This is a genomic window from Paenibacillus sp. cl141a, assembly GCF_900109305.1.
Taxonomy (GTDB): domain Bacteria; phylum Bacillota; class Bacilli; order Paenibacillales; family Paenibacillaceae; genus Paenibacillus_AQ; species Paenibacillus_AQ lautus_A.
Map to the genome: position 1 here is coordinate 346029 of NZ_FNZO01000001.1, position 115343 is coordinate 461371.

111 protein-coding genes (2 of these 111 cut by a window edge) are annotated in these 115343 nt (G+C 51.3%); 92 read left to right on the top strand and 19 right to left on the bottom strand.

Annotated features, from left to right (window positions below; translation table 11 throughout):
* The 37 genes from BMX45_RS01660 to BMX45_RS01835 all read left to right on the top strand — a co-directional run.
* Positions 1 to 722, top strand: the 3' portion of a protein-coding gene (locus tag BMX45_RS01660) for a DUF342 domain-containing protein (protein WP_090908213.1). 688 nt of this gene lie to the left of the window's left edge; only the last 722 of its 1410 coding nucleotides appear in the window; its start codon lies off the left edge, out of view; it ends in the stop codon at positions 720 to 722.
* 58 nt (positions 723 to 780) lie between these two features.
* Positions 781 to 1092, top strand: coding sequence for a hypothetical protein (locus BMX45_RS01665; protein ID WP_090908214.1), 312 nt, complete (start codon positions 781 to 783; stop codon positions 1090 to 1092).
* Between the two features lie 31 nt (positions 1093 to 1123).
* Positions 1124 to 1663 (top strand): DUF6115 domain-containing protein, encoded by a 540-nt coding sequence (locus BMX45_RS01670; RefSeq protein ID WP_090908215.1) that lies wholly within the window; start codon positions 1124 to 1126, stop codon positions 1661 to 1663.
* The gene (locus tag BMX45_RS01675) at positions 1660 to 2274 is read left to right on the top strand and encodes an MltG/YceG/YrrL family protein (protein ID WP_090908216.1); all 615 of its coding nucleotides are present in this window, start codon (positions 1660 to 1662) and stop codon (positions 2272 to 2274) included. Before BMX45_RS01670 ends, BMX45_RS01675 begins: the two co-directional genes overlap by 4 nt.
* A gap of 237 nt (positions 2275 to 2511) precedes the next feature.
* On the top strand, positions 2512 to 3210 hold the full coding sequence (gene rpsB, locus BMX45_RS01680; protein ID WP_009594753.1) for a 30S ribosomal protein S2: 699 nt from the start codon (positions 2512 to 2514) through the stop codon (positions 3208 to 3210).
* Positions 3211 to 3446: 236 nt separating this feature from the next.
* Entirely contained in the window at positions 3447 to 4097 is a 651-nt protein-coding gene (gene tsf, locus BMX45_RS01685) for a translation elongation factor Ts (protein ID WP_090908217.1), read from the top strand.
* A 297-nt stretch (positions 4098 to 4394) separates the two neighbouring features.
* Positions 4395 to 5123 (top strand): UMP kinase, encoded by a 729-nt coding sequence (pyrH, locus tag BMX45_RS01690; RefSeq protein ID WP_006211297.1) that lies wholly within the window; start codon positions 4395 to 4397, stop codon positions 5121 to 5123.
* Positions 5123 to 5677: a ribosome recycling factor gene (gene frr / locus BMX45_RS01695; protein ID WP_009594750.1), complete on the top strand. Its 555-nt coding sequence runs from the start codon at positions 5123 to 5125 to the stop codon at positions 5675 to 5677. Before pyrH ends, frr begins: the two co-directional genes overlap by 1 nt.
* A 73-nt stretch (positions 5678 to 5750) precedes the next feature.
* Positions 5751 to 6518, top strand: coding sequence for an isoprenyl transferase (locus BMX45_RS01700; RefSeq protein WP_009594721.1), 768 nt, complete (start codon positions 5751 to 5753; stop codon positions 6516 to 6518).
* A gap of 20 nt (positions 6519 to 6538) precedes the next feature.
* Entirely contained in the window at positions 6539 to 7339 is an 801-nt protein-coding gene (locus BMX45_RS01705; protein ID WP_090908218.1) for a phosphatidate cytidylyltransferase, read from the top strand.
* 17 nt (positions 7340 to 7356) lie between these two features.
* Positions 7357 to 8496 carry a 1-deoxy-D-xylulose-5-phosphate reductoisomerase gene (locus tag BMX45_RS01710; RefSeq protein ID WP_090908219.1) on the top strand — a complete coding sequence of 380 codons (1140 nt, stop codon included), beginning with the start codon at positions 7357 to 7359 and terminating at the stop codon, positions 8494 to 8496.
* A gap of 131 nt (positions 8497 to 8627) precedes the next feature.
* Positions 8628 to 9902: an RIP metalloprotease RseP gene (rseP, locus tag BMX45_RS01715; RefSeq protein ID WP_090908220.1), complete on the top strand. Its 1275-nt coding sequence runs from the start codon at positions 8628 to 8630 to the stop codon at positions 9900 to 9902.
* Positions 9903 to 10124: 222 nt separating this feature from the next.
* A complete protein-coding gene (proS, locus tag BMX45_RS01720; RefSeq protein WP_090908221.1) occupies positions 10125 to 11582 on the top strand; it encodes a proline--tRNA ligase in 1458 nt (485 codons plus the stop codon).
* 29 nt (positions 11583 to 11611) lie between these two features.
* Positions 11612 to 11755: a hypothetical protein gene (locus tag BMX45_RS31180; RefSeq protein ID WP_175495018.1), complete on the top strand. Its 144-nt coding sequence runs from the start codon at positions 11612 to 11614 to the stop codon at positions 11753 to 11755.
* Between the two features lie 76 nt (positions 11756 to 11831).
* Complete coding sequence (locus tag BMX45_RS01725) at positions 11832 to 16148, top strand: PolC-type DNA polymerase III (protein ID WP_090908222.1); 4317 nt, start codon at positions 11832 to 11834, stop codon at positions 16146 to 16148.
* A 179-nt stretch (positions 16149 to 16327) separates the two neighbouring features.
* Complete coding sequence (gene rimP, locus BMX45_RS01730) at positions 16328 to 16789, top strand: ribosome maturation factor RimP (RefSeq protein ID WP_090908223.1); 462 nt, start codon at positions 16328 to 16330, stop codon at positions 16787 to 16789.
* A 32-nt stretch (positions 16790 to 16821) separates the two neighbouring features.
* Entirely contained in the window at positions 16822 to 17919 is a 1098-nt protein-coding gene (gene nusA, locus BMX45_RS01735; protein ID WP_009594773.1) for a transcription termination factor NusA, read from the top strand.
* 25 nt (positions 17920 to 17944) lie between these two features.
* Complete coding sequence (locus BMX45_RS01740; protein ID WP_009594698.1) at positions 17945 to 18256, top strand: RNase P modulator RnpM; 312 nt, start codon at positions 17945 to 17947, stop codon at positions 18254 to 18256.
* Positions 18249 to 18572 (top strand): YlxQ family RNA-binding protein, encoded by a 324-nt coding sequence (locus tag BMX45_RS01745; protein ID WP_175320809.1) that lies wholly within the window; start codon positions 18249 to 18251, stop codon positions 18570 to 18572. Before BMX45_RS01740 ends, BMX45_RS01745 begins: the two co-directional genes overlap by 8 nt.
* Positions 18565 to 21219: a translation initiation factor IF-2 gene (gene infB, locus BMX45_RS01750; protein WP_090908224.1), complete on the top strand. Its 2655-nt coding sequence runs from the start codon at positions 18565 to 18567 to the stop codon at positions 21217 to 21219. Before BMX45_RS01745 ends, infB begins: the two co-directional genes overlap by 8 nt.
* Positions 21220 to 21238: 19 nt before the next feature.
* Complete coding sequence (rbfA, locus tag BMX45_RS01755; protein WP_090908225.1) at positions 21239 to 21592, top strand: 30S ribosome-binding factor RbfA; 354 nt, start codon at positions 21239 to 21241, stop codon at positions 21590 to 21592.
* A gap of 30 nt (positions 21593 to 21622) precedes the next feature.
* Positions 21623 to 22600: a DHH family phosphoesterase gene (locus BMX45_RS01760; RefSeq protein WP_090908226.1), complete on the top strand. Its 978-nt coding sequence runs from the start codon at positions 21623 to 21625 to the stop codon at positions 22598 to 22600.
* Positions 22597 to 23508, top strand: coding sequence for a tRNA pseudouridine(55) synthase TruB (truB, locus tag BMX45_RS01765; protein WP_090908227.1), 912 nt, complete (start codon positions 22597 to 22599; stop codon positions 23506 to 23508). Before BMX45_RS01760 ends, truB begins: the two co-directional genes overlap by 4 nt.
* Before the next feature lie 35 nt (positions 23509 to 23543).
* A complete protein-coding gene (locus BMX45_RS01770; protein WP_090908228.1) occupies positions 23544 to 24497 on the top strand; it encodes a bifunctional riboflavin kinase/FAD synthetase in 954 nt (317 codons plus the stop codon).
* A 166-nt stretch (positions 24498 to 24663) separates the two neighbouring features.
* Positions 24664 to 24933 carry a 30S ribosomal protein S15 gene (rpsO, locus tag BMX45_RS01775; RefSeq protein WP_006211281.1) on the top strand — a complete coding sequence of 90 codons (270 nt, stop codon included), beginning with the start codon at positions 24664 to 24666 and terminating at the stop codon, positions 24931 to 24933.
* A gap of 406 nt (positions 24934 to 25339) precedes the next feature.
* Positions 25340 to 27445: a polyribonucleotide nucleotidyltransferase gene (gene pnp / locus BMX45_RS01780; RefSeq protein WP_015736299.1), complete on the top strand. Its 2106-nt coding sequence runs from the start codon at positions 25340 to 25342 to the stop codon at positions 27443 to 27445.
* 217 nt (positions 27446 to 27662) lie between these two features.
* On the top strand, positions 27663 to 28655 hold the full coding sequence (locus tag BMX45_RS01785; protein WP_090908229.1) for a polysaccharide deacetylase family protein: 993 nt from the start codon (positions 27663 to 27665) through the stop codon (positions 28653 to 28655).
* Between the two features lie 94 nt (positions 28656 to 28749).
* A complete protein-coding gene (locus BMX45_RS01790; RefSeq protein ID WP_090908230.1) occupies positions 28750 to 30018 on the top strand; it encodes a M16 family metallopeptidase in 1269 nt (422 codons plus the stop codon).
* Positions 29993 to 30439, top strand: a complete 447-nt coding sequence (gene dut / locus BMX45_RS01795) for a dUTP diphosphatase (RefSeq protein WP_015736296.1) — start codon at positions 29993 to 29995, stop codon at positions 30437 to 30439. The genes BMX45_RS01790 and dut overlap by 26 nt, the downstream gene beginning before the upstream one ends.
* A 246-nt stretch (positions 30440 to 30685) precedes the next feature.
* Complete coding sequence (dpsA, locus tag BMX45_RS01800) at positions 30686 to 31582, top strand: dipicolinate synthase subunit DpsA (RefSeq protein ID WP_015736295.1); 897 nt, start codon at positions 30686 to 30688, stop codon at positions 31580 to 31582.
* Positions 31583 to 32173 (top strand): dipicolinate synthase subunit B, encoded by a 591-nt coding sequence (locus tag BMX45_RS01805; protein ID WP_009594715.1) that lies wholly within the window; start codon positions 31583 to 31585, stop codon positions 32171 to 32173.
* A gap of 330 nt (positions 32174 to 32503) precedes the next feature.
* Positions 32504 to 33718 (top strand): aspartate kinase, encoded by a 1215-nt coding sequence (gene dapG / locus BMX45_RS01810; protein ID WP_015736294.1) that lies wholly within the window; start codon positions 32504 to 32506, stop codon positions 33716 to 33718.
* 109 nt (positions 33719 to 33827) lie between these two features.
* Positions 33828 to 34709, top strand: a complete 882-nt coding sequence (gene dapA, locus BMX45_RS01815; RefSeq protein WP_090908231.1) for a 4-hydroxy-tetrahydrodipicolinate synthase — start codon at positions 33828 to 33830, stop codon at positions 34707 to 34709.
* A 226-nt stretch (positions 34710 to 34935) separates the two neighbouring features.
* Positions 34936 to 36615, top strand: a complete 1680-nt coding sequence (locus tag BMX45_RS01820) for a ribonuclease J (RefSeq protein ID WP_009594732.1) — start codon at positions 34936 to 34938, stop codon at positions 36613 to 36615.
* A gap of 268 nt (positions 36616 to 36883) precedes the next feature.
* Positions 36884 to 37660, top strand: a complete 777-nt coding sequence (locus BMX45_RS01825; RefSeq protein ID WP_090908232.1) for a ClpP family protease — start codon at positions 36884 to 36886, stop codon at positions 37658 to 37660.
* Positions 37657 to 37896 (top strand): YlzJ-like family protein, encoded by a 240-nt coding sequence (locus BMX45_RS01830; protein ID WP_090908233.1) that lies wholly within the window; start codon positions 37657 to 37659, stop codon positions 37894 to 37896. The genes BMX45_RS01825 and BMX45_RS01830 overlap by 4 nt, the downstream gene beginning before the upstream one ends.
* A gap of 61 nt (positions 37897 to 37957) precedes the next feature.
* Positions 37958 to 40603 (top strand): FtsK/SpoIIIE family DNA translocase, encoded by a 2646-nt coding sequence (locus BMX45_RS01835; RefSeq protein ID WP_090908234.1) that lies wholly within the window; start codon positions 37958 to 37960, stop codon positions 40601 to 40603.
* 80 nt (positions 40604 to 40683) lie between these two features.
* On the opposite strand, the gene BMX45_RS01840 is transcribed toward BMX45_RS01835, so the two are convergent.
* Positions 40684 to 41547: a helix-turn-helix transcriptional regulator gene (locus tag BMX45_RS01840; protein ID WP_090908235.1), complete on the bottom strand. Its 864-nt coding sequence runs from the start codon at positions 41545 to 41547 to the stop codon at positions 40684 to 40686.
* 190 nt (positions 41548 to 41737) lie between these two features.
* On the opposite strand from BMX45_RS01840, the gene uxaC reads away from it, so the two are divergent.
* The 27 genes from uxaC (at position 41738) to BMX45_RS01970 (ending at position 70089) form a co-directional block, all read left to right on the top strand.
* Complete coding sequence (gene uxaC / locus BMX45_RS01845) at positions 41738 to 43162, top strand: glucuronate isomerase (RefSeq protein WP_090908236.1); 1425 nt, start codon at positions 41738 to 41740, stop codon at positions 43160 to 43162.
* Positions 43163 to 43165: 3 nt separating this feature from the next.
* Positions 43166 to 44680, top strand: a complete 1515-nt coding sequence (locus BMX45_RS01850) for a tagaturonate reductase (RefSeq protein WP_090908237.1) — start codon at positions 43166 to 43168, stop codon at positions 44678 to 44680.
* A complete protein-coding gene (locus BMX45_RS01855; protein WP_090908238.1) occupies positions 44677 to 46191 on the top strand; it encodes a UxaA family hydrolase in 1515 nt (504 codons plus the stop codon). The genes BMX45_RS01850 and BMX45_RS01855 overlap by 4 nt, the downstream gene beginning before the upstream one ends.
* A 45-nt stretch (positions 46192 to 46236) precedes the next feature.
* Positions 46237 to 47349 (top strand): glycoside hydrolase family 88/105 protein, encoded by a 1113-nt coding sequence (locus BMX45_RS01860; RefSeq protein WP_090908239.1) that lies wholly within the window; start codon positions 46237 to 46239, stop codon positions 47347 to 47349.
* Positions 47350 to 47541: 192 nt separating this feature from the next.
* Entirely contained in the window at positions 47542 to 48354 is an 813-nt protein-coding gene (gene sleB / locus BMX45_RS01865; RefSeq protein WP_090908240.1) for a spore cortex-lytic enzyme, read from the top strand.
* A 123-nt stretch (positions 48355 to 48477) separates the two neighbouring features.
* Positions 48478 to 49758 carry an EF-P 5-aminopentanol modification-associated protein YfmF gene (locus tag BMX45_RS01870; RefSeq protein ID WP_090908241.1) on the top strand — a complete coding sequence of 427 codons (1281 nt, stop codon included), beginning with the start codon at positions 48478 to 48480 and terminating at the stop codon, positions 49756 to 49758.
* 4 nt (positions 49759 to 49762) lie between these two features.
* On the top strand, positions 49763 to 51043 hold the full coding sequence (locus BMX45_RS01875) for an EF-P 5-aminopentanol modification-associated protein YfmH (protein WP_090908242.1): 1281 nt from the start codon (positions 49763 to 49765) through the stop codon (positions 51041 to 51043).
* Positions 51043 to 51813, top strand: a complete 771-nt coding sequence (gene fabG / locus BMX45_RS01880; protein ID WP_009589317.1) for an elongation factor P 5-aminopentanone reductase — start codon at positions 51043 to 51045, stop codon at positions 51811 to 51813. The genes BMX45_RS01875 and fabG overlap by 1 nt, the downstream gene beginning before the upstream one ends.
* 109 nt (positions 51814 to 51922) lie before the next feature.
* Positions 51923 to 52177, top strand: coding sequence for a DUF3243 domain-containing protein (locus BMX45_RS01885; protein WP_009589302.1), 255 nt, complete (start codon positions 51923 to 51925; stop codon positions 52175 to 52177).
* 204 nt (positions 52178 to 52381) lie between these two features.
* Positions 52382 to 53149, top strand: a complete 768-nt coding sequence (locus tag BMX45_RS01890) for a DUF3388 domain-containing protein (protein ID WP_009589314.1) — start codon at positions 52382 to 52384, stop codon at positions 53147 to 53149.
* A 49-nt stretch (positions 53150 to 53198) separates the two neighbouring features.
* Positions 53199 to 54203 carry a helix-turn-helix domain-containing protein gene (locus tag BMX45_RS01895; RefSeq protein ID WP_090908243.1) on the top strand — a complete coding sequence of 335 codons (1005 nt, stop codon included), beginning with the start codon at positions 53199 to 53201 and terminating at the stop codon, positions 54201 to 54203.
* Between the two features lie 76 nt (positions 54204 to 54279).
* Complete coding sequence (locus BMX45_RS31185) at positions 54280 to 54453, top strand: hypothetical protein (protein ID WP_009589315.1); 174 nt, start codon at positions 54280 to 54282, stop codon at positions 54451 to 54453.
* 151 nt (positions 54454 to 54604) lie between these two features.
* Positions 54605 to 55096: a YajQ family cyclic di-GMP-binding protein gene (locus BMX45_RS01900; protein ID WP_009589306.1), complete on the top strand. Its 492-nt coding sequence runs from the start codon at positions 54605 to 54607 to the stop codon at positions 55094 to 55096.
* A gap of 274 nt (positions 55097 to 55370) precedes the next feature.
* Positions 55371 to 55958 (top strand): CDP-diacylglycerol--glycerol-3-phosphate 3-phosphatidyltransferase, encoded by a 588-nt coding sequence (gene pgsA / locus BMX45_RS01905; RefSeq protein WP_009589313.1) that lies wholly within the window; start codon positions 55371 to 55373, stop codon positions 55956 to 55958.
* A 102-nt stretch (positions 55959 to 56060) separates the two neighbouring features.
* The gene (locus BMX45_RS01910; protein WP_090908244.1) at positions 56061 to 57323 is read left to right on the top strand and encodes a competence/damage-inducible protein A; all 1263 of its coding nucleotides are present in this window, start codon (positions 56061 to 56063) and stop codon (positions 57321 to 57323) included.
* A gap of 286 nt (positions 57324 to 57609) precedes the next feature.
* Entirely contained in the window at positions 57610 to 58671 is a 1062-nt protein-coding gene (gene recA, locus BMX45_RS01915; RefSeq protein ID WP_015736279.1) for a recombinase RecA, read from the top strand.
* A gap of 144 nt (positions 58672 to 58815) precedes the next feature.
* Positions 58816 to 59553, top strand: coding sequence for a regulatory protein RecX (locus BMX45_RS01920; RefSeq protein ID WP_090908245.1), 738 nt, complete (start codon positions 58816 to 58818; stop codon positions 59551 to 59553).
* A 365-nt stretch (positions 59554 to 59918) separates the two neighbouring features.
* Positions 59919 to 61460 carry a ribonuclease Y gene (gene rny, locus BMX45_RS01925; protein WP_009589303.1) on the top strand — a complete coding sequence of 514 codons (1542 nt, stop codon included), beginning with the start codon at positions 59919 to 59921 and terminating at the stop codon, positions 61458 to 61460.
* Positions 61461 to 61597: 137 nt separating this feature from the next.
* A complete protein-coding gene (locus BMX45_RS01930) occupies positions 61598 to 62401 on the top strand; it encodes a TIGR00282 family metallophosphoesterase (protein ID WP_090908246.1) in 804 nt (267 codons plus the stop codon).
* Positions 62402 to 62530: 129 nt separating this feature from the next.
* Positions 62531 to 62791: a stage V sporulation protein S gene (locus tag BMX45_RS01935; protein WP_006211249.1), complete on the top strand. Its 261-nt coding sequence runs from the start codon at positions 62531 to 62533 to the stop codon at positions 62789 to 62791.
* A gap of 89 nt (positions 62792 to 62880) precedes the next feature.
* Positions 62881 to 63852, top strand: coding sequence for a dipeptidase (locus BMX45_RS01940; RefSeq protein WP_090908247.1), 972 nt, complete (start codon positions 62881 to 62883; stop codon positions 63850 to 63852).
* Between the two features lie 163 nt (positions 63853 to 64015).
* On the top strand, positions 64016 to 64588 hold the full coding sequence (pduL, locus tag BMX45_RS01945) for a phosphate propanoyltransferase (protein WP_090908248.1): 573 nt from the start codon (positions 64016 to 64018) through the stop codon (positions 64586 to 64588).
* Positions 64589 to 64893: 305 nt separating this feature from the next.
* Positions 64894 to 66453 carry a tRNA (N6-isopentenyl adenosine(37)-C2)-methylthiotransferase MiaB gene (gene miaB / locus BMX45_RS01950; RefSeq protein WP_090908249.1) on the top strand — a complete coding sequence of 520 codons (1560 nt, stop codon included), beginning with the start codon at positions 64894 to 64896 and terminating at the stop codon, positions 66451 to 66453.
* A gap of 101 nt (positions 66454 to 66554) precedes the next feature.
* On the top strand, positions 66555 to 67004 hold the full coding sequence (locus BMX45_RS01955) for a YlbF/YmcA family competence regulator (protein ID WP_090908250.1): 450 nt from the start codon (positions 66555 to 66557) through the stop codon (positions 67002 to 67004).
* A gap of 161 nt (positions 67005 to 67165) precedes the next feature.
* Positions 67166 to 67951, top strand: a complete 786-nt coding sequence (locus BMX45_RS01960; RefSeq protein ID WP_090908251.1) for an NUDIX hydrolase — start codon at positions 67166 to 67168, stop codon at positions 67949 to 67951.
* Positions 67952 to 68019: 68 nt separating this feature from the next.
* Entirely contained in the window at positions 68020 to 68577 is a 558-nt protein-coding gene (locus tag BMX45_RS01965; RefSeq protein ID WP_090908252.1) for a cysteine hydrolase family protein, read from the top strand.
* A 57-nt stretch (positions 68578 to 68634) separates the two neighbouring features.
* Entirely contained in the window at positions 68635 to 70089 is a 1455-nt protein-coding gene (locus BMX45_RS01970) for a nicotinate phosphoribosyltransferase (protein WP_090908253.1), read from the top strand.
* Positions 70090 to 70169: 80 nt separating this feature from the next.
* Here the strand turns inward: BMX45_RS01970 and BMX45_RS31665 are convergent, their stop codons facing one another.
* Entirely contained in the window at positions 70170 to 70685 is a 516-nt protein-coding gene (locus BMX45_RS31665; RefSeq protein ID WP_254777917.1) for a hypothetical protein, read from the bottom strand.
* 496 nt (positions 70686 to 71181) lie between these two features.
* Between BMX45_RS31665 and BMX45_RS01980 the strand changes: the two genes are divergently transcribed.
* Both BMX45_RS01980 and BMX45_RS01985 read left to right on the top strand, forming a co-directional pair.
* On the top strand, positions 71182 to 72180 hold the full coding sequence (locus tag BMX45_RS01980) for an NADPH:quinone oxidoreductase family protein (RefSeq protein ID WP_090908255.1): 999 nt from the start codon (positions 71182 to 71184) through the stop codon (positions 72178 to 72180).
* A 92-nt stretch (positions 72181 to 72272) separates the two neighbouring features.
* Entirely contained in the window at positions 72273 to 72800 is a 528-nt protein-coding gene (locus tag BMX45_RS01985; protein ID WP_090908256.1) for a hypothetical protein, read from the top strand.
* Positions 72801 to 72865: 65 nt separating this feature from the next.
* Here the strand turns inward: BMX45_RS01985 and BMX45_RS01990 are convergent, their stop codons facing one another.
* Positions 72866 to 73384, bottom strand: coding sequence for a MogA/MoaB family molybdenum cofactor biosynthesis protein (locus BMX45_RS01990; protein WP_090908257.1), 519 nt, complete (start codon positions 73382 to 73384; stop codon positions 72866 to 72868).
* Positions 73385 to 73492: 108 nt separating this feature from the next.
* Here BMX45_RS01990 and BMX45_RS01995 point away from each other — a divergent pair, with 108 nt between their 5' ends.
* The 7 genes from BMX45_RS01995 (at position 73493) to BMX45_RS02025 (ending at position 79617) form a co-directional block, all read left to right on the top strand.
* Entirely contained in the window at positions 73493 to 74581 is a 1089-nt protein-coding gene (locus BMX45_RS01995) for a CobW family GTP-binding protein (RefSeq protein WP_090908258.1), read from the top strand.
* Positions 74582 to 74709: 128 nt separating this feature from the next.
* A complete protein-coding gene (locus tag BMX45_RS02000) occupies positions 74710 to 75048 on the top strand; it encodes a four-helix bundle copper-binding protein (RefSeq protein ID WP_009590455.1) in 339 nt (112 codons plus the stop codon).
* A 165-nt stretch (positions 75049 to 75213) separates the two neighbouring features.
* Positions 75214 to 76455, top strand: a complete 1242-nt coding sequence (locus tag BMX45_RS02005; protein WP_090908259.1) for an ROK family protein — start codon at positions 75214 to 75216, stop codon at positions 76453 to 76455.
* Between the two features lie 5 nt (positions 76456 to 76460).
* On the top strand, positions 76461 to 77351 hold the full coding sequence (locus tag BMX45_RS02010; protein ID WP_090908260.1) for an ATP-binding cassette domain-containing protein: 891 nt from the start codon (positions 76461 to 76463) through the stop codon (positions 77349 to 77351).
* On the top strand, positions 77348 to 78079 hold the full coding sequence (locus BMX45_RS02015) for a hypothetical protein (RefSeq protein WP_090908261.1): 732 nt from the start codon (positions 77348 to 77350) through the stop codon (positions 78077 to 78079). The genes BMX45_RS02010 and BMX45_RS02015 overlap by 4 nt, the downstream gene beginning before the upstream one ends.
* A gap of 79 nt (positions 78080 to 78158) precedes the next feature.
* Positions 78159 to 78623: a hypothetical protein gene (locus BMX45_RS02020; RefSeq protein WP_090908262.1), complete on the top strand. Its 465-nt coding sequence runs from the start codon at positions 78159 to 78161 to the stop codon at positions 78621 to 78623.
* Positions 78624 to 78690: 67 nt separating this feature from the next.
* Positions 78691 to 79617, top strand: a complete 927-nt coding sequence (locus BMX45_RS02025; protein ID WP_090908263.1) for an S-layer homology domain-containing protein — start codon at positions 78691 to 78693, stop codon at positions 79615 to 79617.
* A 199-nt stretch (positions 79618 to 79816) separates the two neighbouring features.
* Here BMX45_RS02025 and BMX45_RS02030 read toward each other — a convergent pair whose 3' ends face one another.
* The gene (locus BMX45_RS02030; protein ID WP_090908264.1) at positions 79817 to 81922 is read right to left on the bottom strand and encodes an ABC transporter ATP-binding protein; all 2106 of its coding nucleotides are present in this window, start codon (positions 81920 to 81922) and stop codon (positions 79817 to 79819) included.
* On the bottom strand, positions 81923 to 83680 hold the full coding sequence (locus BMX45_RS02035; protein WP_090908265.1) for an ABC transporter ATP-binding protein: 1758 nt from the start codon (positions 83678 to 83680) through the stop codon (positions 81923 to 81925). It lies immediately after the preceding gene.
* A gap of 583 nt (positions 83681 to 84263) precedes the next feature.
* On the opposite strand from BMX45_RS02035, the gene BMX45_RS02040 reads away from it, so the two are divergent.
* Both BMX45_RS02040 and BMX45_RS02045 read left to right on the top strand, forming a co-directional pair.
* Complete coding sequence (locus BMX45_RS02040) at positions 84264 to 84569, top strand: HesB/YadR/YfhF family protein (protein ID WP_009590696.1); 306 nt, start codon at positions 84264 to 84266, stop codon at positions 84567 to 84569.
* A 46-nt stretch (positions 84570 to 84615) separates the two neighbouring features.
* Complete coding sequence (locus BMX45_RS02045; RefSeq protein ID WP_090908266.1) at positions 84616 to 85065, top strand: NUDIX domain-containing protein; 450 nt, start codon at positions 84616 to 84618, stop codon at positions 85063 to 85065.
* Between the two features lie 139 nt (positions 85066 to 85204).
* Here the strand turns inward: BMX45_RS02045 and BMX45_RS02050 are convergent, their stop codons facing one another.
* Positions 85205 to 85717 (bottom strand): hypothetical protein, encoded by a 513-nt coding sequence (locus BMX45_RS02050; RefSeq protein WP_009590651.1) that lies wholly within the window; start codon positions 85715 to 85717, stop codon positions 85205 to 85207.
* A 249-nt stretch (positions 85718 to 85966) separates the two neighbouring features.
* Here BMX45_RS02050 and BMX45_RS02055 point away from each other — a divergent pair, with 249 nt between their 5' ends.
* Positions 85967 to 87712: an ABC transporter ATP-binding protein gene (locus tag BMX45_RS02055; RefSeq protein WP_090908267.1), complete on the top strand. Its 1746-nt coding sequence runs from the start codon at positions 85967 to 85969 to the stop codon at positions 87710 to 87712.
* 78 nt (positions 87713 to 87790) lie between these two features.
* Here BMX45_RS02055 and BMX45_RS02060 read toward each other — a convergent pair whose 3' ends face one another.
* The 7 genes from BMX45_RS02060 to BMX45_RS02090 all read right to left on the bottom strand — a co-directional run bounded on the left by BMX45_RS02060 (position 87791) and on the right by BMX45_RS02090 (position 93127).
* Entirely contained in the window at positions 87791 to 89086 is a 1296-nt protein-coding gene (locus tag BMX45_RS02060) for a DUF6080 domain-containing protein (protein WP_090908268.1), read from the bottom strand.
* Positions 89087 to 89146: 60 nt separating this feature from the next.
* On the bottom strand, positions 89147 to 89467 hold the full coding sequence (locus BMX45_RS02065; protein ID WP_090908269.1) for an EamA family transporter: 321 nt from the start codon (positions 89465 to 89467) through the stop codon (positions 89147 to 89149).
* Entirely contained in the window at positions 89457 to 89798 is a 342-nt protein-coding gene (locus tag BMX45_RS02070) for an EamA family transporter (RefSeq protein WP_090908270.1), read from the bottom strand. The genes BMX45_RS02065 and BMX45_RS02070 overlap by 11 nt, the downstream gene beginning before the upstream one ends.
* On the bottom strand, positions 89786 to 90418 hold the full coding sequence (locus BMX45_RS02075; protein ID WP_090908271.1) for an HAD family hydrolase: 633 nt from the start codon (positions 90416 to 90418) through the stop codon (positions 89786 to 89788). The genes BMX45_RS02070 and BMX45_RS02075 overlap by 13 nt, the downstream gene beginning before the upstream one ends.
* Before the next feature lie 29 nt (positions 90419 to 90447).
* Positions 90448 to 91353 carry a decaprenyl-phosphate phosphoribosyltransferase gene (locus BMX45_RS02080; RefSeq protein WP_090908272.1) on the bottom strand — a complete coding sequence of 302 codons (906 nt, stop codon included), beginning with the start codon at positions 91351 to 91353 and terminating at the stop codon, positions 90448 to 90450.
* A gap of 222 nt (positions 91354 to 91575) precedes the next feature.
* Positions 91576 to 92019, bottom strand: a complete 444-nt coding sequence (locus BMX45_RS02085) for a DUF441 domain-containing protein (RefSeq protein ID WP_009590654.1) — start codon at positions 92017 to 92019, stop codon at positions 91576 to 91578.
* A 130-nt stretch (positions 92020 to 92149) separates the two neighbouring features.
* Entirely contained in the window at positions 92150 to 93127 is a 978-nt protein-coding gene (locus BMX45_RS02090; protein ID WP_090908273.1) for a YpdA family putative bacillithiol disulfide reductase, read from the bottom strand.
* A 219-nt stretch (positions 93128 to 93346) separates the two neighbouring features.
* On the opposite strand from BMX45_RS02090, the gene BMX45_RS02095 reads away from it, so the two are divergent.
* The gene (locus tag BMX45_RS02095) at positions 93347 to 93652 is read left to right on the top strand and encodes a DUF2087 domain-containing protein (protein ID WP_090908274.1); all 306 of its coding nucleotides are present in this window, start codon (positions 93347 to 93349) and stop codon (positions 93650 to 93652) included.
* A gap of 92 nt (positions 93653 to 93744) precedes the next feature.
* Here the strand turns inward: BMX45_RS02095 and BMX45_RS02100 are convergent, their stop codons facing one another.
* The 5 genes from BMX45_RS02100 to BMX45_RS02120 form a co-directional block, all read right to left on the bottom strand.
* Entirely contained in the window at positions 93745 to 94371 is a 627-nt protein-coding gene (locus BMX45_RS02100) for an FMN-dependent NADH-azoreductase (RefSeq protein ID WP_009590690.1), read from the bottom strand.
* Positions 94372 to 94449: 78 nt separating this feature from the next.
* Complete coding sequence (locus tag BMX45_RS02105) at positions 94450 to 95298, bottom strand: DUF4097 family beta strand repeat-containing protein (RefSeq protein WP_175495020.1); 849 nt, start codon at positions 95296 to 95298, stop codon at positions 94450 to 94452.
* Complete coding sequence (locus BMX45_RS02110) at positions 95295 to 95855, bottom strand: DUF1700 domain-containing protein (protein ID WP_090908275.1); 561 nt, start codon at positions 95853 to 95855, stop codon at positions 95295 to 95297. Before BMX45_RS02110 ends, BMX45_RS02105 begins: the two co-directional genes overlap by 4 nt.
* Positions 95848 to 96177 (bottom strand): PadR family transcriptional regulator, encoded by a 330-nt coding sequence (locus BMX45_RS02115; protein ID WP_009590638.1) that lies wholly within the window; start codon positions 96175 to 96177, stop codon positions 95848 to 95850. The genes BMX45_RS02110 and BMX45_RS02115 overlap by 8 nt, the downstream gene beginning before the upstream one ends.
* A gap of 437 nt (positions 96178 to 96614) precedes the next feature.
* Complete coding sequence (locus BMX45_RS02120; protein ID WP_006211206.1) at positions 96615 to 96854, bottom strand: hypothetical protein; 240 nt, start codon at positions 96852 to 96854, stop codon at positions 96615 to 96617.
* A gap of 364 nt (positions 96855 to 97218) precedes the next feature.
* Here BMX45_RS02120 and BMX45_RS02125 point away from each other — a divergent pair, with 364 nt between their 5' ends.
* The 11 genes from BMX45_RS02125 to BMX45_RS02175 all read left to right on the top strand — a co-directional run bounded on the left by BMX45_RS02125 (position 97219) and on the right by BMX45_RS02175 (position 109091).
* Positions 97219 to 97530: a hypothetical protein gene (locus tag BMX45_RS02125; RefSeq protein ID WP_090908276.1), complete on the top strand. Its 312-nt coding sequence runs from the start codon at positions 97219 to 97221 to the stop codon at positions 97528 to 97530.
* An 89-nt stretch (positions 97531 to 97619) separates the two neighbouring features.
* Entirely contained in the window at positions 97620 to 101603 is a 3984-nt protein-coding gene (essC, locus tag BMX45_RS02130; RefSeq protein ID WP_090908277.1) for a type VII secretion protein EssC, read from the top strand.
* Between the two features lie 16 nt (positions 101604 to 101619).
* Positions 101620 to 102426: a hypothetical protein gene (locus BMX45_RS02135; RefSeq protein ID WP_090908278.1), complete on the top strand. Its 807-nt coding sequence runs from the start codon at positions 101620 to 101622 to the stop codon at positions 102424 to 102426.
* 27 nt (positions 102427 to 102453) lie between these two features.
* A complete protein-coding gene (locus BMX45_RS02140; protein ID WP_090908279.1) occupies positions 102454 to 102966 on the top strand; it encodes a WXG100 family type VII secretion target in 513 nt (170 codons plus the stop codon).
* Positions 102967 to 103123: 157 nt separating this feature from the next.
* A complete protein-coding gene (locus tag BMX45_RS02145) occupies positions 103124 to 103399 on the top strand; it encodes a WXG100 family type VII secretion target (RefSeq protein WP_006211202.1) in 276 nt (91 codons plus the stop codon).
* Positions 103400 to 103588: 189 nt separating this feature from the next.
* Positions 103589 to 105664, top strand: coding sequence for a protein kinase family protein (locus BMX45_RS02150; protein ID WP_090908280.1), 2076 nt, complete (start codon positions 103589 to 103591; stop codon positions 105662 to 105664).
* Between the two features lie 42 nt (positions 105665 to 105706).
* Positions 105707 to 106459 carry a vWA domain-containing protein gene (locus tag BMX45_RS02155; RefSeq protein WP_090908775.1) on the top strand — a complete coding sequence of 251 codons (753 nt, stop codon included), beginning with the start codon at positions 105707 to 105709 and terminating at the stop codon, positions 106457 to 106459.
* 11 nt (positions 106460 to 106470) lie between these two features.
* Positions 106471 to 107313 carry a hypothetical protein gene (locus BMX45_RS02160; RefSeq protein WP_090908281.1) on the top strand — a complete coding sequence of 281 codons (843 nt, stop codon included), beginning with the start codon at positions 106471 to 106473 and terminating at the stop codon, positions 107311 to 107313.
* Between the two features lie 117 nt (positions 107314 to 107430).
* A complete protein-coding gene (locus BMX45_RS02165) occupies positions 107431 to 107682 on the top strand; it encodes an ABC-2 transporter permease (protein WP_254777919.1) in 252 nt (83 codons plus the stop codon).
* Positions 107683 to 107795: 113 nt separating this feature from the next.
* Positions 107796 to 108593, top strand: coding sequence for an SDR family oxidoreductase (locus BMX45_RS02170; RefSeq protein ID WP_090908282.1), 798 nt, complete (start codon positions 107796 to 107798; stop codon positions 108591 to 108593).
* Between the two features lie 117 nt (positions 108594 to 108710).
* Positions 108711 to 109091, top strand: a complete 381-nt coding sequence (locus tag BMX45_RS02175) for a DnaJ family domain-containing protein (RefSeq protein WP_090908283.1) — start codon at positions 108711 to 108713, stop codon at positions 109089 to 109091.
* A gap of 69 nt (positions 109092 to 109160) precedes the next feature.
* On the opposite strand, the gene gluQRS is transcribed toward BMX45_RS02175, so the two are convergent.
* The gene (gluQRS, locus tag BMX45_RS02180) at positions 109161 to 110138 is read right to left on the bottom strand and encodes a tRNA glutamyl-Q(34) synthetase GluQRS (RefSeq protein ID WP_090908776.1); all 978 of its coding nucleotides are present in this window, start codon (positions 110136 to 110138) and stop codon (positions 109161 to 109163) included.
* A gap of 169 nt (positions 110139 to 110307) precedes the next feature.
* On the opposite strand from gluQRS, the gene hrpB reads away from it, so the two are divergent.
* From hrpB to BMX45_RS02200, 4 genes are all read left to right on the top strand, one after another.
* Positions 110308 to 112818: an ATP-dependent helicase HrpB gene (gene hrpB, locus BMX45_RS02185; RefSeq protein WP_090908284.1), complete on the top strand. Its 2511-nt coding sequence runs from the start codon at positions 110308 to 110310 to the stop codon at positions 112816 to 112818.
* Between the two features lie 78 nt (positions 112819 to 112896).
* Positions 112897 to 113448, top strand: a complete 552-nt coding sequence (locus BMX45_RS02190; RefSeq protein WP_090908285.1) for a general stress protein — start codon at positions 112897 to 112899, stop codon at positions 113446 to 113448.
* Positions 113449 to 113731: 283 nt separating this feature from the next.
* On the top strand, positions 113732 to 114928 hold the full coding sequence (locus BMX45_RS02195) for an acyltransferase (protein ID WP_090908286.1): 1197 nt from the start codon (positions 113732 to 113734) through the stop codon (positions 114926 to 114928).
* A gap of 322 nt (positions 114929 to 115250) precedes the next feature.
* Positions 115251 to 115343, top strand: the 5' portion of a protein-coding gene (locus BMX45_RS02200; protein WP_090908287.1) for a replication termination protein. The gene runs 267 nt beyond the window's last position; 93 of the gene's 360 nt are visible here — the first part of the coding sequence; it begins with the start codon at positions 115251 to 115253; its stop codon lies off the right edge, out of view.

The following is a 115343-nucleotide window of genomic DNA, read 5'->3' on the forward strand; positions in this document are numbered from 1 at the left end:
GGGACATTCGAGTCACGGGCTTTGTGGAAGGTGCCGAGCTGGAAGCGGAAGGATCCATTGATATATCGGGCGGAATCATCGGTTATAACAAGGGTTACGTAAAGGCGGGCCAGGACGTCAAAAGTTCGTTCATTCAGGATGGCAACGTCGTTGCGGGTGCCAGCGTATTCGTGTCGCAGAGCATCATGCATTCCAATATACGAGCTGTCCAGAATATCGAATGCAACGGGATGAAAGGGCTCGTGGTGGGCGGCATTCTGCAAGCCGGGGAAAAGGTCGTTGCGCGCACGATCGGAAACAGCATGTCGACGGCTACCGTCATTGAAGTGGGCGTTCTTCCCGAGCTGCGAAATGAACTGGCCGATCTAAGAGCCCAATTGAAGCTTTCGTTGGAGAGCATGGACAAAACCGATAAAGCGCTTTATCTTTTGAACCAGTTAGCTTCCTCTGGACAATTGTCCCCGGACAAGCTGGCGCTGCGAATCAAGCTGAATGCGACCAAAAAATCCAACATGGCAGAGCAAGCCGACATCAAGGAACGCATGCTGGAAATCGAGAAGATGTTGGAAGATACCGGCAAAGCTAAAGTGAATGTGGTAAAGACGATCTACGGCGGTGCCAAAATCGTCATCGGGCGGTACACCCGATTTGTTAAGGATCCCACGCAGCGGGTCTCTTTTTACTATCATGAAGGAGATATCACCATGGTTCCGTTGTTGTAGGAATGCAAGACATTAACCATGCTTGTGGACATGATCCCTATACCATGAGGTGATTCCATTGAGTTTAAAATCGGTTGAGATGCAAATTGCGGTCCCGAGAACCAATGAAGCGGGCAAGGTTCATAACGAATTCCAGCAGCGGCCGCAGAACGAACAGATGCTGTTAGCAGGTGAGCAGACCAAGAACAGCCGAGCCGAAGCCCAGCGAAGCACGGAAGTGAGCGAGACGGCCGAAACAGCCGTGCGGGATGACGGAAGCCGCCAGTCCTCAGGCCAGCAGCAAGGGCGGGGGTCTGCAGAATCAGGCGAGACTTTGGAACAGCCGGCGGAGCACCCTTATAAAGGCAAAAATTTCGATGTTTCGCTCTAGATAATTTATAGGCATAAAGGAGTTAAGGTATTTGAAACCGTGGTTATATATCGTGCTGCTAGGCATTGCAGCCGTGCTGTATGCTTTCATGCTGCCGAAACGCCGTGAAGAGACCGTATCCGGCGAGCGGGTTGTAAAGGAAGTCGAGAACACGCTTGAAGGATACATGGCGGAAATCCAGAACGAGAACGAGCAGCTGGTCGAGCTGGTTAGTCAAATGAAGAAAGAACTTGATGCCAAGCAGCAAGCGCATCAGGAGCAGGTCAGCGATTTGCGGCAGCGCATGCTGGCCATGGAGCAGAAAATGACCGAATCGCAAACGCGTCTTCGAACGGCTGAAGAGAAGCTGGCGCAGGCAGCTGCGGCGGCTTCTTTGTCTGCAGGAGCGGCAGCAGCGTCATCGGAGGCGGATCATGCCCCTCCGGTCCATTCCATCAAATCCAGATACGCGGAACTGTTTGATTTATATGAACAAGGCAAATCAATCGATATGATTGCCAAGTCCACGGGACTTCAGCGAGGCGAAGTTCAACTCATTATCCAGTTGGCCAAACAGGAGGAATCCGTGTGATCAAGAACCGAATGTTTATGATGGGCCTCGGGAGTGGTCTTGTGATCGCCGCTGTGCTGCTCCAGCTGATGTGGATCGGTCAAGGCGCAACCGATTCAGAGACAAAGGAGCTAACGAAGGAGCAGTTGGTGGCTGCGGCGGAGGCTTTGAATATGCAGGTCGTCGATGGTACGGACGAGCTGATGACGGCGGAGCAGTGGGAAGAGAAGAGGCTGGGCGAGGGAGACGGCGAGTCCGAAGGTGCCGAACAGGTCGATAAGCCTGAAGCGACGAAGCCTGATGCGCCTGAGAAACCGGAGAGCCCGGAGATGCCTGAAACGGACGCGCAGAAGAAACAGGAAGCTTCTTCCCAGGTAACGAATCCGGCCAAGCCGAAAACACCGGCTAAAGCGGAAGCGACTATTCAAGTAAAGATTCCATCCGGAAACAATCTCAGCGATGTAGCAAACAGCCTTCTGAATGCCGGCGTCATTGACAACAAACAGGCATTCATCAAAAAAGCTACCGAGAATAAAATCAACACCAGAATCCTGAGCGGTACATACTCGTTTACGATCGGCGAGAGCTACAGTTCGATTATCACGAAGATCACAACAAAACCCTCCAACTAGCACTGCGGTTGAGAGTGGTTTTTTCTTTGTTGTAACTCTTCAAGCCCCTGATTGGCCTAAGGTGGTCATGAACACAAAAGACATTGCAACCTGCCCATGGTTATGTTATAGTAATTGACGGTGTTAAAACACACGCCAGAGTGATTCCGTTGAGGGTGCTTCCTGGAATGGGAGTCTTAATGGAAAATGATCTTGGCGGAGGGACACACAAAAACCAAACTTAGGAGGTGCGTGAAGATGGCAGTAATTTCCATGAAACAGCTTTTGGAAGCTGGCGTTCACTTCGGTCACCAGACTCGTCGCTGGAACCCGAAAATGGATAAATTTATCTTCACTGAAAGAAACGGTATCTACATTATCGACCTGCAAAAAACGGTCAAGAAAGTTGAAGAAGCATTCAACTTCGTAAAAAGCGTAGCTGGTGAGAACGGTACAATCCTGTTCGTCGGCACGAAAAAACAAGCTCAAGATTCCGTGAAGGAAGAAGCAGAGCGTTGCGGCATGTTCTACATCAACCAACGTTGGCTCGGCGGAACTCTGACTAACTTCGAAACGATCCAAAAGCGTATCAACCGCTTGAAGCAGCTCGAAACTTGGGAAGAAGACGGCACGTTCCAAGTATTGCCTAAGAAAGAAGTCATCCTTCTCCGCAAAGAGAAAGATCGTCTTGAGAAATTCCTGGGCGGTATCAAGAACATGAAGGGCCTTCCAAGCGCATTGTTCGTTATCGATCCTCGCAAAGAGCGCATCGCTGTTGCGGAAGCTCGCAAATTGGGTATCCCAATCGTTGGTATCGTTGATACGAACTGCGATCCGGATGAAATCGACTATGTAATTCCAGGTAACGATGACGCGATCCGCGCTGTTAAATTGTTGACTGGTAAAATGGCCGATGCCGTTGTTGAAGCTCACCAAGGCGAAGAAACAACAGCTTAATCGGGATTAAACGTATAAACCATGAATTAAATGAAAAGGGTGGTTGGTAGGTGTATAACCTCTCACTGCCCTTTTTTTAAGATGTCAGGCCGGATTGCGCTACGAGCGACAGGCTTCCGGCAGGGCAAGGGAAACAAATACTTAAGCGGTCCGGATTTCATGGAGAGCTCGTCGAAGGACGGCTGCTTCCAGATCCGAACGCCAAACTTGATCATACCAATTTGGAGGGAATACTAATGGCAGTAACAGCTAGTGCGGTAAAAGAACTTCGCGAAAGAACAGGCGCGGGCATGCTCGATTGCAAAAAAGCGCTCGACGAAACAAATGGTGATGTCGAAAAAGCGATCGCGGTGCTTCGCGAGAAAGGCTTGTCCGCAGCGGCTAACAAAGCTGGACGCGTCGCAACAGAAGGCGTTGTCGAGTCTTACATTCACGGTGGCGGACGCATCGGCGTTCTCGTGGAAATCAACTGTGAAACAGACTTCGTAGGCAAAACGGATCAATTTAAAGAATTTGCTCGCGATATCGCAATGCATATTGCTGCTGCAAACCCTAAATACGTTCGTCGTGAAGAAGTACCTAGTGACGAGCTTGAGAAAGAAAAAGAAATTTTGAAAAACCAAGCCCTGAACGAAGGCAAGCCTGAAAAAATCGTTGAGAAAATGGTTGAAGGCCGCATCAACAAATACTATGAAGAGTATTGCTTGCTCGAGCAGCCTTTCATCAAGGATCCTGACAAAACGATCAGCACGCTGCTTAACGAAAAAATCAGCACAATCGGCGAGAACATCTCCATTCGTCGTTTTGCCCGTTTCGAATTGGGCGAAGGCTTGGAGAAAAAACAAGACAACTTCGTTGAAGAAGTTATGGCTCAGGTGAATAAATAAGCCGGATAGGCTAATATAAGTTATAGAAAAGAGTGGAACACACCTGTGTTCCTTCTTTTTTAAGAGATATAAAGGCAAAAGAGAGATAAGATTGTTATAAATTCGGAGTAAAGGCTACCCTTATCTCACAAGAAAGAATGGACTTAGGTCTTGATTAGACGACCAGAAGTTTCTACTTGAGACGGATGTTTTTACCCGATTTTTATAAACCGTCAAGCAGTGCCGGTGTGTCTGTCTGTCGTTTTTCAAACGGGCGTCGTATACTTAAGGCGCCGTCTTAAAGTGGAGGGTTATCATTTGGAACAGCCTGTATATAAACGAGTGATATTGAAAGTCAGTGGGGAATCCCTTTCAGGGCAGAATGGATATGGTATTGATGCTGAGACGATCTCATCGATCGCTGAGCAGGTTCGCGAGGTTGTCGAGCTTGGTGTGGAGGTCGCGATCGTATGCGGCGGCGGCAACATCTGGCGCGGTATCGCCGGCAGCGCGAACGGAATTGACCGTGCGACAGCGGACTATATGGGAATGCTCGCAACGGTGATGAACTCTTTGGCCCTTCAGGATGCTCTGGAGCAGATCGATGTGCCGACCCGGGTGCAAACCTCGATCTCCATGCAGCAAATTGCAGAGCCGTATATTCGCCGCAGAGCCATTCGGCATTTGGAAAAGGGCCGTGTCGTTATTTTTGCGGCAGGAACTGGGAACCCATACTTCTCCACCGACACGACTGCAGCGCTTCGCGCCGCGGAAATCGAAGCAGAAGTGATTCTTATGGCGAAGAACAAGGTGGACGGAGTGTACTCCGCTGATCCATTTAAGGATGAAACTGCCGAGAAGTACGAGCAGCTGACGTATCTAGACGTATTGAACAAAAACCTTGGGGTAATGGACTCTACAGCTTCATCGTTATGTATGGACAACAACATCCCGCTCATCGTCTTCGCTATTACGGAGCAAGGTAATATCAAACGCGTCGTTCTGGGCGAGAAAATCGGAACGATCGTTAAAGGGAGTGTAGACTAATGCCGCAATCGGTGAAAAAGAATGCAGAAGAACGCATGGAAAAAGCGATCTTGTCTTTGAAACGTGACTTGGCAACTCTGCGCGCAGGGCGGGCAGCGCCGGCGCTTCTCGACCGGATCACGGTGGAATACTACGGAGCGCAAACTCCGCTGAATCAGCTGGCTAACATCAGCACGCCGGATTCCAGAACGCTCATGATTCAGCCTTGGGACAAGTCGTCTTTGGCGGATATCGAGAAAGCGATCATGAAATCGGATATCGGATTGACACCGGCGAACGATGGTAATCAAATTCGTCTCGTCGTACCTGCATTGACGGAAGAACGCAGAACCGAACTGGTGAAAATGACGAAGAAATTCGGCGAGGAAGCGAAAGTGGCCATCCGCAACATTCGCCGTGATGCCAACGACGACATCAAAAAATTGGAGAAAACGGATATTTCCGAGGACGAGTCCCGGAGACATCAGGAAGATATCCAAAAAGCGACGGATAAATTTATCGCAGAAGTCGACAAAGTCCTCGTTGCTAAAGAAAAAGAGATTATGGAAGTATAAGAGACTTGTGGCCCCTCCTGTCAATGGTGGGGTTTGTCTCTTTTTTTGCAGAAAGATGCCTGGAGGAAATGGAATGATCAAACGGGTTCGATCGTGGTTGAATCAGGAGGACAGTCAGCAGACGCATCAGCTCTCTCCGGACAACATCCCGCATCATGTTGCCATCATCATGGATGGCAACGGGCGTTGGGCGAAACGGCGCGGCATGCCGCGGATCGTTGGCCATCAGAATGGCATGAAGGCTGTCAAAAGAGCTGCCATAGCCGCCGATGAGTTGGGAATCAAAATATTGACGATGTATGCTTTCTCTACGGAAAACTGGACGCGTCCGAAGGATGAGGTCGATTTTCTTATGAAGCTTCCGCAGGAGTTTCTGGCTATTGAGCTGGAAGAGCTGATCGAGAAAAATGTCCAGGTCCGCATGATGGGGCATCCGGAAGACCTTCCGTCCCATACCGTGTCTGCGATGGAAGAAGCTGTTGCGAAAACTGCCGGCAATGACGGGCTTGTGCTTAACTTTGCGCTCAATTACGGCAGCCGGAAAGAGATCACCGAAAGTGTCAAGGCGCTCGGACGGGAAGTGCGAGACGGAATTCTCCGTCCTGAGGACATTACAGAGGAACTGATTGGCCAGCGGCTCCTCACAGGCGAATTGCCGGATCCGGATTTACTGATCCGCACAAGCGGCGAACTGCGGCTGAGCAATTTTATGTTGTGGCAGCTCGCGTACAGCGAGTTATGGTTTACGGATGCCTATTGGCCGGAGTTCACCAAAGACCATTTGGTGGAGGCCGTAGCCGATTATCAACAAAGAACTAGGCGCTACGGTGGACTGTCGTAGCCGATGGAGGATGGAACGTTTTGAAACAGCGATTGATTACCGGAATTATAGCGGGAGCGGTCTTTTTAGGATTATGTTTCATAGGCGGTCTGTGGTACCATCTTCTTATTCTGGCGATGGCGCTAGTCGGTTACTACGAGTTTGTGCGCATGACCCATACGGCACCGTTCGGGGGAACGGCATGGATCGGGTATGCGGGGGTGCTGCTGCTTGTATTTCCATGGGGTCCGCTTAATCTGAATCTTCCGATTCCATGGGAACATGTGCTTTGGCTCCTGCTGCTCTTATTTTTGCTGGCGACGGTGACCACGAAAAATACGATAGATATCAAGCGGATCTCTTTATTGTTTTTGGCATCGGCCTATATCGGCATCGGATTTTCCTTCATAGCCGAATCCCGGCATGCTCCGGACGGGCATGGCGTATTTTGGACTTTTTTGCTGCTGGCCTCGATCTGGGCAAGCGATGCGGGAGCGTATTTTGTCGGCCGTGCCATGGGGCGCCATAAATTATGGCCTTCCATTAGCCCGAATAAAACGGTGGAGGGAGCGCTTGGCGGTGTGATCATCGCCGCATTCACGTCGCTGCTCTTTTCATTCTTTTCAGATGGAATCCTGACGGCTGGACATGCGGTTCTGATTGGGCTTTCCTGCGCCGTTATCGGCCAGCTCGGCGACTTGGTGCAATCCGCCTATAAACGGGTGTATGACATCAAGGATTCAGGCAAGCTGCTGCCGGGACATGGAGGAATTCTGGATCGATGCGACAGTTGGATCGTCGTATTTCCGTTTGTACATATATTGAGTCTCCTGCCTTACTGATGAAAGGAAAGATGAGCATGAAGAAGATCAGCGTACTCGGCTCCACGGGCTCCATTGGCACGCAAACCTTGGATGTGGTGAGGAAGCACCGGGAACAATTTCAGATTGAAGGCTTGGCTGCAGGGAGCAATAAGGAATTGCTGCTTCAGCAGGTTCAGGAGTTTTCTCCGCGAAAAGTGTCCGTTGCGACGAAAGAGCTTGCTGACAGTTTAAGGCATGATCTTCCTGCCGGAACCGAAGTGTTCCATGGCCATGAAGGCCTGATTGAGATTGCGGCAGCGACAGACGCCGAGCTGGTCGTTACTGCGGTCGTTGGAAGTTTGGGCCTTTCTTCCACGCTTGCGGCCATTAACGAGGGGAAGACGATCGGGCTTGCCAACAAGGAAACATTGGTTACCGCAGGTCACCTGGTTACCGCTCAAGCCGCTTCAAAAGGGGTAAAGCTCTTGCCGATCGACAGCGAGCATTCCGCCATATTCCAATGCTTGAACGGAGAACGGCATGAAGATATCGAACGGATTACGCTGACGGCTTCCGGCGGGTCGTTCCGGGATTACACCCGCGATCAGCTGGTCAACGTTACGGTGGAGGATGCGCTTAAGCATCCAAACTGGTCGATGGGCGCCAAAATCACGATCGATTCCGCGACCATGGTCAATAAAGGGCTTGAGGTCATTGAAGCGCATTGGTTGTACGGCATACCGTACGACAACATTTCCGTGCTTCTCCACCCGGAAAGCATCATCCATTCTTTTGTGGAGTTCCGCGATTCCAGCATTATCGCGCAGCTCGGCAACCCGGACATGCGGGTGCCAATTCAATATGCGCTGACTTATCCCGAGCGGTGGTCTTCGCCTGCACCAAGGCTCTCCTTGGCAGATGCAGGAAAGCTGCATTTCCGGGAAATGGACCTTGAGCGTTTTCCTTGTTTAAGGCTCGCTTATGAATGTGGTAAAATGGGTGGTACAGCGCCAACGGTATTCAATGCGGCCAATGAAATCGCGGTCGCCCGCTTTCTCCGCGGCGAAATCTCTTTTCTGCGAATCGAAGAGATTATCGAGGAAGTTCTGCATAGTCACCATAACGTGCCGGAACCGGCGCTGGAGACGATTGAAGAGAATGATCGGATTGCACGTGAAACAGCTTCCCGACTATAAGTTTTGAAGTGTTTTTGAAATCTCCCTTGAAAAAAAGCGGACAGCTTGTGATTCTCTTGTGGACGACAGGAGAATAATGATAATCTATAGGGACATACTGCGTTCTCAGAGGAAAAGGGGGATGTAAAGAATTGGAAATGGTTCGGGTCGTTTTTTTAACGGTGCTCATGTTTTTTGTGATCGTTACCGTGCACGAATGGGGTCACTATTATTTTGCCCGGCGTGCCGGAATCTTGGTGCGCGAGTTCGCGATTGGATTTGGTCCTAAGCTGTTCTCATATAAACGCCATGAAACGCAGTTCACGCTTCGTCTTCTCCCGTTCGGCGGATATGCCCGCATGGCCGGAGAAGATCCGGAACTTGTCGAGATTCAGCCCGGTCAGACGATTGCGGTTCGAGTGAATGCAGAGAATCAAGTGAAAAAGATTTATCTGGATCAACTCGACAACCGTAAAAATGTCATTCGCGGCGAAGTCCAGTTTATCGACATGGTGGACCGTTTGTCGGTGAGGCTAGATGTGGATGGTGAATTTCAGCAATACGAGATCCATCCGCAAGCATTAACGGTAGCTAAAGGTGTCGAGACGCAGATCGCACCGAGAGACCGCCAGTTCGGCAGCAAGACCGTCGGCCAAAGAGCGCTAGCGATATTTGCCGGTCCTGTCATGAACTTTATTTTGGCCTTCGTGCTGTTTGCCCTTCACATTCAGATGGCCGGTATACCGGTCGAGAATCCAACCTACGTACAGATTGGCGAAATTACGAAAGGCATGCCAGCAGACGAAGCCAATCTGAAAGAGGGCGACATCATCGAGAGCATCAACGGAACGGCGATTGGGGCCGATTATCAGAAGATGATCGAATTGATTGCGGCTTCCAAGGACAAGCCGATGGAATGGACCGTACGTCGCGGAGAGGAGTCTTTCGATTTGACGTTGACGCCTCGGACCATGGAGGGCCAGGAAGGCGGCAAGGTCGGGATCGTCCCTGAGCTTCCTACCCGATCCGCTGGGCTTGGAGAGACGATTACCGGCTCCGGGACGGCGATGGTTGACACCACCAATATTATTTTCCAAGGCTTCAGACAGTTGATTCAGAAGTTTTCCATGGATGATTTAGGCGGTCCTGTGCGCACCTTTGAGGTGACGGGTCAAATCGCCAAACAGGGTATCGAACAGCTAACCTATTGGGCGGCCATTCTAAGCTTGTACCTGGGCATATTCAACCTGCTGCCGATTCCGGCGCTGGATGGAAGCCGGCTCGTATTCTTGGGGATCGAGGCATTACGGGGCAAGCCGGTTGATCCGAACAGGGAAGGCATGGTTCACTTTATCGGGTTTGCGATGCTGTTCCTGTTAATGATCGCCGTCACCTATAACGATATTTTGCGTTTGATCAACGGATAGACCTTAAGGTACGGCTCGGTGCGCCAGCCGCGACGAAAGCCGTACCTTTTTCTATTGTTAGCGGAGTTTCGCGCATAACGATATCCAGCATGGAGTTGCTATAATACAGGGCGGGCTTTACAGCCGCGGCCCGTTCACACATATCGCCAATAACGTCCAGTCAAGCCGCCTGAATGAACGGCTTAGACCATTCGTTTTATTAATGGGAGGAACACGATTTATATGTCTAAGGAATCGAAGGATAAACAATTCGTGACGGAGATCACGCCGCAAGGAGAAGATTTCTCGCGCTGGTACATCGATGTCATCAAAAAAGCGGACTTGATGGATTATTCCCCGGTCCGGGGCTGCATCGTCTTTAAACCGGACGGTTATGAAATTTGGGAGCATATCCAAGCGGAGCTGGATCGGCGCTTTAAGGCAACGGGACATCGGAACGCTTATTTCCCGTTGTTCATTCCGGAGAGCTTTTTCCAGAAAGAGAAGGAGCATGTGGAAGGTTTCAATCCTGAGCTGCCATGGGTGACCGAAGCGGCGGGCGAGAAGCTTGAAGAGCGTCTGGCCATTCGTCCGACTTCCGAAACGATGTTCGGGCACATGTACTCGAAATGGATTCAATCCTATCGTGATCTTCCTGTGCTGATCAATCAGTGGGCCAACGTGGTGCGCTGGGAGAAACGCACGCTGCCTTTCCTCCGCACCAGCGAGTTTTTATGGCAAGAGGGTCATACCGCTCATGAAACGGAAGCGGAAGCAAGAGGGGAAACCATGCAAATGCTCGATATCTATCAGCAATTCGTCGAGGACTATCTCGCGATTCCGGTGATCAAGGGGCAGAAGACGCCTTCGGAGAAATTCGCGGGTGCCGTGGACACGTTCTCCATCGAAGCGATGATGAAAGACGGTCGGGCTGTACAAGCAGGCACATCACACTACATGGGGACCAACTTCTCGCAAGCCTTCGACATTCAATATTTGAACCGTGAAAATACGCTGGAATACGCACATACGACTTCCTGGGGCGTCAGCACGCGTCTTATCGGTTCCTTGATCATGGTCCATGGGGACGACCGCGGATTGGTGCTTCCTCCAAAAGTTGCGCCGACTCAAGTGATCATGATTCCAATCGGGCCTCCGAAGACGAGAGACGCCATCGTGGGCCGTACGGACGAGCTGTTCCGTGAACTGAAATCGGCCGGGATCCGCGTACGGGTGGACGACAATCCGGATGTGCGTCCAGGCTGGAAATTCAATGAGTACGAAATGCGCGGCGTTCCGGTTCGTCTGGAGATCGGGCCTCGTGATATGGAGAATGGCGTCTGCGTGCTCGTTTCCCGCATTACGGGCGAGAAGAAGGTTGTGGAGCAGGCCAACCTGATTCAGGAAGTGCAGAGCATGTTGGAACAGGTGCATCAGGAAATGTTCGATCGTGCGAAGCAGTTCCGCGAGGATCATTTCTATTCGGTGGAGACGCTGGACGAAATGAAGGACAGCATGGAGGACAAGCGCGGGTTTACCTTGGCAGGATGGTGCGGTTCGGAAGCTTGCGAAGACACCGTGAAGCAAGAAACCGGTGCGACGAGCAGAAACATTCCGTTTGAACCGGCCGAGAACAAAACCAAGTGCCTCGTATGCGGCGAGGATGCGAAACATACGGTGCTGTTCGCGAGAGCGTACTAGGAATTCGATATTATGACTTTCCGGCTTGCATGACGAAGGCAATTTTTCGTCCGCACCGGGGATTCATCATCTGGAGTAAGCTTCCGGATGGCAGTATGACGGACGCTCTCTTTCTCGGGGCAGGACGATGGAGTGCTGCCGGCGGAAGCTTTATTCTGTTTTTTATCCACTAAACGCGGTCTGTCTTCCGTGGACGTACGTCGATAGAAGTTTTTCTTACAGCTTTATGTTATGCAGGGGGAGGGAACCATGGGCACGACTGAAGATAAAAGGAAGCGATTTGAACTGCTGATCAAGCAGGGAGAAGTTCCGGCCAATCTGGTGGAACCCTATTTTTTAGACGGTGTGATTGAACAAGTAGAGACCAGCAGGAACAGCAAGGACTGGAGGATAACCGTTCAGAAGGAGACCTTGGTCCCGGCTGAAGTTTATCGCACATTTTGCCTGAGGATTCAGGAGAAGATGGGACATATCGCAAAGATCAAATTTGTGTTCCGGTATGGAAGCGGCGTTCCGGAGGCCGATATCGTGCAGGAGTATTGGGGCCTGTTTCTGGAGTGGGCACATCGGGAGATTCCATCGGTCAATGGCTGGATGACAAGGGCGAAACACGAGGTGGAAGACGGGCAGGTCCTTCTCTCCATGTCGGATGGCATGTCGCTTGAACTTGCCCGCAAGAAACAGATCGATGCCGCCATTACCCGCTTCTTCGGGCAGTACTTCGATCTGACACTGCGCGTCAAGATGCAGGTCGGCGATAACGGCCAGGCCGCTTACGAGGAGTTCGAGCAGAGAAAGCGCGAGGAAGAGCGCGAGGTTATCGAACAGATCATGAGCAGCATGGAAGCGGAGCTGGATGCCGAGGACGAGGAAGAAGGCGACGTTCGGCTGCAGGTCGGATATGATATCAAGGATCAGCCGGTTTCGATCCAGGAGATCCAGGACGAAGAGAAGAAAATTACGATCCAAGGTACCATTTTCGGGTTGGACCGCAAGGAGCTCCGAAACGGCAGCACGCTGTTTACCTTCAACTTAACCGATTTCAGCGATTCCTTGCAGATGAAGATGTTTGGCAAAACGAAGGATGACTTGAAGGTCCTGAGCCTTCTTGAGAACGGCAAATGGGTGAAGGCACGCGGACGCGTGGAATATGACCGGTTTATGCAGGTGCCGGAGCTGGTCATGATCCCGTCCGACCTCAATGAAGTCAAGGCGCCCCCTTCCCGCAAGGATAACGCCGCCGAGAAGCGGGTGGAATTCCATCTCCATACGACCATGAGCACGATGGACGCGGTCACGCCGATCGACCGGTACATCAAAACCGCGGCCGCCTGGGGACATAAAGCGATTGCCGTAAGTGATCACGGCGGCGTGCAGTGTTATCCTGACGCAGCCAAGAACGCCAAGAAACACGGAATCAAAATGATGTACGGCATCGAGGCCAATGTCGTGAATGATGCCGTCAACATCGTGGAACAGGCACAGCCGATTGAACTCAGCAGTGCCACTTATGTGGTATTCGATATTGAAACCACAGGTCTGTCCATTACCGCAAACAAAATCATCGAGCTTGCTGCCGTGAAGATGAACGATGGCAAGGAGATTGATCGATACGCAACCTTCGTTAACCCGCATGAGCGAATTCCATATCATATCCAGCAATTGACCAATATCAATGACGATATGGTTAAGGATGCTCCTGAATTGGAGCCGGTATTGAAAGAGTTTGTTGAATTCGTTGGGGATGCCGTACTTGTGGCTCATAACGCGCGGTTTGACATGGGGTTCATTCAGGCAGCACTCAAGAATGCAGGCATGGACACGCTGGAGAATCCGTATTTGGATACGCTGGAGCTGGCCCGACTGGTGCATCCGGGACTTAAGAATCACCGCCTTAACACATTGGCGGATAAGTACAAGGTGCTGCTGGAAAGCCATCACCGCGCGATCGACGATACGATTGCGCTAGCGGGAATCCTGAACGGGCTCCTCAGCGACGTAGACAAAACCAAAGGCGTGAAGATGCTGGACCGTCTTAATGATTACGTGGGCATGGACCTGTCCAATACCCGTCCGTTCCATTGCGGGATTTACGCTTTGAACATGACGGGCAAGAAGAATCTGTACAAATTGGTCTCCATGTCGCATACCGAATATTTCAAGCGGGTGCCCTGCATCCCGAAATCCAAGCTCCAAGAGATGCGGGACGGGCTGCTGGTGCTGTCCGGCTGCGAAAAAGGGGAGTTCTTCGAAACGGTGCTGAACAAGACGGAGGAGGAAGCCGAAGAGATTGCAGGCTTTTACGACGTTCTGGAAATCCAGCCGTTGACGATGTATATGCATTTGGTGGACAAAGGCCTGGTAGGCAGCCCCGAAGAGATCAAAACCGCGATTTCCAAAGTCGTGCGCATCGGCGAGAAGCTGAACAAGCCGGTCATCGCTACAGGGAATGTGCACTATCTGGAACCGCGGGACAAGCTGTTCCGGGACATCACCATCCATGGCATTACCGGCTTCAGCCCGCTCAAAGATATGCGCAAGCCGGACGCGCATTTTCGGACTACGGAAGAGATGCTGCAAGAGTTCGAGTTTTTAGGTCAGGACAAATGCTATGAAGTCGTGGTGACGAACACAAGCGAATTGGCCGACCGTTTTGAAGATTTGGAGCTGTTCCCGGATAAGCTGTTTACGCCGATCCTGGAGGGGGCCGACGAAGAAATCCGCAACACCTGCTACGACACGGCCAAGTCGATCTATGGGGAGAACCTGCCCGAGGTCGTTGTGGCCCGGTTGGAGAAAGAGCTGGAGCCGATTATTAGATACGGCTTCTCCGCGAACTATCTGATTTCCGAGAAGCTGGTGAAGAAATCGAACCGGGACGGCTATTTGGTTGGTTCCCGGGGTTCCGTTGGCTCCTCTGTCGTTGCGACGTTCCTCGGTATATCCGAGGTTAACCCGCTGCCAGCGCATTACATTTGCTTGAACAGCGACTGCAAGCACAGCGAATGGTTCCTGGACGGCAGCGTGCCGAGCGGATTCGACTTGCCGGACAAGGCTTGTCCGGAATGCGGAAACATGATGAAGGGCGAGGGACAGGATATCCCGTTCGAAACCTTCCTGGGCTTCAAAGGGGATAAGGTTCCCGATATCGATTTGAACTTCTCCGGCGAATATCAACCGCATGCCCATAATTTCACCAAGGAGATGTTCGGCGAGAAGAACGTATTCCGTGCCGGCACCATTGGCACCGTGGCGGAGAAGACGGCGTTCGGCTTTGCCAAGAAATACGAGGAGCACAACAACAAGCGCTGGCGGGGCGCGGAATTAAACCGGCTGGCGTCAGGCTGTACCGGCGTCAAGCGCAGCACGGGCCAGCATCCCGGCGGTATTGTCGTTGTGCCGGACTACATCGAGGTTGAAGAGATAACGCCTGTGCAGTACCCTGCCGATGATGTCAACGCGGAGTGGAAAACGACGCATTTCGATTATCATGCCTTTGAAGCGAATCTGCTCAAGCTGGATATTCTCGGACACGATGATCCGACGATGATGAGAATGCTCCAGGATTTGACCGGGGTGGACCCAACAACCATCCCGATGAATGATCCGAAAGTAATGAGCATGTTCAACTCAACGGAAGCGCTGGGCGTGAAGCCGGAGCAAATACGCTCGCCGGTGGCCACCTTCGGCGTGCCGGAGATGGGGACCAAATTCGTACGTCAGATGCTGGTGGAGTCACAGCCGTCGAGTTTTGCTGACCTTTTGCAAATCTCGGGACTTTCACACGGAACCGGCGTATGGCTCGGCAACGCTCAAGAGCTCATCAAGAATGGAACCTGCAACATCAAAACCGTTATTGGTTGCCGCGATGACATCATGCTGTTCCTGATTTACAAGGCCGGCATGGACGCGAGCCTCGCATTTAAGATTACGGAAAGCGTGCGTAAAGGCCGAGGGTTGTCCCAGGAATGGATCGACGAGATGAAGAAATGCAAAGTGCCGCAGTGGTACATTGATTCCTGTCTCAAAATCCAGTACATGTTCCCGAAAGCCCACGCCGCCGCATATGTTATTTCAGCGGTGCGCACGGCTTACTTCAAGCTGTATTATCCGATTGAATACTACGCAACCTACTTCTCGGTACGCGCCGAGGATTTTGATATCGAATTATGCTGTCAGGGTTATGAGGCGATCTATCGCCGGATTGAAGAGATCGAGCAGCTCGGCTTCGGAGCGAGCCCGAAGGAAAAAGGCATGCTGCCGATTCTGGAGATGGCGCTGGAAATGACGGCAAGGGGCTTCTCATTCAAGAACATCGATTTGTATCAATCCGACGCCTTGAGATTCAAGGTGGATGGCGACTCGCTCATTCCGCCGTTCTCTGCGCTTGCGGGAATCGGCGATAACGCCGCCCGCAACATTGCCGCCGCGCGTGAATTCGGAGAATTCCTCTCCATCGAGGACTTTCAGCAAAAATCGAAGGCAAGCAAAACCGCCGTGGAGCTGTTGACCCAAATGGGATGCTTCCGCGGTCTGCCGGAGAGCAACCAGTTGTCATTGTTCTGATTCTTGTCATTCTTTCATGGCCGTGACGCCTTGACAGTCAAGGAGTCATACTTGTCACTATTACCAGACTATGTTATAATTTTTTTGGTAATCATGGAGATAAAACCGTTGTGTAAAGAGTGGGGCAACCCACTCTTTACTCTTTGGTATATAGGAAATCAACTTGGAGGTTATGTTCTTTGAGCACATCAAAGATTAAAACGACTGTGGAAGAAATGGTGCAGCCGTATTTGGACGAACACGGCTTTGAACTGGTAGATGTGGAATACGTTAAGGAAGGAAGCAACTGGTTCTTGCGCGTGTTTGTTGATAAAGACGGCGGCATTGACATCGACGATTGCGGTTTAATCAGTGAATACCTGAGCCAGAAGCTGGACGAGAACGATCCGATTCCGACGGCTTATTTTCTTGAAGTCTCTTCACCTGGCGCGGAACGTCCCCTGAAGAAAAAAGAGGATGTTGCGAAGTCAGTCGGCAAGAACGTGTTTGTTACGGTATACGAGCCGATTAACGGGTTGAAGGAGTTCGAAGGCAAGCTGGAAACCTTTGATAACGAGGAGCTTGTCATTCAGACGGCGAAGAAGCAGCACGTGATTCCATATGCAAAAGTAGCCAGTGCCAGATTGGCCATCATTTTTTAAACGGAAGTTTTGAAAGGGGGAACCGATTTTCAATGAGTATGGATTTTATTGAAGCGATGAATGAGTTGGAAAGAGAGAAGGGCATCAGCAAGGATGTGCTGTTTGAAGCCATTGAAGCGGCACTGATCTCAAGTTACAAACGCAATTTCAACACGGCGCAAAATGTACGGGTAGACATGAATCGCAACACGGGTGTTATCAAGGTGTTCGCACGGAAGCTGATCGTGGACGAGGTTCTGGATCCGCGGACTGAAATTTCGCTGCATGCCGCACGCGAGATCAATCCGCATTTTCAGATCGAAGATATAGCGGAAATCGAGGTTACGCCGCGTGATTTCGGACGGATCGCAGCTCAAACGGCAAAGCAGGTTGTTACCCAGCGCATTAGAGAAGCCGAACGCGGCCTGATCTACAGCGCTTTTATTGACAAGGAAGACGATATCGTTACGGGGACGCTGCAGCGTCAGGATTTGCGCAACATCTATATCGACCTTGGCAAGATCGAAGCGGCGCTTCCGCTTACCGAGCTTATGCCTAACGAGAAGTTCAAGCACGGCGACCGGATCAAAGCGTACATTACGAAGGTTGAGAACACAACCAAAGGGCCGCAGATTATGCTGTCCCGTACGCATCCGGGCCTTTTGAAGCGGCTGTTCGAGCTGGAAGTGCCGGAAATTTTCGACGGCGTCGTGGAAATTCGCTCGGTTGCTCGCGAAGCAGGATTCCGCTCCAAAATTGCGGTGTATTCCCGCAACGATGAAGTCGATCCGGTCGGCTCTTGCGTAGGGCCTAAGGGATTGCGCGTACAAACGATCGTCAATGAGCTTCGCGGCGAAAAAATCGACATCGTGCGTTATTCCGACCAGGTCGAAGAATACGTGGCCAATGCGCTGAGCCCATCCAAAGTGCTTGAAGTTCAAGTGTTTGAAGATGAGAAGATGGCGCGCGTAATCGTTCCGGATTACCAACTCTCGCTGGCGATAGGGATCAAAGGCCAGAATGCTCGTCTCGCGGCGAAGCTGACCGGCTGGAAGATTGATATTAAGAGCGAAAGTCAGGCGGAGCAGGAATTTGGCAGACCGAAGTCCCAATCAGGTGAAATGCACCAGGATTCCGTCTCTGTCGATTAATTCCAAATGACGGGGGGTTGTCGTCTTGAAACAGAGAAAGATACCGCTGCGTAAATGTGTGGCGTGTCAGGAAATGATGCCGAAGAAAGAGCTCATCCGGATTGTCAGGACTCCCGATGACGCTGTCCTGATCGATCTCACCGGCAAAAAGTCGGGACGGGGAGCGTATCTATGCGGCAAGGTTTCCTGCTTCAAGCTGGCACACAAAAATAAAGCACTGGATCGAGCGTTGAAACAACATGTGAAGCCTGAGATCTACGAACAGTTGGCACAGGATTTCATCAAGGTTGAGGATGAATTCCTGGCTGCAAAAGAGAGTGCTGCCGATGATGAATAGGGCGCTTTCTCAGCTCGGCCTGGCCATGAGGGCAGGCAAGGTGGTTACCGGAGATGAGATCGTGCTCAAAGCCATCCGGTCTTCTGAAGCAAAATTGGTTATTCTGGCGGGTGACGCCTCAGATAATACAACAAAGAAGTTCCGCGACAAATGCGGTTCTTACAATATCCCTCTGGTAATCGGATTTGACCGGGAAAGTCTGGGCACAAGTGTAGGTAAACCCGAGCGGGTTGTGCTGGCAGTTACGGATCAAGGATTCGCAGAAATGATCTCCAAGAAAATGGAGACAATGTCGGAGGTGGAGTATATTGAGTAAACAGGAAAACAAAGACAATAAACTTCGAGTGTACGAATATGCTAAATCGTTGAACATGAGCAGTAAAGAAATTATCACGATACTTAAGCGTTTGAACGTTCCGGTCAATAACCACATGAGCGTAATGGAAAACGATACGGTGTCCAAGGTAGAGCAGTTCTTCAAAGATATCAAATCGAATGCGGCAGCCAAGCGGGACAGTGGCGAAGCTCCCCGAACCGAGAGCCGCAAACCTTCGGGTTCCGGAGCGAGTGCAGCCGCATCCGTATCCAATGCTAAAACAGAAGGCACTTCCACTAACGTGAGTGCAGACGGCAACCGTAATGGGCAGGACGGTTCGCGTCATTCAGGACAACGAGTATCAGGACAACAAGGTCAAAGCCAGCCCAAAAAACAACAGGAAAAGCAGGTAGGTATGAATAGTAGAACGAATTCAAACACACAACATGCTTCAGGTTCCCAGCGTCCCCAAGGAGGGCAGGATACCCGAAGAAACCAATCTGGCTCCGCACAAGGAAGCCAGCAGAATAATCGCAGCCAAGGCGCAAGACCTGGCGGCAGCACGCAGACCGGATCCCGTCCACAAGGCGGAGGTCAAGGCGGCGGGCGTCCGCAAGGCAATAATCAGGGCGGATCGCGTCCGCAAGGTAGTAACACCCAAGGCGGATCACGTCCTCAGAACAAACAGGGCGGAACCGGAGGCGGTTTTTCAGGCTCCAACAACAATAATGGGCAAAACCGCGGTTCCCGAAGCAACAATAACAATCGTCAAGATTCCAAACGTTTTGATGACAACAATCGTCAAGGAGGATTCCGTGGCAACAATCGCGGCGGCAAGAACAACCGCGGCCGGAATCAACATAACCAGCAGCCGCCTCGTGAGAAAATCGACAACACGCCGAAGAAAATTATCGTCCGTGGCAACATGACCGTCGGTGAAACGGCGAAGCTGCTTCATAAGGACGCTTCCGAAGTCATCAAGAAGCTGATTTTCCTCGGCGTGATGGCCACCATCAACCAGGAGCTGGATATCGATACGATTCTGCTGCTCGCTGGCGAGTTTGGTGTAGAAGTCGAAGTGAAAATCCCGGTTGAAGAAGATCGTTTTGAGACCGTAGAAGAAAACGATGCTCCGGAAGAACTGAAAGAGCGTCCGCCGGTCGTTACCATTATGGGACACGTTGACCACGGTAAAACGACGCTGCTGGATGCGATCCGTTCCACGAACGTAACGGGCGGGGAAGCTGGCGGTATTACCCAGCATATCGGTGCTTACCAAGTCGAGATCAACAACAAGAAGATCACGTTCCTCGATACACCGGGCCACGAAGCGTTCACGGCCATGCGTGCCCGTGGTGCGCAAGTAACGGATATGACAATCATCGTGGTCGCGGCCGACGACGGCGTGATGCCTCAGACCGTGGAAGCCATTAACCATGCAAAAGCAGCAGGCTTGCCAATCATCGTTGCCGTAAACAAAATCGATAAACCGGAGGCAAATCCGGATAAAGTGAAACAAGAATTGACGGAATACGAGTTAGTGCCTGAAGAGTGGGGCGGAGACACCATCTTCGTAAACGTTTCGGCGAAACAGCGGATGGGTCTGGAAGACCTGCTTGAAATGATCCTTCTGGTAGCCGAAGTGAACGAATACAAAGCCAACCCTGACAAGCGTGCTCGCGGTACCGTGATTGAGGCTGAGCTGGATAAAGGTAGAGGCCCGGTAGCACGCATCCTCGTTCAGCATGGTACGTTAAAAGTGGGCGACGCCTTCGTAGCCGGCAACTGCTTTGGACGTATTCGCGCCATGGTGAACGATAAAGGCCGTCGTTTAAAAGAAGCCGGACCATCTACGCCGGTCGAAATTACCGGTTTGACTGAAGTTCCGGGCGCCGGCGATCCGTTCATGGTGTTCGAGGATGAGCGTAAAGCGCGTAATATCGCGGATAAGCGTGCGATTACCCATCGTCAGTCCGAATTGAACACGAATACGCGGGTGACGCTGGATGATCTCTTCCAGCACATTAAAGACGGCGAGATCAAGGATCTTAACGTGATTATCAAAGGTGACGTGCAAGGTTCCGTCGAGGCGCTGAAAGGCTCCTTGAACAAAATCGAAGTGGAAGGCGTGCGCGTCAAGATTATTCATAGCGGTGCCGGTGCCATCACCGAATCCGATATTATTTTGGCAGCTGCCTCCAACGCGATCGTAATCGGGTTTAACGTTCGTCCTGACGTTCAAGCGAAGCAAACCGCCGAGCAGGAGAAGGTTGATATCCGTCTGCACCGTGTAATATATAATGTAATCGAGGAAATTGAGCAAGCTATGAAGGGGATGCTCGATCCGGAGTATAAAGAATCCGTGATCGGTCATGCGGAAGTCCGCAACACCTTTAAAGTGAGCAAAGTGGGTACGATTGCAGGATGTATGGTGACATCCGGTAAAATTACGCGTAACGCAGAAGCTCGCTTGATCCGTGACGGCATTGTCGTTCATGAAGGCAAGATCGATTCCCTCAAGCGCTTTAAAGATGACGCTAAAGAAGTGGCACAGGGTTACGAGTGCGGTATTACTTTGGTAGGCTATAGCGACGTCAAAGAAGGGGACGTAATCGAAGCCTTCATCATGGAGACGGTAGAGCGCTAACGAATGAGGTGATCAGACCATGGCAAAAATCAGAACTGGGCGCGTAGGCGAGCAGATTAAAAAAGAGCTCAGCCAACTGATCCAAACGGAATTGAAAGACCCGAGAATCGGTTTTATTACCGTGACCGGCGTAGATGTAACCAACGACCTGTCCCAAGCGAAGGTATACCTGAGCGTGCTCGGCGACGACGAGCAGAAGGCGGCGTCCTTGAAAGGGCTGGAGAAGGCAAGCGGCTTTCTCCGCTCCGAGCTGGGCAAGCGGATTCGTCTCCGGCATGTTCCGGAACTGATCTTCAAATTCGACGAGTCCATTGCATATGGCAGCCATATTGAGAAGCTGCTGACCGAAATCGTGGATCGCGAAGAGAAATAGAGTAGTTTTTGTTTATAAAGGAGAGGGCGAATGCAGACCTATGAACAAGAGCTGCAGCAGGTGAAGTCGTTTCTGCTGGAGCACGATGATTATTTGGTTGTGTCGCATGTTCAGCCCGATGGAGATGCAGTCAGTTCCACCCTTGCGGTGGGCTGGCTTCTCTCATGTCTGGGCAAGAAATTCACGATGATCAACGAGGGGCCCATCCCGAAGCGCATGAAAAAGCTGTGGCATGCGGAAGACATTCTCAATCTGTCCGAACAGCAGCCGGGAAGGACGTTTTCAAACGTCATTTGCGTGGATTGCGCGGATTTTGCGAGAGTAGGTTATACGCAGCAGGTGTTTGCCGATCATGCAAACATCGTTAATATTGACCATCATCCAACGAATGATCGTTATGGAGCCGTTAACCTGGTTGTGCCCGAGGCGGCTGCAACCGCAGAAATCCTTTATGATTTGCTGAATTTGTTTGAAATCGATTGGGATGCCGAAATCGCGACTGCGATATATACCGGATTGTTAACGGATACCGGCGGTTTTCGTTATTCCAATACGTCGCCCAAGGTCATGAGCATGGCTTCCGATCTGTTATCCTATGGCGTGAACGGCCCCGAAATTGCGGAAACGCTGCTTGAGGAAATGACGCTCCCGCAGATGAGGGTGTTGGTTCAGGCATTAAACACGTTGAGTCTGTCGGATGACGGTAAAATAGCCTGGGTGTACGTAACCCCCGAGCATATGGAATTATGCGGTGCCGTTAGCGAGGATCTTGAAGGGATCGTCAATTATCCCCGGAACATTCAGGGAGTCGAAGTCGGGATTCTGTTCAAATCGCTGAAATCCGGAATGGTCAAGGCGAGTTTGCGTTCAGCCGGCAAAGTGGATGTTGCCGCATTGGCCCAAATTTTTGGCGGTGGCGGCCATGTCCGGGCGGCAGGGTGCAGCTTGGAAGGCTCCCTTCAAGACATCATCCCTAAAGTAGTAGAGCAGGTGAGATTAAAGCTATGACGCAATTAGAAGGCATCTTGGCCGTTCACAAACCGGCCGGATGGACCTCCCACGATGTGGTGGCCAAAGTTCGGGGGATGGTTCGTTTGAAGCGGATCGGACATACCGGGACGCTGGACCCTGAAGTGACGGGCGTGCTTCCGTTATGCTTAGGGAGAGCCACACGGGTCGTCGAATATCTGCAGGAGCTGCCTAAAGAGTATCATGCGGTCCTCCGCCTTGGATACTCGACCGATACCGAGGATATTACCGGGAATGTGGTGGAGACTGCGAATGAGGTCCGCGTGACCAGAGACGAGGCGCTTGAAGCGCTGCAATCTTTTACAGGCCAAATCTCTCAGGTTCCTCCTATGTACTCCGCCGTCAAAATCAACGGCAAACGATTGTACGAGCTTGCCAGAGAAGGCAAGACGGTGGAGCGCAAAAGCCGTACCGTAACGATTCATGAAATCGAGATGACGGACTTTGATGCGGAAGGGGAGTATACGGAAATTTCTTTCCGTGTACTGTGCTCCAAAGGTACATACATCCGCACGCTTTGTGTGGATATCGGGAGGAAGCTCGGCCTGCCATCCGTCATGGTTAAGCTGGTACGTACGATATCGGCGGGAATCACCGAGGCGCAGTGCTTGACCCTGGAGCAAATTGAGCAGTTCATGAAGGATGAAACGCTGCAAACCCGGCTTATTCCGGTGGATCAAGCGATTCATCATCTGGCAAAGCATACGGTTTCCGAAGAGAAGGCGGAGGCCGCGCTGAAGGGGCAACGCTTGTCCTCCAAGGCGGTAGAACCGGCCGTCGACAGTTCGGAGCCTATTCGTTTGTACGATATAAAGGAAAACTTTCTGGGTATCTATAAGCGGCAGGAAGAGACGGGCGCTATCGTTCCCGTGAAAGTATTTTCCTAAGCAAGACTGGATTTAGTGAGTGGAGGTGAGAAATCATGAGGATTGTTTCATTATCTTATCCTGTATCTTCCGACATCGTACGAGAAGCTGTCGAGCCCAAGGTAGCGGCAATCGGTCAGTTCGACGGTCTTCATCTGGGACATGCCAGCGTGCTTTCGACCGCTGTCAACATTGCTCGGGAGAATGGAGTGCCGGCCGCGCTCATTACCTTTTATCCGCATCCGAAGGACGTGATCGGTAAGGGGAGCTACGAAGGCTATCTGACTCCCCAGCCTGACAAGCAGCAGCTGCTCGAGCAGATGGGCATCGATATTCTGTACGTCGTCGAGTTTAATAAAGAATTTTCCCAAGTAAGTCCGGAAGCGTTTGTCGATGAAATGCTCTTTCCCTTGAATCTTCAAACGGCGGTGGTTGGATTTGATTTCCGGTTTGGCCATAAAGGCGCAGGAGACGCAGTTAAACTTCAGGAACTCGGCGAAGGCAAAATGTCGGTCGTTACGGTACCGCCATTCCTGGTCGACGGCGAGAAGGTAGGAAGTTCATCCATACGGATTGCCTTGAAAACTGGACAGCTGTCGGACGCAAACCGCTGGCTCGGACGGAATTACCACATCCGCGGAACGGTCGTTCACGGGGAGAAGCGGGGAAGAAAGATCGGCTTTCCTACCGCGAACCTGGAATTGACGGATCCGTTCGTGGCGCCTGCATTGGGCGTCTATGCCGTCCGTGCTCGCACGGATAAGCATCACGACTGGATTCCGGGCGTCATGAACGTCGGCGTGAAGCCGACGTTCCACGAAGGGATTACAGAACCGATCTTCGAGGTCCATCTATTTGATTTCGAAGGGGATCTGTACGACCAGATCATGACGGTGGATATCGTTCAATATATCCGCAAGGAGCATAAATTCGAATCGGTTCAGGAGCTTGTCGAATGGATTCAGCGAGATGCCGTCGAGGCCCGCAAAATATTGAATGTCAGCGAATAAAACGTTTTGGGACAAATTGTTCGCAAACGGATTTTCTTTTTCAGGTAAAGTATGCTATACTCTTAGAGGTTGCCCGAGGATCGGGCAATTCTAACCTTGGCTTGGATGTTCGATCTCACCGTCGGTACCTGGGCCAACGGCGATTATAATGAGGGAGGTGAACAGGATGGCATTGACTCAAGAACGTAAACAACAACTGATTGACGAGCACAAAACTCATGAGTCCGATACAGGATCCCCAGAGGTGCAAATCGCTATCCTAACGGAAAACATTACGAACTTGACTGACCACTTGCGTACGCACAAGAAGGATCATCATTCCCGTCGCGGATTGTTGAAAATGGTCGGCCAACGCCGTAAGTTGCTTGCATACTTGAAAAACAAGGATGTTAAACGTTACAGTGCTTTGATCGAGAAGCTTGGATTGCGTCGCTAATCATCCATAAGATGTGCCGAAAACAGCCTGGTTGTCCACTGTCCTTCTTGGAACGACAGCGGCACAGCCGGGCTCTTTTCTAAGTATTGTACAATTTACCGTTACGAAAGCTTCCCACAAAGTACTGCGTACGCTTCATAGCCTAAACTCCACTTTGTGGGGTTATCTTAATATAGATTCTTGTTAGATGGTAGGCGTGGTCTGTTCGCTAAATTTCACTTCATGGTATAACCGGGGCAATCTATACGGAGAATGTTTTCTATACGGTTCGGGTTGTTCCTGTACATAGGTTCGTGATATTCGACCGCTTCGATGACTCTGGTTAGGGAAATGTGGACAGCGTTTGGCAAAAACATGCTGATGATTAGGATTTCAAAAAAAATTTATCCCCATGAGGAGGGATTACATGGAAACACGTGTTGAAATGCAGCTTGGCGGAAGACCCCTCGTGTTCGAAACAGGGCGCCTTGCGAAGCAGGCTAATGCGGCTGTTATGGTTCGTTACGGCGAAACGGCAGTCCTGTGTACGGTGACAGCTTCCAGTGAACCGAAGGATCTGGATTTCTTTCCATTGACGGTCAACTATGAAGAGCGCTTGTACGCAGTCGGTAAAATTCCGGGTGGATTCATCAAACGCGAAGGCAGACCAAGCGAGAAAGCGATTCTTGCCAGCCGTCTGACAGACCGTCCGATTCGTCCGCTATTTCCCGAAGGATTCCGGAATGACGTTCAAGTTCTGAATCTGGTGATGAGCGTTGATCAGGATTGCGAGCCGGAAATTGCGGCAATGATCGGCACCTCCGCTGCATTGAGCATCTCGGACGTGCCTTTTAACGGTCCGATCGGCGGCGTCGCGGTGGGTCGCGTTGACGGCAACTTTGTCGTGAACCCGAACATTGCGGAGCAGGAAGCAAGCGATATTTATCTGGTCGTCGCCGGCACCAAAGATGCGATCATGATGGTCGAGGCCGAAGCGAACGAAGTTCCAGAGGAAGTCATGCTGGAAGCGATCATGTTCGGGCACGAGGAAATCAAGAAAATCGTAGCCAAGATCGAAGAGCTGGTGGCAGCTTGCGGCAAAGAGAAAATGGCGGTTAAGCTTCATGCGGTCAATGAAACCGTGAATCGCGAAGTGCGCGAATTTGCGGAAGCCCGTCTTGTTGAAGCCGTTCGCATTGAGGAGAAACACGCTCGCCAGGATGCGATTGACGCTATCAACGACGAAGCATACACCGTATTCGAAGAGAAATACATCGAGACACCCGAGTTGTTGAAGGATGTTAAAGAGGTCCTTCACGATATCGTGAAAGAGGAAGTTCGCCGTTTGATCACGCATGACAAAGTTCGTCCGGACGGCCGCGGTCTGTCTGAGATCCGTCCTATCGATTGCGATACCAGCCTGCTGCCTAGAACGCATGGCTCCGGTCTGTTTACGCGTGGACAAACCCAGGCCCTTAGCGTATGTACACTAGGTGCTTTAGGCGATGTACAGATTCTCGATGGAATCGATCTGGAAGAGACCAAGCGTTTCATGCACCATTATAACTTCCCGCCGTTCAGCGTTGGGGAAGCGCGTCCGCTTCGCGCTCCGGGCCGTCGTGAAATCGGTCACGGTGCACTGGGTGAACGTGCATTATCGAAGGTCATTCCGAATGAAGTGGACTTCCCGTACACGATTCGCCTCGTGTCCGAGGTTATTGAATCGAACGGTTCGACATCCCAAGCGAGCATTTGCGCAAGCACGCTTGCCATGATGGACGCAGGGGTGCCGATCAAAGCGCCTGTAGCCGGCGTGGCGATGGGTTTGATTAAAGACGGAGACCATGTTTCCATCTTGACGGATATTCAAGGGATGGAAGACCATCTCGGCGACATGGACTTCAAAGTGGCAGGTACGCCTGACGGGGTTACCGCCATTCAGATGGATATCAAGATCGACGGCATCGACCGCGCGATTTTGCAGGAAGCGCTGCAGCAGGCAAAAGAAGGACGCATGCACATCCTTGGAAAAATGGCGGAAGCCATTCAAAAGCCAAGAGAAACGCTGTCCCAATATGCGCCTAAGATCATTACGATGCAGATCAATCCGGATAAAATCCGCGATGTTATCGGGGCCGGCGGCAAAATCATCAACAAAATCATCGAAGAGACCGGCGTGAAGATCGATATCGAACAAGACGGCCGCGTATTCATCGCATCGTCCAACGATGAGATGAACAAGAAGGCTCTTTCGATTATCGAAGGCATCGTGCGTGAGGTAGCTGTTGGCGAAATCTATACAGGTACTGTAAAACGGATTGAGAAATTCGGTGCATTTGTTGAAATCCTGCCAAACAAAGACGGGCTTGTTCATATCTCCCAACTCTCGACTGAGCGCGTAGCGAAGGTAGAGGACGTGGTTGCAATCGGTGACGTCATTACCGTTAAGGTTACCGAAATCGACCAGCAGGGGCGGATTAACCTGTCTCGCAAAGCCGTGTTGACAACCGAAGCCAGCAAGAGCGGATCTTAATTCGCGCTTGCAGGTTTAACCGCATATCGATAGAAGGAAAAGAGGCAGAACCTATCATTCTGGCTCTTTTTTGCTCATCAGACGCCGGGACATCCTATGTTCTTGCTTCGGGATAAGCACCGGGTCAGGCTTTCACGGCTTAAGACCCCATGTTTCGGTACATATTTCCGTCAGATCGCACATAAAATGGGACAAAGCTTCTCTAGGGAGGGTGGATATGCCCATGAATGGAAAAAAGATGGCCGTACTGCTGACCGGTGCCGCAATGGTGTCGGCTGTTGCTGTGTTCAGCGGGGCTTGGAAATACGTATCGGGGCTGGAGAACAAACCGGAGGCGCATCTCGTCAGTGGTTCAGAGACGGCAGTGGATCTGGATTTATTGGGTCAAATTGAAGCTGCTGCGGCTAAATCGCGTATCGAGCCGGTGGATGCCAGGGTGGACTCGGTGTGGAAAGCGATTCCCGGATACAATGGACTCGAAGTCGATATCGAAGCTACATATAAAGCAGCATCGTCGAAAAAACGTAAAGCCGGCGATGCCATTCCCTACGTTTACCGGCAGATACCGGCTAAAGTCACGCTCGATGATCTGGGGGAACAACCCATCTATCGAGGGAACCCCAACAAGCCGATGGTATCGATGATGATTAACGTGGCGTGGGGGAATGAATTTCTGGTGCCGATGCTGAATACACTCGATGCGGAGAAAGTGAAAACTACGTTTTTCCTGGATGGCAGCTGGCTGAAGAAAAACCCGGAGTTGGCCGCCGAGATCGTGAAACGAGGCCATGAGGTGGAGAATCATGCTTTTACGCATCCGAACATGAGCCGTCTCAGCAGGGAACGGGCGGAGATGGAAATCGCAAAGACCCAGGATCTGCTTAAAGAAAGCCTGGGTGTTGTCAATAAGTGGTTTGCACCGCCTTCCGGCGATTTCAATCAGCAGACCGTATCCATCGCGTATGCAAGAGGATTGAAGACGGTGCTGTGGACGCTTGACACGGTCGACTGGAAGCATCCGGCGCCGGATGCCGTCGTTCAGAAGATTACATCGAAAGTGGAGCCGGGATTTTTGATATTGATGCATCCAACGGACTCCTCTTCCCAAGCATTAAAAGGAATGATTGACGGAATACGGGCCAAGGGACTGGAGATCGGGACCGTCAGCCAGACGCTTTCACCCGAGCGAATCATGCCAAAGGGAAGTTGAGCCGCATGGTAAAGTTTGATAGAATGAATGGATGGCATGAGGCTGATAGTCAGCCGAAGTGAGCCTTTGATGGAACAGTTAGGGGGGCCTATTCGTGAAAAAAATACAATTGTCTAACGGCCTGAGAGTGGTTATGGAGCAAATCCCGACAAGTCGCTCGGTTTCATTCGGCATTTGGGTGAAAACCGGATCCCGCAATGAATCGGAAGACATCAACGGGATTACGCATTTTATAGAGCATATGATGTTCAAAGGGACGGAGCGCTTTGACGCCCGTGCCATTGCTGAAGAATTTGATGCCATCGGCGGTAACGTCAACGCTTTTACGTCCAAAGAATATACGTGTTATTATGCCAAGGTGCTGGATGAGCATTTTCCGATTGCCGTTGACGTGCTGTCCGACATGTTCTTCAATTCGAAGCTGGATGCGGGCGAGTTAGCCAAGGAGAAGAATGTCATTCTTGAAGAGATTGCGATGTATGAAGATACGCCGGATGATCTGGTTCATGATCTGATGTCGTTGTCAGTGTACGGTGACCACCCGCTTGCTTATCCGATTCTTGGCACGAAGGAGCGGCTGGAATCGATGGATTCGCAAGCGCTGAGATCCTACATGGACCGGCACTATACCATTGAGAACACGGTGATTGCCCTTGCCGGCAATATCAATGATGAAGTGATTGAATTATTGGAGCGCCATTTTGGCGGCTTTGCCAACCATGGAACGCCGGAGACGCTGGCGGTACCGGCCTTTTTGGACGGCGTGCAGTTCCGCAAGAAGAAAACGGAGCAAAATCATATCTGCATGTCGTTTCCCGGCTGCTCGATCGGCGACGAGCTTCAGTATGCGATGGTTCTACTGAATAACGCCATTGGAGGCGGCATGAGCTCACGCTTGTTTCAGGAAATTCGGGAGAAGCGCGGGCTGGCGTACTCGGTATATTCATACCACAGTTCCCACGCGGATAACGGCATGTTTACCATCTATGCAGGCACAGCGCCCAAACAGACAAAAGAAGTGCTTCAGCTGACCACGGAAATGCTCCATGATTTGGCACAGAACGGGATGACGGAGGAAGAGCTGCGCAAAGGAAAGGAACAATTGAAGGGCAGTCTCATCCTTAGCCTGGAGAGCACGAGCAGCCGCATGAATCGCCTGGGTAAGAACGAATTGATGCTGGGCCGCCATTTCAGTCTGGACGAGATCATTCAACGGATCGAACAGGTCGACATGAAGGATGTCAACGCGGTTCTTGACCGTATGTTTGGGACTCCCTATGCACTAGCGATGGTAGGAACTTCAGATAAAGCACTGAATGTACTTAGGAGGAATGAATTTGTTGCACTACGTTCAAATCAATAGATTGCCAGGAAATGAAGATGTGAAACTTCCGGTGAAAATGTCCGAGCTGGCCGCGGGATTCGACCTGCACGCTGCCGTTCAAGAGCCGGTGGTGCTAAACCCGGGTGAACGCAAATTAATCCCGACGGGTTTTGCGATTGCCATGCCGGCCGAGCTTGAGGCGCAAATTCGTCCGCGCAGCGGTCTCGCCTACAAACATGGCATTACTTGCCTGAATGCTCCGGGTACGATTGACGCCGATTATCGCGGGGAAGTCAAGGTGTTGCTTGTCAACTTGGGACAGGAGCCTTTTGCGATTGAGCGTAATGAGCGGATTGCTCAAATGGTGTTCAAATCCGTGCCTGCTGTAGAGTTTACGGAAGTTGACGAACTGTCCGATACGGTACGCGGAGCGGGCGGATTCGGTCATACAGGCAAATAAACCATATTAATGGAAAGCTTATGGGTATCATCAGGATCATGATATCAGATGAACACCGCTCCGGTTGAAACGGAGCGGTGTTTTTTCCGTTGGTCTACAAGCAGGATGGACATGGAGCCGGACTTGTCTCTCCTAACGTTATTTACTGCGTTAAGGCGGTAGTTTAAGGGAAATGCGCTCACCTCCCCATAGGCGGCAGCATAAGATGCTTTATACGTTGGTTTGAAGAAAGGAGCGAGGCCTTCCATGCTGACTGGAGTCCGGACCGTCTTTGTTGGAGGAGACGCAAGGCAAATTGAAGTGATTCGCAAATGCGCTGAGATGGATGCCTCCGTCATGATCGCCGGGTTTGAGAAACTGCAGGATTCTTTTCAGGGAGTGACTCGCGAGCCGCTTACGCCAGAGCTGTTATCGGACGCCGATGCCCTGATCCTGCCTGTAGTGGGATGTGATGATGAGGGACGTGTCAGCGCGCTGTTCTCGGAAGGGCCGCTGCGACTGCAGGAGGAACATATCGCGGCGATGCCGGGACATGGAGTGATCTATACAGGCATGGCGAAACCCTATTTGCGCTCGCTATGTGACAAATATAAGATCAAGCTGGTAGAGATTTTGGAGAGGGACGATGTGGCTATTTATAATTCCATTCCGACCGCCGAAGGCGCACTCATGATGGCGATCCAAAACACGGATTTTACGATCCACGGATCTACCAGCATGGTGCTTGGGATGGGACGGACCGGATTTACGATGGCTCGCAGCCTGCAGGGGCTGGGTGCCAAAATTCGGATGGGGGTACGTAAATCGGAGCACTACGCAAGAGCAGAGGAAATGGGCTGGAAGCCCTTCCTGGTAAGGGATCTGGGTTCTTATGTGTCGGATATTGACTTGCTTTTTAACACGATTCCAACTATGATAGTCACAGCACAAATCATCTCGAAAATGCCTCGGGAGGCTGTCATTATCGACCTTGCCTCCGCACCTGGCGGATGCGATTTTCGCTATGCCGAGAAACGGGGTATCAAAGCCATGCTCGCACCCGGACTACCCGGAATCGTGGCTCCAAAAACAGCCGGCATCATCATGGCCAACACGCTGGTGGAGCTGATTTCTGAAGAAATCAAGATTCGGGGGGATGCGTAAATGAATTGGAATGGAATTACAGTAGGTTATGCCCTGACAGGATCGCACTGCACACTCGAGGAAGTGATGCCGCAGATCCAGCGATTCAAAGACGGGGGAGCGAATGTGGTGCCGATTGTATCGAGCACCATCATGACGACCGATACCCGATTCGGCACATCGGAAAATTGGCAGAAACAGTTGAAAGATATAACCGGGAATGATATTATTTCTACAATTGTGGAGGCGGAACCGTTGGGCCCATCCAAGCTGCTTGACGTCCTGGTTATCGCCCCTTGCACGGGAAACACGACCAGCAAGCTGGCCAATGCGATGACTGACAGTCCTGTCTTAATGGCAGCCAAGGCGCAGATGAGGAATTGCAGACCGCTGGTGCTGGCGATCTCAACGAATGACGGCCTTGGACTGAATGCGGCCAACATCGCGAAGCTTCTGGTTACCAAAAACATTTATTTCGTCCCTTACGGACAGGATAACCCGCAGCAGAAACCGAACTCGCTTGTCGCCAAAATGAATCTGATTCCGGAAGCTTGTTATGCGGCATTGGAAGGGAAACAGCTCCAGCCGATGATCGTAGAATATTCTCGATAAATTTAGAGAGATCGGTTATACCCTGAAAGATATGAAGATGGTCCGCGAGACCCAAAAAATGATGGGCGACGAATCCATTGAAGTGACGGCTGTTAGTCTACGCATCCCGGTCGTTTAACGGGCATTCGAAATCCGTGTACTTGAATTCAAGAAGGACTATGATCTGGAGTTCGTCGCTAGATCACCTTCGGAAGGGTGCAGCAAGGAATGCTGTTCAAATCGCAGAAATCATCATCAACAAACGGAACGGCCAGGCTTAATAGCCGGCCGTTTCAGTCGGTCGGCCCGCAATTTACGTCTCCTGGGCATATATAAACGGAGGAATATTTTATGCGCATCTTAGTTCAAAAATTCGGCGGCACCTCATTGTCTACACCGCAAGCAAGAACCCATGTTATTGGGCACATCCAGCGTGAACTGGCCAATCACTACCAATTGGTCGTGGTCGTATCGGCTATGGGACGCAGAGGGGAGCCTTATGCGACAGACACGCTCCTGGACTGGATCGGGCATAACGGAAACGCGCTTCCAGACAGAGAACGGGATCTGCTGCTCTGCTGCGGTGAAATTATCTCGGCTTCAACGCTGTGCAGTCTCCTTCAGCATGAGGGGATAACCGCAACGGTGCTGACGGGTGCACAAGCCGGATTTCTCACAGACGATCACTTCGGAAATGCACGTATCAAGGACGTAAAACCTGAACGGGTTTTGAAAGAGTTGGAGAGTCATCAGGTTGTCATCGTAACCGGCTTCCAGGGGCAGACCGATTCCGGCGACTTTACCACGCTGGGCAGAGGCGGAAGCGATACTTCGGCTACAGCGCTCGGTGCCGCGCTTCGCGCGGAAATGGTAGATATTTACACGGATGTCAACGGCATTCTAACGGCGGATCCCCGCATCGTCGAGGATGCGAAGCCGCTTAGTTACGTGAGTTACACGGAGATTTGCAACATGGCTCATCAAGGGGCAAAGGTCATTCATCCTAGAGCGGTTGAGATTGCCATGCAATCCCAAATTCCGGTCAGAGTGCGGTCGACCTTCTCGGATAATGAGGGCACGCTGGTAACCCAGCCTGAAGGCTTCAGAGATATTCAATCGGGAATCGTGGACCGCTTTGTGACGGGAGTTGCCTATGTAAGCAACATAACGCAAATCTCGGTGGAATGCGATCGCACGGAAGGTCTTCAACTGAAGGTATTCAAATCGATGGCCGAGCATTCCATCAGCGTGGACTTTATTAATGTTACCCCTACCGGAGTGCTTTATACGGTGTTTGACAGCGATTCGGAGAAGGCGATCGAAGTGCTGCAGAGCCTGGACCTGAAACCGAAAAGCTTATCCGGCTGCGCCAAAGTGTCCGTCATTGGCGGCGGCATCAACGGCGTTCCGGGCATCATGGCCAAAATCGTGGAATCCTTGAGCGAGCACGACATTCCGATTCTGCAATCCGCGGATTCGAATACGACGATATGGGTACTGGTGAAAAAAGAGGATATGGCTCAAGCGCTGCGCGCCCTTCATCATAAATTTGAGCTTCACCGATAAAGTTACTAAAGACGGATATTCCCTTAAAACGTTTGATAGGAAATAATATAGATAAGATTACTTACGAAGGAAGCATTCCCGCGCGGGAATGCTTTAAGGAGGAATCATTGTGGATTTCGGAAGACTGATTACGGCTATGGTAACCCCTTTTGATGAGAACGGCCAGATCAATTGGGACGAGACTGCGAGATTGATTGAGCACCTGATTGTGGAACAGAAGTCGGATTCCCTGGTCATTGCTGGAACGACCGGCGAATCGCCAACGCTTAGCGAAGACGAAAAGCTTGAATTGTTTAAGTTCGCTGTGAAACAGGCGGGCGGACGGAGCAAGATTATCGCAGGCACCGGCAGCAACAATACGTCACATTCTGCAGAATTGACGAAAAAAGCCGAAAGCTGCGGCGTCGACGGCATTTTGCTTGTCGCACCATACTACAACAAGCCGAACCAGGAAGGACTCTACCAGCATTTTAAGGCGATTGCCGAGGCAACCTCATTGCCCGTCATGCTGTATAACGTGCCTGGAAGAACGGGAATCAGTCTAAGCACGTCCACCACCTTGAGGCTGGCACAAATTCCGAACATCGTTGCGACCAAGGAATGTGCTTCGATTGACCAGGTCACCGGCATTGCCGCAGGTGCTCCCGAAGGGTTCATCGTATATTCCGGCGACGATTCCGCGGCATTGCCTGCATTGTCGGTAGGTGCTTATGGAATCGTAAGCGTGGCCAGCCATATTGCAGGTGCCCGTATGAAGGACATGATCGAAGCTTACGTGGAAGGGAACGTGAAGGAAGCTGCCAAGCTTCATCAATCCTTGTTCCCTCTGTTCAAAGGCCTCTTTGAATGTCCTGACCCGCTTCCGAATCCTGCGGCGGTAAAATTCGCTTTGAACGAACGCGGCTATCAAGTCGGCGGGGTTCGCCTGCCGCTCGTTGCTCCAAGCGAGAACGAGGCTGCTTTTATCCGTAACATGCTGTCTACCTTGTAAACTGCTGCTTATCCTAATTTCAGGGCCACTGCCTTCATCGAAGGCGGTGGCTTTCTTCGTTTTAAACCCTTCTGATTCTGGGCATCCTATGGCTCGCGAAGGTGGCTGACTTGTGTTTTCACTTTTTCATCATGTATAATGAATTCAAGTGACTGGGTGCGGTATTTTTTTGAAATTTAATATAACAATGGTACGACGTCCAAAACTATAGGAGGGTTAGATACATTTGTCTAAGAAAATAAGCAGCGATAAACTATCGATTTTTGCCTTGGGCGGCGTCGGTGAAATCGGGAAGAACATGTATGTCATCCAGTATGCAGGCGACATCGTTGTCGTGGACGCGGGATTGAAGTTCCCAGAAGAAGATATGCTTGGGATTGATATTGTTATTCCTGATATTAGCTATTTAACGGAAAATCGCGACAAAGTGAGAGGGATTTTGCTGACTCACGGTCACGAGGACCATATCGGCGGCCTCCCTTACGTATTGAAACACCTGAACGTTCCTGTCTACGGAACGAAATTGACGCTCGGATTGGTGGAAAACAAGCTCAGAGAAGCAAATTTGCTTGGTGAGACGAAACGGATTCTGATCCATGCGGATTCGGAAGTTCAACTCGGAAACACATTGAAAGCGACCTTCTTCAAAACCAATCACAGCATTCCGGATTCCGTGGGGATCTGTATCGAAACGCCGGAAGGCAATGTGGTGCACACGGGGGACTTTAAATTTGACCATACTCCGGTCAATGACCAGTATGCGGATCTGCAGCGTATGGCTGAGATCGGAAGCAAGGGAGTATTGGCTCTTCTGTCGGACAGTACAAACGCAGAGCGCCCCGGCTTTACGCCTTCCGAGAAAAACGTAGGCATCGTGCTGGAAGACATCTTCCGCAAAGCCGAGCAGCGGGTTGTTGTTGCAACGTTTGCATCGAATGTGCACCGTATTCAACAGGTTGTCAATGCAGCCGAGTCCACCGGACGCAAAATCACGGTAATCGGGAGAAGCATGGTTAACGTTGTATCCATTGCCGCAGAGCTTGGATACCTGCACATTCCGGACGGCATGCTGATCGAACCCGAAGAGGTAAACAAAATGGCAGCGGACCGCGTTGTCGTATTGTGTACAGGCAGTCAGGGAGAACCGATGTCAGCGCTCACGCGCATGGCACGTTCCACCCACCGCAAGGTGGACATTCTGCCGGGAGATACGGTCATCATCGCAGCGACTCCAGTACCTGGAAATGAGAAGTACGTGGGTCGTACGATCGATGAGTTGTTCCGTCTTGGAGCAGACGTGATTTATAGCGGATCCAATTCGGGCGTCCACGTGTCGGGTCACGGTAGCCAGGAAGAGCTTAAGCTGATGCTGAATCTGATGAAACCGCAATTTTTCATCCCTGTCCATGGCGAGTACCGGATGCAGCGCCGTCACGCCCTGCTGGCGGAATCCGTAGGCGTGGATCCGGACAACATCTTTATTACCGATATCGGTGAAATTGTGGAGATTCAAGGCGGCTCGGCCCGCAAAGCCGGCAAAGTGACCGCCGGCAATGTGCTGATTGACGGACTTGGCGTCGGGGACGTAGGGAACATCGTACTGCGCGACCGTAAGCTTCTGTCCCAGGACGGTATTCTGGTCGTTGTCGTTACGTTGAGCAAACAAAACGGCTCCATCGTATCCGGTCCCGATATTATTTCCCGTGGATTCGTATACGTACGAGAATCCGAAGGGCTTCTGGATGAAGCCAACCGTATCGTTTCCAGCACGCTTCAGAAGCTGATGAGCGAAAACGTGAATGAATGGGCGTCACTGAAAACCAGCGTGAAAGACGCGTTGGGACGCTTCTTGTATGAACAAACACGTCGCAGACCGATGATCTTGCCGATCATCATGGAAGTCTGATACGAGACAATACAATAAATCAGGCACACAGTCGCCCCTTTTTCGCAGGTAATAATTGGACGGTTTCCGCGAAAGAGGGGCTTTTTATATGAAATCATGCAACTTCTCCCGATTTGGTTCGGAGGAGTTTTTTTGTTTGTTATGAGTATGGCCTAATGCTGAATGCTCTGCACAAGCATAAAAAAGCCGCGTCATTTGCCATACTAAGGGTTAGCTATGTGTTTGTTGCAGCAGCTAGACATTAAGAATAAAAAGGCAGGGATGCGCGATGGACAACGATCAACGGATGACGGGCAACAGAAAAGCGGGGTGGACCGGCGAGACGGAGGCGCCTCCGGTCGTTCCGACCGAGGAAGGCAAGAAAGCGGCCGTGACGGAAACCATTCAGCAGCTGGGACAGACGGGGCTTCCGACCGGCGGAGAATCCAATGTCTTTTGCATGACGATTATTGGACAAATTGAGGGTCATCTCGTGCTGCCGCCGCAAAATAAAACGACCAAATACGAGCATATGATTCCACAGCTAGTGGCAGCCGAGCAAAATCCGCGAATCGAAGGACTCTTGATCATTCTGAATACCGTTGGCGGCGATGTGGAAGCAGGGCTTGCCATTGCCGAAATGATTGCTTCGCTCAGCAAACCGACGGTAACGGTTGTCATTGGAGGGGGTCATAGCATCGGCGTGCCTATCGCTGTAGCCGCAGACCATTCAATTATCGCGGAGAGCGCAACGATGACGATTCACCCGATTCGCATGAGCGGGTTAGTCATTGGCGTCCCGCAAACCTTCGAATACATGGAGAAAATGCAGGAACGCGTCGTGCGCTTTGTGACGAGCCATTCGGGGATCACGGAGGAACAGTTCAAGGATCTGATGTTCAAGACCGGCGAATTGAACAGGGATATCGGTACTGCGGTTTCGGGTGCAGACGCCGTAAAGTATGGCCTAATGAACGAAGTGGGTGGAATCGGACAGGCATTAAGCCGACTGAACAGCATGATCGCCGAGCGTAAAACGATTCAGCCAGGGGGGATTACGCAATGACTTGGTACAGCGTCATGCCCTTGGATCCGACCGGGCTGCTCCAAGCGGAGCATGAGGTCATGTCCAGGGAAGTTCGAGTCGATGGTATTTTGATGGAAGTGAAGCCTGTAACGGAAGAACAGGCGAAAATCGTTCGTTTATTGGATTGCGGGCTTCATGATTACTTGAACCCGCGCTACGCGCCAGGGACCATGATTCGCTATATTCCGACCGTCGAAAATGAGGCTAAAGGCTGAAAACAGAACATAGGTACGCCACCGAATATTATGCTATAATATGGATTCGGGGGTGACACATTTGGCAAAGCGGAAAAGAAAGAAGAAGGCAGCCTTTGCAGCCGTATTGAAATATGAAATTTATGGAATTGTATTGATGACACTCTCGGTCATCGCGTTATCCGGAGAAGCACCGGTGGGGCGTTCCCTGTCCAAGATGTCCGGATATCTGCTGGGTAAGTATTATTTTATCATCCCCCTAATTGGCATTTATTACGGGTTAATGGTGATGATTCACCGGAAATGGCCCAAACGGTGGAACAGCAGGCGTACCGGTGTCCTTCTCCTGGTATTATCGCTCACCTTAATGAGCAGTATTGCGGGTCTGGAGTCCAAATTGGCTCCGATCGGACAATTGAATGCATCGAGTGCGATGAGCCAGATACATAGCGATTTGCAGGGCGAGCTCCTTCAGGCCGCGGCGGATGACGGACGTCATGCTGTCATGGGCCGGGATATCAGCGGGGGTTATGTGGGAGCCTTGCAGTTTGCCCTCTTGTTAATGCTCTTCGGCAGCATCGGGGCAAAATTGATTGTGATTGTCATGCTGTTTATCAGCTTTATGCTGATTACGAATCTCTCCTATGTTGATTTAATGCGGATGTTCCGCGTCAGGGTTGTGAAAGCCGGGGAACGAATCCAAAAGAAAATGAACAGCCAGCAGACGAAATCAAAAGCGGCGGCGAAGACAAGCGCGAAGGAGCAACGCATACAGCTGCCGGAGGATCTGGATGAAGACGATGACCTCGACGATATGGAGGGCATGCGGCTGCCGAAGCGTAAAGCGCCGCAATTCTTCCAAATGTTTGGTTCCAAGGGCAACAAGCGGAACGAAGCCGCAGAAGACGCAGAGGATGTGATGGATGAGTCGGCTCCGGTATTTACGGTTGGCAACGGACATGGTGAGCATGATAAGGGCGAGGTCGTCCTGTTCAGCCGAGCGGATCAATCGGAGGAGGGGACGGATGCTGCATTTTCTGCAGCGGATCCTGTACCTTCTTCGCCGATTATTCGCGATTTCTTCGAACAGGTGAAGCAAGAAGGACGATTGGATGACGATCAAGACGATCACGAAGCGGTAGTGCCTCCGGCACATGAGGACCCTTCGGTGAACGCGGCATCAAGTTCGGATGCCATGGTTGACCCAGAGACGCTGAACGGCGAGACGAATTCAGCTGTGATGGCGGATACTGGGGGGCAAGAAGGATCGGCACCGGCAGCACCACCGGCTCCGCCGCCCAAGCCGTACAAGCTGCCTCCGTTCCGGCTGCTGTCCAAACCGAACAACGGCGGCAAGGGTGGAGACCAGAACGATTACATGCAGACAGCGCGAAAGCTGGAGGCCACGCTGGAAAGCTTTGGCGTTCGGGCCAAGGTTCTGGAGGTTGTCCGGGGTCCGTCGGTAACCCGCTATGAAATTCAGCCGGACATCGGCGTCAAGGTCAGCCGGATCGTGAATCTGACCGATGATATCGCACTCGCGCTTGCGGCCAAGGATATTCGGATGGAGGCGCCGATTCCAGGCAAGTCCGCCATCGGGATCGAAGTGCCGAACAATGAAGTTTCGCTTGTCACCATGCGAGAGGTTATGGAAACGCCGACGTTCCAGGACGCGGAATCGAAGCTGTCGATCGCGTTCGGCCGCGATATTTCGGGCCAGACGATTGTCGGTAATTTGGCACGGATGCCCCATCTACTAGTTGCAGGCGCCACGGGTTCGGGTAAATCCGTATGCATCAACGGCATTATTACCAGCATCCTGTATAAAGCGAAGCCGGATGAGGTTAAGTTCCTGATGGTCGATCCGAAGATGGTCGAACTCAATGTCTATAACGGGATTCCGCATTTGATGGCGCCGGTGGTAACCGATCCGAAGCGGGCATCCTTAGCGCTTAAGAAAATCGTCGTGGAGATGGAGAAGCGGTATGAGCTGTTCTCCAAGTCGGGAACGCGGAATATTGAGGGCTACAACAATCTGATGAAGGATAATCTGCCTGCGGTATTGCCGTATATCGTTGTCATCGTGGACGAGTTGGCCGATTTGATGATGGTTGCGGCCAACGATGTGGAGGATGCGATTACGCGATTGGCCCAGATGGCGCGTGCAGCCGGTATCCATCTGATTATCGCAACGCAGCGTCCGTCGGTCGACGTTATCACAGGGGTCATTAAAGCGAACATCCCGTCGCGTATTGCCTTTGGCGTGTCTTCGCAGGTCGATTCCCGAACCATTCTGGATATGGCGGGCGCCGAGAAGCTGCTTGGCCGGGGGGACATGCTGTTTATGCCGATGGGTTCCTCCAAGCCGATCCGCGTTCAGGGAGCCTTCATGAGTGATCATGAGGTCGAGAATATCGTGGATTTTGTCCGGGATCAAGGACAGGCTGAGTATGACGAGTCGTTGGTGCCTGAAATAGAGGAATCTGCTGGCGCGGACGAAGAAGAATTGGATGAGTTGTATGAACAGGCGGTGACCATCGTATTGGAAGCTAAGCAGGCATCCGTATCGCTGCTGCAGCGGAGAATGCGTGTAGGCTACACCCGTGCCGCCCGCCTCATCGATTCCATGGAAGCGCGCGGGGTGATCGGTCCTTATGAGGGCAGCAAGCCGCGGGAAGTGCTGATGTCCATCGAGCAATATCAGCAGCAGCAGAATCGAATCAGCTAAGCGGCTCATTGTATGATCATAACTAAAAAAGGAAGCGAACAACCCTGGACTCCTGGTGGCTCGCTTCCTTTTTTGCATGTTCAGGGGACGCTGTTGATTTTGCGATATTGGCTTGCCGTCATGTTCATGATTTTCTTGAAGGTCCGGTCAAAATGGGTGAGGCTTTCAAAGCCGATCGATTCGGCGATGTCCACGATTTTCAGATCCGTATCCGTCAGAAGGCGCTGCGCCTCCCGAATCCGGGTGAGGTTGAGGTAATTAATGATGGTAAAGCCCGTAATCTCTTTGAAGATCCGGGACAGGTAGAACGGACTGATGTAGAAGGTTTCGGATAATCCCTGCAGCGTGATTTTGTCTGCGTAGTGGACGTGAATGAACTTGACCACGTCCGTGATTTTTTGATGGAGCGGATTCATGGAGGCGTTGGCAGGCAGCGAGGCGGAATGGGTTAATCGATAGGTTTTGATTAATAACTCCGTTAGCAGCACCTGCAGCATATGCTCATACGAAGCGGAGCGTTCCCGGATCTCATCGGCCATTTTATTCAGAATATGCATGATGGTCGCCTGCTCATGCACGGTTAAGCGCAGCAGCGGCCGATCCTGGTTAAACATGCCGAGCAATCCCGATCCCAGCAAGGGATGGCCTTTGCCGAGAAAGGAATCGCTGAAATTAATGACGATACGCTCATGCTCCGGGTCTCCATGGCCCGAGGTTTTATGGACATCGAATTTATTGATGAGAATCAGGTCCCCCGCCCGGATGGAGTACAGCTTCTCTTTGATAAAATAATGGCGTTCTCCCGAAACCAAATAGTAGATTTCGTAAGTTCCGTGATAATGGTTATTTCGTTCAAAGGGCTTCGTGCGGTGAATGCGATGATAATAAAATTCGCCTTCTTCTTCTCCGTAGGATACGGTATGGGTTTCGCTGGATATGACAATCGCCCCCGCTTCGTTCAGATCATAACATCTTGGAGCTATTCCAATTGATTCAGCTATATTGTATCAACTTCTTCTTGTAAAACAAAGCAAGATATGTTGAATAATCCTCTATATTCGCAATAAACGTGAAGAAATCAAACCGATGATGCCGTAACATAGTAGATAATCTATAGAAACGGACGGTGAATTCATGAGACCTTTTATGGATGAACATTTTTTGCTTCATAACGAGACTGCCCGCATCTTATACCACGATTATGCTAAAGCCATGCCAATCATCGACTACCACTGTCATTTGAGTCCGCAAATGATCGTTGACAATCACCGGTTCGAGAACTTAACGGAAGCCTGGATCAACGGTGACCACTATAAATGGCGGGCGATGCGTGCTGCAGGCGTGGAAGAGGCCTACATCACGGGAGGGCCGGGCGTGAACGATTATGACCGCTTCTTGGCTTGGACCCGCACCGTGCCGATGACGATTGGCAACCCCTTATTCCATTGGTCGCATTTGGAGCTGCAAAGGCTGTTCGGCATATCGGATATCATTCAGGAAAAGAATGCTCCGCGAATTTGGGAGGCGGCAAACAAGCGTCTCCAGGAACGTGATTTTACGACCAGGGGGTTGATTACGTCAAGCAACGTGAAGGTTGTGTGTACGACGGATGACCCGGCGGATAGCCTGGAATATCATATCAAGCTGGCGGAGGAAGGAGAAACCGGATTTCAGATGCTCCCGTCGTTCCGTCCGGACAAGGGGCTGGAGATTAACCGGGAGACGTTCGTTCCTTGGGTGAAGTTGCTCGCCGAGCGAAGCCGGATCGAGATAGCGGATTATCCGGCATTTCTGGCAGCGCTTGAGCAGCGAGCGGAATTTTTCCATTCGGTGGGCGGCAGGGTATCCGATCATGCGCTGGATTACGTGCCTTATCGAGAGGTCAGCGATGGGCAGGCGGGCGACATTTTCTTGAAAGCGCTTCAGGGAGAGCGGGTTTCCCGGGAAGAAGAGGAACAGTTCAAGACGCATACGCTGCTTCATCTCGGCCGTATCTATGCCAGGCTCGGCTGGGTCATGCAGTTCCATATCAATGCCCAACGCAACAACAACACCCGGATGTTTCGGCAATTGGGTCCGGATACCGGTTATGATTCGATTCACGATAGTCCGATCGCCGTACCGCTCGTTAAGCTGATGGATCGGCTCGATCAAGAGTCGGCGCTTCCGAGAACGATACTCTATTCGCTCAACCCCAGCGATAACGATATCCTTGCAGCACTGATCGGGAGTTTTCAAGGGGACGGCATTCCGGGCAAAATCCAGTTCGGATCGGCGTGGTGGTTCAACGACACCAAAGACGGCATGGTTGAGCAGATGAGCAAACTCGGCAATATGGGCCTGTTGAGCCGATTCGTCGGGATGCTGACCGACTCCAGAAGTTTTTTGTCATACACCCGTCATGAGTATTTCCGGCGTATTCTTTGCAATCTTCTCGGCGAGTGGGTTACGCGGGGCGAAGCGCCGGATGATCTTCCGTGGCTCGGAGGCATCGTGCAGGATATTTGTTACAACAACGCCGAGCGTTATTTCCGGTTTGGCCAGACGGAAGGGAGATAAACCATGGGTACGAGCACGGACCGAAGCAAATCTTTGAAGTTGGTCGGACGGGAGTTTCTCCAGCAACAGGATATACGCCAGGACGCGGAGATGTTGAACTTCCCCGTGAAGGTGCTGCAAATCGGCGAGGGTAATTTTCTGAGGGGCTTTTTTGATTGGATGATCTATGAATGCAACCGGCGGGGGCTGTTTCAAGGGAGCGTTGCGGTCAGTCAGCCAAGACCCGGCGGAAGGCCCAAGCTGGAGCAGCTGCGGGAACAGGAAGGGATATACGGTCTGCTGACCCGAGGTCTCCAGGATGGACGAAAAGTTGAGGAGGAGCAGTGGATTCCGGTGTTCTCGAAGATCGTGGATCCCTATGCGGAATGGGAGAACTTCTTAAGGATCGCCGAGCTGGATTCCCTGGATATCATCGTTTCCAATACGACCGAGGCGGGCCTTGATTATCAGCGCAGTGAATGGAATCCGGACGAACCGGTGTTGTCGTATCCCGGCAAGCTGACCATGCTGCTGTATCGGCGTTATGAGCATTATGAGGGCTCGCCGGACAAGGGCTTGATGATACTGCCTTGCGAGCTTTTGGAACGAAACGGGGATATCTTGCAATCCATTGTTTTGCGGCATGCACAGGATTGGGGGCTTTCGCCGGCCTTTCAGAACTGGGTGGCGGAGCATAATCTGTTCCTGAACTCGCTTGTAGACCGGATCGTAACCGGCTATCCGGAAGAAGCGGAGCGTTATTTTGACAAATGGGGGCATCAGGACCGATTGCTCAACACGGCCGAGCCCTATTATTTCTGGGCGATTGAGGGTGATCCGTCACTGGAGTCCAGATTGCCTCTTCGGTCGGCGGGCCTTCAGGTAAGCTGGGTATCCGATCTGACTCCGTATCAGGTTAGAAAGGTAAGGATCTTGAATGGAACGCATACCCTTATGGCTTCGATAGGCCTGCTCCATGGTTTGAACGAAGTAAAGGAAATGACGGAAAGTCCTGAATGGGGTGAACGCATCCGAAACGCGATGCTCGAGGAGATCGTTCCGGGGGTGCCCCTCCCGCAGGAAGAAGTTGGAGCATATGCCGAAACCGTGTGGGAGCGGTTCCGCAACCCCTTTATTCGGCACAGGCTGCAGGACATCGCCATGAACAGCATGTCCAAATTTAGGGTTCGGGTTCTGCCGAGCTTAAAGGAATATATCAGAATGCATAATCAGCTGCCAACCATCATTACTCTGGGATTGGCTTCCTTGATCCGTCTGTATCATGCCGGCACAAAAGAGGGGCAATGGTACGGCACTCGACTTGATGGTGAACAGCTGCCGTTAAGAGATGATCCGGATAACCTGATGACACTGCAGCAAGCGTGGCAAAAGGCAGACGGCGGGGAGTGGACTATACGACAGCTTGTGGCATCCATTCTTGGTAACCAGAGGATATGGGGCGAGGATCTGAACCGAATTCCTGCTCTTCATGAGACAGTAAGCAGCTATATCGAAGAAATGGAGCTGAACGAGACATGAGTGACATCGTCATTCTTCACAGCAAGGATGATGTCGGCATTGCGCTTCGTCCTTTGTCGGCAGGAGAACATGCTATCGGGATCTTGAACGGGAAGGAGCATGCCATCGAATTAGCGGAGGACGTCCCTAAGGGTCATAAGGTGGCACTGCGGTGGATTGAGGCAGGTAACCATGTTTTCAAATTCGGTTATTCGATCGGTCTGGCGAAGGAAGCCATTTTGCCGGGGGCCTGGATCCATACCCACAATTTGAAAACAGGTCTCTCCGGTGAAGTGGAGTATCAGTATAAGCCGAACACGAATCAAGAGCTTGAGCCTTCAGCTGCCAGCCACGGTTCGTCAACTTTCCAAGGATATGTCAGACCGAACGGCGAGGTTGGAATCCGCAACGAAATCTGGATCATCAACACCGTCGGCTGCATTAATAAAACCTGCGAGCTGCTGGCACGAATGGCAGGTCAGCAGTTTCAGGGGAGAGGGATTGATGGGGTTTATCATTTTCCGCATCCCTACGGCTGCTCGCAGCTCGGAGATGATCTGAGCCATACCCAGCGCCTATTATCCTCCCTGGCTCAGCATGGCAATGCCGCAGGCGTGCTCATTATTGGGCTCGGCTGCGAGAACAATCAGATCGATCAAATGCAGGCCATGATCGGGGAGCAGGACGGGAATAGGATCAAATATATGCGTGCCCAGGACATGGAGGACGAATTGGAGGAAGGGTTGTCCCTCATTTCCGAGCTCGTGGAATATGCGGAGACTTTCAAACGAACGGAGGTTCCTCTCTCCAAACTGAAAATCGGGCTGAAATGCGGCGGGTCGGACGGACTTTCGGGCATTACAGCCAATCCGCTGGCGGGCCGCATCGCGGATACGATTACCGCCTATGGAGGCACCGCTCTTCTAACGGAGGTGCCGGAGATGTTCGGTGCCGAAACGATCCTGATGGATCGGGCTGCCGACGAGCAGGTATTCCAGGATATCACCTTGCTTATCAACAACTTTAAACAATATTTCGTCTCGCATGGACAGGAAATCTATGAAAATCCGTCTCCCGGGAATAAAGACGGCGGCATCACGACCTTAGAGGAGAAGTCGCTGGGATGCACCCAAAAAGGGGGGACTGCAACCGTATCCGATGTGCTCCGTTACGGCGTAAGAACTACGAAGCCGGGACTGAACCTGATCGAGGGGCCGGGCAATGACCTGGTATCGGTCACGGCACTCGCTGCAGCCGGCGCCCACCTCGTGCTGTTCACGACCGGAAGGGGGACGCCGTTCGGGGGGCCGGTACCAACCGTCAAAATCGCGACCAATTCCGAGCTGGCCCAACGTAAAAAGCATTGGATCGATTTTAATGCGGGAGCTCTGCTGGAGGGCAAAAGCATGGATGAGCTTCATGCGGAACTCTTGGAGGTCATCGTTCATTTGGCCTCAGGCATTGAGAAGACGCAAAATGAACGGAACGGCTTCCGGGAAATATCCATTTTCAAGGATGGCGTTATTCTATAAATTCAATCGCTTTTTAGTAATTGATTAGAAAGAGGAGGAGCACGTATGTCCAATCCCGTACAGCAGCAGGCACAGTCCGCTTTGTCACCAATAGAACTCGCCGCCAAGGCTTGCCAATCGATCATGGAAACGTATTCGCCCGAGCAGCTTCCGCCTGCAGGCAGGTGGCATTACCATCAGGGCGTATTTTTGGTTGGGTTGTCTCAATTGTGGAAATTTAACGGGGACGCCAAGTTTTTGAATTACATCAAAGGCTATGTCGATCATTTGGTGGACGCTAACGGCAACCTGCTGCTGGAGCGGGGGGAGCTGGATTCCGTTCAAGCGGGCCTGCTCCTGATGGAATTGGATGCTGTGTTTCCCGAATACCGCTACAGGGCCGCAGCGGATAAACTGCTCCGCTTGCTGTCCACGCTGAACCGGACCACCGAAGGCGGCTATTGGCATAAGGACCGGTATCCATACCAGATGTGGCTGGATGGACTGTATATGGGCGGCGTATTTACGATGAACTATGCGAGGCAGTATAACGAGCCGCATTTATTTGACGAGGTATTGTTCCAGGAAAAGCTGATGCGCTCCCATACCAAGGATGAGGCTACCGGTTTGTATTATCATGCTTGGGACGAGAGCCGAACGATGCCCTGGGCGGATCCGGTCAGCGGGCAATCTCCGGAATTTTGGGGACGCGCCATAGGCTGGTATGCGCTGTCGATTGTCGAGTTCCTCGATTTACTGCCTGAGCATCATTCGGCGAGGGAAGAGCTGACAGCCACGCTCCGTGAATTAAGCGAAGCGCTGGTGCGTTATCAGGATCCGCCTACCGGCCTGTGGCATCAGGTAGTGGACAAAGGGGGGCGGGAGGACAATTGGCTCGAAACCTCCTGCTCCAGTCTTTTCACCTACACCTTGGCAAAAGGAGTCCGTCTGGGTTATCTGGATCCTTCTTTTATGACGTATGCAAGACAAGGATATCAAGGTCTGGTCCAATCCGTATATCGCAATGACAAGGGACATTTGGTCATGCCCCAAATCTGTATCGGCACGGGCGTAGGCGATTACGAGCACTATGTGGAAAGGCAGCAATGCGAAAATGACCTGCATGGCGTCGGAGCGTTGGTCATGGCGTGCGTAGAGCTAGGCAGAAGCGACGGATGAATCCGGTTTAATTCGCTGCCACTGATAAGAACATTTAAGGAGCTGTTTCCTCAAAGGAGCAGCTCTCTTTGCGTTTATAGGATCTTCTGCGCTCATGCCGTCCTCAGGGAATAGGTGCATAGGATATTGGCAGGCTTGTCATAATAACGGTAGCGAGGCTTGTTAAACCACAAGAGAAAGGTAGAGCGCAGCATGAAAAACTCAAGAATCTGGATTCTGATCAGCATTGCGATACTGTTATCTGCCGTCGTCTTCGCCCAGGGAAGGCTGAAAACGGATCACAGTACGAGTCTACAGGAAGCTTTGCCGACCTTTAGCCAGCAGACCATCAAATTCGGTTCCACTGGCGAAGACGTGTATGAGCTGCAAGGGCGACTGAAGTACCTAGGCTTTTATCACGGCAAAATCGACAGCGTGTTCGGTTCCAAGACCCAAGGCGCCGTCAAGTGGTTCCAATCCGAGTTCGGCATGAAGGTGGACGGCATCGTGGGGCCGAAGGTCAAACTGAAACTTTATAACGCAACCAAGGATTTCCGTCCGACCGCTCCGAAGCTTCATGAAGGCGGAGGTGCAGCAGCCGGTGCTGGCGGAACCGGCGGCGGTACTAATCAAGGGAATAACAACCTAGCCTCATCGAATACTATGGGCCTGTCCGACAATGATTTGAGAATCATGGCGAATGCCGTTTACGGCGAAGCGCGCGGAGAGCCGTTTGAAGGACAGGTCGCCGTAGCGGCCGTTATTCTCAACCGGGTGAAATCGCCAAGCTTCCCGAACACGCCGCATGGGGTTATATTCGAGCCGAGAGCATTTACCGCGGTCGCTGACGGCCAGATATGGCTGGAGCCGAACGCCCAGGCGCGAAAAGCGGTGGAGCAGGCGCTGAACGGCTGGGATCCTACAGGAGGATGCTTGTACTATTTCAATCCGAAAACAGCCACCTCGCCATGGATATGGACGCGTCCTCAAGTCAAAACCATCGGTCAACATATCTTTTGTATGTAGCTTAACCAACGGCAACCGGGGCCTGTCTTCGGTTGCTTCTTCACTTTGCGATGGGTTAGAATGAAAGTTATCTATGAAGTAAATTATGGCAACGACAATCCATGATGTAAGGGGATATGGACCTTGACGAAAACGGAATTTGAACACGGTACTGCCGGAGGGATACGGATTCACGTGTTGCCGACAAACCGATTCAAGACATTTGCGATATCGCTTTACGCCGGAAGCCCGTTAGCGGAGAAAACCGTGACATCGACTGCGCTTACGCCTTTTGTACTGCGCAGAGGGACGGTCTCTTACCCGGAAACCAGAGCATTCCGCGAGCAGCTGGAGCAGCTGTACGGCGCCGGATTTGGCTTTGACGTGTATAAACGCGGCGATTATCAGATCGTGCACTTCCGCATGGACACGATCAATGATTCTTTTGTTAAGAGCCCTGAGAGCCTGCTGCGCTCCTCATTTGCTTTTCTGGGCGAGGCATTCACCCAGCCTGTGCTAGAGAATGGCGCATTCCGCAAATCTTACGTGCAAACCGAGCGCGACACGGTCCGCAAGAAGCTGGAGTCTATCGTAAACGATAAGATCCGTTATGCCGCCGAACGCTGCATTGAGGTGATGTGCAAGAACGAGCCGTACCGATTGCATCCGCTCGGAGAGCGGAAGGACCTTGACGGCATCACGCCGGAGGGCTTGTATGAGTCTTATCAGAAATGGCTCCAAGAGTCCGTTTTGGATTTGTACGTGGTTGGCGATACGAGTCTGGATGAGGTGAAGACGCTCGTCGAGGAGCATTTTAAACTGAATCGGACGGAAAGCCGGGATTATGTTCCTTCGATCACGCGGACGGCCGCTAACGAGACGCAGACGGTCGTGGAGAAGCTGGACATCAATCAAGGCAAACTCAACATGGGCCTTCGAAGCACGATTACGTACGGAGATGACGAATATGCCGCTGCGCTTCTGTATAACGGGATTTTGGGAGGTTATCCGCATTCGAAGCTGTTCGTTAACGTGAGGGAGAAGGAAAGCCTGGCATATTACGCCTCCTCCCGATATGACGGTCATAAAGGGATTGCTACCATCCAGTCCGGGATCGAGGTTCAAAATTTCGAGAAGGCGGTCGACATCATTCGCCAGCAGCTCGATGACATGGCCAAGGGTGCCATCTCGGACATCGAAATGACCCAGACGAAAGCCATGATCCGCAACGTGATCAAAGAAATGCAGGATTCGGCCTTCGAGATGATTGCGTATGATTTTAACCGCACCCTGTCGGGCCGGGAACGTACGCCGGATGAACTGCTGAAGCAGGTCGAGGGCATTGCTGTGGACGATGTGAAGCAGGCGGCTTCGGCATTTTCCCTGGATACGATCTATTTCCTGAAAGGTCAAAAGGAGGAATAAGCCGGTGGAGAGCATTCATTATGACAATCTGCAGGAAACGCTGTACTACGAAGTGATGGATAACGGTTTGCACGTGTATGTGCTGCCTAAACCCGGCTTCCAGAAAACCTATGCGACCTTCGCAACCAAATACGGTTCGGTCGATAACCATTTCAAGGTCCAAGGCGAGTCCGAGACCCGGGTTCCCGACGGAATTGCCCATTTTCTCGAGCACAAAATGTTTGAGGAGCCGGAGGGCGACATTTTTGCGAAGTTTGCTTCCAATGGCGCCTCGGCGAACGCTTTTACCAGTTTTGACCAGACCGTGTACCTCTTCTCGGCCACGGAGAACATTCATGAAAATTTGGAGACGCTGATCGATTTCGTGCAGAATCCTTATTTTACCGACCAGAACGTGGAGAAGGAAAAAGGGATCATCGGCCAGGAAATCAACATGTACCAGGATAACCCCGATTGGCGCGTGTACTTCGGCCTGATCGAAGCAATGTATAAGGTGCATCCGGTGCATATCGACATCGCCGGCACGGTGGAATCCATCGGGACGATTACGAAGGAAGACCTGTATACGTGTTACAATGCGTTCTATCATCCGAGCAACATGCTGCTGTTCGTGGTGGGCGGCGTCGATCCCGACGAAACGATGAACCTGATCCGATCGAACCAAGCCCGAAAATCGTACGACAAACAAGGTTCCATTGAGCGTTTATTCGATCCGGAACCGGAGGGAGTCGAAGAGAAGCGGAGAGAGAGCCGCCTGGCCGTATCGCTGCCGAAATGCCTGTTCGGCTTCAAGGAGAAGCAGGTCGGTTTATCGGCCGATGAGCAGCTGCGCCGCGACCTGACGACCAAACTGATGATGGATCTCCTGTTTGGCTCCAGTACGGAGTTGTATCAGAAGCTGTACGATGAGGATTTGATCTCCGACAGCTTCGGTCATGAATATAACAGCTCGCCCCAGTATGCGTTCTCCGCGGTTGGCGGGGACACGAAGGATCCGGATCAACTGCTGGAGCGCATCCGCACCGAGGTGGATAAGCTAAAGGCAGCCGGATTCCAAGCATCAGACTTTGAACGGGCCCGCAAGAAGAAAATGGGCGGCTATTTGCGCATGCTCAATTCCCCGGAAAACATTGCCCATGAATTTACACGCTATCAGTTCCGCGGCGCCGATTTCTTCAACGTTTTGCCGGTTTATGAATCCATCACCCTGGAGGATGTCAACCGCCGCCTGCAGGAGCATGTCGATTGGAACCAGCTGGCCGTATCGATCGTTGTGAGTCCGTAATGAAGCAAGGCATGGGAAGAGAGTTGAAGCCGATCGGGGAAATGACGGTATTGATTACGGGTGCGAGCAGAGGCATAGGGGCGGCTGTCGCCGAGCGTTTTGCCTCGGTTCGCATGAATGTGGTCATCCACTACATGAATTCGCATGAAGCGGCCAACGAGGTTGCCCGCCGCTGCATGGCTTATGGAGCCAAGGTATTAACCGTATCCGCCGACCTGCGCGACAAAGAGCAGATATTGCGGATGAAAGAGAAACTGCAGAGTCATGATATGGAGCCGGATATTCTGGTCAACAACGCGGGCGTGTCCCATTACGGGCTTTTGTCCGACGTGACGGAAGAGCAGTGGGATACTTTGATGTCCATTAACCTGCGCGGGATGTTTCTGTGTTCCCAGGCCTTTATGGGGCGCATGGTTTCCCAGCGATTTGGCAGGATCATCAATGTATCCTCGATCTGGGGGTTATCCGGTGCCTCCTGCGAGGTATTGTATTCGACAAGCAAAGGCGGCGTTAACGCCTTTACGAAGGCTCTTGCGAAGGAGCTTGCCCCGTCCGGCGTGACGGTGAACGCCGTGGCGCCCGGTGCGGTCGATACGTCCATGCTGGGGCATCTGGAGTCGGATGAAATCCGCATGCTGGAGGATGAAATTCCGGTCGGCCGATTGGCGCAGCCGGATGAGATTTCGTCGCTGGTGTATTTTCTGGCGCTGCCCGAGTCGGGCTACATTACCGGGCAAGTGATCAGCCCGAACGGAGGATGGGTGACCTAGATCTAAGGTCGTGGTGCAATTCACCACTCATAAGGTACTGGTTACGGGGACATATTACTATTGTTACTTTAAATCTGAATTGCCACCATGCAAAAGGAGGATTTAATTCATGTCATCCGTAATCAAAAACTTTGATTCCTGGAAGAAATTCCTGGGCGAGCGCGTCGTTCAAGCCGAGAAAGCGGGTATGAGTGAAGACACCATTTCCCAGCTGGCTTATGAGATCGGTGATTTCCTCGACGAGAAGGTTGATCCACAAAACTCATCCAACCGCGCACTGAAAGAATTGTGGGATGTAGGTAACGAGGAAGAGCGCCACGTTATCGCGCGTCTGATGGTGAAATTGGCCAAGAACAACGCATAATCCTTTGACAAAAAGCCCCCCGACAATGGGGGCTTTTTGTCAAGAAAAAAGAATGTAATTTTCATGTCACCGTTAATACTTGCCTTTCATTTTTATTTTATATATCATTAACGTGACCCATTTTTCATTTGACCTGTTTTTGCGTGCAATTTTCGCTGGAATTTGTCGAATATTGATGGAAAAGAAGTGCAAAGAGGTGTCTTTGTGGAATCGAATCAATGGTACATGGAATATAAAATACATAAGAACCGGCCCGGTTTGCTCGGTGACATCGCATCCGTGCTGGGTATGCTCGAAGTGAACATACTAACCATTAACGGCGTGGAAGGCCAAACCCGCGGAATGCTGCTCGAGACGGATGACGAAGAAAAAATTGTTCTGATGGGTAAAATGTTAAACAAAATGAAAAATATTACGGTATCAGCCTTGAGGCCCCCGAAACTGGTGGATATTCTGGCTGTCCGTCATGGACGATATATCGACCGGGACTCGGATGATCGTAAAACGTTTCGTTTTACGCGTGATGAGCTCGGTTTACTTGTTGATTTTTTGGGTGAATTGTTCAAAAGGGAAGGTAATCAGGTCATCGGACTTCGCGGAATGCCCCGCGTGGGCAAAACCGAGTCCATTATCGCCGGCAGCGTCTGCGCGATGAAGCGCTGGACCTTTGTTTCCTCTACGCTGCTCCGTCAAACCATTCGCAGTCAGCTCTCCGAGGACGAGATGAATACGAACAACATTTTTATCATCGACGGCATTGTGAGCACGATCCGGTCCAATGAACGCCACTATCAGCTCCTGCAGGATATCATGGGAATGGAGAGCACGAAAGTGATCGAGCATCCCGATATTTTTGTTCGCGAATCCGAATATTCCTACGATGATTTCGACATTATCATCGAATTGCGAAACAATCCGGAAGAGGAAATCGTTTATGATACGTTCACGGGCTCTTATAGTGACGATTTATAATATTTAGGTTTGACTTTGACCACGAAATTCTAAAGTAGGAGGTGATGGCATGTCCGAACTGGGACAGCAATTAAGGGAGGCGCGTCTGCAAAAAGGGATGAGCCTTGATGATGTGCAGGAAATGACTAAAATACGCAAGCGATACTTGGAAGCCATCGAGGCAGGGGATTACAAAGTACTTCCCGGCAGTTTTTACGTGCGGGCATTCATCAAAACCTATGCGGAAGCGGTGGGGATTGACCCGGACGAACTGCTTGAAGGGCACAAACAGGATGTGCCTAAATCCGAACCGGAAGCGACCATGGAGCCGGTTATTCAAAAGCGCGCCAGCAGACCGACAACCGAACGGAACATGAAATGGCTGCCTACGCTGCTGATGTGGACGTTCCCGATCCTGATCGTTGTTGTCATATATTTGGTGGCCATCAATTCGAATGAGCCTAAGGACGAACCGCCGGTCAGCAACAATGATCAGACGCAGACCGATCAGGCGCAGAACCCGCAAACTCCGGATAACACGGATTCCGGGACGCCAGGCGACGGAGCGCAGGGCGGCGACAATGTTCCGGACGGCACGGTTAACGAAGGCACGGACGGAGAAGGAACTGACACCCCGGACGGAACAGAAGGCACAGACGGAACGGACATCGATGAACCGGGTGATTCAACGCCTGGAGCGGCTACGGTGACGCAGGACCGGACGGAAGGCAAGAACACCGTATTTAAGGTATCGGGCTCGTCCGTGAAGGTCGAGATTGTGGCCACGAGCGAAGGCAAGAGCTGGGTCGAGGTATACCGCGGCAACAATACTTCCGGGGAGAAGCTGGCTTTCCAAATGCTCGAGAACGGTGCTTCGCTGAGCTTTGACATGGACAGCCAGGGACTCTTCGTGAAATCGGGGAATTCCGCTGCAACGACCATTACGGTTGGCGGCCAGCCCGTAACGGATGGCAAGTCCACGTCGCGCATCGTGCTGGAGCCGGCCGATGGTTCCGCAAGCACCATGGATAACGCGGGTACCGAGGATACATCGGATACCACCGACTTCGAATAATTGCCTGTCCTCCAGGTCATCATAACAGCATGCAGCTGCATGCTGTTATTTCACTTCCCGAAAGAGGTGATGCTCTGTGACGGTCAATTGGATTATATTCGGATTAGGCGTTATCGTCAGCCTCTTGGGCTATTATTTGATTCCGAGCAGCTGGGGGTATGGCATATTAGGCTTTGGGCTGGCACATATTTTACTCGGCATACTGAGTATGTTCCGCCGTCCGGTGCATGATGAGAAAGCTAGCAGTTGAGGGAGCGGGCTTCGTTTTCGCCGGATGATGTTGGCGATAAGCGGAGTCTTTTTCGTTCCTGATCCATTGCGGATTCCTTGCAGGATTAGACTTGTCTCTCGGTTTTACCTATAATAGAAGCATTATCGCCAAATGAAAGGAAGGATTCACCATGGCTTCAGAAAGCTCATTTGATATCGTATCCAAAATGGATATGCAGGAACTTACCAATGCGGTTAATCAAGCGGAGCGCGAGATCGAAAACCGTTTTGACTTCAAGGGCAGCAAGAGCAGCTTGAAGCTGGACAAGGACGCGCTGGTCATTGCCTCCGATGACGAGTACAAACTCAACGCCGTTATCGATATTTTGCAGACCAAGATGGTGAAACGGGGCTTGTCGCTTAAAAATGTGGAGTACGGTAAGATCGAGCCCGCTTCCATGGGTACCGTCCGCCAGCGTCTGACCTTGAAGCAAGGAATCGACCAGGAAAATTCCAAAAAGATCAATATTTTGATCCGTGATTCCAAGCTGAAGGTCAAGAGCCAGATTCAAGGCGACCAGATTCGGGTAACCGGAAAAAGCAAGGATGATCTTCAGCAGATCATGCAGCTTCTTCGCAAAGCGGACCTTTCCTTGGATCTGCAATTCACCAATTTTAAATAAACGCTCCTCTCCATCCAAGCAATGAGGCTCCATTTCGGGCAGGCTCGGCGGGTTTGTTTCTTTTGACAGGGCGTCAACGGAAATATTATACTAAAAAACGATATATAAGGATTAACGTATACATAGATTACTGGGGGATGAAAATGACAGACAGCGATGCACGCTTCAAACCCTTTAGGCTCTTGGGAAGAGCGACCCTGATGACATGCAGAAGGATAACCGCTGCAGGGTCTGCCGAGTTAACAAGACAACCCGTTGCAAGGGAGGTTGCCCCATGAATTTACCCAATCGTATCACGTTGGCCCGCATTTGCTTGATCCCTGTCATGATGATTTTCCTGCTGGTGGATTTTGATTTTTATCCGGATCCCATTGTGTGGAATGATTTTGTCCTGCCCTATAACCAATTGATTGCGGCACTGATATTCATACTTGCTGCAAGCACGGACGGCATTGACGGGTATCTGGCCCGGAAAAACAATATGGTGACGAATCTGGGTAAACTTCTGGATCCGCTGGCGGACAAACTGCTGGTTGCGGCCATACTCATATCGCTTGTAGAGATGGGAAAATGCGAATCCTGGATTGCTGTTGTCATCATCAGCAGGGAATTTGCGGTGACTGGCTTGAGACAAATTGCGCTTCTGGAAGGTTCGGTAGTCGCAGCAGGTCAATCCGGAAAAATCAAGACGGTGATTCAGATCGTGGCGATTGTCGCGCTTCTGATCAACAATTTCCCGTTTGTATTTTTGGGGATTCCGTTTGATGTCATTGCGATCTGGGCTGCCGCGCTGATTACGATCTATTCGGGAATCGAATATTTTGTCCAGAACAGGCACCTTCTCAAAGGTACCGGGGCATAACGGCAATAGGAGCCATCCTATTGCTTTTTTCTTCCACCGGGTAAGGAATAACGAAGGCAGTTACTAACGAAGAGATAGAAGATACGGGAGGATCGATGAATCATGAAAGCAGAAATCATTGCAGTTGGAACAGAACTTCTCCTCGGACAGATCGTGAATACCAATGCGCAGTATTTGTCCAGACAGCTTGCTTCAATGGGGATCGACGTGTACTATCAAACCGTTGTCGGGGACAACCTGGAGAGGCTCAAGGAGGCCTTGCGCCTGTCCAGCAGCAGAGCCGATATTGTACTCCTGTCCGGCGGTCTCGGTCCCACGCAGGACGATCTGACGAAGGATGCGCTGGCTTCCTTTCTAAATCGTTCCTTGCATATCGACCGGATGGCCATGGACCGGATTGAACGCTTCTTTCATGAGCGGGGATCCGTCATGACCGAGAACAATCGGCGCCAGGCGCTCGCCATCGAGGGCGGCACCCCGCTTCCGAACGAGACAGGCCTCGCTGTCGGGAACGCGGTATCCCATGAAGGCACTCATTATATCGTTTTGCCGGGGCCGCCCAAAGAATTGATGCCGATGTTTGAGCAGGAGGCCAAGCCTTGGCTTCTGCAGCATGTGCTCACGGATGAGCTTCCCATCTATTCGAAGATGCTTAAATTCGCGGGCATTGGGGAGTCCGCGCTGGATCAGCGCCTGGAGGACCTGATTACGGCCCAGACCGATCCGACGATTGCTTTGTATGCCAAGGATGGGGAGGTCACCGTCCGTATCTCCACGAAGGCCTCCAGCGAGTCTGAGGCGCTGGTCCGGCTGAATGAACTCGAAGCCAGGATCCGGGAGAGAGGGCCTGAATTTATGTATGCCAACGAGGATGTGCCTATCGAAAAGGTCATCGTGGACATGATGGCCGATCGAAGCTGGACGCTGAGCGCCGCGGAGAGCTGCACGGGAGGACTTGTAGCGGAGACCCTGACCTCCATTCCCGGAAGCGCATCGATGTTTCTTGGGGGGATCATCTGTTACACCAACCAGATCAAGGAGAAGCTTGTGCATATCCCGCATGCGCTGCTGGAGGGGGACGATGCGCCGGGGGCCGTCAGTGCGGAGGTTGCAGAAGCGCTTGCGGACCATGTCCGGATGGTAACCGACAGCGACTTCGGTTTATCGGTGACAGGCGTGGCAGGTCCGGGTTACGCGGAACGCAAGCCAATAGGGCTGGTCTACATCGGATTGTCCCAACGGGGCAAAGAAACGGAAGTGCATGAGCTGAACCTCCAAGGCAACCGCGAAACGATCCGGCTCCGCGCAACCAAGGCGCTGCTATACCGGCTTTGGCAGCGTCTCGTAGCGTCTGAGCAGGCTTAGGCTTCGTGGCCAAGGCGACCGGGCAATTGAAAAAGTAAAAAATTTACACCTTGCTAAATAGCTGTTCTTGAATTCAGGAGCCGTTCCAAGTATAATGGGAAATACGGAAGAACCGTGGCATATCGATTGATGTTGCCACGGTTCTTGTTCTTTATACATAGGGTTCGGAGCATGAACGGGAAGGGGAGCTGAATAAAAAAAACGAATGTATGTTCGAAAAAAAGCTTGGCAAACGTGTCAAAACAAGGTATGATAAGACTATCAACAGTGAAGGGTTGTGGAACAATTGTCAGATCGTCGTGCTGCGCTGGAAATGGCGCTTCGTCAGATAGAGAAACAGTTCGGAAAAGGTTCCATTATGAAACTGGGTGAATCCACCCATATGCAGGTAGAGATTGTGCCAAGCGGATCGTTGGCATTGGATATAGCTTTAGGAACCGGCGGCTTGCCTAGAGGCCGGATTATTGAAGTGTACGGACCGGAATCCTCCGGTAAAACAACAGTAGCCCTGCATGCTATCGCAGAGGTTCAGAAGGCTGGCGGACAAGCTGCATTTATCGATGCCGAGCATGCCCTGGATCCATCGTATGCAAACAAATTGGGCGTTAACATTGATGAATTGCTGCTCTCCCAACCGGATACGGGCGAGCAGGCGCTGGAAATTGCGGAGGCTCTGGTACGGAGCGGCGCCGTCGATGTCATCGTTATTGACTCGGTCGCCGCGCTTGTACCGAAAGCCGAGATCGAAGGCGACATGGGTGATTCCCACGTGGGTCTGCAAGCCCGTCTGATGTCCCAGGCTCTTCGTAAATTGTCGGGAGCCATCAATAAGTCGAAAACGATTGCCATCTTTATCAACCAGCTTCGCGAGAAGGTTGGTGTTATGTTCGGTAACCCTGAAACAACCCCAGGCGGACGTGCTCTGAAGTTCTATTCCACGGTTCGTTTGGACGTGCGTCGAATTGAGAGCATCAAAATGGGCAACGATGTGGTGGGTAACCGAACACGGATTAAGGTTGTCAAGAACAAGGTAGCTCCACCATTCAAACAGGCCGAGCTTGATATTATGTACGGCGAAGGCATCTCTAGAGAGGGAAGCCTGATCGATATCGGTACAGAACTGGATATCGTGGATAAGAGCGGAGCATGGTATTCTTATGCCGGTGACCGTCTTGGTCAAGGCCGCGAGAATGCGAAGCAATTCTTGAAGGAGAATCCGGAGATCGCAAGCGTGATCGAGAACAAGATCCGTGAAGCGAGTAACCTGACGACGGCTGTTCCTGAGCCTTCCGACAAGGAGAAGGAACAAGAGCAATTGGAAGAGCAAGAGTTGTTTAAGGTAGAGTAATAAATCAATCGCTGGTTAACGATGACAGTGTTGGGGACCGTCCGGTGTGGGTAACGCCAGACGGTCTTCTTTGCATTTATTTCTGCCACCATCAATGGTCTTGGCGATGTGTCGGGAAGCGTGCAGCAGTGAAGGGAGCGTCGTATGGATATAGAGAATAAAGAAATGTCGGGGCTGGCGGAATCCTCGGGAATTGGACATTTTCCGGAAGACGAGGATCTGGTCATAACCTCAGTCGAAATGCTGAAAAAGCCCAAACACCGGTATCAAATCGCGTTCGGACCGTACCTTATGACCGTTCATGAAGACGTGATGCTTAAATATCGCATGTTGAAGGGAAATGTTTTTCGCAAGGAAGAGCTGCAGGAGATTGTCGTGGCAGATGAGCGGCAGCGGGCTTACGTGGAAGCGCTGAATCATTTGGCGCGGAAACCAAGGACGACTCAGGAGATCACGCAGCGTTTGCAGCAAAAGGGGTTCGAGCCCGGCAGCGTGGAGACGACGCTGGAACGCCTCGAGAAGGACAAGCTGGTGGATGACGCGCTGTACGCTAAGATGTGGGCAGAGCAGCGCATGACGAGCCATAAGAAGGGACGGCTGTGGGTTAAGCAGGAGCTGAGACAGAAGGGAATCGGCACCCAGCTGATTTCGGAGGCTTTGGGCGAGATCAGCGCAGAATCGGAATTGGAGAGCTGCCTGGCCGTTGGCCGTAAAAAATGGCAGCAAACCCAGGGGGAGCTGCTGGATCGCAAACGTAAAACCGGAGCATATTTAATGCGTAGGGGTTTTGGGGGAGAGCCTGTGCGCCAGGCCCTCAAACTTCTGATCGAAGAGGATCAGGAGGAAGCCGATTGGGACGAAGAGCCGGATGATTTTGAATAAAGCGCAAGCAGGTGCGCATTTTTTCGCGAAAGAAATGGTTTCACTGGATGAAACTGACGTTTACCCATTGCTTTCCCTTGACAATATCTTTTTATAAATACTAAAATAAATATGAATCTTTTTATCATAAATTAGAATCCTTTTTCCTTCCAAAAAAGTGACTACTTTGTGAAAGATTCTTAAATCGCCAATTCATAGTGAAATGTATTCCGCTGGCTAAGGCGGGATTTGCGTACGATCATGATGGCGTGCGCAGTATGGACGGCAGCTTCCACTGCCGGAAAATTTTATGTATGAATGAGTAACCTGACAATTGCACATTTTCCCAAGGAATGCCTTGGAGGAAACAACGAGGAGGTGAACAGATGGAAACTTGGATCTGGATCATAATCGTTCTCGCTGTAGCCGCTATATTCTTTGGGTTCGGTTATTTTATTCGCAAATCCCTTGCAGAAGCTAAAATTTCCAGTGCCGAGCATGCCGCTTTGCAGATCGTCGAAAGTGCGAAGAAGGAAGCAGAAGCATTGAAGAAAGAAACGGTTCTCGAAGCTAAAGACGAAGTTCATAAAATCAGAGCCGAAGCTGAAAAAGACACTCGCGAGCGCCGGAATGAAATTCAACGGCAGGAGCGCAGATTGTTGCAAAAGGAAGAGTCGCTGGATAAAAAAATAGAATCTTTGGAACGTAAAGAAGAACAAGTGGCGAACAAAGAGAAACGAATAGAGGAAACCCAGCAGCAAATCGATGCCATTTACAAGAAGCAAACGACGGAACTGGAGCGCATCTCCAACCTGACGATGGAGGATGCCCGCAGCATCATTCTCAGCAATGTCGAGCAAGAAGTTCGTCATGAAACCGCTCAGATGATCAAAGAAATCGAGCAGCAGGCGAAGGAAGAAGCAGATAAGAAATCACGCGAGATCATCACGCTGGCTATTCAACGCTGTGCGGCTGATCACGTAGCTGAGACCACGGTTTCTGTTGTCACCTTGCCGAACGAAGAAATGAAAGGCCGAATTATCGGACGTGAAGGCCGAAACATTCGTGCGCTTGAGACCCTTACAGGGATTGACCTTATTATCGATGATACTCCGGAAGCTGTCATTCTGTCCGGATTTGATCCGATTCGCCGTGAAATTGCCCGTACGGCTTTGGAAAAGCTCGTGGCGGACGGACGGATTCATCCGGCTCGTATCGAAGAAATGGTGGAGAAATCCCGCAAGGAAGTGGACGAACGCATTCGCGAGTATGGAGAACAAGCCACTTTCGAGGTTGGTGTACACGGTTTGCATCCGGATTTGATCAAAATTTTGGGTCGACTGAAATTCCGTACGAGCTATGGACAAAATGTGTTGAAACACTCCATGGAAGTGGCCTATTTGACTGGCCTGATGGCCGGCGAACTGGGCGAAGACATCGTGCTTGCGAAACGGGCAGGACTGTTGCATGACATCGGTAAAGCGCTGGATCATGAAGTGGAAGGATCGCACGTTGAAATCGGCGTGGAGCTGGCGAAGAAGTATAAGGAACATCCGGTGGTTATCAACAGCATTGCCTCTCATCACGGCGATTGCGAAGCAACTTCGGTTATTGCCATGCTGGTGGGCGCAGCTGACGCATTGTCCGCTGCCAGACCGGGAGCACGCAGAGAGACGCTTGAGACGTACATCCGTCGTCTTGAGAAGCTCGAGGAAATTTCCGAATCCTTTGAAGGCGTTGAGAAATCCTACGCCATTCAAGCAGGACGTGAAGTTCGCGTCATGGTGCAACCGGAAAAAATCGACGATGCCGAAGCATTCCGCTTGGCACGCGACATTACCAAAACGATTGAAAATGAACTGGATTATCCGGGTCATATTAAAGTCACCGTTATCCGGGAAACCCGTGCGGTCGATTACGCGAAATAGAGTTTGGACCTTAAAAAGTGGCCGCATTCCGGCCACTTTTTATCTTTAAGATATCCGAAAATACATATCGGACTATCCATGAATCGGGAACCGCCTGCCCGGGATCAAGTCAGGACAGGACAGGCTCCCCTGAAGGAGTGATTGACATCAAAGTATTATTCATCGGAGACATTGTCGGCAGCACAGGACGCAAGGCGCTGAAAGCTTCCCTTCCGGAGCTGAAGTCCAAATATAATCCGCACATCATTATTGCCAATGGGGAGAACGCGGCTTCAGGACGCGGCATCACCTCGGCCATAGCCAATGAATTTTTCAATTGGGGCATTCATGGCATCACCTTGGGAAACCACACGTGGGATAACAAGGATATTTTTGAGTTTATCGACGACGAACCCCGCATGATTCGGCCGGCGAACTTTCCGCCGGGGACACCCGGCCGCGGATACACCGTCATTAAAGCGAACGGCAAACAGCTGGCGATCGTGAATCTGCAGGGACGGACATTCCTGCCAGCCATCGATTGCCCGTTCCGGACTGCCGATGACATCGTGGAAACACTGCGCCAGAAGCACAAATGCATCCTTGTGGATTTTCATGCTGAGGCGACCTCGGAGAAAATTGCCATGGGATGGCATCTGGAAGGCCGTGCCTCGATGGTGGTCGGCACGCACACCCACGTGCAGAGCAATGACGATACCATACTCCCGGGAGGAACGGCATACATTACGGATACCGGCATGGTCGGCTCTAAGGAAGGCATCCTCGGCATGCAGCGCGATGCGGTCATGTATAAATTCAAGACCCAGCTTCCTGCCCGTTTCCAGGTCGACGAGGGCAAATGGCAGTTCCACGCCGTATGCGTGGACATGGATGAGGAGACAGGGAAAGCCCGGAAGATCCAAAAAATCCGCATGTACGAAGATGAATGGCGGATGGATTAAAAGCGTCAAAATCCGTTTAATTAAATTAGGTACGGATGGTAAAAAGCAGGAATTTTTTCCCCTCTCACGAATAACATCTAGTAAGCGGAAGCAAACCATCACTCAACATTCCCAGGGGAGGTACTTACCATGGAAGTATTAAAAGTTTCAGCAAAATCCAATCCTAATTCGGTTGCAGGGGCGCTCGCTGGAGTTCTTCGGGAGCGGGGCGGAGCGGAACTGCAAGCGATTGGGGCGGGAGCACTGAACCAGGCCATTAAAGCGGTAGCGATTGCCCGGGGATTTGTGGCACCGAGCGGGGTGGATTTGATATGCATCCCTGCTTTTACGGATATTGTGATTGATGGCGAAGACCGGACGGCAATTAAATTGATCGTGGAACCTAGATAAATTTCGAATGTTGAGGATGAGCCTGTTTACTCTGCTTAGCGTAAACAGGCTTTTTGCTGTGACAGGTCAGAAGGGGGATGAGCGGCGCGATGCGGACGGTTGATTTTCACTGCGATGTTTTGAGCAAAATGTGGGAAGATCCCAAAGCCTCTTTTGTGGACGGCCCGCATTTGGATGTAACGATGCAGCGTTTGAAGCACGGGGATCTGGCGCTTCAGGTATTCGCTGTGTTCTTGTCGGAGAAATTCGGGAGGCCCTCCTTTGAACGGGTGCTGGCCCAATTGGATGTATACCGAAGCCGCATCGTGAACGCGGGTCATCTGAAGCCTCTGCTCTGGCGGGAACAAGTTCGAGAGATGAGACAACGCAACACGGAGCGTTACGGCGTCCTGTCGCTGGAAGGCGTTGACGGGTTGGATGGCAATCTGTATTACGTTCAGCTTTTATTTGATATGGGCGTACGATTGATGGGAGTTACCTGGAATTATGCCAACTGGGCAGCGGATGGCGTGCTGGAGCAGCGAAACGGCGGGTTTACGGAACGGGGACGTCAACTGATCGAGCAATGTCATAGAACAGGCATCATTCTGGACGTGGCCCATCTGTCCCAGGCCGGTTTCTGGGAGCTGGCGGAGCTGACTAAGAGGCCCGTCATTGCTTCGCATTCCAATGCGTACTCCATTTGCCCGCATCCCCGGAATTTGACCGATGAACAGATACGGGCACTGATAGCGTTAAACGGCATGATCGGCATCACGTTTGTGCCCTGGTTTGTCCGCAGCGGTGTCGAGCGTGTGATGCCGGAGGACGTCCTGCCGCACATCGAGAAGATTTGTGAGCTGGGCGGAGAGAAACACATCATGTTCGGGTCGGATTTCGACGGGATCGATCAGTGGATCGAAGGGCTGGAGCATCCGGGCCGGTTTCCGGATTTTCAGGAGCTGCTGCTCAAATTTTATCCCGAATCGATGGTCAAGGGCTGGATGTCGGATAATCCGCTGCGTTTCCTTGAACAGTATTTGCCTTCATCGCCGGTTCCAGAAGATGAACATGACGCATAACATCCTGGATTCGAGGATAACTATGACAATCCTGTTGCAGATCGCGCAAGAAACAAAAGAAGGCGCCCTGAAACACGCGGGTTGCCTTTTTATTTTTGGGTAATAGAGAGTATAATAGGTGATGGCATGTACAGCATATAGAGAAAAACAAGGAGTGAGACAGATGAGTAAAACTGTACCTGTGGGTGTATCCGCCCGCCATATTCATTTAACCCAAGAGCATATTGAGGCATTGTTCGGCCCTGGATATCAACTTACAGAGTTCAAACCTTTGTCCCAGCCAGGACAATTCGCGGCCAACGAAACGGTAGCGGTCATTGGAACGAAGGGACAATTCGATAAAGTAAGAATTTTGGGACCTGCGCGTCCTGCAACCCAGTTGGAAATTTCCCGTACGGATTCCTTTGCCATCGGCGTGAAAGCACCCGTGCGCGAATCCGGAAACATTGCCGGAACCCCGGGAATCACGATTAAAGGCCCGGCAGGTGAAGTAACGGTGGACGAAGGCGTCATCGTGGCCGCTCGTCATATTCACTTCCATACATCCGCTGCGGAACAGTGGGGCATCAAGGACAAGGACCTGCTCAAAGTGCGCCTAGGCGGCGAACGCGGCCTCGTGCTGGAGAACGTCATTGCCCGCGTATCCGACAATTTTGCGCTCGACATGCACATCGATACCGATGAGGCCAACGCAGCCGGCGCCAAAAACGGAGACACTGCTGAAATTATTGATTAATCCGCGGCTTTAGAAAGCCATTAGAACATACTGTATGTGTCAAGCATGCGCAACCTTTCAAGTTCGCAGTCAAGAAGAGCCTGGATCGATTCATCGATGCCAGGCTCTTTTTTTTGGAAATTCCAAATTTATGGGCCGCGTGCTGCCGAACTTATGGAAGAAGAAAGTCAACGGCCAAGGAACGCTCTAATAGCATCAGGGTGGTAGCTTAGGCATAAAGATCATGATATAATTTAAAACAGTGCCTATTTAAGCAATATTGTCATGTAAACCAGAGATTTTGCGGATCTAAGGAGTGACCTAGCATGTCCAAAGAAAGTAAGGACTACTCCAAGTATTTTGATTTTTCAGGAGCCAAAGTTCTCTCGGAAGACGAACACGGGAAGAGAATTCGCATCAATGGCCGGGAAATCAACATTCTTTCGGAGCCTAATCATAGACAGGAAAAACAACGCGGCAAACAGAGTGTCGAAGTCCTGTACGATACCGAGCTGCCAGAAGAGTTCCGAAGCATCGGGGCTGGCAAGCATTACATCGTGTATACGTACGGATGCCAGATGAATGAACATGATTCCGAGACGATTAAGGGATTGCTGGAGCAGATGGGTTACCGGGCAACCGAAGATCGCAAGCAGGCGGACATCATTTTGCTCAACACTTGTGCCATTCGTGAAAATGCGGAGGACAAGGTGTTTGGCGAACTCGGCCACCTGAAGCATCTGAAGACGGAAAAGCCGGATATGCTGCTTGGGGTTTGCGGCTGCATGTCGCAGGAAGAATCGGTCGTGAATCGAATTCTCCAGAAGCACGGCTTCGTGGATCTGATCTTCGGCACGCATAACGTCCATCGTTTGCCTCACTTGATTCAGGAAGCGCTCTTCAGCAAGGAAATGGTGGTTGAAGTGTGGTCCAAGGAAGGCGACATTGTCGAGAATCTTCCGAAGAAAAGGGAAGGTCTCCGCGGTTGGGTCAACATTATGTACGGCTGTGATAAATTCTGTACATACTGCATCGTCCCTTACACCCGCGGCAAGGAACGCAGCCGGCGTCCGGAGGACGTCATTGCCGAGGTTCGCGAATTGGCCCGTCAAGGGTATAAGGAAATTACGCTGCTCGGTCAAAACGTGAATGCATACGGTAAAGATTTTGAAGATATCCAGTATCGCTTCGGCGATCTGATGGATGATATTCACAAAATCGATATCCCGCGCGTTCGCTTCACGACATCCCATCCAAGGGACTTTGACGATCATCTGATCGAGGTGCTGGCGAAGGGCGGCAACCTGGTGGAGCATATTCATCTGCCGGTGCAGTCGGGAAGCACGCAAGTGCTCAAGAAAATGAGCCGGAAATATACCCGCGAGACGTATCTGGAATTGGCCCATAAGATTAAGAAGGCGATTCCCAATGTAGCGTTCACCACCGACATCATTGTCGGTTTCCCCGGCGAAACCGATGAGCAGTTTGAGGAGACGCTGTCCTTGGTAAGGGAAGTAGGTTATGACTCTGCGTATACCTTTATCTATTCTCCGCGCGAAGGAACGCCGGCAGCGGTGATGGAGGATAATGTGCCGATGGAGGTTAAGAGCGAGCGTCTGCAGCGCTTGAACGCCGCCATTAATGAATACAGCCGCAAGAGCAACGACAGGCTGCTTGGATCTACGGTGGAGGTCCTGGTAGAAGGAGTCAGCAAGAACAATGATTCCATGCTGTCCGGACGTACGCGCACGAACAAGCTGGTGCATTTTGAAGGCTCGACGGAACTCGTAGGCAGCTTCGTGAATGTACGGATCACGGATACGAAGACCTGGTATATCAAAGGGGATATGATCCCGGACGCGATTCCTGCCTCAGATGCGGTATAATGGAGGAGCAAGAAGCATGCCAATGCAGCATAGACCGTTACCGCAATGGATCCATGCCTGCATATACTCATATAGATGATGAAGAATTGGAGCGATGAACCTTGGCACATGATCATGTTCGTACCAACACCTACGGTATGTCCACTTACAATACACGTGAATTGATAATACGCGACGATATTCTGGCGAAAGCCGGCGAGCTGGCGGATTTAATATCCACAAGCGAAGAAGTTCAGATGTTTAAGCAAGCGGAAGAGAAGATCCAGAACCACGAACGGGTCCAAAACCTGATCAAAACCATTAAGAAAAAGCAAAAAGAAATCGTGGCTTTTGAAACGTTCCAGAACAAGGACATGGTTGCAAAAATCGAACGCGAAATCGAAGAGCTTCAGGAGGAGATTGACAGCATTCCGCTCGTGATGGAGTTCCAGCAAAGTCAGAGCGACATTAATTATCTCCTTCAGCTGGTCGTGTCCGTGATTCACGATACCGTTTCGGAAAAAGTGAACGTGGAAACAGGTAAAGATACGCCGCCAAGCAGCTGCGGTTAGAGGAAACGAGGTGCGGAATGGTTCCGCACCTTTTCTGTTCTTGTTAAGGCATGCACAGAATGAGAATGTATAGGGCATAGTAAAGTTATATAGAGATTGGGCTAGGAAATCCTTGACATCATTTTTAAATATGTCATAATGAAATTATCAAATTAATAGTTATGGTGATGGAAATGACGGATCGCGAACAGGCGCCAAAGAGCAGTGACAAGAAATACAGAACACCGGACGGTGTGCCCGCCGATATCGTGATGTTTACCCTGACGAAGCGGGAACGGAAGACCTTTACCAAGACACTGCCCATTCGGGAGCTTAAGGTGATGCTGATCCGGCGCAGGTCATGGCCTTGTGCCGGCATGTGGGCGCTTCCCGGCGGTTTTTGCCGTGAAAGCGAGTCGATTTACGATGCCGCCAAACGGGAGCTGAAGGAAGAGACCGGGGTGGACGGCGGACACTTGGAGTACTTGGGCGTGTATAGCGCGCCGGGACGTGATCCAAGGGGCTGGATTATCAGCCATGCCTTCTATGCGCTCGTAGAGGAGTGGATGCTGGAGCACCGCCAGGCTGCCGATGACGCCGAAGAGGTTGGCCTGTTTACGGTCGCGGAAGCTCTGGAGGAGCTGGAGCTTGCATTTGACCACAGGGATATTATTATGGATGCTTACCGCAAGATTCAGCTGCAAATGCTGCAAACGACGATTGCCAGGCAGTTTTTGCCGGAGCATTTTACGCTGAGCGAGTTATACCAGGTCATCCAGACGGTTGTGCCCGAGTTCAACGAACCCAACTTTATCCGTAAAATCACATCGACCCGCAGCAGACAGGGGATACTGGAAGAAGCGCGGGACGAGAACGGCAAGCCGCTAAGCTCCAACCAGTATTCCCAACGTCCGGCCCAATTGTACCGATTTACGGATCATGCGCCGCTGCTATCGATTTATACGTAGCAGGTCTATGATTCAACCGCTGTTATTTTTATCGATCACATTAATCACGTCGTAGAGGAGTGTGTCAGATGAAAGCCTTAATCGTGATAGATTTCACGAATGATTTCGTGGATGGTAACCTGCCGGTAGGGAAGCCCGCCATCGACATTCAGAAGACCATTGCTGAGTTGACCCGATTATACAGCGATCGCGGAGATTTTGTCGTCATGGCCGTGGACCTGCATGAGCAGGACGATGCTTTTCACCCCGAAACCAAGCTGTTTCCTCCGCATAACATCCGGGGAACCCGGGGGCGGGAATTATACGGCGAGTTACAGCAGGTCTATGAGGGTCGCAAGGATACGATCTATTGGATGGATAAAACAAGATACAGCGCATTTTGCGGTACGGAACTGAACCAGAAGCTCCGGGAACGCGGGATTACCGAAGTCGATCTTGTAGGGGTATGCACCGACATCTGCGTGCTGCATACTGCCGTGGATGCGTATAATTACGGATACAAAATAACGGTCTATGAGGATGGCGTTGCCAGTTTCAATCCGGAGGGGCATAAGTGGGCGTTGAGCCACTTTCAGGGCAGTCTCGGGGCAGCCGTTGTGCGAAGCGAAGAATTTCTTAATCGATAGACAGCTCGAACTACCCGGAAGCATGGATGAACCGGGTCATACTGGAGGATGATCGTGATGCTGACAGCAGGATTAGCACTACATACGGACAAATACCAGATCAACATGATGTATGCGCATTGGATTAACGGCTCTCATCGTACGCGTGCGGTGTTTGAGGGATATTTCCGCAAGCTGCCGTTCGGTAACGGGTACGCCGTTTTTGCCGGACTGGAAAGGATCGTGCATTATATCGAGTCCTTGCGTTTCTCGGATGAGGATATCGCGTATCTGGCCAAACAGGAAGAGAAGTATAAGCCTGAATTTCTGGAGGAGCTTCGCCGCTTCCGATTTCAAGGGAATATTCATTCCATGAAGGAGGGAGCGCTGGTATTCCCGAACGAACCGCTCATTCGGGTGGAAGGCACCATTTTCGAGACGCAGCTGGTCGAAACCGCGCTCCTGAACTTCATGAACTTTCAGACCTTGATCGCGACCAAGGCCTCCCGCATCCGTCAGGTGGCCGGCGGCGATACCTTGCTGGAGTTTGGCACAAGACGCGCGCAGGAAGCGGATGCGGCCGTATGGGGAGCCCGTGCAGCGTATCTAGCCGGCTTCCATGCTACCTCGAATATGCTGGCCGGCGAGAAATTCGGCATTCCGACCAAAGGCACGCATGCGCATTCCTGGGTGCAGACCTTCCGGAGCGAGCAGGAGGCATTTGATATTTTTGCCGAGGTCATGCCGGATCAAGTGACGCTGCTGGTGGATACCTTCGATACTTTAAAGAGCGGGATTCCGCATGCCATCGCTACAGCGAAGAAGCTGGAGGCCCAAGGAAAGCGGATGAATGCCATTCGTCTGGACAGCGGGGATTTGGCTTACCTGTCGATTCAGGCAAGAAGGATGCTGGATGAGGCCGGTCTTCACTATGTAGGCATCGTAGCTTCCAACGATCTGGATGAGGGTACGATTCTGGATCTCAAGGCACAGGGTGCCAAGGTCGATACTTGGGGCGTCGGTACCCAGCTGATCACGGCGGCCGACCAGCCTGCGCTCGGAGGCGTCTACAAGCTGGTAGAGCGGGAGGTTGACGGGAAGATGGTACCGACCATCAAAATCTCGGGCAACCCTGAAAAAGTGTCCACTCCCGGCAAAAAGGACGTGTACCGCATCATATCCAAGGGCAGCGGCAAAGCGATCGCCGATTACATCTGCTTCCCGGAAGAGGAAATGCCGCCGGAAAGCGGCAAGCTGAAGCTGTTTAATCCGCTGCATCCTTACATGCGCAAAAACGTGAAGAACTTTGATGCGGTGTCCATGCTGGAACCGATATTCCAGAATGGCGAATTGGTGTATGAACTGCCCGAGCTGGAGGAGATCCGCAGCTATCATGACGCTCAGCTGGGCCAGTTCTGGCCCGAGTATTTGCGTAAGCTGAATCCGGAGATATACCGCGTGAACCTGAGCGAAGAGGTCTGGGAAGTGAAGCAGCGGATGATGGCCGAGTTCATGGAGCAGCACGAAGATTAGGTTATAACGTACAGCAATGAAAAAGACGCTTTCCCGATCTTGCCGCTTGGCAGGAGAAGGAGCGTCTTTTTGTACTTGGCTTATAGGTCGAGTCGATCCACGATACTTCCGTTGACGTCACGAGCGGTGAGATGAACCTTGTCCTTGATCTCAAGCATGTCAGGCTGGCGTTCGTAATACCACATGTACAAATCTTCACTGACATCCGGCCTCAGTTGTTGGTAGGGTATGGTATGTGCAGGCTGACCATTTACATGAATCCGAATGGGTTCTGTGCTTCTATACAGGCCAAATACGAGTGATGAATCCACGCTTGTCTCCGAGAATACAGGCGGAGAAGAGGGATTCTTGGCAGAAGGGTATAATATAGATACGGCGGACATCTTCCATCCGAACCACCCTTTGGTATAGATGGATAATTGTAGTCCCGCTCTAGATGTCACCACGAAAGAATAAGCCTTCTCCGAGGTTAATTCGGATTGTATGATTTTAGCATGATTAATGCTGTAAGGTGCTTCAAAAAAAGCATGTTTCTCCTTGAATACCGCCGCTTCGATCGAGCGGTGTGTGCTTGTGTATTCGTAGATCCCTGTCATTAATATGAAGAGGAGGCCGATTAGTACGTACACTTTGAGACCAGGCCAGGTAATTAAAGGGAAAACCCAGAAGACGAGTCTAAACAGCGTTAGAACGACACCGAGGCTTAGAAAGAAAACGAGAAACGAGCCGGCAATGCCCCCTGACTGTGTATGTATACCAAGGAATCCAAAAATCTGGCTGATCGGTTTATGGACGACCGGTAACAGAAATAGCGTCACCAGAGTGAGTAAGAACGAGAAGCGGAAGGATCTACGTTTAGATCCATAATCAAAATGAGTCATAACGTGGATTTCAACTCCTGCTGATCATTTTTTATAATAGTATTCTTTTTCCATAATAACACAATTCTGATTATAAAGGACGATAGTGGATCATTTCTCGGGAAAGCGCAGAAGCCGCCATTTTCCGAGAGTATCTATTAAGCTTCGACATATTCATAGTGCAAATCCAGATTGATCTACAGCACCTAAACTAACCCAAGGAGTGATATGTGTGGACAACGAAATCGAATTTCTGGCCTACGTTCTTCGTCAAGATGAGCAAGGGGTTCGCGGCAGCGTGGAGAACATGAGTTTGGATCAGCTGCCCGAAGGCGACGTTATCGTGAGGGTGTTATACAGCGGGGTTAACTATAAAGACGGGCTGGCCAGCATACCGGGTGGAAAAATCGTTCGCAGGTATCCTTTTATACCAGGCATTGATCTGGCAGGGACGGTCGTGCATTCCGCTCATGCGGATTACAAGGAGGGCGATTCCGTCCTCTGTACCGGTTATGAGTTAGGGGTATCCCATGAAGGCGGGTTCAGCCAATATGCACGGGTTAAGGGAGAATGGCTCGTTCCCCTGCCCCATGGCTTGTCTCCGCGCGATGCGATGGCCATCGGAACCGCAGGGTTTACGGCTGCTTTATCGATCGAGGCTTTATTGCGGAATGGGTTGCGGCAGGAGCAGGGTTCCGTCCTGGTTACGGGTGCGACCGGGGGAGTCGGCAGCTTCGCGGTATCCATTCTTAGCCAGTTAGGTTATGAGGTAACGGCATCGACAGGCAAATCCAGCCAGACCGACTGGCTCTTGAAGCTGGGAGCCCATGAGGTGATCTCCAGAGAAGAAGCTGCAGCAGCCTCCAAAGGGGCCATCTCCGCTGAGAAATGGGCAGCGGTGGTTGATCCCGTCGGTGGTAATCACTTGGGCGCCATCCTGAAAAGCGTACAATACGGCGGAAGCGTCGCCGTTTCCGGCATGACGGGCGGCGGTGCGTTTGAAACGACGGTGTTTCCGTTTATCCTTAGAGGCATCAATCTTCTTGGAATCGATTCGGTATACTGCCCGATGGCCTACCGCCGATCAGTATGGTCGAAGCTGGCCGATGAATGGAAGCCGGCATCCGTGCTTCAAGAAGGAATTACCGAATACGGACTAACCGATCTGCCTGTAGTGCTGAACACCATTCTTAAAGGCGGGGCGGTTGGAAGAAGCGTCATCGCTTTGTAATATTACCCTGATTTCGCATACGCATAATGTTCCTCATCCTCAGGCAATCTAAGGGAAGGCAACCTTTGACACCTAAGGAAGGGGGAGTGAACATGAAATACCGCAAAATCGTTACCGTGTTATGGCTCTGTTCCATTCTTGCCATATCGGTCGGTTGCTCCAAGCAGGTGGCCAAGGACGAGGCGCGCTTATATAACATGAGGGCTTACGAGGAAGGTTCCAGGGAGGCCCGGATATCAGGGCGGGGCATGAACGGAAAATTCCTTGAGGATCTCCAGGCCTCATTCAATCAGGCGGGCATGCCGCTGACCAATGAAACCTATGCGGAGGACAACGTAGGCAACATCACGTATCAATACCGGATCAATTATGATGCAAGCCAGTTTATTACCGTGTACGTTTATCAGAATCAAGCGGCACGGGAAAAAGGGCTTAAGGAAATCTATGGCGTAACAGAAGGGGATGCGAATGCGGCCGGCGGGCATAATCTGATCATAAGTGACAAGGAGACGTCCATCGTCTATTCGTCGACAGGCGACAAAACGGATAACTATTATGACCAGGTCAAAAAAATAGCACCTTCCCTGCTTGCCAAACATCAACGACGCGCCAGCAGTTAGGATACAGCTAAGGCCGGATGCCCATATGCATCCGGCCTTTTTTCATGGTGCCCGGCGTGAGCTGGTTATGATCGGTGTTTATCCAGCTCATATTTGACGTGCCGCAGTTCAGGCAGGAGGATGCGGTTCATCGCAAGTTTTACGGCACCGCTGGAACCCGGCATCGAGAAGACAGCCGTGTGGCTTATCGTGCCTCCGATCGCGCGGCTTAAAATAGCCGCAGACCCGATATCTTCGGTGAAGCTAAGGAAGCGGAAGATCTCTCCGAATCCCGGGAGTTCTTTATCCAGCAACGAAGAGACCGCTTCATAGGTGGTATCCCGGCTTGAGATGCCTGTTCCGCCGGTTAATAACACGATATCGATCTCCGAAGCGCTGGCCGCGGAATAAATCGTTTCACGGATCGTTTCGTAGTCGTCTGGAACAATGCTGTATGCCACGACGGCATGTCCGGCTTCTTCAAGCAAGCCGATCATCAGTTTGCCGCTCTTGTCCGTGTCCTTCGTCCGCGTGTCCGAAACCGTAATCACCATACAGTTCACGGAAGCGGGGGATTGCTGTTTATGTTCTTGCGTTGAATTCATGCCTAATGACAACTCCTGTTCAGTTAATGGCGGGACGCTTGCGGTCGACGGATGAAATGTAGTACACTCGCTAGCATAATAAACAATGTGCGCAAAGGAGTATGGAACGTGGAGCACGTAACACCCATTTATATTTTATCAGGTTTTCTCGGCAGTGGAAAAACGACATTGCTTAGCCGCCTCATTGCCTCCTTCAAGCAGCAGGGATTGCGGCCGGCCATTGTCATGAACGAGATCGGCGAGGTTAACATTGAAGGGCTGGCAGCCGATGAAGCGGTGCCGACGGCAGAGATGCTGAGCGGCTGCATCTGTTGCACCATTCGTTCCGATTTATCATCCGAAATCGCGATGCTGATCCAGCGGGAGCGGCCGGATGTCATCGTTATTGAAGCGACGGGGATCGCCAATCCGATGGAGATTCTGGACGCAACCGCGGAAGCTTCATTATATATGAGAATTGACGTAAAAAAACTGATCACCGTCGTGGATGCCGCGCATCTGCTTCATTTGAACATAGAGCAGAAGGGAAAGACCTACCGGTTGATGCAGGAGCAGATTCGCGCAGCCTCCGCGCTTGTCCTTAATAAAATGGACCTGGTCGAGGACCGGGACAGCGAGACGATTCGAGAGCTGGTGAAGCGGTGGAATCCGCATGCCCTGATTGTTCCTTCGGTGCGCTGCGACTTGAATGTTGAAGTTTTGCTGCAGAGCGATCCCTTGGATCGGAATGAGCAATCGATTGTACATCATCGCGAGGCCGGGGATGCCCTTGAGCACACAGACAAGCACAAGCAAGCCAACAGCCATAAGCATGACGACAACCACGAGCCTGGCCACAACCACGATCATGACCACAGCCATGAACCTGGCCACAACCACGACCAAACACATGATCATGGCTCCCATGATCATGTCATGTCGTACACATACTACTTCAGCCATCCGGTAAACAGCGTGGAGTTCGAACGATTGATAGCCGGGCTGCCAAGGGATGTATACCGGGCGAAGGGCATTCTCACCTTCAGTGATACGAACAGCCGTTTTTTGTTCCAGTACGCGTTTCGCGAATCCGATTTTATGAAGATAACGCCACAGGGCCAAGTGCCGGATGTGGTGGTGTTTATCGGGGAGCATTTTCAGAAATCGCTGCTAAGGGAGCAGCTTGAACAGCTGGAGGGGAAGACAAGCCGGGCATAAGTCAGCCATTTTAGCCTGATCATTCTGGGCAATTGTTCCTTGGGACTTTCTGGCCGGCGTTTGATTCAGAGGGCAGTCGAACGTTTAATACAAAGGCATAGCGTAATAACTACAAGGAGGATCTACCAATGTTAAATGAACTCAAATATAAAGAATGCATCGAAGCATGTCTCCAATGTATGAACGCTTGCAATGTATGCTATGTATCCTGCTTGAAAGAATACGAGCTGGCCATGCTTCGCGATTGTATTACACTCGATAGAGAGTGTGCGGATATTTGTGCATTTGCGGCTCAAGCCATGTCCCGCAAAAGCCCTTACGTTAAGGAAATTTGCGAGCTGTGCATCAAGGCATGCCTGGCTTGCGCGGAAGAGTGCGAGAAGCATGATCATGAGCATTGCAAACAATGTGCGGAAGCATGCCGGAAATGTGCCGAAGCATGCCGCGAAATGCTGAGCCACGTTTAATCTAACAAGTTCTATTGTGTGATATAACTAGGCCTGATTTCCGAATAGGAGGTCAGGCTTTTCATATGCAGTTCGAGTAATGGATTTTACTAACTCCGAATTTTCACCTATGATAGATGTATGAGAGGGCTAGAACAATATGGGTAAAAAGAATGAGGTTGTAAGATGAACAGTTCCGTTGGCAAGAACAATCGGCATGTCAAAAACCTGAATCGCATCGGCATTATCGCGCTGCTCCGCGACTACGGCAGTTTAACGAAAGCGGAAATCGCAGCCAAAATGAATTTGACGTTTACCGCCGTGAACAATTTGGTGGATGAGCTGATGAAGGATCGATTGATTGCTGAAGCCGGGTTTTATGACGAGTCCAGCCGGGGCAGGAAGCCCAAACTCCTCTCCTTGAATCCCGGTGATATTTGCACGGTTGGCGTTCATATCAGCGCCTCCTCCGTAAGAGCGGCAGTCATTAATTTGCAGGGGAAAGCGATGATGGAGAAACGCTCCTCCTTTGAAAATAACACCAATCGTGGCAGCGTGGTGAATGTCATCATCTCCACGATCCAAGACGTATTGGAAGAGTCGGGCCTGAAGTCCCAAATCATCGGCATAGGGGTGGGAGCTCCTGGACCGCTTGATCCGGTCCAAGGCAAGATTCTGTCTCCGCCAAACCTTCCCGGACTGCAGCAGGTCCGATTAAAGGGACTGATCGAGGAGAATACGGAGCTTCCGACCCAAATCGAGAAAGACGCTAACGTGATGGCACTCGGTGAGTTATGGTATGGAAACGGCAGGCATTTCAACCATTTGGTATATGTGGATGCGGATATTGGGATCGGAAGCGGATTGATCTTCAACCAGAAAATATATCAGGGTTACCCTCATGGAGCCGGTGAGATCGGGCACTGCACGATTGATATTGACGGTCCGCGCTGCAATTGCGGCAATACCGGCTGCCTGGAAGCGATCGCTTCCGGTATGGCCGTCGTCCGCAGGGTCGGAGAAGAGCTGCGGCGCGGAGCTGCGAGTTCTCTTCAATCCTCGTTTGATGGCAATGATCACGGATTGGACATCTCCGATGTGATCACGGCCGGTCTGGACGGAGATCCATTGGCTGCCAATATGCTGAACGAATCGGCTCGTTATGTCGGTATATCCCTGGCTAATGTCATTAATCTGCTAACCCCGGAGACCATTATCATCGGTGGTGTTCTTGCGAACCGGTACCCGGATTTCTTCACATATGTAAGAGAAACATCATATAACAGAAGTTTGTCCAGCTTTCACGATAAAATCGTGCTTCAGCCATCCGAGTTGGGAGAGTATGCGGGCGTCATAGGCGCCGGCACGATCGTGTTCGATAAATACCTGAACGAAATACAAACACCAGAATATGTGAACAGGAGTTGAAGTGTTTGCAAGAACTGCTGGAATTGAACGGAGTACATAAGCGTTTCGGCAAGTATGCCGTCCTGCATAACATCACCTGGAGCATCTCCCGCGCTGAGTGCGTTGCGATAACGGGAAGCAATGGCGCAGGCAAGAGCACGATGCTGCATGTGATAGCGGGGCTGACTAACCCGTCGGAAGGGGCCAGGATCGAATATGGAACATCGCTGCGCGTCGGCTATGTACCGGAACGTTTTCCTGCGCTGCGGTTTCGCCCTTCCGAATATTTGCGCCACATGGCCGGCATTCAGGGCATGGACAAACAAGAAGCCGCGAAGCGGATCGATGCCATGCTGAATGTGTTTCAACTGCAGGACATAAAGATGACGTTATGCTCCAAAGGGATGCTGCAAAAGGTCAATATCATGCAGGCCTTGCTTAGCCAGCCCGATCTGCTGCTTCTGGATGAGCCGCTTTCGGGATTGGACGAGTCCTCCCAAATGGAGATGGTCGGCATTCTGACCGAGATCAAAAGACAAGGAACGGCTATCGTGATGTCTGTTCACGAGCCGCTGCTTATTGCATCGTTGGCTGATCGGGAGACGAAGCTGCGGCAGGGGCGGATCGAGCGGGACGGATTGCTTGAAAGGAGTCCGTATGTAGAGCGGATGAAGCTGGAATTCACGCACGTTTCGCCGGACAACATGCTGGAGCTTGAACGCCGTCCCGGGTTTCTCTATTGGATATCCAGAGGCAACCCGGCATCGATGATGGTTACGCGGCAGGCAGCGGACGGCATGCTGCTGGAAATTTTGCAGTCGAGCGGTTCGCTGCTACGGCTTGAGCCTTGGCGCGGAGAGATGAAAGAGCCTGAGCGCCCGGGTTCCGGACAGCCTATGGAGGTGGAGGGAGCATGATGGGATCCCTGATTCGTTACTTGCTTGCCAGTTACACAAGATCTTATCGATACTTTGCTCCGATTGCATTTATGCTGATCTCGGTGGTGTTCCTCTACTCCTACCGGCCTAACCCGATCATGGACAGTTTTGCCGTGACGGCAGCTTTTCTGTTTGTCGGCTCAGCTTGGCTGGGTTTGAATTTTCACAATCACGATCAAGGGCGTCAAACGACGCTCCTGATTGTTCATAGCGGCAAGGCCTTACGGTTTTATGCCGCCCAATATATGACGGTAAGCCTTCTGTCCATCCTATTCAGTGCATTTGCTGTCTTTTATCCCGTCATGTTCGGGATGTTTGATAAGCCGATTGCATTCTCCGAGCTTGCATTTGGTTATGTTGGACATGTCGCAATGTCCTTGCTGGGCATTTCGCTGTCCGTTTTCTTTCAGTTCAGCTTCATGGAGAACCAGGGAAGAGCGGCAGGGTTGCTATTCATCGTGATCATTGTATCCTTGGCCGGTCGATCCATTGTCCAGTTCGAACATGCTTATTGGGGAATCATCCCTTACTTGCTTCCGCCTGTCTCCGTCATGATGGACCTGTTCATGCATGCCGACGAGCGGTCACCGGCTGTCAAGCTCCTGACGATTGCCTATTCCTTCATCTACGGATTTATTTTACTGGCTGTTTATCTATGGATGGCCTCCCGCAAGGATGCAGCGTCCATGATCCGAAAAGTAGGTTGAAGTAGGAGGAGTCTTCCTTTACCATAGGAATATACACAAATAGAAACGGTAAAGACAGCCAATACTAGAGGAGGATACCATGAAACAAACTCGACTGCTGGACAGTGACCACTCCAAAGAGCTGTTTGCCTATTTCGGATTAGCGGTGTATTATTCACAGGCCCTTGAGCAGCAGCTCGCGAATTTGTTGATGCTGATCAAGCTTTCTCAAGGAAATGTGCCTTCAGAGGAAGATTTCACCGAATTATATCAGCGGAAACTAAGCAGCTCCCTGGGCCAGCTGGTCCATGAGATCCAGCATTACTTTCCGTTCTCCGAGGAAGAGACGCTACAATTAAAAGAAGTATGGAAGCAGCGAAACTATATCGTTCATGATTATTTCAAAGAACGGATCCATGAGACGTTTAGCCCGGCTGGCCGTTCCCGAATGATACGGGAGCTGACGGCATTTAAGGACCAAGCCCAAGCGCTGGAGCAGAAGCTTCAAGGCTATTCCCGCGAGATGTATATAAAGTTGGGCCTGGATAGCGAAAAAAGCGTGTAGAAGAAAATGCGCTTCAGATGAAACATATTCCAGCACCTCTGCGTCAGGAATAATAGGAGGTGTAACTATGAAAAAAACAACCAAATTATTAACCGCTATGCTTGTCACTTCGTCATTGCTCGGTGCCGGCGCCGCCTCTGCTTTTACGGATATACAAGAGGAGAAGCCATTGCAAATGGTGAAGGAACTGCAATCGAAAGGGATTATCCAAGGCATCAGCGCCGACAAATTCGCTCCGTCCAAGACGATAACGACCGCTCAGGCGGTGCAGATGATCGTGAATGCGGCCGGCCTGGAGGTGCAGCCGAACTTTACGGGCCGCTCGTTCGACAGTGTTCCGAAGGATGCTTGGTTTGCCGAAGCCGTGAACATTGCGGCTCAGAACGGATTGTCGGTATCCGCGGACATGAAATGGAGTGAGCCGATCACGCGCGAAGGGTTCGCGACCTTGCTCTCGGAAGCGATTCAGAAGACCGGGAATTATCCCGTGATCATGATGTATCTGCATGTGGCCGACGAGGATCTGATGAAAGAGGAGAGCCGGGGGGCCGTGCAATTCCTGCTGTTAACCAAAATCGCGAAGCTGGACGCGAACGACAAGTTCCATCCAACGAAGAGTTTATCGCGAATCGAAGCGGCTGAGCTCGTATACAATTCCATTCGATTCATTGAGGAGCATCAGAAGAACATGATACCCGAAGAGCCGGCGCAATCTGAACCGGATGTAAGCACAAGCGTTGTCAAGGTGGACGAATCGCAGAACAAAGTCACGGTAACCAAGGAAGATCTGCCGAATCCGGGATATGGCATTAAAATTACTTCGGTCGACTATGTTGGCGACACCGAAGCCGTAATCTACTTCAAGGTGGTGCAACCCGATCCGGACAAAATGTACCCGCAGGTCATCTCAAAATCGTCCGATGACGTGCTCGTGCCGTCCAAATACACCAAAATCACGGTCAAAGCAGCCGGTACTCTTGATTCGGCAAAGTAATTCTTGTTATGTACCTCCAGAATATGATGTAAAAAAAGAAGGCTGTCCCCAAGCGAATGTTACATTCGACAGGGGACAGCCTTTTTATAGTGTCAGAAAGTATAGACTTCGAAGCCTGGACCTTCCGGATATCGCAAGAAAAACTACGATTAACCGCGGTCCGTATTCTTATGACTGCGTTAGCTTTGCCTAACTTGTTCTATAAATGCCCTCCGGCCAAGTTGCTGTTGGAAGCGGCCAGCACCGTTTCCTTATTCTCCGGAACCGAAGGCGAGCTTCCTTGCTGGAGCTGGTACATTTTAAAGTACCTTCCGCCCAATGCCATCAATTCGTCATGGGAACCCTGTTCCACGATTTCTCCGCGGTGAAGGACCAGAATCTGATCGGCGCTGCGGATCGTGGATAAGCGGTGAGCGATGATAAACGTTGTACGACCTCGCTTCAGAACCTCCAGCGCGTCTTGAATCAAGGCTTCCGTTTCCGTATCGATGTTAGCGGTGGCCTCATCAAGGATCAGAATGGCCGGGTTGAACGCCAAAGCACGGGCAAACGAGATCAACTGGCGCTGCCCGGCGGAAAGCGTACTGCCTTTCTCCAGCACCGGCTCATCAAAGCCTTGCGGCAGATGGGCCAGGAGCCGATCGGCACCTACGTCGCGAAGGGCCTGCTCTACCTGTTCCCGGGTAATGTCCGGATCGCCCAGGCTGACATTGGATGCAATGGTGCCGGTGAACAGGTACGGATCCTGCAGCACGATTCCCATATGCTTGCGGAGCCACTGCTTCGGAATATCGGTGACAGGCTGGCCGTCAATCGTGATGGTGCCTTTTTGCGGGTCGTAGAAACGGAACAGCAGATTGATGATGGAGCTTTTGCCCGAGCCCGTATGCCCGACAAGCGCCACCGTCTGTCCTTGCTTCGCTTCAAACGAAATGTTCTTCAGCACGTAGTCCTTCTTGTAAGCGAACGATACGTCCTGAAACTCCACATTCCCCAAATATCGCGGCATGGAGCCATCCGTTACTTTTTCGCCCGTTTCATCCATCAGCTCGAATACCCGCTTGGCGGAGACGATGGAGGTATCGAGCGCGGCCAGCTGGTTGACCATGCCCGTAATCGGCTGGAACATCCGTCCGAGCAGATCGACGAAGGCGTACAGCACGCCGATCGAAACGATCCCGGCACCGTTCAGCGATGCCGAACCGAAATACCAGAGCACGACCACAAAGGAAACGTTACGCAGCACATTGACCAGGTTGTGCGTGGTGAAGGAGTTCAGATTCAGCATTTTGTTCTGATGGGCCATGTAATCCGCGTTTAGCGCCTCGAACTCGTCCTGGGTCGCTTTTTGGCGGCGGAATACACGGATGATGGCCATACCCTGGATGGATTCATTGATAATGGCGTTGATCTCGCTCAGACGGGAGCGGATAACCGTATTGTATTTGGTTGCGAATTTACGGTACAGGATGGTCCATACAATCAGCATCGGGATGACAAACAAACTGATCAAGCCCAGTCTGACGTCCAGAAGGAACAGGGCGACATAAACACCCGTGATATAGACGGCGCCGGAGCTGAAGTTGGATAATACCGCAACAAACAGGTCCTTAACCGCTTCGGTGTCATTCGTTACCCGGGAAACGACTTTGCCTGCCGGCAGATTATCGAAGAAGTTGACGGGCAAGCGCTGTATATGGGCATATACATCGGCACGCAGCTTCTGGATGACCCGATTGGCTGCCGATTGGAGCCAGTACGTTCTGCCGAATACCGTTATCATGGAGATCAGAAGACAGATCAGGAACAGGCCGACGAGTTTATAAATGCTGGGCAGCTCGGGTTTGTAAAATTCAAACAGCTGTTCTTTGGTTAATTTGACGGCCGGGTATTGCAGCTCTTCCGAGGCGTAGGAAATCGTCAATACGCCATCCTGGAAGGAACGGTTTCCCTCGGTTCGGGTTACCGGTTCATCAATGAAATAGAAGCTGCGGCCTGCCTGAACGAGGCGCACTTCCTGACCTCGCGTCTCGCCTTCCTGAAAGCGATCCTCGCGTTTATAATAAGTTCCGTTATAGGATGCGGCACCCTGAGCCTGCGTCGTCTCATAATAGGGACGCTCGATGCCCAGGATATGCTCGTCGATCATCGTTTTCGCGATGAAGGGCCCTGCCAGCTCCGCGGCAACGCCGATGGCCAGCAGAATCAGGGCGGTGATGAAGGTGCCCTTAGCCGTTAAGGCATAACGGAAGAGCCGTTTGGCAATTCCGGATTCATTCGAGATGGTTGTATCGCTTGGAGTCAATTAAGACACCTCCTCCGAGGTCAGATTGTTTTCCACCTGCTGGCGTTCGAATTGCTCGCGGTACCAGCCGCCGAGTTCCAGCAGTTCATCATGGGTTCCCTGCTCCGTGATTCGGCCGTCCTCCAGCACGACGATCAGATCGGCATGCTGGACCGCCGAGAGGCGATGCGTGGAGATCAGGGTCGTTTTACCGGCGCGCTTGCTCCGGATATTATCGATGATCCTGGCTTCCGTGCGCGCATCCACCGCGGACAAGGAATCGTCCAGAATCAGGATTTCAGGGTCACCGATGAAAGCTCGGGCCAGGGAAACCCGCTGTTTTTGCCCGCCGGACAGCGCCACGCCTTTTTCGCCGACAACGGTATCAAGACCATCGGACAGGGTGACCAGATCGCGGTCAAACGCAGCGGTCGTAATTGCCTCCATGATCAATTCGTCGCTGGCATCCTTCTTGCCGAATTGGATGTTCTGGCGCACCGTCTTGGAGAACAGGATCTGCTCCTGCGGCACATACCCGATCCAGCTGTGGAGCTGATCGGTCGCGAGCCTCTCCATCGGCACGCCGGATATGAGGATATCCCCGGTTCCGGTCGGATACTCATGCAGAAGCTGCTTCAGCAGCGTCGATTTGCCGCTGCCCGTGCGTCCTACAACGCCTAGCGTCTGCCCTTTTTGCAGCGTAAAGCTGATATTTTGCAAATTTTTGATCGTCGAGGTCGGGTAACGGAAGGTGACATCCTTAAATTGAATCGTGTCCGGAACCTTCACGTTTACGGGGTCCGCGACGTCGGCAACATCCGGCGGCGTCTTCAAGGTTTCGTTGACCCGATCCAGCGATGCGTTACCCCGCTGCATGATATTGATCAATTCCCCGATCGCAAACATCGGCCAAATCATCATCCCGAGGTACATATTGAACGATACGAGATCTCCGAGCGTGATTTGATTTTGGAACACGAGGTACACCCCGTAGGCCAAACCGATGACGTAGCTGAGACCGATGGAAAAATTGATGGTCGGCTCGAATAAGGCATCCACTTTGGCAACCGCCAGATTTTTACGATATACGTCATCCGTAATATCCTGGAAGCGCTGCTGATCGGCGCGTTCCTGCACATAAGCGCGGATGACGCGCACGCCGGCTACGGATTCCAGCACCTGGTCGTTCATGTCTCCGAAGGCATCTTGAGCCAGCGTATAGCGCTTATGAATGGCTCTTCCGTAGATCACCATGCCAATGGCAATGATCGGCATCGGCAGAATCGCGGCCAGCGTCAACTTCCAGCTGACGATGAAGCCCATGGCGAACAGGACGACGATCAAGTAGATGGTGGAGTCCGTCATGACGAGCATGCCGAAGCCGGCGGTTGCAGCCACGGAGCGAAGGTCATTCGTCGCTTTGGCCATCAGGTCCCCGGTACGGTTGCGCTCGAAAAACGGAGGAAGCATCCGCAGCAAATGGTTCATGTACCGGGTACGGAGCAGGCGTTCCACGAGGTTTGCGCCTCCGAACAATCGGTGCATCCATATGTACGTAGCACAATAAACGACAGCAACAATGCCGAGAATCATGAGCAGGTATTGGACGAGGGACGCCCAGGTTATGGAACTGCTGACGATATCGTCAATGGCGTTTCCGAGCAGGAGCGGCGGCAGAAGCTCAACCAATCCGCAAAAGATGAGCAGCGCCAGGCCGATCAAATAACGTTTTTTCTCACGCTTGAAAAACCAGCCTAAATTTTTAAGTACGGCAAACACATTATCCCTTCCTTTCGTATCGTTCTGGCATCATATCATCCGCAAAAACCAAAAAAAGCACATCATCCGATGACGGACGATATGCTTCATTAATTTTGAACTTATCATACGCACGGTGATCATGTCTTCCGCGCAAAGGTCAGCAGCTTCGTTCGAATCATTCCGACAACGAATGAACGAGGCTTGATGATGATGAGACAGCACCAGCGGGGAGTCGATCCATATTGAATTGTAGGGAATGATGATCCAGATGATCTATATCCATCGCAAACAATTTCAGCATGTCACTCACCCTTTCTTCGTCATTTTACATTTTATTCAAATCGATCTCGTATGGACTGAATTTTATCACCATGAACTGGAATGTGTCAAACTTATTTTTTCGGCTCCCCGCGAGTTATTCTTATAGTGAAGGAAGGCCGGAACCTTATGTCACTATTTAATTATCAAAATGATTTGTATCCTAACGTACGTATGCGTTATGATAATATTGCAGCTAAATATGGATACCGTCCCTAAGATCTCCGGTCTGCCAAAAGATAGGGATCAACATAAAATAACGTCTAAGGAGGGTGCACGACACATGCAAATTCAAGTCAGCGATCAGGCAGCACGTTGGTACAAGAAGGAACTCGACCTTCAAGCCGGCACGTTCGTTCGCTTCTTTCCACGCTATAGCTCAGGCGGCGGGCTCCATCCCGGCTTTTCGCTCGGTATTTCGGTAGAAGAGCCAAGGGAAGCAGGACTGACGGAGCGTTCGGAAGAGGTAACTTTCTATATGGAAGAGCAGGATCTGTGGTATTTGAAAGGGTATACGCTACGCGTGAAATATGAGGAATCCTTGGATGACATTTCGTATATTTATGAAGAAGAGGGCGCAGTAAATTAACCTGATGAGAGACTGCAGCGCCATCTAGGGAAAGGAGGCTCCCAAGATGAGCGTATATCACCGTGATATTCGCCAGTATATCGGCAAACGTTCGGTGGTCCGTGTGAAAGCGGCGGTGCTTGTGCTGAACGATAACGGAGAGATTCTGCTCCTGAAACGTCAGAACAGGGACGAGTGGGGACTCCCGATCGGAAGCCTGAAGCCCGGCGAGGCTCTTGAAGACACGGCCTCCAGAGAGCTGTGGGAAGAGAGCGGCCTGACCGCGGACGATATGCGACTCTTGGACCTTGTATCAGGTCCGGAGTATATGAAGAAGCAGCTTGGTGGAGATGAGGTATATTATGTAATCGGCGTGTACGCGGCAACCGGTCTGCACAGCGCCATTCATTTGTCCCCGAATACGGAAGTATCTCTTAAATATTTTGATTTCCAGGCATTGCCCGCTATGGATGCCATCACGATCCGCTTGCTGGATAAGGTAAAAAAGAAGAGCTGAGGCTCGTTCGTGGCGGCAGATGCGTTTGCTTTATATTCCCCGCACGGGGAATTTTTTTCGGTCAACATGAGGAGTCCCTGCCCCATTCAAACCGGGGAAGGGACTCCTTTTGCCTTGTGTAAGCATGTACACAAGATACTTACGGCTGCCCGGATAACGGGACCTCCAGCGCAAAGTCAAAATCGTCGATATCATAGACCTGTACGGGAAGAGCGCTTTCAACGATGCGCTGAATCAACTCGTATTGATCCGTCAATATGGGAGCCTCCGCTTTTTGGGAAGCCAGCAGCAGTTCGGTCTCAATGGGATCGAAGGACTCTCCGTACGGTGCGGTGTCCATCGTGTTCATGACCGAGACCCGAGTGGTTTCGCTAACGGGAATGGTCGGGCTTTTGGACCAGGGAACCTGGAGGGCCCGCTCGATTTTCTTTTTATTCAGCGGCTCTTCGAAATATGATATCAATTCGCCGATCTTTATTTTGACGTGCTGGTCATCAGCACTGCTATTCATGAGATGTTCCTCCGTGGTATGAAGCTCATATAATTCCAAAATCGTGGTGTATGGAATGATGTATTCGACGGGTTTGGGTGGTACTAACAGCTGACCGTAAATGGCCAGCATGACCGCCTCCGTCACGAAAATTCTGGTCATGACTAAATCCTCCTGCAGACATGATACATTTCATGAGTTTAGAACTAATAAAGCATTGAAGCTCTCAAATGTCAACTGCTCTTCGACTGTCACTGGATGGATGTCCCTTTAGAAAAACCTCCATCGATGTACCTTTACAGAAGGCAGACAGCATTTAGAAGGGCGTTTTTCTTGCGATTATCGAAGGGGTTCACCTTCGCAGAAAACTTGTGCATTCTATAATCTGAAGAAAGGGGCTGTGATTCACCTTTGAAGTCATGGAAAATCTATTATCCGTTCGTTAAGCCGTATATGAAGTGGATCATTCTCACCCTCATCATCGGCATGATCAAATTCGCGATCCCGTTATTGCTGCCCATGATCATGAAATATGTCGTGGATGATCTGCTGATCAATCAGCAGATGAGCATCGAGCAGAAAATCCAGGATCTGATGTGGATTCTCGGGGGGACGCTGGTGCTGTTTGTCATCGTTCGCGGTCCGGTGGAATACCTGAGGCAGTATTTTGCGCAGTTCATTACGAGCCGTATTTTGTTTGACATGCGCAACCGGCTGTATGCGCATCTGCAGCGGTTGTCCCTCCGTTATTACCAGAACACCAAGGTAGGCGAGGCGATATCGCGTTTTATCAACGATGTGGAGCAATCGAAAAACCTGGTCGAAGTCGGCATGATGAACATCTGGCTGGATATGTTCACCTTGTTGTTCGTATTAGTGGTCATGCTCTTCATGAATCCCGTTTTGACGCTGGTTGCCATCTCGATTCTGCCTCTGTACGGACTAGCGGTGAACTTACTGTATAAACGCCTTAAGCGCCTGACCAAAGACCGGTCGCAGGCTCTCGCGGGCATTCAGGCATACCTGCATGAGCGGATTCAAGGGATCTCGGTCATCCGAAGCTTTACCCTGGAGCGTTATGATCAGAAGAAATTCGAAGGCATCAACGGAAATTTCCTGAATAAAGCGATGGCCCAGACGCGCTGGAATGCGCTGACCTTCTCGGTGATTAACACGCTGACCGATATTGCGCCTATTCTGGTTATCGGGTACGGGGGCTACCGGGTGATCCAGGGAGATCTGACATTAGGTACGTTTGTTGCCTTCTTCGGTTATCTCGACAGGTTGTATGCGCCCCTTCGCCGCCTGATTAACTCTTCAACGGTGCTGACGCAGGCCTCAGCGTCGCTGGAGCGGGTCAAGGAGCTAATGGACGAGCCGTATGACATCGTGGACCGTCCGAATGCCAAAACGCTTAAGACCGCGGGACAGATCGAATTCGACCGTGTCTCCTTCAAATACAATGACGCAGCGGGATGGGTGCTTCAAGATATTAACCTGACCATTCAGCAGGGACAGACGATTGCGTTCGTCGGCATGAGCGGCGGCGGCAAATCGTCCCTGATTGGACTGATTCCGAGATTCTACGATGTGCAGCAGGGCGCGGTGAAGATTAACGGCCACGATGTCAGGGATTTGACGCTGGACAGCCTGCGCGGATCGGTGGGCATGGTCCTGCAGGACAACTTCCTCTTTAGCGGCACCGTACGAGAAAATATTCTGTTCGGCAATCCGGAGGCGGATGAAGCTGCGATCGTCGCGGCTGCCCAAGCCGCCAATGCCCATGACTTCATTACCCAGCTGCCGCAAGGCTATGACACGGAAGTAGGCGAACGCGGCGTCAAACTGTCGGGAGGACAGAAGCAAAGACTGGCGATCGCCCGCGTTTTTCTCAAGGATCCGGACATTTTGGTGCTGGATGAGGCGACTTCGGCGCTGGATTTGGAGTCCGAGCATCTGATCCAGCAGGCGCTGCAATCCCTAGCGAGCAACCGCACTACATTGATCGTCGCCCATCGTCTTTCGACCATAACGCACGCCGATCAAATCGTTGTGCTGGAGAATGGAAGAATTACGGAGCAGGGCACGCACGGCGAACTGATGAATCTGGATGGAAGCTATGCCAGACTGTACAACGTGCAGCATTTGGAGACTTAGTTACACGAAAGACCCGTCCTTCAAGGCATGGTATTCGGCCATGCTTCGGGGGACGGGTCTTTTGTTTTTTTTACAGTCTTATTTCTCGATATGTTTGAACACCGTGTCATAGGTCGTCTGAATATAGTCCAGCGACTGACCATGCAGCACGATATTGTTGACCAGCGTGATGAGCAGGAAGAGCGCCATGACGCCGGTGAGGACTTGTTGAAGCCGGAGGCTCTTCGTCTTGGCAATGAACAGCGCAGCAAGCACGAACAGCGCAAACAGATAATGTCCTGCGTAGAGGTAGAGATCGTAAGCATATGTGGCCAATCCGAACCCCACGATGATGTGCAGCAAAATGGCGAACAGAACGTAGATGGAAAACGCCCAGGTATCCCGGGAACGGATGCCCTTGATGAAGGACAGGACTGCCAGGAGCAGTACCCCGATCCCGACGATATGGACATGGATCGGATACGGTTTGGCCAGATCCGTCACGAACGCCGCGATTCCCGGATCGATCATGGCAAGCTCAGGTGACAGGATCGGGCTTACAAACAGCATGTAGAAGACCCGGGAATGATGCTCCCATGAAAAGGGAGAAACATAGCTAAGCGCACCGTTCTGCACGCTTGAAAACACATTCGCGATCCATGTCTTGCCGGAGAACAGCAAGTGCTGAAGCAGGGTGACGATCGCCACCATCCCCAGAAAAACCACCATAATGATGATAAACCTTTTGAACGTATCCTTCCGGCGTCGATAATCGAACAGGCTGATCAGCAGCGCACCCGAGAACGTTGCCACATTCGTGGACGTGATCCCGAAATTAATCAGGGCCAGGGAGGCATTTGGCAAAACGGCATACCGGTCCTCCAACCGGCTGTAGTGCAAATAAGCGGCCGACAGAATAATCATGAATTGGGCATACGCGTATGAATCCGGAATGAATGCCGTGAACAGCGAATACGAGCTGACACCGAAGAAAGCCGCCGTTACGAAGGACAGAAGCCATCCGGCTCCGCTTCGCCGAACGATGTAATAAACCAAGGCTGCACTAAAGGCGTTCAAGACGGATTGAATCAGAAGATAAGGGAGGTTGGAGCTCCCGATCATCGTTGTTAGCGGACTCGTCAGGAAATTAATGAACGGATGGATGATCGAAATATTTTCCGGTCCATACTCCATCGAAGGGTCGAAGTTAAACAGATTCAGCGTAAAGGGCGCACCGTAGAATGGGCTGTGAGGCATCAATTCGGCTGCGTGATCCTTGATGTATGTCACAAAGGGAAGGTTCATGAACACATACCATAAGGCAAGGCAGACGCTTAGCCCGACCGCCGTGTAATTATCTTTTCTTTTTCCAAATAAATAACTGATAAAAGTCATGTTTTTCGTTCCACCAATCTATCCGTGATATGTATTGAGATTCGGCCTAGCGGCATTCATTTACCAGATCAGCAGCAGCAACCCGGATATGATAAAGGCAACGCCGGCGATTTTTCGAATGCCGATGGTTTCCTTGAACACCAGTTTGGCAAACAGCAGCGCCCATAGGAACGTAAGGGCATTGGCCGGCATCACCAGTGTATACGGAAGTTTCCCAAGCAGGTAAATATTTAACATGGCTCCCAAACCGTAGCTAAGAAAACCGATCAGCAGCAGCTTGATTCGTTTACCCGCGGTATATCCTTTGAAGAATACGCTGCCCAGCGAGCCCAGCAAGGTCATTAGGAGCAGAAGCAAGTACAGCGGCACGTCACTTTTCATAGGAGGTTAATGTCACCCCGATTCCAAGCAGGGCCACGGCGGCCAGCTTTTTCAAGGTTAACGGCTCATCCAGAAAGAAATCCCCATAAAACAATGCCACGATATAGCTGATACACATCAGGGGATAAGCAACGGACAGCTTCTCCAGGGAAAACGATTTGATCATGAGGATGGCTCCCAGGCCGTAACAGACAAATCCGATTCCCATATACAACAAATTGGCGTGCCCCCATTTCCAGAACAGCTGGCCGGTCGCCGTCAAAAAAGCCGATAAGATCATAAACAGCTTGCCTAGGTGGCGCGGGGCACTCTGCGCTTTTACTTGTTCCATGTTAATCCCTCGCATCCATGGGCGGACTTTTGATTGATCAAATATTTGTGCTTAACAAGCCGAAACATCGGCAGGTCGGATAAGGAATCGGAGTACGCGAAGGAAGAGTCGTAATCAATGGCCAGCCGCTGCTCGCTTAGGTATTGCTGAATCCGGTTCACTTTCTCCTCACCCTTGCAGTTGTTTCCTTCAATCATCGACGTGAAACGCCCATCCCGAACGGATAATTTCGTGGCGATGACCGCGTCGACGCAGGGCAGCTCCGCAAAGTATCTCATGTAAGCGTCGGGGGACGCGGATACGAGCAGGACATGATAGCCCTCGCTTTTTTTCAGCTGCATTTCCTTCAGCGCATCCGGGAAGATGGCAGGCTTCAATTCCGTTTCATAAAAATGCTTCAGGTCGGAGTCATCCATATGGCGCATGGCATGAAAATAAGCGCTTTTTGCCTTTTCGGCTTCCAAGAGACGGAGCTTGTAGAGCAGGGAATGCAGCACGACTTTCAGGATGACCGGTGTCGTGGACGGGTGTTTTCGTATGCCGTACATCAAAAATTGAAACATGGAGTCCGTATGGATGACCGTTTTGTCGATGTCAAAAATAGCGAATTTCTGATTCATAAAATTTCCCTCAATTGCCGTTTTATTAATTACTCAAAATAGATCAATATTCCGATAACGCTGATGACATAGAGGATCACGGTAACCAGGATGTGCGAGTCCTCCAGAAGCACCCGGTCCGGGGCACCGCCCTTTTTCTCGATATGAATCAGATAAAGATAACGGAACATCCCGTAGATGACGAGCGGAATGGTCCACATAAGATGAACGGTCCTGCCGGACGTAAAGGTAAAGAGCGAATAACTGATGATGGTTGCCGTTGTGACGATGCTGCTCATCTGGTCGAGCAGATCAAACGAGTAGTGATCAAGCACCTTGCGGTGAGAGCCCTTGTCATGCTGCAGCAGATGAAGCTCATGCCGTCTCTTGCCGATTGCCAGGAAGAGCGAGAGCAGCATGGTGCATAAAAGGAACCAGGGCGTGAACGGGACGTGAATAACGAGCCCGCCTGCGATGGCGCGCAGCACAAACCCGGCCGCGATAATCATGATGTCGATGATGACAACATGTTTCAACCGGAAGGAATAAGCTACGTTCATGGCAAAATAGAGCAGCAATAACGCGGTAAACAGCGGATTGAGCAGATAAGAGACGACCAGCGAAGCGATCAGCAGCAGAATGCCGAACACGAGAGCCAGCTTAGGCGGGAGTGCTCCCGAGGCCATGGGCCGGTATTTCTTCACCGGATGGTTGCGATCCGCTTCGCGATCAGCATAATCGTTCACAATGTAGACGCAGCCCGAAACGAAGGACAGCAGGAAGAAACCGATCAAGGTTTCAACAAGCGACCCCGGACTTACCGTTTCAAACGAAAAGAGGGGGGCTGCAAATATTAACAAATTTTTGGTCCATTGCTTCGGCCTTAGCTGCCTGAAGAGCAGCATGGGAAGCTGCTTTAACGGGGCGGTGGCCGAATCGGTATTCGTTGAAGACAATTGTGTTACCTCCTGATACATCCTAATTCGTAGGGAAATACGGGAAAAGCCGTGAAATACGATAGCTATCATACCATAAAATAGACGATATATGGTAACGGCCCGTCCGGATGGTACTTTAAATATAGAACAAATAAACCTCCCTTAGGGTTCATGAAACCTAAGGGAGGTTTTTGGCCTTTATCCTATTTACCTATAAATATCTGTTGAACCGTAAAGACTTTACGATTTGCCGATAAGTAAGGACAGCAGGCCGGCTGCAATGAGCGGCCCGACGGGCACCCCGCGGAATAGGGCTACCCCGAGCACGGTGCCGACCAGTAGGCCGGCGACTACCGTAGGGTTGCTGCCCATCAGCGTGGCTCCGCGTCCGCCCAGATATGCGACAAGCATGCCGACGGCGATGGCCAGAAGCGACTTCCAATTCAGGAAGGATTCGCCGATCGTTTGGAGACTCATTTTGCCGCTCGCCAGCGGAGACATCACGCCAATGGTGAGAATAATGATGCCGAGGGTCAGCCCGTATTTCTCAAGCCATGGGAAGGCTTGCTGGAAACCTGTGACGCGGATGAGCAGCAGAGTCAGCATGGCTATGGTCACAGCGGAATTGCTGCTGATAATGCCCAGGCCCGCCATTGCCAGCAGAATGAGCGAGGTAACGTCCATTGGAGATCACTCCTTATGATTTAGATATCAGCAAGTATGAATTACCGATGAGCAAGCCTTCCTGATATCGCAAAAAACATCAATTACACACGGGTTGTCTTCCCGGAATGTACGCTCTGAAAGACGTTGGCTAAACTTTTGTGCCCAGATGCTCCGCGATCAATCGGCCGTGCAGCCTGCCGGTTTCAATGAACACCTCATTGGCATTGCGGCCGGATGCAATTACACCGGCGACGTACAGTCCCGGAACATTGGTCTCCATCGTATCCGGATTATAGAGAGGTTTCTCCATATCTTCATCAAGCTGGACGCCGGAAGAGGCGAGCAGTTTGCGGTCAGGACGGAACCCGGTCAATGCCAATACAAAGTCGTTTTCGATGATCGATTCCTGTCCCTGATTCGAAAGCACGGTAATGGAGGACTCCGCAATTTGAACGACACGGGAGTTCAGATGAAGCTGAATATGCCCTTTTTGAACCATGCTGTCGAACAGGGGCCGAACCCAAGGTTTGATGTTCTGCGAGACTTCCTCGCCCCGATAGACCATCGTAACCTCGGCCCCGACACGGATCAGCTCCATGGCCGCATCCACCGCGGAATTGCTGCCGCCGATGATCGCCGTTTTCATGCCGGCATAAGGATGGGCTTCCCGGAAATAATGGGTGACTTTCTCCAAGTCTTCACCAGGAATGCCAATATAATTCGGATGATCAAAATAACCCGTAGCAATGACTACGTGTTTGGCTTGTCGAAGGGTCTCTTCGCCGCCGCGGCGCAGCGTCTTCACCTGAAAGCTGCTGTCAGGCTGCTTGGCAATGGTGAGAGCTTCTTCGTATGGGGAGATATGCAGGTTAAAATGTTTGGCGACCCGGCGATAATAGGCCAGCGCCTCGTGCCGGTACGGTTTGTCATTCGATATGGCGAACGGAACTTCTCCGATTTCAAGCATTTCAGCCGTACTGAAAAACTGCATATGGGTCGGATAGAGATAAATGGAATGGACTACGTTGTGTTTATCAATGATCTCGCAGCTGAGGCCCTGGCGGCCGCACTCAATGGCAGCTGCTAGACCGCATGGGCCTGCGCCGATAATTAAGACGTCGAGCATGATGAACCTCCTTATGTATTAACCTTACGCTATCTATCAGCATTATAATCCTACAGCAAATATCCCGATAAATCCAGAATGCAGGCGATCTCACTCCCGCCCGAGCGGGCCTGATGCAGAAAGAGATTGACAAACAAATCTAATTTGATTAATATCAAATTAGATTAATATTAAATTAGAAGTTCGTTAAATTACTTTTCTAAAAAGGAGGTATTCATCATGGAACAGACAGCCCGAGAAGCCTACAAAGCATCCGTTCTTCGCAGTTTTATTGCGAAGGACGGATCCTTGCGGTCCATCCCGGCACAGTATAAAAAGAAGCTTGTCATCATGGAATTTTTGGTGGAGCAGCTGGAGACGGGGAGGGAATATCCGGAAAAGGACATCAATGCGTTTATCAAGCGCTATCACGAGGATTATGCGACGATTCGGCGAGAATTTATCAATCATCGATATATGAGCCGGGAGCAGGAAATCTATATTCTTAACCCGCGCGAGGAATGGACGCAGTGGGATGCGCTCTAAGCGAAAGCAAAGCAAAAAAGCTGCCTTCACTGATTGGGTCAGTGAAGGCAGCTTTTTCTAAGTGCTATAAGAGTGAATACATATAAGTTCAATTAAAATCCGGCAGCGGCCTTTTTAACAAGCTCAAGACCGTTCTGAACGATCATTTCCGCTTCGTCAGGGAACTGGTTATGGCCTTCGATGATGAGGGTTTCGATATCCTGCACGCCCCATTGACGAAGATTGCCCATAACGAAGTTGACAGCCATCTCTGCTGCAGCCATAGGACCTTCGGAATAGTTGCCGCCGCGTGCATTCAGGATGACGACTTTTTTGCCGGTCACGAGACCTACCACGCCTTGCGGTGTATATTTAAACGTTTTGCCTGCTTGGTTCAGGTAATCGATATAGGTATGAAGAACGGCAGGGACGGTCATGTTCCACAATGGGAAAGCCAGCACGATTTTGTCTGCGGCAAGGAACTGGTCAAGATATTTGCTGACATTGGCAGCAGCTGCTTGCTCTTCAGGGGTAGCTTCCAAACCCTTGGCGGCTTTGAACATACCGTTGATGGCTGTTCCGTCGTAATATGGAAGATTCTCTGCGAACAGATCAAGCTCCGTGATTTGATCTTCCGGATGGCTTGCTTTGAAGGATTCCAGAAACTCATGGTACATTTTTACGCTGACCGATTGCTCGATCGCTCTGTTGTTTGCTTTGATGAATAGTACATTCGACATGTATGAAGACTCTCCTTGTTGTATAGTTTACTTTATAAATTATAGTATATTTCATTTCTATCGTTTGTCAACAATGCTTTAGTGTACGATATCGATATTACCGGAGTAGGTTTCCACTTGGATGGTATCGGTTGTTTCCTTCAATGACTCCGGCGCCGATATCGATCCTGTGAGCGACTTAAGGTCATAGAAACCGCGGAATGAAGGGTCAGGCTGCACTTTCACGTTGCCTGATCTGCACAGGATATTCACCGACGAAACGCCGAGCAAGCCTACGTTTACATCGCCGGAAGTGACCTCGATGTCCACGGGGCCTTCCATATCTTTCAATTCGACGTTTCCTGAATGATTGACGAGTTGAGTGGAGGCCTGAATGTCGGAGCCGCGAATACTGCCCGAAATGTTCTCTACGCTCAACTGGTCAGCTACGATTCCGTTCATGTTGATGTTGCCTGACCTTACGGAAATGGCAATCGACTTGGACGAAGCTCCGATTACCTGGATGCTATCGGATAACGTTGATAAATCAAGCTCCTCGAGCTTCGTGCTGGAAGGAAGGACAATGGTTATTTTCCCTTTCGGCGAATGAAAGTCCACGCTCATAAACTGAAACGAATCAGCCGTAGTCAGATCCAAATCGATTTCTTGACCAGCAGGCTTAAAAGCTTCAAGAATATCGATATGCTCGGGCTTTAATTTGCCGTCAAAAGCGATATATCCGTTAGCATCGCCGCTGTCCTCAAAGGCGAAACTGACATACATATTGCTGGCGATTGTTAATTTCTTCAAATTCACGGCATCCTGCAGATCCCATCGGTTCTGGTAGCTGACCAGTTCTTCCCCGAATTTAAACTTGTTCGCAGCCATGCCGATGATTCCTACCAATATAAGTGCGATTGCTAAGCTGAACAACCATTTTCTGTTCACTGTGCGTCACGACCCTTCAACAAACGTGTATTCCATCTGGAGTACCTCAAGGTTAACGATAACAATCCAACCATGGCCGAGCGTGTGGCATATCCGAGGAAGATGCCGATGCCGATCAAGGAGATCGATAAGAATAATTTAGCCGGATAGAACGTTCCGTTCACGATGTAATCGAGCAGAACGAGCACCGGGCTCAGTAAGGTTGCCAGGGCTCCCAGAGCGATGGCGACTCCACCGGACCATAATGCCGCAAGGAAGGGGACGGTCACCAATGCACAGAAGAACAAACCGGTTCCTACCGCATATTTGCCTATGGCAGACGGCCTTCTGACCGTTGCGGGAGCAGGCATTTCCATATCCACGTACCGGTCGCCTAACGCTTCCTTCGCCATTTCAAAAGGATCTCCCAGTTCCCGGGCAATCTCCTCTTCGGTACGCCCATTCTGCATGCCGATGACAAAATGGGACTCTACATCCTGAATGAATTCCCAGCGTTCCCCCGGAGGAAGCGCGGCAAGGCGAGATTCCAAAATCGAAATAAACTGTTTTTTAGTCATACAAATTCCCTTCCTCTATCAAGTTGGTCACGTTGCTTACAAAAGCTTGCCATTCCTTCACCATAGACCGCATATAGATCACTCCGCTGTCCGTCAGCTTATAATATTTACGGGGGGGACCCTCGCTCGATTCCTGGAGGTAGGTGGTGCAGTAGCCTTCATTAACAAGTCTGCGAAGGAGAGGGTACAGGGCGCCTTCGGCTACTTCGATATGCCGGGAGACGGCTTGAGCCAACTCGTAGCCATATTGGTCCTTGCGATGGATCAGCACAAGCACGCAGAGTTCAAGAACGCCTTTTTTGAATTGAATACTGACATTCATACGGCGATACCTCCTTTCGTAAGTCCATGTTCATGCTGTTATCACGAGGTAGTAATTAATATTCAGTAGTGATCTACAATAAGATATCACTTAGTACTGAATAATGCAAGGTACTGATCATAAAATGGGTAAGCATCAAAAAACGTCGAACCGTGAGAAGCTTTGTATAAGGGCGGGAGTCTCGTTTAATCTTGAAAAGGCACGGTTAATAGAAGTTATCAGAACATAGGGTCGTTTTTCCAAGACAAGAATGGAGGGATGAACAGTATGTCTATCGATCGGTTTATATTAAAAAAGCTGAGTAATTGCCAGGAGATCAGAACGCGGAGAAATCTCGTGAAATTGTTCCAGATCCGAATTCAGCGGGCGCAGATAGCCGAGGATCGTTATTACGGGTTATAATGGAGACAAACAAAAAAAGGGCTACCCCTCTTTTATTAAAAGAGAGATAGCGCAAGAGAGTCGTTTTCGCTTTTGCTGTGTAGAATTGCCTCGGATCCCTCGATTTCAATGCTGATGAGGGAGTTGAGGCATTTTTGCAGCGCCTTTTTGCCGGTTTGGATTTTATGGTCAAGCGCGCTGGTTAGCAGTTTCAATACCTTTTGAACCGGCTGCTTGCTATCCGTCGTAAAATATACGGGAACCGGCTTGTTTTGGAACATGATTAGTGTTTTCATATCAATCACCTCACGAAAGTTTTTTCATGATATTTGCATTATAAATTGCCAATCTTAAAATAACCTTAAATTCATAGAATTAATCAGCATCATTTTTATGAGCGTGACATTTTTGTGAACAACGGGATTTTACCGACGAACAACCCGGATTTCCCCTATAATTAATACATAAATAGTTCCTTGGAACCAACAAATCCGCAACGGAAATAGGAAATAGGAAATATGACACAAATTGACAGAACAGACCCTGGAATGATATAGTTACAATAATGTAACTATTTTTTGCAACTATTGAAATAGGTGATTGGGCTTTCAATATGGAATAAACATAGGATTACCATTTTGAGGAAGGCAGGTTGACCAGATGATACTCACCGTGATCAGCGGTCGAAACGAAGATGATTGGTTTGATATCGACGTACCCGATGAATGCTCCATTGAACGGTTGAACGAGCTGCTGGGATTACGTCTTTTTCGCGAACCCTCGAGTAAAGGGATTCAATATATATTAGAAGCAAAATTCCCGGAAGGCTTGTGGTTTACGGTAGGCGGCCACTCCAACCTGGTTGAAGCGGGATTGAGGGAAGGCTCCTACGTTCGGTTGCAGCGGGCATTCTCGACAACCACCGATGAAGCTCCTGTCTATGGCAGAAGATCGTTGTTTCAAGAGAGCTGACATTGGGTAAGTAACCCATTGGTTTTAACTGAAACAGCAAAATACATAATTGTACATTTCAGATGCTTTGGATTAGGAGGAAGTGACATATGAACGTGTTGTACCAACGTTCGCCGCGCATTAGACCGGCTTTACCGAATGAAGACTTGGAAATTCTGAGACCCCCGTCCGAGCCAAGCAAGCCGTCGTTTTCCATGATTGCCATCATCATTCCGATTATTATGACGGCGGCGACGATCGGTTTCTATGTCTATATGAACGTAAGCGGTAAGATGGGGAATTCGAATTACATGATGTTCCAGATGCTCTCCATCTTTATGATGCTGACATCCTACACGCTGCCGTTCTTCATGTATTTAAGCAACAAGAAGACCTATCAGAAGAACCTGGCAGAACGCAATCTGAAGTACCGGGCTCAGCTTGATGTGCATCGGGAAGAACTGAAGGAGCGGCAGGAGGATCAGGTCCATATTCTGTTTGACATCCATGGGGATCCGGACGTCTGTTACAATGTTGTGAAGAACCGGAGCAGCAGTTTATGGGAACGTTCCCCGGAAGATAAGGATTTTCTGGAGATTTGCGTGGGCAAAGGGGAAGTTCCGTTTCATATTAACGTGAAGCCTCCCCGTGCGGACGGGTATGATAAAGACCCGTTAATCGAAGCAGCCGAATTGCTGTCATCCGAGTTCCAGACGGTCGACGATGCCTCTATTGCACTGCCGTTATTCGAATCCAAGGTCATCGGGATCGTCGGCGGAAGAGAACACGTATTAAACATGCTTCGCGTCATGATGGCCCAAACCGCCGTCAGGCACTCGCCTGACGAAGTGAAAATCGCCGCCTTCTACGAGGAGAGGGAAGCGAGCGAATGGCAGTGGCTGCGCTGGCTGCCCCATACGTGGGATGATGACCGTTCCAGCCGCTATCTTGCGGATCGACGGAGCAATGCGCATCAGCTTGCTGATGAAATATTTACCCATTTATACCGGCGTAAAAACAATCGCTCCGAACATGGAAAAAAATCGATTGAGACGCCGGCTTACGTCGTGATCCTGTCCGCAGCCCAATTGATTGAGGAAGAACCTCTGCTGCCTCTGTTGATGGAAGATGCCGATGCGGCTGACGCCGTCACCATTATTTTGTCCGACCGGAAAGAAAGCTTGCCGATGCACTGCCAGCTTATCGTCGAAGTCGATCGGGAGCAGGCGGCGTACACGATCAAGAAACCGGACGGCACCGTCTCCAAGCAATCCTTCCAATCCCATCATATCAGCAGGGAACAGGTCGAAGCATTGGCCCGGTATATGGCGCCGATTCGACTGAAACGGTCTTCTGCATCCGATATTCCTAGCGTTTTGGCACTATTCGAGATGATGGACATTCAGAAAATCAACGATTTGGATGTGTCCAAACGCTGGCAGCAGAACCGATACCCGGATTCATTGCCCGTTCCCATGGGTGTGCGAGCGGGCGGGAAGAAGATTAATTTGAACCTTCATGATAAAATAGAGCGTCAAGGTCATGGTCCGCATGGCCTGATTGCGGGAACGACCGGTTCCGGGAAAAGCGAGGTTATCCAATCCATCGTGGCTTCCCTGGCATCGGAGTTTCACCCTCATGATCTGGCATTCATGCTTATCGACTATAAGGGCGGCGGCATGTCCAATACGTTTGTGAACCTTCCGCACGTCGTAGGCACCATAACGAATTTGGACAACAATCTGATCGAGCGGGCGAAGGTGTCGCTCAAAGCCGAATTGGTCCGCCGCCAGAAAATATTGAACGATGCGGGAAACCTGCAGCATATTGACGAGTATTACAGGCTGCTGCGCAATCGCCATGGCGAGCCGCTTCCGCATCTCGTGATTATCATTGATGAATTTGCACAGCTGAAGAAAGACCAGCCGGAATTTATGGATGAATTGATCAGCATCGCAGCAATCGGGCGAACGCTGGGCGTCCATTTGATCTTGGCGACGCAGAAGCCGGCCGGCGTCGTGGACGATAAAATTTGGAGTAACTCGCGCTTCCGCATCTGTCTTCGGGTACAAAGCGAGGGCGACAGCCGCGACATGCTGAAGATTCCGAATGCAGCCTGGATCAACAAGCCCGGACGAGGCTACTTCCAGGTGGGCAGCGATGAAGTGTTTGAAGAAATGCAATTTGCTTGGAGCGGCGCTCCATACATTGAAGAGAAGGATACGCCTGGGGCTGTCTCCATCCGCGAGGTCCGGATCAACGGCAAGACGGAACCGCTGCTTGCGTCGACTCCGTCCCTTGGAGCGCATCTGGAAGTGCCGAAACAGCTGCAGGTGTTTATCGACCATGTAGCGGAAGTGGCCAAGGCGCAAGGGATCGAACGGCTGCAGGGTCCTTGGCTTCCGCCGCTTCCGGAGATCCTGGATTTGGAGGCGGTACAATCCGGCATCGAGCAGCCGGTTACGTTCGGCGATTCGGCACTCGTATCCTATGTCGGAATGGTTGACGATTTGCCTAACCAATGCCAGAAGCCGCTGGTGCTCAATCTGGAGCAAGGCCACTGGGCCGTATATGGGATGCCCGGGCTCGGAAAGACGACCTTTATACAAACGATGCTCATGTCGTTGGCAAGTCGATATACCCCGGACTTTTGGCATGGATATATCGTGGATATGGGCCGAATGCTGCGGGACTTTGCAGGACTGCCGCATATCGGGGGAGTCATGACTGCAGAGGAAGATGATCGGATCAAGCGCCTGTTCCGTTTTCTTGCGAAAACGGCCGCTGTGCGCAAAGACATGATCGCCGAGGCCGGCGTGAAGACCGTTGCATCCTACCGCCGTGGCAGCACGGTGACGGTTCCGCAGCTGGTCGTGGTTATTGACGGATATCTGAACTTTAGGAATTCCTATCCGGACGAGAATGATATGCTGGAATACCTGCTGCGGGAAGGCGGCAGTCTGGGCATCACGTTTATCATCACGGCGAATCGGATTTCGGATATGTTCGAGAAAGTCCGGAGCAATATCTCACAAGCGGTATCGTATGAGCTTGCCGATCCGGCCGACTATTATTACGCGGTGGGTCGTCCCACGAGAGCCCCGAGCCAGCTTCCGCCAGGAAGAGGACTGGTCAAAGGCCAGGTGCCTCCGCTTGAATTCCAGACGGCACTTCCGGCTTCCGGCCAGGAGGAGGGGGACCGTTCGGCAGCGCTTCGCGACATGATTCGGGTTCACCGTGAATCATGGCATGGCGAGGAAGCCCCGCGGATCGAATCGCTGCCGGACAAGATTCCGCTCCATCAGCTGCTTAAGGTGCAAAAGCCTTATGAAGCGGCTTCAACGGTGAAGTATCAGGTGCCCGTCGGGGTGGCTACGGATGATTTGACTCCTTTTGCGATCAATCTCGAGGATGGGCCGCATTTTATCGTGGCCAGTCCGATGGAAGGCGGTAAGACGTCATTCCTTCTTAGCTGGATGCTATCGCTCGCATATCATACTTCTCCCGATGAGCTGGAGATCTATACGGTGGATACGCGCTATGGAAGCAGCGGCCTGAGCCGGATGAACCATCTCCCGCATGTCCGCGGCCACGCGGAGAACGAGGAGGATCTGGGGCCGCTCATTACGAGCCTTTATGAGCGGGTACAGACCCGGTCGAAGGAGAGCGAGGACCCGGCCATCCTGCTTATGATTGATGATGCCGACGTTCTCAGCAAGCAGCTTTCGGATTTCACCTTGAAGGACCAGCTGTCGGCCATCGTCAGACAGGGAAGGGATCGCAGGGTTCATGTCGTCATTGCCGGCGTGCCGGCGGATTTCCCGACGTATGGCGTCGACTGGTTTACCGATATCAAGGCTGCTCAAAACGGATTTTTATTCGGGACCTTGGATTCCAACGATTTATCGTTCTTCCGGATTCCTTTTTCCGAATCTTCTAATAGTCCTGGAGGACTAAAAATACTTCCGCCGGGACAGGGGTACTACGTAAAACGTAAATTTTCCAGAATAAAAGGCGCAGTTCCGTTCGATGAGGAATGGAACGCCCAAAGATGGGTCACAGAAATTCGCGACCGATGGCATGTTGTAGTTTGAGGGGAGGTGGCTCATAATGTTGACAATTCATGCTTCCAAACAAGAAACGATCACGCTGAATGACAAGGAATTTTTCTTCTTGGCTGGAATTATCGGATCGGACCGATTACTTGGTGTTGAAGATCCTTTCGTAGGATATTTAACGGAAGAAATCGCGGTTGAGTGGGAGAAAACCAAACAATCGCTCCTAAGCAAGCAATATTTGATTCAAGAGGAAGGCGGGGAATTGTCGATCCCACCCGAAGTCTTCTCACGAGTGGCTATTGCCGGTCTTGCGGAACGTGCGTGCTGGTTGAAATATGAAAATCAGGATTCGGCGTTTGAAGGATATTTGCATGTTACTGACGAACGGGTAATACAAGTATGCAGAAGCGATGAAGACAACCGGTGTTACATGCTTAGCGAACTCGGTACCATCGATCAAACCTGCGATCAACTGGTGGAGGATCTGGCCCTCAGCGACCAAAACTGGGGAGATATTCCGGCTCTGTTGCTCAGCCGGAAGGAATTCGGCGATATCTACACCTCGGTTACTGAGCATAGTTGCGACGATATCAGCGATCGTCTGGCCAGATTGACGGACGATGCGGAAGGTTCAATCGCTTTGGCGAAATGCATGAAGAACAAGGTATCTTCGGGGGAACTCCAGCTGTCGATTTGGAACGGAATCAGCTGGGAAAGTCAAAATGCAGCATTTATAGTGAACGAGTCCATGAATTGGCTGCTGCGTATGAGCCTGGAGGGAGACCAGGACTGGCTAACCGCAGCGCCAGCGACCAAAGAGCAGTTTCGTCATATGTTACTCATGTGGCTGAAACAGTAACAGAGCCTGTATGAAAGGTGAGGACCAATGCGTATTTCTGTCGAGCCGGAGTCTCTCCGGACGTTAAGCCGTCAGCTGCAGCATAGTGGCGATGAATATTTAGCGATAACGAGAACGCTCAACCAAGCCATGGAATCCCTGGTTTGGGAGACGTCTCTCAAAGCGGCGGTTATTGATGAATGGCAGTCTGCCCGGAGTCTTGGAGAGCATCTGGGAGCTCTTCTTGCTCAGCTGGGCAAGCATCTTCAAAGCAAAGCCGATCAATTTCAAGAAACGGATCATCAATACCATACGATTTTGGAGCATGCTGTCGTAAGCACCGTATCACCGACGGCTTTGTTTGCCGCTTCCGGGATGGATGGGCGCTCGTCCATACTTCCGGAATATGGTAACTCCGGCACGGTCATATCGAACCCGAGTTCGGCAGCCGCAGCCGTGGGCATGACCAGCGGAGACAATGGGGGAGCGGCTAAACAGGCCGCATTAGCCGGGCAGAGCTGGACCTTTACCGATCCGTCTTCGTTTGGGATTGCCAACTAAATCCCTATTCCATTTGGGAATTTCGGGATGGAAAATGTTTCAAATTGGGACGTATAGGGTAACTCGAAATTAGGTCTGAGGACATTTTGATAAACCGAGTCTTCTGGGCTAAGATGTCAAGTGTCACCAGAAAACGAATTTCAAGGAGGTTACATAAATGGCAGGACGTATTTTAATTACGCCAGAACAAGTGGAGCAAGTTGCGAACCAATTTAAACAGAGCGGTGATCAAAGCCAGCAAATCGTTAACAGCCTGACGCAATCGATCAACGGAATGGAAGGTCAATGGGACGGTATGACGAAGCAGCGCTTCTTCCAGGAATTCCAGGAAGCAAGCCGCCTGATGAACTCCTTCGTACAAACGCTTGATAGCATCAGCAATGAGCTGAAGGCGATCGCTCAGAAATTCCGTATGGCTGACGAATCCCGTTAATATCATTCGGAGACTTTTGCTTTCTGATGCATTATAATAGTTTAATAGGCAAAATAAACCGGGTGGTAGGCAACCCGGTTTTCTTGCAATTTTGGATATTTAGAATGAAGTTAATCGTGAATCAATTCCGGTTCAATCGGTTAATAGAGTTATATAGCAAGGTAATGGAGTTAAGAGAGGGTGAAGTTCATGACATTTCAGCCAAACCCGGGCGATGGGATCGTTGTTAATGGAACGGCTTATACGGTAGGACAGCATCCGGCAGCGCCGGGCGTAGCATATGCCCAGGCTGGGAGGCAAGGGATCGTCTACCAGCTGATTCCTGTGGATGGGGAACTGCATGAAGCCAAAGCATTAAAAGTGTTTTTTCCTAAGTTCAGAATTCCGGCTATGGTTTATCAATCCGAGCATATGGGGAATTATCGCGAGATACCGGGTTTGCAGGTCAGTAGTCGAGAGGTGCTCACTCCCGAAAGAAACGGAGATTTGATAGCGGAATATCCGGATTTGCTCTACGCGGTCATCATGCCATGGATTCATGGATGTACTTGGTTTGACGTTATAAGCGATCAGCGTAATCTGGGACGTTCCGAAAGCCTGATGCTGGCCAAGGCTTTGGCAGCTATCGGCTCAAGCATGGAGCAGCGCGGATTGGCGCATTGCGATCTGTCTGCGCCCAATGTCATGCTTCCGTTTTTTTCGGAAGTGAAGCTGCCGGAAGGCGCTGCCGCCGTGGAGCTTGTCGATGTGGAGCAGATGTACAGTCCTAAAATGGACCGTCCCGACGTTTTGCTCGCCGGCTCGCCGGGATATGCGGCGCATCGAACGGTGCACAGCGGGTTATGGAGCGCGTATGCCGATCGTTTTGCAGGAGCTGTCATCATTGCCGAGATGCTGGGGTGGAGCGATCCGGCTATCGTGAATCGGGCTTGGGGCGAAAGCTATTTTGACCAGCATGAAATGCAGACTCCGTGCGAACGTTATTTTTTGCTTAAAAAATCGCTGGGTCAGCGTTGGGGCACACGGATCTCGGATCTGCTCGGCAGAGCTTGGGACAGTCAGGATTTGAGCAGTTGTCCTACCTTTGGCGAGTGGCTCATCGCCTTATCCTCGGCAAGTGAGGAAGAAGTGGTGGAAGAAGCTCCAGCTGCCACTGCGGCTGCCCAGGAAGACGATTCGGATGAATCCGGCTCTAAACGTTCCCGGGAGGTGCCTGCGGACATCATGGCATCGCTTGGAATCGAGCCGGGCACGCGAGAGGTTAACGACAATGTGGTAGGACGGTTGTTTCATCAGGCGCGCGATTTGGAGAAGGCAGGCAATCTTTCCGGAGCATTGGAGATATTCCGTTCGGCGTATCACTTCGTAAAGAAGGACAGTCCGCTTGAAGTGGAACTTGCCGCAGCCATACAGGGACTGGAGGAACAACTGCGTCCCGCTGAAGAATCATCCAACAAAGGCATTAAAGCTTTGTTGTCATCCCGCAAATTCATGCTTTCTACCGCTGCGGCCATCGTAATCTTGGCGGGTTCCGCGATTACGGTGAATCAAATATTGGCTGAGAAGGCCGAGAGCCGCCAGATGGATGCCCAGCGTTTAGCGGAGCAGCAGGCTCAGGAGAAAGAAGAGGCTGCGCGCAAGCAGGAGGAAGAAGCGAAGAAGCAGCAGGAGGAGGCTGCTAAGAAAGAAGCGGAGGCCAAAAAAGCCGAAGAGGAGCGCCTGAAGGCGGAAGAGGCGAAGAAGGCCGAGGAAGCCGAGTTGGCGCGCAAGGAGCAGGAGAAATCCGAGCTTCAGGCAAAGTATGAGAAGCAAGCGAAGTATGAATCTTATCTGGCATCGCTTGAGGAGAAAAAGAAAAAGCAGGCGCTGCAGGAGAAATATGATAATCAGGCAAAATACGAGGCGTATTTAGCCCAACTGGAAGAGAAGAAGAAAAGGCAGGCTCGGGAAGAGGCGGCGGCTAAGGCAGCGGCCAAGGCGGAGGCGGAGCGACAGGCCCAAGCTCGGGCTGCTCAGCAAGCGCAGGCCGCCCAGCTTCAGAAGCAGCGTTCCCAAAACGTTATCGAACTGGTTGCCTTGTATAACAAGGCGTATAATGCGCAGGTGGCCGGCAACAAGGACCGCGCGAAGAATGCCGCGCGTGAATTCATAGCGCTATATAACAAGGACAAATCCTATTACAAGACGGTTGGCAAAATGAGCAGCCGCCTTAACAATCTGCAGCAATTCATCAGTGACGACAGCCACTGGATACCTAAACTGTGAAGAAGTAAACATGACAAATTGCAGGGGTGAATGTTATTCACGATGAACTATACCATTCAAGCATCACAGCGCACGCCAGCGCTCATTATATATCTGATTGATATCAGCGCGTCCATGAATATGCTGATGGAGGATCGCAGAAGGATTGATGTTGTTTACGAAGCATTATCCTTAGCCATTCGGCAAATGGTGTTTCGTTCCACCAAGGGGAATCGACTGACGCCGAGGTACCGGATCGCCATCCTTGCATACAGCGATGACGTATATGATTTGTTAAACGGGATCAAGGGCATTGACGAAATTGCGGCGATCGGATCGCTTCCGGATTTGACCCCGAAGCGTTTCTCCGATTCGGCCAAAGCGTTTCTTCAAGCCGAGAAAATTCTGCAATCGGAGATTCCCAACATGCAGGATTGCCCTGCGCCGCTCGTATGCCATATGACGGATGGCGTGGCCACGGGAGAGGACCCGGAACCGATTGCCCGCCGTATCATGAATATGAGCGTTCCGGACGGAAACGTGCTGGTGGAAAATATTTTCATCTCCGACCATCTGATGAACCAGCCGATCTCCGAACCTCGCCGTTGGAAGGGGATATCGGCTGATACGCAGCTTGAGGATAAACATGCGCGCAAACTCAAGATGATGTCTTCCGTTCTTCCCGAAAGCTATCGAGAAATGCTGGTTGAGGCGGATTATCAGCTGAGCCCGGGGGCCTTGATGATGCTCCCGGGCACATGCTCCGAGCTGGTGTCCATCGGGTTCCAGATGTCAGCCGCCACGCCGGTAAGGTAAGAGGTCACAACATGAAGCGATCATACGCTAGAAGCATGGAAACGTTGGGGATTCGCAAGCGGAAGGCTCAAGCAGCGTCGTTTTATTACGAGAGCAAGCAGACCGGGGAAGAGCCGCTTACGAAGATTAGGGATTTGTTCACATGTCGTTATGCGTATGGCAGAGCGGCAGAATCCGTCATGCTCTCCGAGACGGGCCAGGACTTCATTGCACTGAAAATGGATGAAGAGGTCTGCCATTTTGTATTGTGTGACGGGGTCGGCTTGAGTTATCGAGGCGATGTGGCATCGCGCCTGCTCGGTCAGGGCTTGATGGACTGGCTGAATACGGTTGAAGAGCCCACGTCCTCATCGCTGGAGCGCAAGTTGAAGGAACTAACGCATGAAGCAGATCGGGAAATGCGGATGCATACGCTGAGCTCTGAAACCCCTAAGCTGCTGCGCGAAGTTCTGGAGGAGAAGCAGCGTAAGGGAAGCGAAGCCATGTACATATGCGGACGCATCGAGCGGTCATCGCGTTTTCGTCGAAAAGGCAGGCTGTGGCTTGCCTGGCAGGGAGACTCCAGGGTACGATTATGGCGTCAGCAGGACGAGATTACTTCAATATTCGGAGACCGCTTCCGAACGGCCGAACGCTGGTCTTCCCGCACCGGACCGATCGGAGGCAGTCCTCACGTGTTTACGTGCAAGCTGGAACCGGAGACCGGTTATCGTCTTCAATTATACAGCGACGGGCTTACGGATCTGGACCCGATGAAGGAGCCGATTCCCGATGAGCAGGTGCAAGTATTAATGAATGCCCGCCATACAGGCGGTCTGGAAGATGATGCTTCCTTTCTGGAGATCGTATGGTAATACAGAAATGACCGATTATTTCGAGAGCCGGACCCATGAGGTCCGGCTTTTTTACTTGGATTCGAAAATAAACGGTTAGGCGGGGATGGAGAAGGCGCTGTTCTTTACCAAAATATAGTGTCCGGCATTTCCTTGATCCTGTTTATAGCCGTGTACTATCCTCTCTATTATTGGCTGGGGCCCAAGGGCGGACAAACGCTGAAGCTGGTGCTGGTAGCGGTGTTGTTCGCGATTACGATGGCCATCAATACGCTGTGGTCGGATGGCCTGCCAACGGATTATCTTTGGCATGGACTCGGTATATCCTGCCTGGTGGTTTTCGCTTCCTATCAGCTCTCAGCCTATATCTTTTCGCGCACGGACGTGTAAGTCTAACCGGATCTTGCAAAAAATTAGAAATCATGATTATAAAACAACTCCTTTTGGGTAATCTTGTGACAGATGAACGCATAACGGATAACGACAAAAGGAGCGTGTTGAACATGAATGAAGGACACGGACGTTTCCATGGGAGAACGGCAATCATTACCGGTGCCGGCTCAGGCATTGGGAAGGCGGCTGCCATTCAGCTGGCAAAGGAAGGCGCGAATGTGGCCTTATTCGATCTGTTGGATGACCGGACCCATCAAGCGGAATCGGAGATCAACTCCATTCGCGAAGGGGCGGCCAGAGCATTCGACGTGGATACAACCGATCCCGACCGGGTGGAAAAGGCAGTCCTTGAAACGGTGGAGATATTTGGCAGCGTCGATATTGTATTTGCCAATGCAGGGATCAACGGCGTCATGACGCCGATCGATGAAATGAAGCTGGAGGAATGGGCCAAGACGCTGAACGTAAATTTGAATGGGACGTTCCTGACGGTCAAATATGCAATTCCGCATCTCAAGAAGAGGGGACAGGGCAGCATCATCATTACGAGCTCCGTCAATGGCACTCGAACCTTCTCCAACTTTGGCATGAGCGCCTACAGCACAACCAAAGCGGGACAGGTCGCTTTTGCGAAAATGGCTGCGCTGGAGCTGGCTCAATTCAAGATCAGAGTCAATGTGATTTGTCCAGGCGCAATATCCACCAACATCGACCAAAGCACGAAGAAGCAAGGGGATCTGGAGGAAATCGTGATACCGGTTGAATATCCGGAAGGAAGCCAGCCGCTGTCAGACGGACCGGGGACGCCCGAAGAGGTCGCCGATTTGGTGGCGTTCCTCGCTTCCGACCAGTCGAGACATATTACTGGGGCGCAGATCTTCATAGATGGCGCGGAATCGCTGTTGTAATATTATAAGCGGGATGGGAGATGAACCTGCGTGTGATCCCCTACATTTAGAACTTGGAATATCCCGCGGGCTGATTTATGATGAGTGGACGAGGGAACAGGAGGAGGCTGGTTTAACATGAGCATCTTTTCCAGATTAGCTGAGCAGAAGATCGAGGAAGCGATCCTTAACGGAGAATTCGATAACCTGCCTCTTGCCGGCAAAAAACTCCCGATCGACGATCTTTCGCACATCCCGGAAGATTTGAGGATGTCCTACCGCATCATGAAAAACGCGGGTTACGTTCCTGAAGAAGTCACGCTTCGGAAGGAATGCGTCCAGCTCTATGATTTGCTCGGCGCTACCCGAAACGAGGGCGAGCAGGAGCAGCTCAAACGCAAGCTGAACGAAAAGCACCTTAGGCTGCAGTTGCTGCTGGAACAGCGGGGATTAAGCGGGAACAGCGCGTTTACGCAGTATGAGTCCAAGGTCAGGGAACGATTAACAGGTAAGGAATAACGGAACAGCGCCAGTCTTTCTTCTCGTCTCGAGAATGAAAGGGCTGGCGCTGATTGTTTTTCGCTAAAGTTAAAGCTCGAACAGCCGGTTTTTGACAGGATCCGTAATTTTTATGGGGAATGAAGAAACTTTCGATAAATCAAAAATAGGGATCAATTCCGCAGGAGTTACTGCTTCCGGGTGATCCAGAAGCCCGGCTGTCCATGCCAGCCAGCCGGTTAAGCGTTCCGGCGAGATGCCCTGGCCGCGCAGAAAGGAGAGGCTGAGCCCGCGGGTTCTCTTGGCCAGCCGTTTGCCCTCCGCATCCACCATCAGCGGTGTGTGCGCAAACTGCGGCGGCTGATAGGAGAGCGCTTCATACAATAGCAGCTGACGAGGGGTGGAGTCCAGAAGATCAGCTCCACGGAGCACATGGGTTATGCCCATTAGCGCGTCATCCACCACCACCGCGAGCTGATACGAAATGATATCGTCGGCTCTCCTCACGACAAAATCTCCGCCGTCGGATAGCCGGTACCGCTGCACCCCGGCAATGCCGTCAACAAAGGAAACGATTCTGTGCGGCACCTTCATGCGCAGCGAAGGTTTCTTATGAAGCTCTTTCAGGGCAGCTTCGTCCCGGGTCAGCTCTCGGCAGGTTCCCGGATAGCGAAAGCCCTCCGATGCAATGCCATGCGGTGCGCTGGCTGCTGCCGTTATATCCGCCCGGCTGCAATAGCAGGGGTACAACATATTCAATTCCTTCAGTTTGACGATTTCCCGTTCGTACAACGCGTGGCGAGCAGCCTGATGATACGGCCCGCAGGCTCCGCCAACGCCGGGGCCTTCATCCCAATCCAATCCGAGCCATTCCAGATCTCTCATGATCTCGTCTGCGAGCTCTTGACGGGAACGCTGCACATCGATATCTTCGATTCGGAGTATATATTGACCGTTCATACTCCTCATTTGCAGCCATCCAAGCAAAGCGGTCAATGCATTGCCGATATGCATCTTACCTGATGGCGTAGGGGCAAAGCGGCCGCGAAATGTGGCTTGCTGCTCCATCCATTTCACCTTCCGACTAATTGAATCTTGATGTTCCATGGGAATGATATTCATATTGTAGCGCATATGCATCGATTCTTGCCAGCCAATGGCCTACTTGACGTAAATCGGCTGTTTAATATAATTAAGGGATTATATTGATATTCGATAGGATGACGGAGAGATATCCATGACTGAACTACCGATTCACCGAGTATTACCGCAATTGAAAAAGGCTTTATCAACAGGAACTCATGCCGTGTTGATCGCCGAACCGGGTGCAGGGAAGACGACGCAAGTGCCGCTTGCTTTTCTGAATGAACCTTGGCTTGCCGGCAAACGGATCATCATGCTGGAGCCCAGAAGGATCGCGGCCCGCTCAGCGGCGGGATATATGGCGTCCTCATTGGGAGAAGCGATTGGAGAAACGATCGGGTACCGGGTCCGGATGGACAGCAAGATCGGACGGGACACCCGGATCGAGGTCGTCACGGAAGGCGTTTTGACGCGGATGCTGCAGGATGATCCGGAAATGACCGGCATCGGTATGATTATATTCGACGAATTTCATGAGCGGAATTTGCAGGCCGATGCCGGACTGGCTTTTGCGATGGAATCCCAAGCGGTGCTGCGGGAGGATTTAAGGCTGCTGGTCATGTCCGCTACCCTTGAGGCGGAGCCGGTTGCGAAGCTTCTTGGAGACGCACCGGTCATCGTCAGCGAAGGGCGTGCTTTTCCGGTAACGACTCACTATCTGCGCTCGTTCCCACTGGATGAGATACATAAAGGTGCGGCAACCGCCATTACGCGCGCGCTCTCCGAACAGGAAGGCGACATTCTCGTATTTTTGCCAGGGGCTCGTGAAATCAGGCGGACCGCGAATGAATTATTAAGAACGGGTTTAAATCCAGGAGTCGTCATTCGTGAATTATACAGCGCGCTTTCAGCGGAGAAGCAGGATGAAGCCATAAAACGCGATGTGAACGGACGGCGTAAAATTGTTCTGTCCACAAGCATCGCGGAGAGCAGCATTACCATTCAGGGGATTAAAACCGTCGTGGACAGCGGTTATATGCGAACAGAGGTATTCTCCCCGAGAACGGGACTGCCGCAATTGATCACGAGGCGGCTGTCCAGAGCGTCCGCCGATCAGAGAAGGGGCAGGGCAGGCCGCGTCTCGGCCGGCGTGTGCTATCGCTTGTGGAGTGAGGAAGAGCACCGCCATCTGCCGGAGAGTACCATTCCGGCGATCCGCGAATCCGATCTTGCGCCGCTGGCCTTGGAATTGGCTGTATGGGGTGCGCGTGATCCGGAGCAGCTCGCTTGGCTTGACGCGCCGCCTCGGCTGGCCTATACGCAAGGTCAAGCGTTATTGAAGCAGCTATCGGCTCTGGATGATACGGGCAGCATCACCCGGTACGGCCGTGAGATGGCGCTGCTTGGAGTTCATCCGAGGCTGGCTCACATGCTGCTGAAGGCACAGGAAATCGGCGAGGCCCCGCTAGCCATCCGAATCGCCGTTCTGCTTCAGGAGCGCGATATACTGAGCCGAAGCGAAGCGCTTCGGGACCAGGATTTGCGTTCGCGCGTGGAACGGCTTCTCTTGTTTGAACAGCAAGGACTGCGATCCGCCCAGCAGGACACGGCGAACGAAGCCGTGCTGCAGCGGATGAAACAAGAGATTCGGAAGCTCCACGCCCAGCTGAATATCGAATATGCAGCTGACGGTGACCTGGACCTCTGCGGCCTGCTGCTGTCGTTTGCCTATCCGGATCGGATCGCGAAGAACAGGGGAGGCAGCGGGTTTCTCATGCGCAGCGGCAGGGGCGTGAAGCTGGCTGCGGTTCAGCCTATGAGCCGTGCCCGGTATATTGTGGCCGCAACCGTAGACGATCAAGGTGCAGACGGGAATATCCAGCTAGCTTCCGAAATGGACGAAGCCTGGCTTGAACAGTATTATCTTGACGAGATGGAACAGCAGAAAGAAGTCGCATGGGATACAGCTTCCGGCAGCATCAGAGCCAGGCAGAAGCTGATGCTGGGAGCCATCGTGGTCAAGGAACAAGCCTATCCCAATCCGACAGGGGAGGAAATGGCGCGCGCCTTGCTGCAAGGGATCAGGCAGGAGGGCCTTGGTTTATTTCAGTGGAGCAAGGCGGCCGTGCAGTTGAGAGAACGGATGGCCTTTATGTTCCGGCACGAAGCGGAAGGGGATTGGCCGGATGTATCGGACGAAGGGTTGCTGGATCGTGCGGAAGCGTGGCTGCTTCCTTATTTGGAAGGGCTGCGGAATCGTAATGATATCAGGCGACTGGCACCCGGAACGCTCTTGGAGCATATGCTCAGCTGGGAGCAGAAGCAGCAGCTTCAGAAAGAAGCGCCGACGCATATCAGGGTGCCGAGCGGGTCGCAGATCCCGATCAACTACAGCAACCCTGAACAGCCGTTTCTGGCCGTTCGTCTGCAGGAGATGTTCGGGATGCGGGACACGCCGCGAATTGCCGGCGGGCGGGTTCCGCTGACCTTGCATTTGTTGTCGCCTGCGCAGAGACCGGTCCAGGTTACCTCGGATCTGTCGAGCTTTTGGGCACACGGGTATTACGAGGTGAAAAAGGATCTAAAGGGTAGATATCCTAAGCATTATTGGCCAGATGATCCGCTGGAGGCGATTGCAACAAATCGGACCAGACCCAAGGCATAACAAGGCAGCGCTACGTTTAATTTTCCCTTCCGTCGGGTAATGTTAAATATGAACGACCACCGATGAGGAGGGTTTATCATGGAGAAGAAAGTTGTTGGGGTATTTCGTTCGGAACAGGAGGCGGCTCAAGCTATAGAGCAGCTGCAGCGGCACGGGATCCCGAACGATGCCATATCCATTATAGCGAAGGACAAACGCGAGGCGGACATGATTGCCGAGCAGACGGGAACGATGGCTCCCGAAGGAGTAGCTGCGGGTGCAGCAACAGGCGGCATACTTGGAGGCACGGCAGGATTGCTGGCTGGGCTGGGAGCCCTTGCCATTCCTGGCATCGGCCCGATTCTTGCAGCCGGACCGATAGCAGCGACGCTTACGGGCGCAGCAGTCGGTGCGGGAGCCGGCGGGCTGGTCGGAGGTTTTATCGGCCTGGGCATTCCGGAAGATGAGGCGAAGGAATATGAGTCCTATGTCGAGCAGGGACGGATTCTGGTACTGGTTGACGCCGATCAAGAGAATACCGGCATTTACGATATATTCCGCGATTACGATTACAGAAACGAGGGGCGATATGGTGCGGTTGATCCAGACCGGAACGACACACTGCCGCCGCGAGGAACTACGCTGCTGTAAGGAGCGTGAACCGGTTCCGATTCGGAACCGGTTTTTTTGTGTTCAGAAAGTAAACACTTTATCCTTTGTGCCTTCAAGTCGTTAGAAAAAAGGTCTCTACCCGCGGTAAGTCTTCCGTGAACGCACGCCGATAGAAGTTTTTCATTATATATATAATCATACGGATGAATGCTAGGTATGGAGCCAGCCTTCATGCCCAGTAAATAATTGGATTAGCCCCTCAAGGGAGAAGTCCCTTACAATGAGGTTGATTCATACGAAGCCAGCATGAAGGGGGAGCAGTATGTCCAAACAAAGAATTCCGGAGATCGAGCGCCTCCGAGGAATGGCCTTCCTGGCTGTGGTTTTGCAGCATTCCATCGCGCATTATTCGGTAGCCCCGGGGATGACGGCAAACGATGGCCTGATGATGGGCTTCCTCCTGATGGCGACGAAATTCGCTGTGCCCGTCTTTATTTTTATTACCGGCATGGTGCTGTTTTATAATGATAAAGGCCGTTTGCAATACGGCAGGTTCATCAAGAGACGATTCGGCGACATTTATGTTCCTTTTGCCGTATGGACCCTGATCACGTTAATAATCAATCATAAGTTTAATCCCGCATTGATCGGGGACTGGAAATATCTTGGGGAAGTATGGTTAACCGGAAAAGCCAGCTCGCATTTTTGGTATATTATTATGCTGTTCCAATTTTATTTGCTGTATCCACTCTTCAGATCCGCCATACTAGGAATCAAGGAACGATGCGGCATTCGGACGCAGCTTACGATACTGATTCTTTCCGGGCTGCTGTACGTGGGCTTGACGGGAGTGATCAACGATATCGGACACTGGATGGGAAGTTTGAGCATACCGGTGTGGAGCGAGCTGTTCACAACCTATGCGGATCGGAATGCGCTTTATTATTTCTTCTATTTTGCGCTTGGGGCAGCAGCCGGCTTATATCATGCCTCTTGGATAAAATGGCTAAAGAAGGCCCGGCCGGCCATATGGCTGGTCTTTGCATTTACGTTCGGCTGGATGCTCATGCAGGCCGTGAATGAAATCCGTTCAGCGGAGAATGGAGCGATCACGTTCTATTCCTTGTCGCTGCTGCGGCCGATGATGGCGCTTTTCCTGATTAGCTCCATCATGGTCATGTACGATACGGCCGGCTGGATTACCCGCCATGTCGGAGCGCGGACGAATGCGCTCCTAACCTCCATTGGAGTCTATTCGTACGGTGCTTACCTGATGCATTTATTAACGCTCCGGATAAGCTATGCAGTCGATGAGTATCTGCTGATCGGCATGCCATCCCTGGTGAGGATCCTTTCTTCATGGGTCATCAGCGTGGCGATTGCGTACGCCGCAACACGCCTGCTTGCAAAGCTGCCGTTCGGAAAATGGCTCGTCGGCATCGCGGGTGCACGGAACCCTCGCTCTATTCGGCCATACGGCAAATCGCATCCATCCGCCGGGACAACCACCGGCATGTGAAAATAAACTGAAGCCCACCCTTTAGGGTGGGCTTTTTCATGGGCTCGCGCCATCGCTCCCAAGACCCAAACGAACCAAACGAGCGAACCAACAACAGGTGAAAAACCAAGCATTATATAAATTCAACATATGAAAAATTCACAATAGAAAAAGCATGCGCTTCCCTGCTCCATTCCCATGCGACCATCACCTGCCAACGTTTCAATCCACGCCTTCTTGGTTTAAAAAGAGAAGGATGCTTCCTATTGTGCAAACTGGGAAACTGTGGGTTATAATAAGGTATATTATGGGACAAGTAGCTCGTGAAGGAGGAGGCGTCCGGATGGCATTTATGATCGCGCAGCGCGCTTTTATCAAAGTATATCTTATCACCATGGTGGAGCAGCAGCGCGGATATGGATATCAGATGCTCGAA

Bases quoted from the DNA above. Each gene is read 5' to 3' on its own strand.
- rpsB (WP_009594753.1), top strand. From the start codon at position 2,512: ATGGCAGTAATTTCCATGAAACAGCTTTTGGAAGCTGGCGTTCACTTC.
- tsf (WP_090908217.1), top strand. From the start codon at position 3,447: ATGGCAGTAACAGCTAGTGCGGTAAAAGAACTTCGCGAAAGAACAGGC.
- frr (WP_009594750.1), top strand. From the start codon at position 5,123: ATGCCGCAATCGGTGAAAAAGAATGCAGAAGAACGCATGGAAAAAGCG.
- BMX45_RS01700 (WP_009594721.1), top strand. From the start codon at position 5,751: ATGATCAAACGGGTTCGATCGTGGTTGAATCAGGAGGACAGTCAGCAG.
- BMX45_RS01710 (WP_090908219.1), top strand. From the start codon at position 7,357: ATGAAGAAGATCAGCGTACTCGGCTCCACGGGCTCCATTGGCACGCAA.
- proS (WP_090908221.1), top strand. From the start codon at position 10,125: ATGTCTAAGGAATCGAAGGATAAACAATTCGTGACGGAGATCACGCCG.
- BMX45_RS31180 (WP_175495018.1), top strand. From the start codon at position 11,612: ATGACGAAGGCAATTTTTCGTCCGCACCGGGGATTCATCATCTGGAGT.
- BMX45_RS01725 (WP_090908222.1), top strand. From the start codon at position 11,832: ATGGGCACGACTGAAGATAAAAGGAAGCGATTTGAACTGCTGATCAAG.
- nusA (WP_009594773.1), top strand. From the start codon at position 16,822: ATGAGTATGGATTTTATTGAAGCGATGAATGAGTTGGAAAGAGAGAAG.
- BMX45_RS01745 (WP_175320809.1), top strand. From the start codon at position 18,249: ATGAATAGGGCGCTTTCTCAGCTCGGCCTGGCCATGAGGGCAGGCAAG.
- rbfA (WP_090908225.1), top strand. From the start codon at position 21,239: ATGGCAAAAATCAGAACTGGGCGCGTAGGCGAGCAGATTAAAAAAGAG.
- BMX45_RS01760 (WP_090908226.1), top strand. From the start codon at position 21,623: ATGCAGACCTATGAACAAGAGCTGCAGCAGGTGAAGTCGTTTCTGCTG.
- truB (WP_090908227.1), top strand. From the start codon at position 22,597: ATGACGCAATTAGAAGGCATCTTGGCCGTTCACAAACCGGCCGGATGG.
- BMX45_RS01770 (WP_090908228.1), top strand. From the start codon at position 23,544: ATGAGGATTGTTTCATTATCTTATCCTGTATCTTCCGACATCGTACGA.
- rpsO (WP_006211281.1), top strand. From the start codon at position 24,664: ATGGCATTGACTCAAGAACGTAAACAACAACTGATTGACGAGCACAAA.
- pnp (WP_015736299.1), top strand. From the start codon at position 25,340: ATGGAAACACGTGTTGAAATGCAGCTTGGCGGAAGACCCCTCGTGTTC.
- BMX45_RS01785 (WP_090908229.1), top strand. From the start codon at position 27,663: ATGCCCATGAATGGAAAAAAGATGGCCGTACTGCTGACCGGTGCCGCA.
- dpsA (WP_015736295.1), top strand. From the start codon at position 30,686: ATGCTGACTGGAGTCCGGACCGTCTTTGTTGGAGGAGACGCAAGGCAA.
- BMX45_RS01805 (WP_009594715.1), top strand. From the start codon at position 31,583: ATGAATTGGAATGGAATTACAGTAGGTTATGCCCTGACAGGATCGCAC.
- dapG (WP_015736294.1), top strand. From the start codon at position 32,504: ATGCGCATCTTAGTTCAAAAATTCGGCGGCACCTCATTGTCTACACCG.
- BMX45_RS01825 (WP_090908232.1), top strand. From the start codon at position 36,884: ATGGACAACGATCAACGGATGACGGGCAACAGAAAAGCGGGGTGGACC.
- BMX45_RS01830 (WP_090908233.1), top strand. From the start codon at position 37,657: ATGACTTGGTACAGCGTCATGCCCTTGGATCCGACCGGGCTGCTCCAA.
- uxaC (WP_090908236.1), top strand. From the start codon at position 41,738: ATGAGACCTTTTATGGATGAACATTTTTTGCTTCATAACGAGACTGCC.
- BMX45_RS01850 (WP_090908237.1), top strand. From the start codon at position 43,166: ATGGGTACGAGCACGGACCGAAGCAAATCTTTGAAGTTGGTCGGACGG.
- BMX45_RS01855 (WP_090908238.1), top strand. From the start codon at position 44,677: ATGAGTGACATCGTCATTCTTCACAGCAAGGATGATGTCGGCATTGCG.
- BMX45_RS01860 (WP_090908239.1), top strand. From the start codon at position 46,237: ATGTCCAATCCCGTACAGCAGCAGGCACAGTCCGCTTTGTCACCAATA.
- sleB (WP_090908240.1), top strand. From the start codon at position 47,542: ATGAAAAACTCAAGAATCTGGATTCTGATCAGCATTGCGATACTGTTA.
- fabG (WP_009589317.1), top strand. From the start codon at position 51,043: ATGAAGCAAGGCATGGGAAGAGAGTTGAAGCCGATCGGGGAAATGACG.
- BMX45_RS01885 (WP_009589302.1), top strand. From the start codon at position 51,923: ATGTCATCCGTAATCAAAAACTTTGATTCCTGGAAGAAATTCCTGGGC.
- BMX45_RS01895 (WP_090908243.1), top strand. From the start codon at position 53,199: ATGTCCGAACTGGGACAGCAATTAAGGGAGGCGCGTCTGCAAAAAGGG.
- BMX45_RS01900 (WP_009589306.1), top strand. From the start codon at position 54,605: ATGGCTTCAGAAAGCTCATTTGATATCGTATCCAAAATGGATATGCAG.
- pgsA (WP_009589313.1), top strand. From the start codon at position 55,371: ATGAATTTACCCAATCGTATCACGTTGGCCCGCATTTGCTTGATCCCT.
- BMX45_RS01910 (WP_090908244.1), top strand. From the start codon at position 56,061: ATGAAAGCAGAAATCATTGCAGTTGGAACAGAACTTCTCCTCGGACAG.
- BMX45_RS01920 (WP_090908245.1), top strand. From the start codon at position 58,816: ATGGATATAGAGAATAAAGAAATGTCGGGGCTGGCGGAATCCTCGGGA.
- rny (WP_009589303.1), top strand. From the start codon at position 59,919: ATGGAAACTTGGATCTGGATCATAATCGTTCTCGCTGTAGCCGCTATA.
- BMX45_RS01935 (WP_006211249.1), top strand. From the start codon at position 62,531: ATGGAAGTATTAAAAGTTTCAGCAAAATCCAATCCTAATTCGGTTGCA.
- BMX45_RS01940 (WP_090908247.1), top strand. From the start codon at position 62,881: ATGCGGACGGTTGATTTTCACTGCGATGTTTTGAGCAAAATGTGGGAA.
- pduL (WP_090908248.1), top strand. From the start codon at position 64,016: ATGAGTAAAACTGTACCTGTGGGTGTATCCGCCCGCCATATTCATTTA.
- miaB (WP_090908249.1), top strand. From the start codon at position 64,894: ATGTCCAAAGAAAGTAAGGACTACTCCAAGTATTTTGATTTTTCAGGA.
- BMX45_RS01960 (WP_090908251.1), top strand. From the start codon at position 67,166: ATGGTGATGGAAATGACGGATCGCGAACAGGCGCCAAAGAGCAGTGAC.
- BMX45_RS01965 (WP_090908252.1), top strand. From the start codon at position 68,020: ATGAAAGCCTTAATCGTGATAGATTTCACGAATGATTTCGTGGATGGT.
- BMX45_RS01970 (WP_090908253.1), top strand. From the start codon at position 68,635: ATGCTGACAGCAGGATTAGCACTACATACGGACAAATACCAGATCAAC.
- BMX45_RS31665 (WP_254777917.1), bottom strand. From the start codon at position 70,685: ATGACAGGGATCTACGAATACACAAGCACACACCGCTCGATCGAAGCG.
- BMX45_RS01985 (WP_090908256.1), top strand. From the start codon at position 72,273: ATGAAATACCGCAAAATCGTTACCGTGTTATGGCTCTGTTCCATTCTT.
- BMX45_RS01990 (WP_090908257.1), bottom strand. From the start codon at position 73,384: ATGAATTCAACGCAAGAACATAAACAGCAATCCCCCGCTTCCGTGAAC.
- BMX45_RS02000 (WP_009590455.1), top strand. From the start codon at position 74,710: ATGTTAAATGAACTCAAATATAAAGAATGCATCGAAGCATGTCTCCAA.
- BMX45_RS02005 (WP_090908259.1), top strand. From the start codon at position 75,214: ATGAACAGTTCCGTTGGCAAGAACAATCGGCATGTCAAAAACCTGAAT.
- BMX45_RS02015 (WP_090908261.1), top strand. From the start codon at position 77,348: ATGATGGGATCCCTGATTCGTTACTTGCTTGCCAGTTACACAAGATCT.
- BMX45_RS02020 (WP_090908262.1), top strand. From the start codon at position 78,159: ATGAAACAAACTCGACTGCTGGACAGTGACCACTCCAAAGAGCTGTTT.
- BMX45_RS02025 (WP_090908263.1), top strand. From the start codon at position 78,691: ATGAAAAAAACAACCAAATTATTAACCGCTATGCTTGTCACTTCGTCA.
- BMX45_RS02040 (WP_009590696.1), top strand. From the start codon at position 84,264: ATGCAAATTCAAGTCAGCGATCAGGCAGCACGTTGGTACAAGAAGGAA.
- BMX45_RS02045 (WP_090908266.1), top strand. From the start codon at position 84,616: ATGAGCGTATATCACCGTGATATTCGCCAGTATATCGGCAAACGTTCG.
- BMX45_RS02050 (WP_009590651.1), bottom strand. From the start codon at position 85,717: ATGACCAGAATTTTCGTGACGGAGGCGGTCATGCTGGCCATTTACGGT.
- BMX45_RS02060 (WP_090908268.1), bottom strand. From the start codon at position 89,086: ATGACTTTTATCAGTTATTTATTTGGAAAAAGAAAAGATAATTACACG.
- BMX45_RS02065 (WP_090908269.1), bottom strand. From the start codon at position 89,467: ATGAAAAGTGACGTGCCGCTGTACTTGCTTCTGCTCCTAATGACCTTG.
- BMX45_RS02070 (WP_090908270.1), bottom strand. From the start codon at position 89,798: ATGGAACAAGTAAAAGCGCAGAGTGCCCCGCGCCACCTAGGCAAGCTG.
- BMX45_RS02075 (WP_090908271.1), bottom strand. From the start codon at position 90,418: ATGAATCAGAAATTCGCTATTTTTGACATCGACAAAACGGTCATCCAT.
- BMX45_RS02085 (WP_009590654.1), bottom strand. From the start codon at position 92,019: ATGGACGTTACCTCGCTCATTCTGCTGGCAATGGCGGGCCTGGGCATT.
- BMX45_RS02090 (WP_090908273.1), bottom strand. From the start codon at position 93,127: ATGCTCGACGTCTTAATTATCGGCGCAGGCCCATGCGGTCTAGCAGCT.
- BMX45_RS02095 (WP_090908274.1), top strand. From the start codon at position 93,347: ATGGAACAGACAGCCCGAGAAGCCTACAAAGCATCCGTTCTTCGCAGT.
- BMX45_RS02100 (WP_009590690.1), bottom strand. From the start codon at position 94,371: ATGTCGAATGTACTATTCATCAAAGCAAACAACAGAGCGATCGAGCAA.
- BMX45_RS02110 (WP_090908275.1), bottom strand. From the start codon at position 95,855: ATGACTAAAAAACAGTTTATTTCGATTTTGGAATCTCGCCTTGCCGCG.
- BMX45_RS02115 (WP_009590638.1), bottom strand. From the start codon at position 96,177: ATGAATGTCAGTATTCAATTCAAAAAAGGCGTTCTTGAACTCTGCGTG.
- BMX45_RS02120 (WP_006211206.1), bottom strand. From the start codon at position 96,854: ATGAAAACACTAATCATGTTCCAAAACAAGCCGGTTCCCGTATATTTT.
- BMX45_RS02125 (WP_090908276.1), top strand. From the start codon at position 97,219: ATGATACTCACCGTGATCAGCGGTCGAAACGAAGATGATTGGTTTGAT.
- essC (WP_090908277.1), top strand. From the start codon at position 97,620: ATGAACGTGTTGTACCAACGTTCGCCGCGCATTAGACCGGCTTTACCG.
- BMX45_RS02135 (WP_090908278.1), top strand. From the start codon at position 101,620: ATGTTGACAATTCATGCTTCCAAACAAGAAACGATCACGCTGAATGAC.
- BMX45_RS02140 (WP_090908279.1), top strand. From the start codon at position 102,454: ATGCGTATTTCTGTCGAGCCGGAGTCTCTCCGGACGTTAAGCCGTCAG.
- BMX45_RS02145 (WP_006211202.1), top strand. From the start codon at position 103,124: ATGGCAGGACGTATTTTAATTACGCCAGAACAAGTGGAGCAAGTTGCG.
- BMX45_RS02150 (WP_090908280.1), top strand. From the start codon at position 103,589: ATGACATTTCAGCCAAACCCGGGCGATGGGATCGTTGTTAATGGAACG.
- BMX45_RS02155 (WP_090908775.1), top strand. From the start codon at position 105,707: ATGAACTATACCATTCAAGCATCACAGCGCACGCCAGCGCTCATTATA.
- BMX45_RS02160 (WP_090908281.1), top strand. From the start codon at position 106,471: ATGAAGCGATCATACGCTAGAAGCATGGAAACGTTGGGGATTCGCAAG.
- BMX45_RS02170 (WP_090908282.1), top strand. From the start codon at position 107,796: ATGAATGAAGGACACGGACGTTTCCATGGGAGAACGGCAATCATTACC.
- BMX45_RS02175 (WP_090908283.1), top strand. From the start codon at position 108,711: ATGAGCATCTTTTCCAGATTAGCTGAGCAGAAGATCGAGGAAGCGATC.
- gluQRS (WP_090908776.1), bottom strand. From the start codon at position 110,138: ATGGAGCAGCAAGCCACATTTCGCGGCCGCTTTGCCCCTACGCCATCA.
- hrpB (WP_090908284.1), top strand. From the start codon at position 110,308: ATGACTGAACTACCGATTCACCGAGTATTACCGCAATTGAAAAAGGCT.
- BMX45_RS02190 (WP_090908285.1), top strand. From the start codon at position 112,897: ATGGAGAAGAAAGTTGTTGGGGTATTTCGTTCGGAACAGGAGGCGGCT.
- BMX45_RS02195 (WP_090908286.1), top strand. From the start codon at position 113,732: ATGTCCAAACAAAGAATTCCGGAGATCGAGCGCCTCCGAGGAATGGCC.